111 protein-coding genes and 2 pseudogenes (2 of these 113 only partly in view) are annotated in these 111374 nt (G+C 64.6%); 51 read left to right on the top strand and 62 right to left on the bottom strand.

Annotated features, from left to right (window positions below; all coding sequences use genetic code 11):
* Nucleotides 1–157 carry the final stretch of a thermonuclease family protein gene (locus KDC96_RS11500; RefSeq protein ID WP_212448565.1) on the top strand. 401 nt of this gene lie to the left of the window's left edge, so 157 of the gene's 558 nt are visible here — the last part of the coding sequence; its start codon lies off the left edge, out of view; the stop codon is at nt 155–157.
* A 71-nt stretch (nt 158–228) separates the two neighbouring features.
* Nucleotides 229–714 carry a nuclear transport factor 2 family protein gene (locus tag KDC96_RS11505; protein WP_212448566.1) on the top strand — a complete coding sequence of 162 codons (486 nt, stop codon included), beginning with the start codon at nt 229–231 and terminating at the stop codon, nt 712–714.
* Nucleotides 715–742: 28 nt separating this feature from the next.
* Here the strand turns inward: KDC96_RS11505 and KDC96_RS11510 are convergent, their stop codons facing one another.
* A complete protein-coding gene (locus KDC96_RS11510; protein ID WP_212448567.1) occupies nt 743–1033 on the bottom strand; it encodes a hypothetical protein in 291 nt (96 codons plus the stop codon).
* A gap of 139 nt (nt 1034–1172) precedes the next feature.
* Here KDC96_RS11510 and KDC96_RS11515 point away from each other — a divergent pair, with 139 nt between their 5' ends.
* Nucleotides 1173–1631 (top strand): hypothetical protein, encoded by a 459-nt coding sequence (locus tag KDC96_RS11515; protein WP_212448568.1) that lies wholly within the window; start codon nt 1173–1175, stop codon nt 1629–1631.
* 17 nt (nt 1632–1648) lie between these two features.
* Here the strand turns inward: KDC96_RS11515 and KDC96_RS11520 are convergent, their stop codons facing one another.
* From KDC96_RS11520 to KDC96_RS11575, 12 genes are all read right to left on the bottom strand, one after another.
* On the bottom strand, nt 1649–1849 hold the full coding sequence (locus tag KDC96_RS11520) for a hypothetical protein (RefSeq protein WP_212448569.1): 201 nt from the start codon (nt 1847–1849) through the stop codon (nt 1649–1651).
* A gap of 46 nt (nt 1850–1895) precedes the next feature.
* Nucleotides 1896–2150, bottom strand: coding sequence for a YdcH family protein (locus KDC96_RS11525; protein WP_212448570.1), 255 nt, complete (start codon nt 2148–2150; stop codon nt 1896–1898).
* Between the two features lie 92 nt (nt 2151–2242).
* The gene (locus tag KDC96_RS11530) at nt 2243–2725 is read right to left on the bottom strand and encodes a DUF2314 domain-containing protein (RefSeq protein ID WP_212448571.1); all 483 of its coding nucleotides are present in this window, start codon (nt 2723–2725) and stop codon (nt 2243–2245) included.
* A 70-nt stretch (nt 2726–2795) separates the two neighbouring features.
* Entirely contained in the window at nt 2796–3623 is an 828-nt protein-coding gene (locus tag KDC96_RS11535; RefSeq protein WP_249172019.1) for a NotI family restriction endonuclease, read from the bottom strand.
* A 14-nt stretch (nt 3624–3637) separates the two neighbouring features.
* Complete coding sequence (locus KDC96_RS11540) at nt 3638–3877, bottom strand: DNA cytosine methyltransferase (protein ID WP_212448573.1); 240 nt, start codon at nt 3875–3877, stop codon at nt 3638–3640.
* A gap of 61 nt (nt 3878–3938) precedes the next feature.
* Complete coding sequence (locus KDC96_RS11545) at nt 3939–4751, bottom strand: DNA cytosine methyltransferase (protein WP_212448574.1); 813 nt, start codon at nt 4749–4751, stop codon at nt 3939–3941.
* Nucleotides 4752–4811: 60 nt separating this feature from the next.
* Nucleotides 4812–5867, bottom strand: coding sequence for a ribonucleotide-diphosphate reductase subunit beta (locus tag KDC96_RS11550; RefSeq protein ID WP_212448575.1), 1056 nt, complete (start codon nt 5865–5867; stop codon nt 4812–4814).
* Nucleotides 5868–6056: 189 nt separating this feature from the next.
* Entirely contained in the window at nt 6057–6359 is a 303-nt protein-coding gene (locus tag KDC96_RS11555; protein WP_212448576.1) for a hypothetical protein, read from the bottom strand.
* The gene (locus tag KDC96_RS11560; RefSeq protein WP_212448577.1) at nt 6356–6538 is read right to left on the bottom strand and encodes a hypothetical protein; all 183 of its coding nucleotides are present in this window, start codon (nt 6536–6538) and stop codon (nt 6356–6358) included. Before KDC96_RS11560 ends, KDC96_RS11555 begins: the two co-directional genes overlap by 4 nt.
* A gap of 22 nt (nt 6539–6560) precedes the next feature.
* The gene (locus KDC96_RS11565; protein WP_212448578.1) at nt 6561–6764 is read right to left on the bottom strand and encodes a hypothetical protein; all 204 of its coding nucleotides are present in this window, start codon (nt 6762–6764) and stop codon (nt 6561–6563) included.
* A gap of 62 nt (nt 6765–6826) precedes the next feature.
* Nucleotides 6827–7186, bottom strand: a complete 360-nt coding sequence (locus KDC96_RS11570) for a PilZ domain-containing protein (protein WP_212448579.1) — start codon at nt 7184–7186, stop codon at nt 6827–6829.
* Between the two features lie 145 nt (nt 7187–7331).
* Complete coding sequence (locus tag KDC96_RS11575; protein ID WP_212448580.1) at nt 7332–9395, bottom strand: ribonucleoside-diphosphate reductase subunit alpha; 2064 nt, start codon at nt 9393–9395, stop codon at nt 7332–7334.
* 477 nt (nt 9396–9872) lie between these two features.
* Here KDC96_RS11575 and KDC96_RS11580 point away from each other — a divergent pair, with 477 nt between their 5' ends.
* The gene (locus tag KDC96_RS11580) at nt 9873–10475 is read left to right on the top strand and encodes a hypothetical protein (protein ID WP_212448581.1); all 603 of its coding nucleotides are present in this window, start codon (nt 9873–9875) and stop codon (nt 10473–10475) included.
* On the opposite strand, the gene KDC96_RS11585 is transcribed toward KDC96_RS11580, so the two are convergent.
* The 3 genes from KDC96_RS11585 to KDC96_RS11595 form a co-directional block, all read right to left on the bottom strand.
* Nucleotides 10472–11386, bottom strand: coding sequence for an alpha/beta fold hydrolase (locus KDC96_RS11585; protein ID WP_212448582.1), 915 nt, complete (start codon nt 11384–11386; stop codon nt 10472–10474). The genes KDC96_RS11580 and KDC96_RS11585 overlap by 4 nt on opposite strands.
* A gap of 161 nt (nt 11387–11547) precedes the next feature.
* The gene (locus KDC96_RS11590; protein WP_212448583.1) at nt 11548–12048 is read right to left on the bottom strand and encodes a hypothetical protein; all 501 of its coding nucleotides are present in this window, start codon (nt 12046–12048) and stop codon (nt 11548–11550) included.
* A gap of 275 nt (nt 12049–12323) precedes the next feature.
* On the bottom strand, nt 12324–13238 hold the full coding sequence (locus KDC96_RS11595; protein WP_249171774.1) for a TraB/GumN family protein: 915 nt from the start codon (nt 13236–13238) through the stop codon (nt 12324–12326).
* A 124-nt stretch (nt 13239–13362) separates the two neighbouring features.
* Between KDC96_RS11595 and KDC96_RS11600 the strand changes: the two genes are divergently transcribed.
* Complete coding sequence (locus KDC96_RS11600) at nt 13363–13866, top strand: hypothetical protein (protein WP_212448584.1); 504 nt, start codon at nt 13363–13365, stop codon at nt 13864–13866.
* Here the strand turns inward: KDC96_RS11600 and nadB are convergent.
* Together nadB and KDC96_RS11610 are read right to left on the bottom strand one after the other, a co-directional pair.
* Nucleotides 13863–15464 (bottom strand): L-aspartate oxidase, encoded by a 1602-nt coding sequence (gene nadB / locus KDC96_RS11605; protein ID WP_212448585.1) that lies wholly within the window; start codon nt 15462–15464, stop codon nt 13863–13865. The two genes, KDC96_RS11600 and nadB, sit on opposite strands and share 4 nt — an antisense overlap.
* A gap of 390 nt (nt 15465–15854) precedes the next feature.
* A complete protein-coding gene (locus tag KDC96_RS11610) occupies nt 15855–16805 on the bottom strand; it encodes an ABC transporter ATP-binding protein (RefSeq protein WP_212448586.1) in 951 nt (316 codons plus the stop codon).
* Between the two features lie 129 nt (nt 16806–16934).
* Here KDC96_RS11610 and KDC96_RS11615 point away from each other — a divergent pair, with 129 nt between their 5' ends.
* The 5 genes from KDC96_RS11615 (at nt 16935) to KDC96_RS11635 (ending at nt 19693) form a co-directional block, all read left to right on the top strand.
* Nucleotides 16935–17516: a DUF4402 domain-containing protein gene (locus KDC96_RS11615; RefSeq protein WP_212448587.1), complete on the top strand. Its 582-nt coding sequence runs from the start codon at nt 16935–16937 to the stop codon at nt 17514–17516.
* An 81-nt stretch (nt 17517–17597) separates the two neighbouring features.
* Entirely contained in the window at nt 17598–18173 is a 576-nt protein-coding gene (locus KDC96_RS11620; protein WP_212448588.1) for a DUF4402 domain-containing protein, read from the top strand.
* A 70-nt stretch (nt 18174–18243) separates the two neighbouring features.
* Nucleotides 18244–18501, top strand: a complete 258-nt coding sequence (locus KDC96_RS11625) for a zinc-finger domain-containing protein (protein ID WP_371815556.1) — start codon at nt 18244–18246, stop codon at nt 18499–18501.
* 95 nt (nt 18502–18596) lie between these two features.
* Nucleotides 18597–19142: a DUF4402 domain-containing protein gene (locus KDC96_RS11630; RefSeq protein ID WP_212448590.1), complete on the top strand. Its 546-nt coding sequence runs from the start codon at nt 18597–18599 to the stop codon at nt 19140–19142.
* A gap of 83 nt (nt 19143–19225) precedes the next feature.
* Nucleotides 19226–19693 (top strand): hypothetical protein, encoded by a 468-nt coding sequence (locus KDC96_RS11635; protein ID WP_212448591.1) that lies wholly within the window; start codon nt 19226–19228, stop codon nt 19691–19693.
* Between the two features lie 178 nt (nt 19694–19871).
* Here the strand turns inward: KDC96_RS11635 and KDC96_RS11640 are convergent, their stop codons facing one another.
* The 5 genes from KDC96_RS11640 to KDC96_RS11660 form a co-directional block, all read right to left on the bottom strand.
* Nucleotides 19872–20858, bottom strand: a complete 987-nt coding sequence (locus KDC96_RS11640; RefSeq protein WP_212448592.1) for a nitronate monooxygenase family protein — start codon at nt 20856–20858, stop codon at nt 19872–19874.
* Nucleotides 20859–20956: 98 nt separating this feature from the next.
* Nucleotides 20957–21613: an endonuclease III gene (gene nth / locus KDC96_RS11645; protein ID WP_212448593.1), complete on the bottom strand. Its 657-nt coding sequence runs from the start codon at nt 21611–21613 to the stop codon at nt 20957–20959.
* A gap of 6 nt (nt 21614–21619) precedes the next feature.
* A complete protein-coding gene (gene nth, locus KDC96_RS11650) occupies nt 21620–22333 on the bottom strand; it encodes an endonuclease III (RefSeq protein ID WP_212448594.1) in 714 nt (237 codons plus the stop codon).
* On the bottom strand, nt 22308–22838 hold the full coding sequence (locus tag KDC96_RS11655) for a metal-dependent hydrolase (RefSeq protein ID WP_212448595.1): 531 nt from the start codon (nt 22836–22838) through the stop codon (nt 22308–22310). Before KDC96_RS11655 ends, nth (KDC96_RS11650) begins: the two co-directional genes overlap by 26 nt.
* Nucleotides 22839–22844: 6 nt before the next feature.
* Nucleotides 22845–23456, bottom strand: a complete 612-nt coding sequence (locus KDC96_RS11660; protein ID WP_249171775.1) for a YceI family protein — start codon at nt 23454–23456, stop codon at nt 22845–22847.
* 131 nt (nt 23457–23587) lie between these two features.
* On the opposite strand from KDC96_RS11660, the gene KDC96_RS11665 reads away from it, so the two are divergent.
* Together KDC96_RS11665 and KDC96_RS11670 are read left to right on the top strand one after the other, a co-directional pair.
* Entirely contained in the window at nt 23588–23938 is a 351-nt protein-coding gene (locus KDC96_RS11665) for a hypothetical protein (RefSeq protein ID WP_212448597.1), read from the top strand.
* Nucleotides 23938–24543, top strand: a complete 606-nt coding sequence (locus KDC96_RS11670; RefSeq protein WP_249171776.1) for a zeta toxin family protein — start codon at nt 23938–23940, stop codon at nt 24541–24543. Before KDC96_RS11665 ends, KDC96_RS11670 begins: the two co-directional genes overlap by 1 nt.
* Before the next feature lie 6 nt (nt 24544–24549).
* On the opposite strand, the gene guaA is transcribed toward KDC96_RS11670, so the two are convergent.
* A complete protein-coding gene (gene guaA / locus KDC96_RS11675) occupies nt 24550–26124 on the bottom strand; it encodes a glutamine-hydrolyzing GMP synthase (RefSeq protein WP_212448598.1) in 1575 nt (524 codons plus the stop codon).
* 9 nt (nt 26125–26133) lie between these two features.
* On the bottom strand, nt 26134–26352 hold the full coding sequence (locus KDC96_RS11680) for a hypothetical protein (RefSeq protein WP_212448599.1): 219 nt from the start codon (nt 26350–26352) through the stop codon (nt 26134–26136).
* Between KDC96_RS11680 and KDC96_RS11685 the strand changes: the two genes are divergently transcribed.
* Nucleotides 26351–26677: a UrcA family protein gene (locus KDC96_RS11685; protein ID WP_212448600.1), complete on the top strand. Its 327-nt coding sequence runs from the start codon at nt 26351–26353 to the stop codon at nt 26675–26677. The two genes, KDC96_RS11680 and KDC96_RS11685, sit on opposite strands and share 2 nt — an antisense overlap.
* A gap of 713 nt (nt 26678–27390) precedes the next feature.
* Here KDC96_RS11685 and KDC96_RS11690 read toward each other — a convergent pair.
* Nucleotides 27391–28944, bottom strand: coding sequence for a class I adenylate-forming enzyme family protein (locus KDC96_RS11690; protein ID WP_212448601.1), 1554 nt, complete (start codon nt 28942–28944; stop codon nt 27391–27393).
* Between the two features lie 65 nt (nt 28945–29009).
* Here KDC96_RS11690 and KDC96_RS11695 point away from each other — a divergent pair, with 65 nt between their 5' ends.
* The 4 genes from KDC96_RS11695 (at nt 29010) to KDC96_RS11710 (ending at nt 34461) form a co-directional block, all read left to right on the top strand.
* Nucleotides 29010–29795, top strand: a complete 786-nt coding sequence (locus KDC96_RS11695; protein ID WP_212448602.1) for a PIG-L family deacetylase — start codon at nt 29010–29012, stop codon at nt 29793–29795.
* A 105-nt stretch (nt 29796–29900) separates the two neighbouring features.
* Nucleotides 29901–32456 (top strand): DNA topoisomerase (ATP-hydrolyzing) subunit B, encoded by a 2556-nt coding sequence (gyrB, locus tag KDC96_RS11700; RefSeq protein ID WP_212448603.1) that lies wholly within the window; start codon nt 29901–29903, stop codon nt 32454–32456.
* 43 nt (nt 32457–32499) lie between these two features.
* Nucleotides 32500–33675, top strand: coding sequence for an AI-2E family transporter (locus tag KDC96_RS11705; protein ID WP_212448604.1), 1176 nt, complete (start codon nt 32500–32502; stop codon nt 33673–33675).
* Nucleotides 33676–33678: 3 nt separating this feature from the next.
* Nucleotides 33679–34461: a M50 family metallopeptidase gene (locus KDC96_RS11710; RefSeq protein WP_212448605.1), complete on the top strand. Its 783-nt coding sequence runs from the start codon at nt 33679–33681 to the stop codon at nt 34459–34461.
* Nucleotides 34462–34473: 12 nt separating this feature from the next.
* On the opposite strand, the gene KDC96_RS16460 is transcribed toward KDC96_RS11710, so the two are convergent.
* From KDC96_RS16460 to KDC96_RS11750, 9 genes are all read right to left on the bottom strand, one after another.
* Nucleotides 34474–34857, bottom strand: coding sequence for a hypothetical protein (locus tag KDC96_RS16460; protein WP_249171777.1), 384 nt, complete (start codon nt 34855–34857; stop codon nt 34474–34476).
* Nucleotides 34827–35111 carry a hypothetical protein gene (locus tag KDC96_RS16465; protein ID WP_249171778.1) on the bottom strand — a complete coding sequence of 95 codons (285 nt, stop codon included), beginning with the start codon at nt 35109–35111 and terminating at the stop codon, nt 34827–34829. The genes KDC96_RS16460 and KDC96_RS16465 overlap by 31 nt, the downstream gene beginning before the upstream one ends.
* A gap of 116 nt (nt 35112–35227) precedes the next feature.
* Nucleotides 35228–35857, bottom strand: a complete 630-nt coding sequence (locus KDC96_RS11720) for a lysophospholipid acyltransferase family protein (protein WP_249171779.1) — start codon at nt 35855–35857, stop codon at nt 35228–35230.
* Between the two features lie 131 nt (nt 35858–35988).
* On the bottom strand, nt 35989–37254 hold the full coding sequence (locus KDC96_RS11725; RefSeq protein ID WP_212448607.1) for an amidohydrolase family protein: 1266 nt from the start codon (nt 37252–37254) through the stop codon (nt 35989–35991).
* Nucleotides 37255–37333: 79 nt separating this feature from the next.
* Entirely contained in the window at nt 37334–38188 is an 855-nt protein-coding gene (locus KDC96_RS11730) for a LytTR family DNA-binding domain-containing protein (protein WP_212448608.1), read from the bottom strand.
* Between the two features lie 65 nt (nt 38189–38253).
* Complete coding sequence (locus KDC96_RS11735) at nt 38254–39861, bottom strand: carboxyl transferase domain-containing protein (RefSeq protein WP_212448609.1); 1608 nt, start codon at nt 39859–39861, stop codon at nt 38254–38256.
* Nucleotides 39858–40421 carry a hypothetical protein gene (locus tag KDC96_RS11740; protein WP_212448610.1) on the bottom strand — a complete coding sequence of 188 codons (564 nt, stop codon included), beginning with the start codon at nt 40419–40421 and terminating at the stop codon, nt 39858–39860. The genes KDC96_RS11735 and KDC96_RS11740 overlap by 4 nt, the downstream gene beginning before the upstream one ends.
* A 216-nt stretch (nt 40422–40637) precedes the next feature.
* Nucleotides 40638–41432 (bottom strand): hypothetical protein, encoded by a 795-nt coding sequence (locus tag KDC96_RS11745; RefSeq protein WP_212448611.1) that lies wholly within the window; start codon nt 41430–41432, stop codon nt 40638–40640.
* Between the two features lie 6 nt (nt 41433–41438).
* On the bottom strand, nt 41439–42608 hold the full coding sequence (locus KDC96_RS11750; protein WP_212448612.1) for an acyl-CoA dehydrogenase family protein: 1170 nt from the start codon (nt 42606–42608) through the stop codon (nt 41439–41441).
* Between the two features lie 148 nt (nt 42609–42756).
* Here KDC96_RS11750 and KDC96_RS11755 point away from each other — a divergent pair, with 148 nt between their 5' ends.
* The 3 genes and pseudogenes from KDC96_RS11755 to KDC96_RS11765 all read left to right on the top strand — a co-directional run bounded on the left by KDC96_RS11755 (nt 42757) and on the right by KDC96_RS11765 (nt 46628).
* Nucleotides 42757–44268, top strand: coding sequence for a sensor histidine kinase (locus tag KDC96_RS11755; RefSeq protein ID WP_305819759.1), 1512 nt, complete (start codon nt 42757–42759; stop codon nt 44266–44268).
* Nucleotides 44269–44305: 37 nt separating this feature from the next.
* Nucleotides 44306–45091 carry an ATP-binding cassette domain-containing protein gene (locus KDC96_RS11760; protein WP_212448614.1) on the top strand — a complete coding sequence of 262 codons (786 nt, stop codon included), beginning with the start codon at nt 44306–44308 and terminating at the stop codon, nt 45089–45091.
* A pseudogene (locus KDC96_RS11765) lies at nt 45091–46628 on the top strand (ABC transporter permease/substrate-binding protein). The gene KDC96_RS11760 and the pseudogene KDC96_RS11765 overlap by 1 nt, the downstream one beginning before the upstream one ends.
* 22 nt (nt 46629–46650) lie before the next feature.
* On the opposite strand, the gene KDC96_RS11770 reads toward KDC96_RS11765, so the two are convergent.
* The 3 genes from KDC96_RS11770 to lgt all read right to left on the bottom strand — a co-directional run bounded on the left by KDC96_RS11770 (nt 46651) and on the right by lgt (nt 50064).
* Nucleotides 46651–46929, bottom strand: a complete 279-nt coding sequence (locus tag KDC96_RS11770) for a DUF2147 domain-containing protein (protein ID WP_371815480.1) — start codon at nt 46927–46929, stop codon at nt 46651–46653.
* 208 nt (nt 46930–47137) lie between these two features.
* Nucleotides 47138–49303: a class I SAM-dependent methyltransferase gene (locus tag KDC96_RS16700; RefSeq protein ID WP_371815481.1), complete on the bottom strand. Its 2166-nt coding sequence runs from the start codon at nt 49301–49303 to the stop codon at nt 47138–47140.
* Entirely contained in the window at nt 49198–50064 is an 867-nt protein-coding gene (lgt, locus tag KDC96_RS11780; RefSeq protein WP_212448615.1) for a prolipoprotein diacylglyceryl transferase, read from the bottom strand. Before lgt ends, KDC96_RS16700 begins: the two co-directional genes overlap by 106 nt.
* A 168-nt stretch (nt 50065–50232) precedes the next feature.
* Between lgt and KDC96_RS11785 the strand changes: the two genes are divergently transcribed.
* The 3 genes from KDC96_RS11785 (at nt 50233) to KDC96_RS11795 (ending at nt 57171) form a co-directional block, all read left to right on the top strand.
* A complete protein-coding gene (locus KDC96_RS11785; RefSeq protein ID WP_212448616.1) occupies nt 50233–51945 on the top strand; it encodes a class I adenylate-forming enzyme family protein in 1713 nt (570 codons plus the stop codon).
* Between the two features lie 42 nt (nt 51946–51987).
* Nucleotides 51988–54747, top strand: coding sequence for a [protein-PII] uridylyltransferase (locus KDC96_RS11790; protein ID WP_212448617.1), 2760 nt, complete (start codon nt 51988–51990; stop codon nt 54745–54747).
* Between the two features lie 90 nt (nt 54748–54837).
* A complete protein-coding gene (locus tag KDC96_RS11795) occupies nt 54838–57171 on the top strand; it encodes a TonB-dependent receptor (protein ID WP_212448618.1) in 2334 nt (777 codons plus the stop codon).
* Nucleotides 57172–57328: 157 nt separating this feature from the next.
* Here the strand turns inward: KDC96_RS11795 and KDC96_RS11800 are convergent, their stop codons facing one another.
* The gene (locus KDC96_RS11800) at nt 57329–57991 is read right to left on the bottom strand and encodes a YggS family pyridoxal phosphate-dependent enzyme (protein ID WP_212448619.1); all 663 of its coding nucleotides are present in this window, start codon (nt 57989–57991) and stop codon (nt 57329–57331) included.
* A 22-nt stretch (nt 57992–58013) separates the two neighbouring features.
* On the opposite strand from KDC96_RS11800, the gene KDC96_RS11805 reads away from it, so the two are divergent.
* The 3 genes and pseudogenes from KDC96_RS11805 (at nt 58014) to KDC96_RS11815 (ending at nt 63731) form a co-directional block, all read left to right on the top strand.
* On the top strand, nt 58014–58556 hold the full coding sequence (locus KDC96_RS11805) for a thiamine phosphate synthase (protein WP_249171780.1): 543 nt from the start codon (nt 58014–58016) through the stop codon (nt 58554–58556).
* Between the two features lie 74 nt (nt 58557–58630).
* Nucleotides 58631–61005, top strand: a pseudogene (locus tag KDC96_RS11810) (DNA translocase FtsK 4TM domain-containing protein).
* A 155-nt stretch (nt 61006–61160) separates the two neighbouring features.
* Nucleotides 61161–63731, top strand: a complete 2571-nt coding sequence (locus tag KDC96_RS11815) for a TonB-dependent siderophore receptor (RefSeq protein ID WP_212448621.1) — start codon at nt 61161–61163, stop codon at nt 63729–63731.
* Nucleotides 63732–63770: 39 nt separating this feature from the next.
* Here the strand turns inward: KDC96_RS11815 and KDC96_RS11820 are convergent, their stop codons facing one another.
* The 6 genes from KDC96_RS11820 to KDC96_RS11845 form a co-directional block, all read right to left on the bottom strand.
* On the bottom strand, nt 63771–64385 hold the full coding sequence (locus KDC96_RS11820; protein ID WP_212448622.1) for a GDYXXLXY domain-containing protein: 615 nt from the start codon (nt 64383–64385) through the stop codon (nt 63771–63773).
* Nucleotides 64385–65548, bottom strand: coding sequence for a DUF2157 domain-containing protein (locus KDC96_RS11825; protein WP_212448623.1), 1164 nt, complete (start codon nt 65546–65548; stop codon nt 64385–64387). The genes KDC96_RS11820 and KDC96_RS11825 overlap by 1 nt, the downstream gene beginning before the upstream one ends.
* 95 nt (nt 65549–65643) lie before the next feature.
* A complete protein-coding gene (locus tag KDC96_RS11830) occupies nt 65644–66696 on the bottom strand; it encodes a substrate-binding domain-containing protein (RefSeq protein ID WP_212448624.1) in 1053 nt (350 codons plus the stop codon).
* Between the two features lie 84 nt (nt 66697–66780).
* A complete protein-coding gene (locus KDC96_RS11835) occupies nt 66781–68151 on the bottom strand; it encodes an OprO/OprP family phosphate-selective porin (RefSeq protein WP_212448625.1) in 1371 nt (456 codons plus the stop codon).
* A gap of 103 nt (nt 68152–68254) precedes the next feature.
* Nucleotides 68255–68650, bottom strand: coding sequence for a thioesterase family protein (locus tag KDC96_RS11840; RefSeq protein WP_212448626.1), 396 nt, complete (start codon nt 68648–68650; stop codon nt 68255–68257).
* A complete protein-coding gene (locus tag KDC96_RS11845; protein ID WP_212448627.1) occupies nt 68647–70842 on the bottom strand; it encodes a S9 family peptidase in 2196 nt (731 codons plus the stop codon). The genes KDC96_RS11840 and KDC96_RS11845 overlap by 4 nt, the downstream gene beginning before the upstream one ends.
* Before the next feature lie 125 nt (nt 70843–70967).
* On the opposite strand from KDC96_RS11845, the gene KDC96_RS11850 reads away from it, so the two are divergent.
* The 7 genes from KDC96_RS11850 to KDC96_RS16710 all read left to right on the top strand — a co-directional run bounded on the left by KDC96_RS11850 (nt 70968) and on the right by KDC96_RS16710 (nt 76838).
* A complete protein-coding gene (locus KDC96_RS11850; protein ID WP_212448628.1) occupies nt 70968–72782 on the top strand; it encodes an aminopeptidase P family protein in 1815 nt (604 codons plus the stop codon).
* A gap of 80 nt (nt 72783–72862) precedes the next feature.
* Nucleotides 72863–73246, top strand: a complete 384-nt coding sequence (locus KDC96_RS11855) for a VOC family protein (RefSeq protein WP_212448629.1) — start codon at nt 72863–72865, stop codon at nt 73244–73246.
* A complete protein-coding gene (locus KDC96_RS11860; protein ID WP_212448630.1) occupies nt 73243–73638 on the top strand; it encodes a cupin domain-containing protein in 396 nt (131 codons plus the stop codon). Before KDC96_RS11855 ends, KDC96_RS11860 begins: the two co-directional genes overlap by 4 nt.
* A 280-nt stretch (nt 73639–73918) precedes the next feature.
* Nucleotides 73919–74608, top strand: a complete 690-nt coding sequence (locus tag KDC96_RS11865; RefSeq protein ID WP_212448631.1) for an EF-hand domain-containing protein — start codon at nt 73919–73921, stop codon at nt 74606–74608.
* A gap of 84 nt (nt 74609–74692) precedes the next feature.
* Complete coding sequence (locus KDC96_RS11870; protein WP_212448632.1) at nt 74693–75433, top strand: response regulator; 741 nt, start codon at nt 74693–74695, stop codon at nt 75431–75433.
* Nucleotides 75430–76089 carry a hypothetical protein gene (locus tag KDC96_RS16705; protein WP_371815482.1) on the top strand — a complete coding sequence of 220 codons (660 nt, stop codon included), beginning with the start codon at nt 75430–75432 and terminating at the stop codon, nt 76087–76089. The genes KDC96_RS11870 and KDC96_RS16705 overlap by 4 nt, the downstream gene beginning before the upstream one ends.
* 8 nt (nt 76090–76097) lie before the next feature.
* Nucleotides 76098–76838: a sensor histidine kinase gene (locus KDC96_RS16710; RefSeq protein WP_371815483.1), complete on the top strand. Its 741-nt coding sequence runs from the start codon at nt 76098–76100 to the stop codon at nt 76836–76838.
* A gap of 11 nt (nt 76839–76849) precedes the next feature.
* Here KDC96_RS16710 and KDC96_RS11880 read toward each other — a convergent pair whose 3' ends face one another.
* Complete coding sequence (locus tag KDC96_RS11880; RefSeq protein ID WP_212448633.1) at nt 76850–78472, bottom strand: hypothetical protein; 1623 nt, start codon at nt 78470–78472, stop codon at nt 76850–76852.
* A 92-nt stretch (nt 78473–78564) separates the two neighbouring features.
* Nucleotides 78565–80139: a helicase HerA-like domain-containing protein gene (locus KDC96_RS11885; RefSeq protein WP_212448634.1), complete on the bottom strand. Its 1575-nt coding sequence runs from the start codon at nt 80137–80139 to the stop codon at nt 78565–78567.
* A gap of 105 nt (nt 80140–80244) precedes the next feature.
* Between KDC96_RS11885 and pabB the strand changes: the two genes are divergently transcribed.
* The 5 genes from pabB (at nt 80245) to KDC96_RS11910 (ending at nt 84276) form a co-directional block, all read left to right on the top strand.
* On the top strand, nt 80245–82053 hold the full coding sequence (gene pabB / locus KDC96_RS11890) for an aminodeoxychorismate synthase component I (RefSeq protein WP_212452650.1): 1809 nt from the start codon (nt 80245–80247) through the stop codon (nt 82051–82053).
* An 86-nt stretch (nt 82054–82139) separates the two neighbouring features.
* Entirely contained in the window at nt 82140–82799 is a 660-nt protein-coding gene (locus KDC96_RS11895) for an RluA family pseudouridine synthase (RefSeq protein WP_212448635.1), read from the top strand.
* Nucleotides 82792–83208 (top strand): alternative ribosome rescue aminoacyl-tRNA hydrolase ArfB, encoded by a 417-nt coding sequence (gene arfB / locus KDC96_RS11900; protein ID WP_212448636.1) that lies wholly within the window; start codon nt 82792–82794, stop codon nt 83206–83208. The genes KDC96_RS11895 and arfB overlap by 8 nt, the downstream gene beginning before the upstream one ends.
* A gap of 119 nt (nt 83209–83327) precedes the next feature.
* Nucleotides 83328–83495, top strand: a complete 168-nt coding sequence (gene rpmG / locus KDC96_RS11905; protein ID WP_007165948.1) for a 50S ribosomal protein L33 — start codon at nt 83328–83330, stop codon at nt 83493–83495.
* Between the two features lie 97 nt (nt 83496–83592).
* A complete protein-coding gene (locus tag KDC96_RS11910) occupies nt 83593–84276 on the top strand; it encodes an outer membrane lipoprotein carrier protein LolA (protein WP_371815484.1) in 684 nt (227 codons plus the stop codon).
* 301 nt (nt 84277–84577) lie between these two features.
* Here the strand turns inward: KDC96_RS11910 and KDC96_RS11915 are convergent, their stop codons facing one another.
* Nucleotides 84578–86023, bottom strand: coding sequence for an alkaline phosphatase (locus KDC96_RS11915; protein WP_212448637.1), 1446 nt, complete (start codon nt 86021–86023; stop codon nt 84578–84580).
* Between the two features lie 105 nt (nt 86024–86128).
* Here KDC96_RS11915 and KDC96_RS11920 point away from each other — a divergent pair, with 105 nt between their 5' ends.
* From KDC96_RS11920 to KDC96_RS11935, 4 genes are read left to right on the top strand one after another with little or no spacing between them, the layout of a single operon-like run.
* The gene (locus KDC96_RS11920) at nt 86129–86917 is read left to right on the top strand and encodes an exodeoxyribonuclease III (RefSeq protein ID WP_212448638.1); all 789 of its coding nucleotides are present in this window, start codon (nt 86129–86131) and stop codon (nt 86915–86917) included.
* The gene (gene ribA / locus KDC96_RS11925; RefSeq protein WP_249172020.1) at nt 86914–87996 is read left to right on the top strand and encodes a GTP cyclohydrolase II; all 1083 of its coding nucleotides are present in this window, start codon (nt 86914–86916) and stop codon (nt 87994–87996) included. Before KDC96_RS11920 ends, ribA begins: the two co-directional genes overlap by 4 nt.
* Complete coding sequence (locus tag KDC96_RS11930; protein ID WP_212448640.1) at nt 87993–88505, top strand: GNAT family N-acetyltransferase; 513 nt, start codon at nt 87993–87995, stop codon at nt 88503–88505. Before ribA ends, KDC96_RS11930 begins: the two co-directional genes overlap by 4 nt.
* A 32-nt stretch (nt 88506–88537) precedes the next feature.
* Nucleotides 88538–89260, top strand: a complete 723-nt coding sequence (locus KDC96_RS11935) for a tetratricopeptide repeat protein (protein ID WP_212448641.1) — start codon at nt 88538–88540, stop codon at nt 89258–89260.
* Between the two features lie 3 nt (nt 89261–89263).
* On the opposite strand, the gene KDC96_RS11940 is transcribed toward KDC96_RS11935, so the two are convergent.
* Entirely contained in the window at nt 89264–90229 is a 966-nt protein-coding gene (locus KDC96_RS11940) for a right-handed parallel beta-helix repeat-containing protein (protein ID WP_212448642.1), read from the bottom strand.
* Between the two features lie 170 nt (nt 90230–90399).
* On the opposite strand from KDC96_RS11940, the gene KDC96_RS11945 reads away from it, so the two are divergent.
* The 6 genes from KDC96_RS11945 to KDC96_RS11970 all read left to right on the top strand — a co-directional run bounded on the left by KDC96_RS11945 (nt 90400) and on the right by KDC96_RS11970 (nt 95637).
* Entirely contained in the window at nt 90400–90717 is a 318-nt protein-coding gene (locus KDC96_RS11945) for a hypothetical protein (protein WP_212448643.1), read from the top strand.
* Nucleotides 90701–90970, top strand: coding sequence for a hypothetical protein (locus tag KDC96_RS11950; protein ID WP_212448644.1), 270 nt, complete (start codon nt 90701–90703; stop codon nt 90968–90970). The genes KDC96_RS11945 and KDC96_RS11950 overlap by 17 nt, the downstream gene beginning before the upstream one ends.
* A 58-nt stretch (nt 90971–91028) precedes the next feature.
* The gene (locus KDC96_RS11955; RefSeq protein ID WP_249171781.1) at nt 91029–92231 is read left to right on the top strand and encodes an acyl-CoA dehydrogenase family protein; all 1203 of its coding nucleotides are present in this window, start codon (nt 91029–91031) and stop codon (nt 92229–92231) included.
* A gap of 90 nt (nt 92232–92321) precedes the next feature.
* Nucleotides 92322–93566, top strand: coding sequence for a CoA transferase (locus KDC96_RS11960; protein ID WP_212448645.1), 1245 nt, complete (start codon nt 92322–92324; stop codon nt 93564–93566).
* Nucleotides 93566–94792, top strand: coding sequence for an acetyl-CoA C-acetyltransferase (locus tag KDC96_RS11965; protein ID WP_212448646.1), 1227 nt, complete (start codon nt 93566–93568; stop codon nt 94790–94792). Before KDC96_RS11960 ends, KDC96_RS11965 begins: the two co-directional genes overlap by 1 nt.
* Nucleotides 94792–95637, top strand: coding sequence for a MaoC/PaaZ C-terminal domain-containing protein (locus tag KDC96_RS11970; protein WP_212448647.1), 846 nt, complete (start codon nt 94792–94794; stop codon nt 95635–95637). Before KDC96_RS11965 ends, KDC96_RS11970 begins: the two co-directional genes overlap by 1 nt.
* Here the strand turns inward: KDC96_RS11970 and KDC96_RS11975 are convergent.
* From KDC96_RS11975 to ppk2, 3 genes are read right to left on the bottom strand one after another with little or no spacing between them, the layout of a single operon-like run.
* On the bottom strand, nt 95634–95834 hold the full coding sequence (locus KDC96_RS11975) for a toxin-antitoxin system HicB family antitoxin (RefSeq protein WP_212448648.1): 201 nt from the start codon (nt 95832–95834) through the stop codon (nt 95634–95636). The genes KDC96_RS11970 and KDC96_RS11975 overlap by 4 nt on opposite strands.
* Nucleotides 95835–95855: 21 nt before the next feature.
* Entirely contained in the window at nt 95856–96761 is a 906-nt protein-coding gene (locus KDC96_RS11980; RefSeq protein ID WP_212448649.1) for an SPFH domain-containing protein, read from the bottom strand.
* A 56-nt stretch (nt 96762–96817) separates the two neighbouring features.
* Nucleotides 96818–97597: a polyphosphate kinase 2 gene (ppk2, locus tag KDC96_RS11985; protein ID WP_212448650.1), complete on the bottom strand. Its 780-nt coding sequence runs from the start codon at nt 97595–97597 to the stop codon at nt 96818–96820.
* 59 nt (nt 97598–97656) lie between these two features.
* Here ppk2 and phhA point away from each other — a divergent pair, with 59 nt between their 5' ends.
* Nucleotides 97657–98598: a phenylalanine 4-monooxygenase gene (gene phhA / locus KDC96_RS11990; protein WP_212448651.1), complete on the top strand. Its 942-nt coding sequence runs from the start codon at nt 97657–97659 to the stop codon at nt 98596–98598.
* A 71-nt stretch (nt 98599–98669) separates the two neighbouring features.
* On the opposite strand, the gene KDC96_RS11995 is transcribed toward phhA, so the two are convergent.
* From KDC96_RS11995 to KDC96_RS12015, 5 genes are all read right to left on the bottom strand, one after another.
* The gene (locus KDC96_RS11995) at nt 98670–98921 is read right to left on the bottom strand and encodes a hypothetical protein (RefSeq protein ID WP_212448652.1); all 252 of its coding nucleotides are present in this window, start codon (nt 98919–98921) and stop codon (nt 98670–98672) included.
* 91 nt (nt 98922–99012) lie between these two features.
* On the bottom strand, nt 99013–99270 hold the full coding sequence (locus tag KDC96_RS12000) for a hypothetical protein (protein ID WP_212448653.1): 258 nt from the start codon (nt 99268–99270) through the stop codon (nt 99013–99015).
* A gap of 90 nt (nt 99271–99360) precedes the next feature.
* Nucleotides 99361–100155 carry an undecaprenyl-diphosphate phosphatase gene (locus KDC96_RS12005; RefSeq protein WP_212448654.1) on the bottom strand — a complete coding sequence of 265 codons (795 nt, stop codon included), beginning with the start codon at nt 100153–100155 and terminating at the stop codon, nt 99361–99363.
* A gap of 73 nt (nt 100156–100228) precedes the next feature.
* The gene (locus KDC96_RS12010) at nt 100229–102406 is read right to left on the bottom strand and encodes a M13 family metallopeptidase (RefSeq protein WP_212448655.1); all 2178 of its coding nucleotides are present in this window, start codon (nt 102404–102406) and stop codon (nt 100229–100231) included.
* 119 nt (nt 102407–102525) lie between these two features.
* Nucleotides 102526–104343, bottom strand: coding sequence for an ABC transporter transmembrane domain-containing protein (locus KDC96_RS12015; protein ID WP_212448656.1), 1818 nt, complete (start codon nt 104341–104343; stop codon nt 102526–102528).
* 182 nt (nt 104344–104525) lie between these two features.
* Here KDC96_RS12015 and KDC96_RS12020 point away from each other — a divergent pair, with 182 nt between their 5' ends.
* Nucleotides 104526–105761 (top strand): polyhydroxyalkanoate depolymerase, encoded by a 1236-nt coding sequence (locus tag KDC96_RS12020; RefSeq protein WP_212448657.1) that lies wholly within the window; start codon nt 104526–104528, stop codon nt 105759–105761.
* A gap of 104 nt (nt 105762–105865) precedes the next feature.
* Here the strand turns inward: KDC96_RS12020 and KDC96_RS12025 are convergent, their stop codons facing one another.
* From KDC96_RS12025 to KDC96_RS12045, 5 genes are all read right to left on the bottom strand, one after another.
* Nucleotides 105866–106471: a DUF4126 domain-containing protein gene (locus KDC96_RS12025; RefSeq protein ID WP_212448658.1), complete on the bottom strand. Its 606-nt coding sequence runs from the start codon at nt 106469–106471 to the stop codon at nt 105866–105868.
* A 261-nt stretch (nt 106472–106732) separates the two neighbouring features.
* Entirely contained in the window at nt 106733–107914 is a 1182-nt protein-coding gene (locus tag KDC96_RS12030) for an acetyl-CoA C-acyltransferase (RefSeq protein ID WP_212448659.1), read from the bottom strand.
* Nucleotides 107915–108027: 113 nt separating this feature from the next.
* Nucleotides 108028–108477 carry a MaoC family dehydratase gene (locus KDC96_RS12035; protein WP_212448660.1) on the bottom strand — a complete coding sequence of 150 codons (450 nt, stop codon included), beginning with the start codon at nt 108475–108477 and terminating at the stop codon, nt 108028–108030.
* A gap of 101 nt (nt 108478–108578) precedes the next feature.
* Nucleotides 108579–109985: a putative O-glycosylation ligase, exosortase A system-associated gene (locus tag KDC96_RS12040; RefSeq protein WP_212448661.1), complete on the bottom strand. Its 1407-nt coding sequence runs from the start codon at nt 109983–109985 to the stop codon at nt 108579–108581.
* Nucleotides 109985–110170, bottom strand: a complete 186-nt coding sequence (locus KDC96_RS12045; protein ID WP_212448662.1) for a hypothetical protein — start codon at nt 110168–110170, stop codon at nt 109985–109987. The genes KDC96_RS12040 and KDC96_RS12045 overlap by 1 nt, the downstream gene beginning before the upstream one ends.
* A gap of 102 nt (nt 110171–110272) precedes the next feature.
* Between KDC96_RS12045 and KDC96_RS12050 the strand changes: the two genes are divergently transcribed.
* On the top strand, nt 110273–111374 hold the 5' portion of the coding sequence (locus tag KDC96_RS12050; protein ID WP_212448663.1) for a TIGR04063 family PEP-CTERM/XrtA system glycosyltransferase. The gene runs 149 nt beyond the window's last position; 1102 of the gene's 1251 nt are visible here — the first part of the coding sequence; it begins with the start codon at nt 110273–110275; its stop codon lies off the right edge, out of view.

Here is a 111374-nt window from a genome sequence, read left to right on the forward strand (position 1 = left end):
TCCGCCTTACGATCGCTATGGTCGCGAGTTGCGCGAGGTCCGCCGCGCGGCCCCTGGCGGTGGGCGCGAATATCTGGCCGAAACGATGATCGCCCGCGGCCTCGCGGCAGAAAGCGGCTGGGGCGCGCGGCCGGTCGATTGGTGTGCGCCGCGCTGACGCTGGCGAATCGGTGCGAGACCTGTGGTATTCTGCGCCAGGAGACTCGCAACACGCAGGGGAGACGAGAGATGGACCGCGAGACGATGCTGGAGAAGATCGATACGCTGTACAGGGGACGCCAGAACGGAGATCGAAGCGCGTTCGCCAGCGTGCTCGCGCCCGATGCGACCTTCCGCTTCGTCGGCAATGCGAGCTTCATCCAGTCCTTTCCGGGCGGGCGCGACGACGGGCCCGACCAGGTCGCCGCCAAGCTGTTCGAACAGATCGACATGCTCGAGCGCACGCTTGTCGACGCCGTGGTCGAGGGAAACCGCGCCGCGACGCATTTCAAGTCGGTGCTGCGCGTGAAGGGCGGCGAGCCGTTCGAACACGAGATGTTCGACCTGTGGGAGTTCGACGACGAGGGTCGGATCATCAAGGGCAGCCAGTTTCAGGACACCGCCAAGATCATCGACGAACTCGACACCGTCGCCATGGCGAAATCCGCGTATGGCACGCCGCGCGCGGCGGACGATCCGGTCGGCGGCATGGATTTCGATATCGGCTCGAACTGAGCCGCCCGCGCGCGCTCTCGCACCGCCGCTAGTCGCCGATCGGGCGCGCCGGTTCCGCACCCGAGCCGAGCGCGTCGGTATCGACCTGATCGACGCCCAGCGTCGGCTGATCGGTGTCGGCGCTGTTGGCGGCGTCGGTTTCCGGCGGCAGCGGCGTTTCGCGCGCGATCGGCTGCTGCGGATCGACATCGCGGTCGGTCGCCTCGACGATATCATCGGTCACGGTCTGATCCGGATCGGATGGCGTTTCCGGGGTGCAGGCCGACAGCGCGAGCGCGGCGAGGCTGGCCGACAGGGCGAGAGAGTGGTGAGTGCGCATGATTTCCCCTGGGATAGCGTTGGATATGGAGGATCAACGATCGGATCGCGTCGCGGGTCCCGAAAGTTGCGCGTTCTGTTACAGCGGCATAGCCGCGAACCGGCTTGTCGCGCGCCGGGGCTTACGATATATCTTGGATATGGCGGATATCAGCAGCACGACCGTCCCCGAGCAAAGCCTCCTCGCGCAGTTCGGGGGCGCTGGCGACTACCGCGACTGCTTCGTGCGCGATGTCGCAGGCACGGTCAGCCTCGCCGAGTTCATCGAGCGGTTCTATTGCAGCGCAGCCTTCCGGCCAGAACGGCTGGTGCTGGGCCTGATGGGTCGCGGCGAATCGAATGCCGATGCGCGCGCGGTTGCCCGCGGAGAAGCGGACCGGTTTGCGGTGTGGCGCGTAGTCGAGCGGCGAGAGACCGAGGCGCTGCTGGAGGCCAGGGAAACCGGCACGGCCAGCTGGTTTGCGGTTGAACCCCTAGGCAACGGCACCCGCCTCTGTTTCGGATCGTGGGTCGGCAATCTGGAGCAATCGGGCTGGAAGGCGTTGCTGCGCCTGCACGTGTGGTATTCGCGATTCCTGCTGGGCGCGGTGCGGTTCTGAGACCTCGGCCTGGTCTCCTAGCCAAACAGATGCAGGCCAATCGTGAGGACGAGCAGTGCTAGCGACGAGGCGAGCATCGCAAGAGCGAGCACGGTCGAGACCGGCAAGTGGGACGGTGCCTGCCTGCGGTCGTCACGCAAGCGCAATCCGTTCTCCGACCATTCGGCATCGCCTATCTTGCGCGGCCTGCCGGGCTTGATGCGAGGCACATCCTCCATCGCAGCAGCTTACAGCGATGCATTCCCGGTGAAAAGTATACGTCTTTTACGCCGCCGCGCGTGCCTTGGCCACGATCGCGGTGATCGCGTCGAGCAGGCCGAGCCGCTGTTTCTTGAGACTCTCCATGCGCTCGTCGCTCGCGGCTTCGGTTTCGGCTTCGATCCGGTGCACCTGCCGGTTGACCTCGTGATACTCGTCGGCGAGCCGCGCGAAATGCGCATCCTCGTGCTTGAGGCGGGTGATCAGCGCGCGATCGCGCTTGAACACGGTGGAGAATTCGTTGGGCGTGTGCTGCGACATGTGGGGCGGTCTCCGTTGCTGTGATGCAAGAACGCTAGGCGCGGGCGCGGGCGCCGTATTTGATTCAGGTCAACGCGGCCGCCGGGCGCGCCTTACTCCCAGCCGAAATCGCGTTTGATCGCTTCGACCGTTTCCGGGTCGAGCTGGTCGAACAGGACGCGGGTGGTGCGGTGGCCGTGGACGTATCCGGTGGCGTCGCGCCAGGTCCAGTCGGAGACTTGCGTGAGCGGCACGCGCACCGGGTCGCCATAGGCGTAGCCTTCGGAATGCGGCGCATTGGCGAGGTTGCCGGTGAGCGTGTCGCCGTCGCGCGCGACATTGCCGACCCAGATATGCTCCCACCCGCCCAGCGGGAACTTGAACAGGATGTCGGACGCGCCCTCGGGCGGATCGGCGAGCACGGCGAGCCACTGATCGAGCGTCTCCCGCGCCTCATCCTTGGCCGCATTCATCGCCGCGTCGGTCTGGTCGACCTCGACAATCGGATCGGGCTCGGAAGCATCCTGCGCGAGGGTCGGCGCGAGCGGGGTGGCGGCGAGCGCGATGCTTAGCGCGAGGAGGAGTGGGCGTGGCATGGTGGTGTCCCTAGAACTCTGACCGTCTTTCACACGAAATACAGGGGATGAAGTGAGGAAGAAGCGAACCTCAGACACGCAATATTCTGAGCTTCGAGCCAGACCTTCCTTTCAGCTTGAGCGACAATTCCTGCTGTACTTCTTCTGGCCCAGAAGGTGGAACACCCTCTTTGAGCGCGTGCCGGACGTCTTCCCACTCGGTAAAGGTAGTCTTTGGTTCACTCATCCGGAATTCACTTCCCGCGCCTGATTGCGAGAATTGATATGATAGCCAAGTCAGTTCGCTATTCCCCGCACTGGTCTCGCGGAATTGGGGCAATGCCGAATAGAATGTTGAATCCACAGCCACAAAAAAGTGCTTCCCCCAGCGATTGAAGACCGGAACTTTTAGCTGGAGCTGAGGAACAAGCCGCTTTTGCGCGCTTGATCGGAAGTCTACACCCAAGCCATCCAATGGCGCATTTGAGCGACCGATGAATCGTTCGAATGCCTCTTTCACCCCACCGCCTGACGAATAAACAGCCTGAATCTCTAGCGCCGCAAAATCGACAATTTCGCCATCGGAGAGGCGTCCGAGGAGGAAATCGACTTTCCCAATCTTTTTGTCGCTTCCGTTCTTTCCTGCACCAGGAACGCGTAAAAGCTTAAATTCTGGGAACGGGATGATTTGAGCTCCTTCGCCAAAAGCGAGTCTTCCGGCGTCGCGAAAGACCCGCCCATCCTCGAGGAAGCGGGTTGGGCAAACGATCGTCGCTTCTGCAAAGGCTTGAAGTGAGCAAACACCTATGGGATCTGACTTACTAACTTTTGTGCACGGGCCATCCTTGAAGCGACAGAATTTCTTATGCCGGAACGCTTCTGCCTTTGAAGACGTATCGTCAGTCGCAGCGCCGAACACTTCTGCCAAGCGCATTAGGCGGCGATCCGCTCTGGTCGCTTGATTGCAGAGATAATTTGGGTTGCGATCTGATACGCTAACTTGGGAGGAACTGCATTGCCAATTTGGACGAACTGCTCAGTCATACTTCCAGCGAATTCGAAGCAGTCCGGAAAACTCTGCAATCGCGCGGCCTCACGAACGCTAAACGGGCGATTCTGTATTGGATGGATATACGCCCCCAGTGAATGTCGCACTTGGTCAGAATAGTGCATGCAAGATCAGTTTTCCGGGGCCTACCGTACCGCTTTGTGTGATCGCTTCGCTTGGCCCGCTTCATTCCTTCTGGAAGAAGGTCGATCGGGATATCGCGCCATGACCCCCCTCTGGAATGTGACGAAGTCTTTCCTGATTTGCGGGACCAAGTCTCGGACTACGGTGATTGGTGACAGCATCCAATTTGCCGCGCGCCCATGCCTGGAAGTCATTCATTGGTTCACAAGCGTACTTGACCCCTTCAGTAGGGTTTTGATCAGGGTGAATGGCAGGCAGATCGCCTATTGCATCCCAGACGGTCACGAAATTTGGGGTCGATCTGGTCGGCTTCGGCTTGATGACTGGAAGCCCTAGCCGATTTGCAATGAAGACTACTCTGCGCCGCTCTTGTGGCACACCGTATTCTTCCGCCTTCAGCACGTAATGATCGACATCAGCATAGCCAAGTGCTCGAATAGCACCCTTGATGCGATCGATTAGAGCGCCCTTTTCGATCGAAAGGATGCCGGTAACGTTCTCCATCACCAACCAAGCAGGCTGCAACTCTCCGACAATCTTCAGATAGTCCTCAAAGAGTTCAGATCTCGGATCGTCCATGCCCCGCTGATGATTATAGACGCTGTAAGCCTGGCAAGGCGGCCCCCCGACAAGAACATCCAATTCTCCGGGCTCCATTCCTGTTTGTTGCAGAAGCGCACCGCCTTTTAGATGGGCGACTGGTGCATGAATGAACTTCGCATTCTTATGGTTTGCCTCAAAGGTCTCGCCGAATCTGGCCTCGATATCGCAGCCAGCAACCACGTCGAAACCCGCTTCCTCAAAACCATAGCTTAAGCCACCTGCACCGCAGAATAAGTCTATGACTTTCGGCATAGAGAACTCCTATGTTCTTCTTACGTTCTCTTTAGTGGCACCTTATCCCTTGGCAGTCAATCACTCCGCCGCCTGCACCGCGCTTTCGCCGAACATATCCGGACCCTCGTCCCCCGCGCCGTCTTCATTGACTGCCTTCGCCTTCTGGCGCTTATCAAACGACGACCACACTTCGTTCCAGTTGCCCTTGGTCGCGCCCTTCGAATATTCGGTCGCGCGGGTTTCGAAGAAGTTGGCGTGCTCGACGCCGTTGAGCAGCGGTGACAGCCACGGCAGCGGGTGTTCGTCGACCATGTAGATCTGCTGCAGGCCCAGCTGGCCGAGGCGCCAGTCGGCGATGTAGCGGATATACTTCTTGATCTCCTTCGCCGTCATCCCGTTGACCGGGCCCATTTCGAAGGCGAGATCGATGAAGGCGTCTTCGAGCCGCACGGTCTTCTGGCAGATGTCGATGATGTCTTCCTTCACCGCCTTGGTCAGGCAGTCGCGCTCTTCGCAGAAGGTGTGGAACATCTTGATGATGCCTTCGCAGTGGAGGCTTTCATCGCGGACCGACCAGCTGACGATCTGGCCCATGCCCTTCATCTTGTTGAAGCGCGGGAAGTTCATCAGCATCGCGAAGCTGGCGAACAGCTGCAGCCCTTCGGTGAAGCCGCCGAACATGGCGAGCGTGCGCGCGATATCCTCGTCGGTGTCGACGCTGAACTGGTGCATGTAATCATGCTTGTCCTTCATTTCCTCGTATTCGAGGAAGGCGGAATATTCGCTTTCGGGCATGCCGATCGTGTCGAGCAGGTGCGAATAGGCGGCGATGTGCACCGTCTCCATGTTGGAGAAGGCGGCGAGCATCATCTTGATCTCGGTCGGCTTGAACACGCGGCCATATTTGTCGTGGTAGCAATCCTGCACCTCGACATCGGCCTGGGTGAAGAAGCGGAAGATCTGGGTGAGCAGGTTGCGCTCGTGCTCGGTGATGTTCTGCGCCCAGTCGCGGCAATCCTCGCCCAGCGGCACTTCCTCGGGCATCCAGTGGATTTGCTGCTGGCGTTTCCAGAAGTCGTAGGCCCACGGATATTCGAACGGCTTGTAGGTCTTGCGGGCTTCGAGCAACGACATCTTGTGTTTCCTCAGTTTGTGTTCGCTTACCCATATAGGGAATCACGCGCCGGAATCGAAGGCAAGCGGGGAGATTTACGCGGGGATAAACCGTGCAAATTCCGAGTCGAACCGAGTCTTCCGGCGGCGCTCTTGCATGCCGCTCAACAGCTTAACGTGTAGCCGCTGCAAGTGCGGCCGGATCGCGCGTCAGTCGCCGCGCTTTTTCGATCCGAAAAAGCTTCCGCCGCCCAGCACGATGATGCCGAGGAAGAAGCCGAAATCGTACCAGCCGCCGGTGTTGGGCACGGCGTAAACCGCGATGTCCGGATCGAACAGCGAGCCGATCCAGCTCCACGGAAACACGAAGCCGTGCCACAGGCCCCACCAGAAACCGGGCACCTCTTCGCCCTGCGCGATCCCGGCATCGATCTGGCTGGCGCAGGCCGAAAGCAGCAGCGCAAGCGCGGCGGCAGCGGCGATCCGCAGCGCGGCGCGCGGGTGTGCGCTCATCGGGTCATGCCCGCGATCACAAGCCACATCAGCGGCAGGACGATGATCGATACGGCGGCGTGCAGCCGCCCGGCATTGGCCGCATGTCCCGGCTCGCCGCGCGCCAGCCGCATGCCGTTGATCAGGAATGCCAGCACCACGACCGTCCCTGCGATCCCGATCCAGATCGGTGGTTCCATGCCGCTTGTCCCTCCCTTCGAGCTAATACAGGATGCGCGCCCCGATATCGGGCACGGCGACATTCAGTATGACATAGACTATCAGCGGGAGCGAGAGCGCGCACAGCATCAGCAGCGCCGCCGGCCCGGGCGCGATGCGGTTGGTGTTGCGCAGCCACACGATCACCGGAAAATCGGCGAGCGCCATCAGGCCGAACAGCAGCGGGATGAATGTACCGTAAGTCATGGCGTGTGCCCCCGTCGTGTCGGGGAGCGTGGCGCGTCGCGGCGAGCCGCGTCAAGCGCGGATCAGCAGAACCGCTGCGGCAGCCCGGTCGGCATCGGGGCGAGTGCGCGCGGTGCCGGCTGGTCGGGCAGTTCGGGACCGTGCGCCGTCTTCACCGTGTCGAACTGCCCGATCGCGATCGGCGCGGCGAAGGTGACTCCGACCTCCTCGCCCTCGATCCAGCGCACGGCGGCGCGATGCGGACCCGAATCCGCGACGTAGATCTGCAGCGGCGCGCCGACCGTGAGGGTGTGCGCCCCGGCAACGAAGCGGCAACCGCCCTCGGACAGGTCGGACAAGGTGACATCGACCGGCGAGCCGAGTCCGGTGAAATACCGGCCCGGCACGTTGATCGGTTTGCGGGGAGATTTCCGCGTGCGCATGGTCGCGGTTGTATAGGGGCAAACGGTTTAGCGCGGGTAAATATATAAACGGGCAGGAAAAACCCCGCAAGGCCGATGCTTGCGGGGGTATGTTCAGTGCAATTGAATCATCAGCACTGTCAAAAGAGCGACCAGACCGATTGCCTCACTGACAGCTCAGGCATTCCTCGTAATCGGTCTGCTCCCCCGCTCCGGCGGCGAGTTCGAACTTGGCTGCATCCTTGGTGTTGTCGGCCTCGACCCCGCCGGCGAACCCGGCGCGCTGCACCGATTTCGAGCGGAGGTAGTAGAGCGACTTGATGCCCTTCTCCCATGCCTGGAAGTGCAGCATCATCAGGTCCCACTTGTCGACGTCAGCCGGGATGAACAGGTTCAGCGACTGCGCCTGATCAATGTAGGGCGCACGGTCGGCAGCGAATTCGAGCAGCCAGCGCTGGTCGATCTCGAAGCTGGTCTTGAACGCGCCCTTTTCCTCGGGCGAGAGGAAGTCGAGATGCTGGACCGATCCGCCGCGTTCGAGGATCGAATTCCAGACGTTGGTCGAATCCTTCGATTTTTCCTGCAGCAGCTTTTCGAGATACGGGTTCTTGACCACGAAGCTGCCCGACAGCGTCTTGTGGGTGTAGATATTGGCCGGGATCGGCTCGATGCAGGCGCTGGTGCCGCCGCAGATGATGCTGATCGACGCAGTCGGTGCGATTGCCATCTTGCAGCTGAAGCGTTCCATCGCGCCCATTTCGGCCGCGTCGGGGCACGGTCCGCGCTCCTGCGCGAGCAGCATCGAAGCTTCGGATGCCTTGGCCTGGATATGCTTGAACATTTTCAGGTTCAGCGCCTTGGCCATCGCGCTTTCGAAGCCCAGACCCTTCGACTGCAGGAAGGAGTGGAAGCCCATCACGCCTAGGCCGACCGAACGTTCGCGCTCGGCGGAGTATTTCGCGCGGGCCATCTCGTCGGGCGCGCGGTCGATGTAATCCTGCAGCACGTTGTCGAGGAAGCGCATCACGTCCTCGATGAACTGCTTGTCGCCCGACCACTCGTCCCACTTCTCGAGGTTGAGCGAAGACAGGCAACACACCGCGGTGCGATCATTGCCGAGATGGTCGACGCCGGTCGGCAGGGTGATTTCCGAACACAGGTTCGAAGTCGAAACCTTGAGGCCGAGATCACGGTGATGCTTGGGCATCATGCGGTTCACCGTGTCGGCGAAGACGATGTAGGGCTCGCCCGTGGCGAGACGGGTTTCGACCAGCTTCTGGAACAGCGAGCGGGCATCGACACGCCCACGCACTTCGCCGGTCTTGGGCGATTTCAATTCGAACTCGGCCCCGTCGCGCACGGCTTCCATGAATTCGTCGGTCAGCAGCACGCCGTGGTGAAGGTTCAATGCCTTGCGGTTAAAGTCGCCCGAAGGCTTACGGATTTCGAGGAACTCCTCGATCTCGGGGTGCGAGACGTCGAGGTAGCACGCGGCCGAACCGCGGCGGAGCGACCCTTGCGAAATCGCCAGCGTCAGGCTGTCCATCACCCGCACGAACGGAATGATGCCGCTGGTCTTGCCGTTGAGGCCCACTGGCTCGCCGATGCCGCGGACATTGCCCCAATAGGTGCCGATGCCGCCGCCCTTGGAGGCGAGCCAGACGTTTTCGTTCCACGTGCCGACGATCCCGTCGAGGCTGTCGGACACCGAGTTGAGGTAGCAGCTGATCGGCAGGCCGCGACCCGTGCCGCCGTTCGACAGCACCGGGGTCGCCGGCATGAACCACAGCGACGAGATATAGTCGCAGAGCCTCTGCGCGTGCTCCTGATCGTCGGCATAGGCATCGGCCACGCGCGCGAACAGGTCCTGATAACTTTCATTCGGCAACAGGTAACGATCGGTCAGCGTTTCCTTGCCGAATTCGGTGAGATAGGCGTCGCGGCTCTCGTCGGTCTCGATCTCAAACCGGCGCGCATTCACGGTCTTGCTGTCTGGCAGGACCGCAGCCCTGGCAGCTTCGGCCATGGCTCCCGCGAGAGCTTCTCCCGCCTTTGCGGCGATCAGTTCGTCGCTGCCCTTGTCGGCATTGTCCATTGTCACGGCCTTCTTGTTCTTCGGCGTCGGCGTGCCTGTTGGCGCACGACCCAGCGTTTCGCCGGTGTCCGCGTCGGTCAGCACTTCGTTGCCCGTGTTCTCACTGGCCACGTTTTCACTCGCTTTAAATTCCATTCTCGCCCCGTCTAGTCCCCGCGAATCGGACAGGACACAAGTGTCGATGTTCCAATTCTGTTCTATACCGACCTGTCCACAGGATAGCCATGTGATTCCTCACAGCCTGTCCCGCGATCCGTCCACAATCCGGATCGTCCGACCCCTGAATCCGGCGACTCCCCTTCCTGCCGCGCCCTGTCGAGCGTGGGCCGAGTCACCTAGATTTTGGGGTTCATCCGCGAACCGAACCACCAGATAATGAATCAGCGACGAATCCGCGTCAACGGGAGATTAACCACAAAATCGCGGAAACCCGGATCGGAATTCCATGTTGCAGTGCAGCGACGCGTGGACAAAGCTAGAGTCGCGAACCGCGCAAGAGCGAAAATGAATCTGTGAAGAAAAATTTGGTGATTGAATCATGTGAATCAATCGCTGAATCTTTTCGCAAGGCGGCGGCATGATTGTTGCGCCGTCGCGGAACAGGAGGTGGCTGTGACCATTGCAACGCTCGAATCGGTTCCGGTGCCGATCCTCGCCGACCTGCGCCAGCGCCATTCCGAGCCGCAGCGGCACTATCACGACTGGTCGCATATCGAGGCGCTGCTCACTCATATGGCGGATGCCCGGGGCCTGCTGCACGATCCGGACGCGGTGCTCCACGCGATCCTGTTCCACGACGCGATCTACGATCCGCGCGCCAAGGACAATGAACGCCGCAGCGCCGCGCTGCTGGTCGAAACCGCACCGGCCATTCCCGCCGCAAGCCTCTCCGCCGCGCGGCGGATGATCGAGGCGACCGAGGGCCATCACCTGCCCGGCGATCTGTCGGGAGCCGCGCAATCGGACTGCGCGCATTTCCTCGACATGGATCTGGCGATCCTCGGTGCCTCACCGGAGCGATTCGTTATCTACGAAGACCAGATCCGCCGCGAATATGCGCATGTGCCGGATGCCGCGTTTCGCGAGGGGCGCGCGGCGGTGCTGCGCGGTTTCGCCGCGCGCCCGCGCCTCTATTTCAGCGCGTGGGGCCGCGAGCGGTTCGAAGCGCAGGCACGGCGCAATCTCGCCCGCTCGCTCGCGGCTCTGGCGAACTAGGCGGCCACCGATTCCCGCGCCCGCGCGCTGCGGGCATGCTCGGCGATCTCCTGCGCCAGCCGGTCGATCAGCTCAGCCGGAAGATCGTGACCCCAGCCGGGGATCGTCACCAGCCTGGCACCGGGGATGTGCTCGGCGGTGTCCTTGCCACCCTCCAGCTTGACCAGCGGATCGGCCTCGCCGTGGAGCACCAGCGTCGGCACACTCACCGACCGCAGCCGTTCGCGCCGGTCGCCATCGTCGATGATCGCGGCGAGCTGACGCGGCAGACCGGGCGGATAGACGCTGCGCTGCACCAACGCCTGCACCCGCGCGCGGCGCCGTTCGGCATCGGCCGGATAACCGGGGCTGCCGATTTTCTCCTGCACGTTGATGCCGTGCGCAATCAGGTCCTCTTCCTCCATCGAAGGCAAGGGCGCGGTCAGCGCGTCGATCGCGGGCTTGTCCGCCTGCGGCAGCCGGGGATGCCCGGTGGTCGACATGATCGAGGTGAGCGATTGCAGCTGCCCGGGATGGTTCACCGCCATCAGCTGCGCGATCATGCCGCCCATCGAAGCCCCCACGACGTGTGCCCTGGGAATGTCCAGCGCGGTCAGCAGCCCGGCTCCGTCGGCGGCCATGTCGGCGAGCGTATAGGGCACGCGCGCAGGCCAGCCGATCTTCTGGCGGATCACCTGCCAGGCGATCCCCGGCGCCCTGGCACCTTCCATCTTCTGCGACAGGCCGATGTCGCGATTGTCGTAACGGATTACGCGGTGGCCATGGCCGACCAGCGCTTCGACGAATTCGTCGGGCCACAGGATCATCTGCGCGCCGAGGCCCATCACCAGCAGGATCGGATCATCGCCGGGATTGCCGTGCTCTTCGTAAAACAGCTCGATACCGGTAGTGGGCGCGGTGATGTGCGGCATGGACGTGATGGCTCCTGCGGGTTGGGTTCCGCAGCCATCGTTGCCGCACAAGCAAACGCGCCGCAACCCACGCTCGCCCAAAAGGGACTGGAGACGAGTGCAGGTGCGGCGCGGTCGACCCCCGGGGTCGCAATCCGGGGCCGGGTCGGCGGCAGGGGCTCCTAACCGCCGAGCAGGATGTAACGTTCCGATTCCGCCTGCGCGTACCGTTCGCGCATTTCGCTGGTGGCCTTGGCGGCAAGCTGGTCATGAATCTCGCGGTTGCTCGCGAAGATGATGTTGGCGAGGAACTGTGCGCTCTCCGGATTGTAGACCGGCACGTCGCCGAGCCCGTCGAGCCGCTTGACCGCATAGATCGCGGCCTTGCGCGCGGCCCAGTTGCCTTTGCCGTCGAGCACTTCGAGGTTTTCGGCCTTGCCGTCTTCGCCGAGCGTGAAGGTGATTTGCACCACCGCATCGTTGGGCCGCACGGTGCGGGCGACCGGGGCGCGGGTCAGCGCGTGGTTGAGATCGCGGGTGGTTTCCTGCTGCCATTCCTGCATCGCGGCATGCGAAGTCACCACGATATCCTGCGATTTGCCGGCGGCGGCAGGGGCGGCGAACGACACGGCCAGCGCGAACGCGGCGGCCGGTAGGGCAAGAGACTTGTTGAGGCGGTTCATCGGATCATCCTTTCCTGGGCATCACGGGATGATCGAGCGCAAGGACCGGTAGCGCCGAGCACCAGTCCCTACACTCGTGCGATGGCTCTATTGGTCGATCAGGCGCGGCGGGCAGTTGTCAGATCGGGGTGTTTCGGGGGTCCCGCCGCGTCCGATCACAAAGTGCCAGACGGCACGATTGTTTCAATATGGTATCGGTGAGCCGTGTTATGTTTCGCCGAGCGTCCGTTTGACGCAGACAAACTGCATACGGAGCCCGACGAGCGATCAGGGCGTCAGGGTTGGCCCCGCCATTCCGGCCCGCTGATCGTGAAGCCGCGCGCTTCGAGTTGGTCGAGCACCCCGTCCGGTTCGGCCAGCACCCTCAGCGGGACCACCGCCAGCGTGACGCCTTCGGTCGCGACCGCGCCTTCGATCATGCCGACCCATTGCGCGCGGATCTCCTCGCCGAGCGCGTCATCGGCCCACGGCCAGCAAGTGCCGAGCGCGATTTCGAGCGGGTTGCCCATCACGGCGGGCACATCGAACTTGCGCCAGTCCTCGCCGCGCTGTGCGATGATGCCCTGCCCCGCTTCGGTGGCGTCCATCGCCGCTTCGAGGCAGGGGATGTGCGAGGCGGGATCGGCGTCGGCGAGATTATCGAGCAGGTCCTCGCCGCGAAATCTCTCCGGCCGGGTGATCGGCACGTCGGCCCTGTCCGCCGCCTTGCGGACCACTTCGGTGGCGTCGTCGGTAGTGTCGTCGTCGAAATCGAGCCGCCGTGCGAGCAGATCAAACGCGGTCATCAGGAACGATCCGCGATCGTAGTCCTGATCGTATTGCTCCTCGAGCGCGGCGAGGCGCGCGCGCTGGGCCTCGTCGAGATAGTCGGCGGCGACGGTCTTTTCGGGCAGCCTGGTAAAGCGCCCGCCGCGAAAGATCAGCCGGAAGACGTCTCCGGGAGAGAACTTGGGCTGCGCGCGGACGATGACACCCTGCGCTTCGGCGGTGGCTTCCTCCAGCCGGTCGGGCTGCCATGGGGTGGATTTGGGCACCGCACGGATTTCGCCGACAAGGACGATGGTGCCGGTCGGCGTGTCGATCGTCCACATCGGCGCGCCCGAACGCTGCGCGGTGACGACTATGGTGTTTTCGGCGGGGGTGGGTCCTTGGGCAACGGCCGCGCCGCTCCAAAAGCCAAGGAAAGCCATGAGGCCGAGAATTCTTCCTGATTTCAACAAAGCGCGATCACCATTCACACCCCCCAGCAAACGAGGATCATGTTGTGGTCCAGGCCGGATGAACTAGTAATGACCTCTGGAGGACAACGAATTGATGACTCGGTTGGCATTCCCGATTTGCGCCGCACTTGCTGTGGTCGGGTGCGCCACATCCGCCGACCCATCAAAAAGCACATTGCTTGCGACCATCGACCACCACGAATGGGGAGACCCAAGTCGGCTGCGCGTCGATCTCGATTCTGGCCAATACTCGATCGAATACGGAAAATGGGACAGAAATGCACCAAGCTCACGGAGTGGGTCTCGCGGCAAGCCCATTGCCGGTGAACTGGGCCAAGGGAAAATCGACACGCTAAACCGACTTGTATTTGCCGCGCAGGAGAAGGGGCTGGTCAATCAAGATTGTGCTGCAAAACCACGAAACGAACGAGAATCCATAGTAATCACAAACGGAGGAACACCTACCCTCAGAGTCATCAGCGATGGCGCAAAGCTGACTGCTCATAAGGACCTCGAGTGTTGGACAGAGGCCGCCAACGAGATTGAGAAGTATCTCGTCGAGCTATTCGATGAGGAGCGCGGTCTCATCGCCGACTAAGGCACCAACACCGTATCCTGCGCCACCTCCGCGGTTTCGGGATAATCCAGATTGTAGTGCAGCCCGCGGCTTTCGTGCCGGGCCAGCGCCGATGTCACAATCAGCTCCGCCGCCTGCAGCAGGTTGCGCAGTTCGATCAGATCGGTGGTGACGACGAAGCTGCCGTAGTAATCCTCCACCTCCTGTTTCAGCAGCGCGATGCGGTTGGCGGCGCGTTCGAGGCGTTTGGTGGTGCGCACGATGCCGACGTAGTTCCACATGAAACGGCGGATCTCGGTCCAGTTCTGCTTGATGACGACCTGCTCGTCCGAATCCGACACGCGGCTTTCGTCCCACGGCTTGATCGGCGGGGGCTGGTCGAGGGTGTCCCATTGCGCAAGGATGTCGCTCGCCGCCGCTTCGCCGAACACGAAGCATTCGAGCAGCGAGTTCGATGCCAGCCGGTTCGCGCCATGGAGGCCGCTTTCGGTGCACTCGCCGGCCGCCCACAGGCCGGGCAGGTCGGTGCGCGCATCGAGCCCGACCACCACGCCGCCGCAGGTGTAGTGCTGCGCGGGGACGACCGGGATCGGCTGGCAAGTCATGTCGATGCCGAGGCCGGACAGCTTCTCGTGGATCGTCGGGAAGTGTTCCTTCACGAACTCCGCCGGCTGGTGGCTGATATCGAGATGGACGTAATCGAGGCCGTAGCGCTTGATCTGGTCGTCGATCGCGCGGGCGACGACATCGCGGGGCGCGAGCTCCATCCGCTCCTTGTCGTAATCCTCCATGAAGCGGTGGCCGGTTTCCGGGTGGAACAGCCGCCCGCCCTCGCCGCGCACCGCCTCGGTGATGAGGAAGTTCTTGACCTCGAGATTATAGAGGCACGTCGGGTGGAACTGCATCATCTCCATGTTGGAGACGCGCGCGCCCGCTCGCCACGCCATCGCGATCCCGTCCCCGGTCGCGCCGCGCGGCGCGGTCGAGAACTGGTAGACACGGCCCGCTCCGCCCGCTGCCAGCACGGTGGCGCGCGCGACGTGCCGCTCGACCCGGCCGCTTGCCTCGTCGAGCGCGTACACGCCCCACACCCGGCCCGCGGCGGAGAAGTGTTCGCGATGGCGATCGGTAATGAAGTCGATGCAGGTCAGCCCGCCGCGCATGGTGATGTTGGGATTGGCTTCGGCGGCCTTGAGAAGCGCCTCCTGCACCGCCCAGCCGGTCGCATCGTCGACATGCACGATCCGCCGGTGCGAGTGCCCGCCTTCGCGGGTGAGGTGCAGCGCATCCTCGTCGCGGTTGAATGGGACGCCGAGCTCGCACAGCCGGTCGATACTGGCGGGCGCGCGCTCGATCACGAATTCGACCGTCTCGCGGTCGTTCAGCCCGGCACCCGCGACCATCGTGTCGCGCACGTGGTTCTCGAACGTGTCGCCGGCATCGAGCACCGCCGCGATTCCGCCCTGCGCCCAGGCAGTCGATCCGCCGGTGAGCGATCCCTTGGCGAGCACCAGCACGCGCTTGCTCTCGGCCAGCGCCAGCGCCGCGGTCAACCCCGCCGCGCCCGAGCCGATGACGATGATGTCGTATTCCGGAGTGGTTTCAGGCGTGTCTCCCATCGCGCCGCCATGGCCCGCAATGGGGCGCTAGGCAAGGGCGCAACTGAGCGAGGCGCTTGTCATTCGTGTCGCCCACCGGGGCGTAATCGTTAGGGAAAGCACCCGAACGTGTTACTATCGTGCCGAAAGACCGGGGGTCGCTGAGTCGGCGGAGGCAATGTCGCTCCGTTATGGCGACTTGGCTGGGGGGAGTATCATGTCGTTTCTATCGCTGGCGAAATGCCTGCTCGATCACCACCAGCCGTTGCGGCGCAATGTCGAGCGCGAGGGCGATGAATATGTCGGCACGTGTCGCCATTGCGGAAAGGATATTCACCGCACCGCCCCGCGCCGTTGGCGGCACCAGCACTCTTAGCGATCGGCCCGATCGGATTCCGGTTCGAAAAGGCTTCAGCCCGATCCGGTCAGCTGCACGAACACGTCCTCGAGATCGGCCTCGCGGGTGGTCACGTCGACGATCGTGTGCCCGTGCGATTGCACCAGCGCCAGCACCTGTCCCGCGCTCGTCGCGTCGCGATCGTAGGTCACTTCGAGCGTGCGCGGGGTCAGCAATTCGCAGCGGTTGAACTCGGCCTCGCGCGGCACTTCGGCGATATCCGCGTCGAGTTCGATCCGAACCACCTTGTCGCGCGCCATCTCGATCAGTTCCTGCGTCGGCTTGTTGGCGATCAGCTGTCCGTGATTGATGATCGCGATCCGATCGCACAGCTCTTCGGCCTCTTCGAGATAGTGCGTCGTCAGCACCACGGTCACGCCTTCGCGGTTCATCTCGGTGACGAGCTCCCACAGCTGGCGCCGTAGTTCGACGTCGACCCCGGCGGTCGGCTCGTCGAGCACCAGGATCGGGGGCGAGTGCACCATCGCCTTGGCGACCAGCAGTCGCCGCTTCATCCCGCCCGACAGCGTGCGAGCATAGGCATCGCGCTTGTCCGAGAGGCGTACGGCGGCGAGCAGTTCCTCGCTGCGCCGGTCGCTTGCGGGAACTCCGTAGAACCCGCCCTGGTTCTCGAGCACTTCGAACGGGGTAAAGAACGGGTCGAACACGATTTCCTGCGGCACGATCCCGATCGCGCGACTGGCATTGCGCCGGTGCGTATCGATGTCGAAGCCCCAGATTTCTGCGCTGCCCGAAGTCTTGTTAACCAGCCCCGCGAGAATATTGATCAGCGTCGATTTGCCCGCGCCATTGGGGCCGAGCAGGCCGAAGATCGAACCCTCGGGCACGTCGAAGCTGACCCCGTCGAGGGCGAGCTTGCCCTGCGCATCCTCGCCGGTCGCTCCCTTGGGCGCGGCGTAGCGCTTCACGAGGTTGTCGATGCGGATAGCGGGCGGTGTGGCCATGGGCCCGCCATAGAGCAGCGACAGGGGCGCGCAAGGGTCCAGGCACATGGTCGAATTCCGCAATGCTTGCGCTGCCGTTAACCCTGCTTGGTGAGGACAAGGATACACCTGCGGCCCTAGTGCAGCGTCGTGATCGATCGCTTTCCTTCCACGCCGCGCCTGCGCGCAGCGCGACGCGCGTCCTTGGCGGGAGCGCTCATTGCCGGGCTCGCGCTCGCTCCGGGAACGGCGCAAGCCCAGTCGGACCAGAGCATCACTACGCGTGTCGGGTTGATCGACCCTCTCACCATCACCAAGCTCTCCGACATGGATTTCGGCGACATCATCGGGCCGAACGCCGGGACCATCGTTCTCACCCCGACCGCGACGCCGAGCTGCACCGCGACGGGCGGGCTCGTCCATACCGCGGAATGCCAGCCCGCCACTTTCGGCGGCTACGGTCCGACCAATGCCCGCGTGCGCGTGCGCCGTCCGATCGGCAACACGATCACGCTGACCGGCCCAGGCGCGGACATGACCGTCACCAACATCACCATCAATGGCGACCCCGACCTGACGCCGGTGCGTTCGAACCCCAACTGGGAGCGTTTCCGGATCGCCAGGGCAGACGGTACCTTCATATTTCGCGTCGGCGGCACGCTGAACGTCAATGCCAACCAGGCGCCGGGCCTTTATACCGGTACGTTCGAAATCCGGCTCGATTACCAGTAATCGCGATCTGCGCTTGTTTGCGAAAAATTAGGCATGCTGCTTCACCCGAATTTGCCCGTGGAGCCCGTAAAGCACCGCGAGATGATGCGTCCTCTGAAACTCCGATGGCCTCGCCGGACCGGCCGCCTCCTGACCGGTTCGATCTCGCTGGCAGTCGCTGGCTTCGCGCTTTCGGTGAGCCCTGCTTCTGCGCAGGATACCGCCAGCGTCCCCACCGCCGTGCGTCTGCAGGGCGATACCCGCATCACCAAACTGGGCGATCTCGATTTCGGCGATATCCTGCCGGGCGCGAGCGGCGGGACGATCACCGTTGCGGTCGACAGCACAGTCTCGACCAGCGGGACGGTGCAGTCGCTCAATAGCGGACAGCAGGCTGCCTCGTTCGAGATAACCCGTCAGATCCTGGCCGACTTCCCGACCTATGTCGGCCCGGGAGGCAGCGACACGATCCAGCTGGTAAATCAGGGCGATCCGACGGCGACGATGACGCTGCGCAATTTCACCACCGATTTCAACCGCACGATCATCTTCGGCCTGCCCGCCTATCTGTTCCGTACCACCTACGATTTCCGCGTCGGCGGGACGCTCGATGTCGCTGCGGATCAGGAGCCGGGCAGCTATCTCGGCACCTTCGTGGTCACGATCGATTACAACTGACCCGGTCGCTTCGGGAACAAACAGCAATTGAATTCGCCGCGCGGCGCGATTATTCGCTCGCTGCATGAGCATGCCACCTCCTCCCGAAGTCCTGCTGGTCGAAACTCGCCGGGTCAGCTGCGATGGTGCCAGCGGCATTCGCGCGGGCGATGGCTATCGCCCCGCTGCGCTCGGCCATCCGCGGATCTATCTCGAGATCGACGAGCACGGCTATGTCGATTGCGGATATTGCGACCGGCGGTTCGTGCTGAAGGGAGGACCGGCAGACGGGGTCGACCAGGCGAGCCTGCCCGATATTTCCGAAGGTGCCGATCCGGGGCACCGGTAACCGGCGAGCTCGGCAAGAGCCGATTAAGCATGATCTCAAACCAAAATTAACCCATCGTCGCTAGCCACTCTGGCAACAGGGGCGCCAAGGTTATCATGCTGTCTATTTTCCGGAAATTCGGTCTGCCGTACGCGGCAATTGGGTACTTCTGCGCGCCCGTTGCCGCGCTGGCGCAAGACGCCGACAGCGCCGATGCGCAGGCGTTTCTCGTCACCCCGCTCAGCTTCGTCAAGCAGACCGACCTCGATTTCGGCCAGATCATCCCGGCGAACACCAACGGCACAGTCACGATGGATTCGACCGGCGCGGTGACGACCACCGGCGGCGTGGTGCAGGTCGACGGAACGCAGATTCCGGCGCGGTTCTGGGGGTACGGCACGTTCAACCAGACGGTGCTGATCAATATCGATGCGAACACCTATCTGTTGACCCGCGAAGGCGGCACCCAGACCATGCTGCTCGACCGCATGACCATCGGCAGCGCGCCGCCGATCCGCATCCGCACCAGCCCGCGTCGGTTCCGGATCGCCAATCCCGATGGCTATTTCTCGTTCACGATTGCCGGGCGTTTGCAGGTGGGAGCCAATCAGGCCCCCGGGGTCTACAAGGGCGAGTTCGCGGTCACGCTCGAATACGAATAGGCCCGCATGGCCGCGCCCGATGCTCATCGCGCGTTCAGGCAAGCGGGTGCAGTGTGGTGCTCCAGTCTAAGAGGAGACCGCCGATGCTTCGCCTGCCGCGTCCCGCCCGCCTGTCCGCTCTCGCTCTTGCCGGTGCTGCCGTCACCATGACGCTCGGGGCGGTTTCGCCCGCCATGGCCGAACAGGATCAGCCGGAATCGGACCAAATGACCAAGGGTGAGCAGAAGCTCGCCAAATTGCTCGAAGGCCGCGTCGCCGGCGAGCCGCAACGATGCATCCGCACACGGATCAACAATCGGCTGCGCGTGATCGACGAGACCGCCTACGTCTATGGCAGCGGTCGCACGATCTACGTCCAGCGGACCCGCAATCCCGACCAGATCGACAGCGACGACGCACTGGTGACGCGCCGGTTCAGTGCCAGCGAGCTGTGCAAGCTCGATGTCGTAACCACGGTCGATCGCTCCGCCGGATTCTTCACCGGCGCAGTGTTCTTCGCCGACTTCGTTCCGTACACCCGTGTGGACAACGGCGAGGACGCCGACGGCTGATCGTCAGCCGCAAACGGCGCTGTCGGAGCGCCTGCACCGTCCCGCCGAGGATCATCAGGTCCGACAGTAAGGCGGACCCTGCATCGGAGCTGCGCCCGGCCCTGAATTCGCCCGATTGCGTACGGGCGCGTTAACCCACTGTAATGGTTTGACCGGGCGGCAATCCCGCTCAGATCCGCTATGCGGGCACTTTCTCGTGCATCATCGCGTTCATTCGCGCGAGAATGTCCTCCGCCTGGCTCATGATTCCGTCGATCAGGTCCTGGCAGGTCGGGATATCGTTGATCAGCCCCGCGACCATGCCGCAACTCCACGCGCCCTTGTCCATGTCGCCTTCCATCATGATCGAGGGATAGACCCCGGCGACTTCGGGCAGGATATCCTGGATCGTGATTGCATCGCCCAGCTCCTTTTCCTTTTCAAGCAGCCGCTCGACTGCATCGTTGTGGAGCACGCGTTCGGTGTTGCGCAGCGGGCGCATCACAAGGCGGGTATCGAGTTCGCTGGCCTCGACGATCGCGCGCTTCACGTTCTCGTGCACGGACGCTTCCTTGGTGGCGATGAAGCGGGTGCCCATGTTCATCCCCTGCGCGCCCATCGCCAGACTGGCGACGAGACTGCGCCCGTCGGCCATGCCGCCGCTTGAGACGAAGGGAATGTCGAGCTCGTCCGCCGCGCGCGGCAGCAGGATGAAATTGGGAATGTCGTCTTCGCCCGGATGCCCGCCGCATTCGAACCCATCGACCGACACTGCGTCGCAGCCGATTTCCTGCGCCTTCAGCGAATGCCGCACACTGGTGCATTTGTGAATCACCTTGATGCCTGCGTCCTTGAGCGGCGGCAGCAGCTCGACCGGGTTGCGCCCGGCGGTCTCGACGACCTTCACTCCGCCATCGATGACCGCCTTCAAAAGACCGGGATAATCGGGCGGAGTCAGCGTCGGCAGGATGGTGAGGTTCACACCAAACGGCTTGTCGGTCATGTCGTGGCAGCGCGCGATCTCGTTGGCGAGCTTTTCGGGCGTGCCCTGCGTGAGCCCGGTGATGATCCCTAGGCCGCCCGCATTCGAAACCGCCGCCGCCAGTTCGGCAAAGCCGACGTAGTGCATCCCGCCCTGAATGATGGGGTGCTGGATGCCGAACATTTCGGTGATGGCGGTCTTCATGGGTCAGTGTCCTCCCGGGAATGGTAATTTTCGCGTGAGACAAGCGGAGAATCCGCTCGCTTGCAAGCGCGCATTTGAGGAGGCCCCAAGCCGTAGCGTCAGGCCGGGTCGCGCGTGATCGGGCCGGTTTCGCACAGCTCGCTGACCACGCAGATGTCGCATTTCGGCACGCGCGCGCGGCACACACGCTTGCCGAACTGGATCAGCCAGAAATGCCCGTCCGCCATCGCCCAGTCGGGGCTGCGCTCTTCCAATTGCTGCGCGGTTTTGTCCGCCGTCTTGGCCTGCGTCAGCCCGATGCGATTGCACACCCGGTGCACGTGGGTGTCGACCGCGATCACGTCTTTGCCGAAGGTGAAGCTCATCACGATGTCCGCGCATTTGCGCCCGATCCCCGGCAGGCTCATCAACCCTTCGCGCGTGTCGGGGACCGCGCCATCATGTTCCTCGAGCAAGGCGGTGCAGAACTTGCGGATGTTCTTCGTCTTGTTGTTGTAGAGCCCGCACGGCTTGATCGCTTCGGCGATGGCCTCGTCATCGAGCGCGAGCATGTCCTCCGGCGTTTTCGCCAGCTTGAACAGCGCGCGCGTCGCCGCGGCCGTGTTGCGATCGAGCGATTGCGCGGAGAGCATGCAGGAGATGCACGATCGAAATGCGTCGGGCTGCCCCTTCGGCCCCTTGGCGTTCTTCGTCCGGCCCGGCATTGCCTCGGACAGGCGGCGGTACACCTCTTCGACTTCGTTTTCGCTGAGCATGAAGGTTCAGCGAGCGGGAGCGGATGCGGTTCCGGTTTCGCAATCCTCGCGCACCGGGCAGCCATCGCATTTCGCCTTGCGGGGGCGGCAATAGGTCTGGCCGAGTTTCTTCAGCAGCAGGTGGTGTTCGTCCATGTCGGCGGCAGTCCATTCCGGCGGCACGATTGGCATCAGCGCGTCATAGGTCTTCGCCGTGTCGGCCCTGGCTGGGACGATCCCCATGCGCTGCATGATCCGGCGGTGATGCCCGTCGATCACCATCGCGCGCCGCTCGAAGGTGCTGGCGTTCATTACCCCGGCGGAGTTCTTGCGCGCTACTCCGGGCAGCGTTTCGAGCCATGCCATCGCATCGGCGGTGTCGAGATTGGAGAGGTGCCGCAGGTCGACGCTGCCGCGTTCGGCGATGATGGCGTTAAGGCAGGCCTTCAGCCGCTCGGCCGCAACGCTTGGAAAGGTCTGGCGCTGGAGCCGGGCTTCGAGATTGTCGACCGGCGCCGCCGCGACCTCCTCCCACGATCCGTATTCGGCGATCAGCGCGTCGGTCGAGGCATTCGAGGCTGCGGTCCTGGTCTGCGCGCCGATCACCCCATGAACCAGCACCCACACCGGTTCGCGCCGCTTGTCGGGCGGACGGACGATCCGTCCGAACCTTTCGATCAGCGCGGCCTGGACCCGGCGCAGGATTTCGGTGCGATCATCGGGCCCCAAGTCGAGCTGCATGGCGCGCTCCCCAGCCGGCAAGCGCAAGCGCGGAGCAGGGCAGCCAGACCCATACGAGTTCCGACACGATCGTGACCAGTCCGCGCGGCGAGAAGAACGACAGGCCGATCGGCGAAACCCGGATCGGGGTTGCCGGCGCAAAGATCCGCGCCTGGTGGAACGGCCACCACAGCGCCGATCCCAGCCCGCCGCTGGTGAGCGTATCGAGCAGCCCGTGGCTGGCCATGGCAAGGAACAGGAAGGCGAGACCGGTGAGGCTGCGCGCTTCCTTCCACACCAGCGCCAGCGCCGCCGCGCACAGCGCCGCGAAGGCCAGCGAATGCGTCGCGCCGCGGTGACCCCACGGGTCGGCATAGTCGATTCCCAACCCGAACCCGATCACGTCGGCATCGGGCAAAATTGCAAACATCGCACCCGCGATGGCCAGCCGGGGCGAAATCCGCCCGCCCCCTGCCGCAACGGCGATTGCCATCGGCACCACCGCATGGGTGAAGATTGTCGGCAATGGGGTCTACCGCTCGAACGCGATCGAGAAAGTCACCGGCACGGCGGGCGTGATCGACGGCAACCCGGCAAGCTGCTGCAACTGCGCCAGCCCCTCAGTCAGGTCGAGCGCATCGGCGTAGACGATCACCGGCTCCTTCGAGGCGACCAGCACGCGGTCGGCGGAGACACGGGTGACGTCGACCTCGGTGTCGATCGCGGTTTCCGCGCCCTTGACGCTGAGCGTGCCCTTGAGCGGTTGGGTGGTGCTTTCGCCCACTGCAAGCGCTTCGAACGCGGCAGGATCGACCTGCGCGGTGATCGTCGCTTTGGGAAACTCGGCGACGTTGAAGAAAATCTCGCGCATCCGCTCGTTGCGGATATCGACCCCGGTGCTGACCGTGGCGAGGTCGATCTCGACCGTCGCCGCGCCATCGGGGGCGACGCTGCCCGAAAGGCCCGTGAAATGGTTGTTTTCGGCAATTTCGCCCGACTTCACGCTGACATAGTTGAGTCGCGAGGCGTCGCTGTCGACGGTCCAGGTCCCTTCGGCCAGCGGCGGAGCCTCGGCGGGGGCCTGCTGGCAGGCGGCGAGTGCGAGAAGCGCCGATGCGGCGAGGATGCGGATTGTATGGGGCACGGTCATTTTCCTCGGGTTTCGACAGATTGGCTTTGCCGAGCTAACGCCACAAGCGGCGAAAGGTTGCAAGCCGCTCGCGCGCAACGGACAGTCTCGTTGACTTTTCGACACGAAAGTGTCATTTTGACACCATGTCGAGAACCGTAAAGATCGATGAAGAGCTGGTCGAGCTGATCAGCCGTGAAGCCAAGCTGATGAGCCGATCGCTGGCGGGCCAGGTGCGTCACTGGGTGCGCATCGGGATGAATGTCGAAAAATCGCGCTTTTTCAACTCTTCGCTGGTCGCAGATGCCCTCAACGGGCGGATCGGACCCGACGCGCTCACCACCGAGGAGCAGGAAAGCTTCGTCGAAGGGCTGTTCGATGCCGCGCGCGACGGCACGCCCGAACAGGCGCAGTTTTTCGCCGATCGCCGGGCCAGGGGGCTGGGCGCGGGTCTGACCGATGATGCCGAAACACGGAAAGCCGGTCGCGGGTCCTGATGGCGATTGCCGCAGGGTGTCCGACGCTGTTCCTCATCGCCGGGCCGAACGGGGCGGGCAAGACCACCTTCTACGACACCGTCCTGAAGGCGCGGGTCAACGCGCCATTCGTCAACGCCGATATCATCCAGCGCGACGAATTGCGCGATCCGTCGCTCGATGCCGCCTACACGGCAGCCCGGATCGCCGGCGAACGGCGCGAGGAGTACATTCGCCAGGGGGCCAGTTTCGTGATGGAAACGGTGTTCTCGCACCCGTCGAAGCTCGAATTGCTGGCTTCCGCCCGTGACGCCGGGTTTCGCCTGATCGTGTTTCACCTCAACGTCGCGACCCCCGATCTGGCGGTCGCGCGCGTCAAGGCGCGGATTTCCGAAGGCGGGCACGAGGTGCCCGAACACAAGATCCGCGAACGGTTCGAACGCAATCAGGCGCTGATCCGGCAGGCGGCGCTCATGGCCGACCGGGCGCTGGTGTTCGACAGCTCGGCGCTGAACGAGCGCCCCCGGGTTCTGCTCGAACTGCGGCAGGGCCGGGCCGTGCGCATCGGCGACGACCTGCCGGACTGGTTCCTGGCCCTGTATGCGCATCCCGACATGCGGGACTAGCACGGCCTACTCCCATTCGATCGTGCCTGGCGGTTTCGACGTGTAGTCGTACACCACCCGGTTGATGCCCTGCACCTCGTTGACGATCCGGGTCGCGACCTGCGTCAGGAAAGCGGCGTCGAACGGATAGACATCGGCCGTCATCCCGTCGGTGCTGGTCACCGCGCGCAACCCGCACACGCTGTCATAGGTGCGCCCGTCGCCCATCACGCCGACGGTCTTGACCGGCAGCAGCACCGCGAACGCCTGCCAGATCGCGTCGTACAATCCGGCGTTGCGGATTTCCTCGAGATAGATCGCGTCGGCCTTGCGCAGGATGTCGCAGCGTTCCTTGGTCACTTCGCCAGGTATGCGGATGGCGAGGCCAGGGCCGGGGAACGGGTGCCGCGCGACGAAAGCTTCGGGCAGCCCCAGCTCGCGGCCCAGCGCGCGCACCTCGTCCTTGAACAGCTCGCGCAGCGGCTCGACCAGCTGCATGTTCATCCGCTCGGGCAGGCCTCCGACATTGTGGTGGCTCTTGATCGTGACGCTTGGCCCGCCGGTAAAGGAAACCGATTCGATGACGTCCGGATAAAGCGTGCCCTGCGCGAGGAAATCCGCTCCGCCAACGGCTTTCGCTTCCTTTTCGAACAGATCGATGAACGCCCCGCCGATGAACTTGCGCTTCTTCTCCGGATCGGTGACGCCCGCGAGCCCGCCGAGGAATTCTTCCTCCGCGTTCACATGGACGAGCGGGATGTTGTAGCTGTCGCGGAACAGCGCGACGACCTGCTCTGCCTCGTTCATGCGCATCAGACCGTGATCGACGAACACGCACGTCAGCTGGTCGCCGATCGCTTCGTGGATCAGCACCGCGGCGACTGCAGAGTCGACCCCGCCCGACAGCCCACAGATTACGCGGCCTGAGCCAACTTGAGCGCGGATTTCCTCGATCTTGGTCTTGCGGAACTCGGCCATGGTCCAGTCGCCGGTGAGCCCGCAGACATGGCGCACGAAATTGGCGAGCAGCCTGCCGCCATCGGGCGTATGGACCACTTCGGGGTGGAACTGGGTGCCGTAGAATTTGCGCTCTTCGTCGGCGATCACCGCGAATGGCGCGCCGTCCGAAGTGGCGACGATCTCGAATCCGGGCGCGAACTGCGTGACCTTGTCGCCGTGGCTCATCCAGACCTGGTGCCGCTCGCCCTCTTTCCAGAGACCGTCGAACAGCGCGCAATCCCTGGTTACGGTGAGATAGGCGCGGCCGAACTCGCCGCCTTCTCCGGTCTCGTGACCGGGCCGGACTTCGCCGCCCAGCTGCTGGCTCATCACCTGCTGCCCATAACAGATGCCGAGGATCGGCACGCCCGCTTCGAAAAAGGCTTGCGGTGCGCGCGGGCTGCCTTCGTCGGGAACGCTCGCGGGCGAGCCGGACAGGATGATGCCCTTGGGCTTGAGCCGCTTGAACGCTTCCTCGGCCATGCTGAACGGGGCGATCTCGGAATAGACCCCCGCCTCGCGCACCCGGCGCGCAATCAGCTGGGTTACCTGGCTGCCGAAATCGACGATCAGGATCGAATCTGGAAGATGCTCTGCGTCCATGTCCGCCGACTAGGGAGCGTCCTCCGCGCTGTCCAGCATCCGGACACACTCTTGCACCGCGCCGCGAAAGGTTCCCGATAAAATCGCGGAAATCGGTGCAAAGTTTGGAACCAACATCGCGCTATTCGCATTTGCACAATTACCTTGTGCACTGCACCAGAGTTTCAAACAAAAACTGAATGTCGGAAACACGGCATCGCCCACCTCTCTGCCGAAGGAATTTTTCATGCGTTTCACTCTCCCGATCATCGCGCTCGCCGCTCTTGCCGCGCCACTTGCCGCCGCACCGCAGACCGACGTGGCAATTGTCGACGTTCGCATCTCCTATGTCGATATCGACCTTTCGACCCCGGAAGGTCGCGCCACTCTCGAACAGCGCGTCGAAACGTCGGTGCGGAAGGCCTGTACGATCGAAAGCAAGTCCCGCTTTACCTATGGCCGTGCGATCCTTGACGAAAAATGCTTCGCCGACGCCCGCGTGCTGGCGCTTGCCGAAGTCGAGCGGATTGCCGCTGCCGAAACGCGCGCCGGGCGCGAAGTCGCCGCCAACTGAGCCGCAAACCATTGCGATACTGCAGGAGGCCCGCTGGAGCGATCCGGCGGGCTTCTTTTTATCAGCGCTGGCGCACGGGGTAAGGTTGCGCAATTTGCAACTACATTGCGGATTTTCGCATTTGCGTTCGATGCAATCGAACATCATCTGAAAGGGCAAGGCGGGACCGGCCCTCTCTCTCCATCCGGAACCGCTTATCCGGGAGCATCGAGCCTCAAGAATGCTCGAACACTGCCGGTCTGCCTGCCTCGGCAAGCGGTCGAATAATGTGGCGCACCCCCCTCGCGCCCGCGACCGCGGTGGTCGATAGCAATGCGCCCGGATGGGCGCATCTGCATCGACCCAGAAAGTCGGGGAGGGCAGCGATCGAGACGCGGCTGCCGCAGTCCTCCCCCCCAACAGGCGGCCGCGTCTCCATCATCCCCTCGCGAGCGACGTCTCCTGATTTGCCTATCGCCAAATGCGATTACGCTGATCGGTAATTACGTTTCTCAACGAAGCAACAATCTTACGCTTCTGTTCGTATCTGTTACTGCAAGCCCGGCTAGGTGTCGGACGCACACCCAGGAGTACGAACCATGAGCATTGTTACCGAAAAAGCGATCGCATTGATCCTCGCCCTCGGCATCAGCACGATCTCGTTCAACACGCTGATCGTCTAATCGAAACATACCGGACCGGAAGCGCCAGCGCACGGGCGCTTCCGGTCCGTGCTATGCCTGGTCGGCCCGGTCGCGCAGCTCGGTCTTGAGCAGCTTCCCGATGTGACTGCGCGGCATTTCGTCGATCGGGTGCAACGCCGACAGCCGCTGGGTCTTCCCAAGCCGGGCATTCACCGAGCCCATGATCGTCTCCGCGTCGCGTGCATCCGCCGAAAACACCGCAAAGCCGACCGGGGTTTCGCCCCATTGCTTCGACGGCACGCCCACGACCGCCGCCTCGACTACGTCCGGCTCTTTCTCCAGCTCCGCTTCGAGATCGCTCGGATAGATGTTGAAGCCGCCCGAGATTATCATGTCCTTGGCGCGCCCGACCAGTTCCACGAAACCGTCTGCGTCGACCCGCCCGATATCGCCCATCCGCATCCACACTTCGCCGGTTTCGGGATCGGTCCATTGCGCCTCGGCGGTCTTGCCCGGCTGGTTCTTGTAGCCCGACATCATCGTCAGCGAGCGACCGATCAGGTTGCCGGGCGTGCCGGGCGGCACTTCCTGATCTTCGTCGTCGAGCACCTTGAGCTCGCTTCCGGGCGCGGGCCTGCCGACGGTGTGGAGCTTGTCGGGGAACTGGTCGGCCTGCAGCAGGCACACGACCCCGCCCTCGGTCATCGAATAGATTTCGACCAGCCCGCCCGGCATCCGGTCCAGCACTTCGCGCTTCAGCTCCGCCGAGAACGGCGCGGAAGTGCAGTATTTCATGACCAGGCTGGAGAGGTCGAATTCGTCGAACCGCTCGAAATCCATCAGCCGCTGGTATTGCACCGGAACGAGCATGGTCACTGTCGTTCGGTCGGTTTGCGCGTGCTCCAGCCAGCGGGCGCAATCGAACTTGCCCATCACCCGCACGCTGCCTCCGGCGAGCAGCGGAGCGAGGAAAGCGACCATGGTGGTGTTCGAATAGAGCGGAGTGGAAGCGAGCGAGCGCACTGGCAGGCCCGCTTCGAGATAGGACAGCGCGGTCGCGCCGAATTGCCGCCAGCGCATCTGGTGCGAATGCACGATCCCCTTGGGAATGCCGGTGGTCCCGCTCGAATAGATGATGTTGAACGGATCGCCGGGTTGTGGCTCGAAATCGGGCGCGCGGCTGCCCGGCGGCGCCATCCACTGTCCGATATCCTCGAGCGGGACGCGGATCAGGTCGGCCATGAAATCGGAGCCCAGTTCCGCCGCCTTTCCCGCATCGATGAACAGGTGGATCGCGCCCGAATCTGTCGCCATGCCTTCGAGCTGCTCGCGCGTGGCGCTGGCGGTGAGCGGCGCCGCGACACCTCCTGCGCGCACCGCGGCGAGGAAAACGAGGGCATACTCAACCGAGGAGTAGCCGAGGATCGCGACGGACTGACCGGGATTTAGCCCCGTTTCGACCAGTCGTGCCGCGAGCCGCTCGACTTCGCCGATCAGTTCGGCCCAGTAGACTTCACGCCCTTCGTCGACGAGCGCCAGCGCATCGGGCTGACATCGCGACCACTCGGTGAGGATGCCGATGAAGGAGCCGAACGGCTCGGCGAGGCGTGCCGGCATAAGCGCTTGGGCGGTCTGGTTGTTCATGGCACACAGGTTTAGCTTGCGGCGCGCGCACCGCAACAGTCGCTCACGCCGAAGGGAGATTGAAAATGCATCGATCGGTCCTCGCGTTTGCCGCGGCGATGCTGGTCGCCGTGATGACGCCGGGAGCCGCGTTGACACAGGAGAGCGACAGCCACGACGGGCCGCTGCCACCGCTGCTGGTGATCCTCGCGCACCCGGACGACGAAGTGATCATCGCCCCGGCGCTCGCCCGGATCGCGCGCACCGGACGCGAAGTGCGGATCGCCTTTGCCACCAGCGGCGACGCCGGTCCCGGCGAAAGCGGCCTTGAACCCGGAACCGCATTGGCGAGATTGCGCGAGGAGGAAGCGCGCTGTTCGGCGCGGGCGCTGGGCATTGCCGAACCGGTATTCTGGGACCTTGGCGATGGCAAACTCAGCATCCTGGCGCGTAGCGAGGACAGCCCGGCCAATCAGGCGCTCGATCTGATCCGTCGGGCGATCGCCCAGCACGGCCCGGGCCAGGTCATGACCTTCGGCCCCGATGGCGGATATGGCCATTCGGATCACCGGATGGTGAGTGCGCTGGTGTCGCAGGCGGTTCAGGGCATGGGCGAGGCGCGCCCGGAACTGCTTTATGCGGCAATCGCGGAGGGCACGCTGCCACCCATCCCCGAGCTGCAACGCTGGGCCACCACCGCCCCTGACCTGATCAGCCATACGGTGCTGTACGAACCGCTGGATCTGGCGGCCGCACAGGCTGCGACAGGCTGCTACGAGAGCCAGTTTTCCGCCGAAGTGCGCGCTGCGCTCGCCACGGTCTTCGACCAGTCGATCTGGCGCGGCACGGTGAAGTTTCGCAGCGGATTGTAGCCGTCCACCGAACGCGGCACGATTGCGTCGTTCGGACCGTGGAAAAGCGCTTTGGAAACCACGCGAAAGTTTGGGATTCGCCCGCGCAGCGCCTATATAATCGGCATGGACGAGAACACTCCCGAAAACACCGAAAACACCCCTGAAAAAGCCCGCCAGATGGGCGAATACGGGGCGGATTCCATCAAGGTTCTCAAGGGCCTGGACGCGGTTCGCAAGCGCCCCGGCATGTATATCGGCGACACCGATGACGGATCGGGCCTGCATCACATGGTGTTCGAAGTGTCGGACAACGCCATCGACGAGGCGCTGGCGGGTCATTGCGACCTCGTGCTGATCGAGCTGAACCCCGACGGCAGCGTCTCTGTCGAGGACAACGGTCGCGGCATTCCGGTCGGCATGCACAAGGGCGAAGGCGTCTCCGCCGCCGAAGTCATCATGACCCAGCTGCATGCGGGCGGGAAGTTCGAAAACACCTCCGACGACAACGCCTACAAGGTCTCGGGCGGCCTGCACGGCGTCGGCGTGTCGGTGGTGAATGCGCTGTCCGAATGGCTCGAACTGACCATCTGGCGCGACGGCAAGGAGCACTGGATGCGCTTCGAGCATGGCGATGCGGTCGCCCCGCTCGAAATCAGGGGCGATGCGCCCAAGGTCGATCGGAACCCCGACGACAACGGCTTCAAGAAGGGCACGCGGGTGACCTTCAAGGCGTCGACCGACACCTTCAAGAACGTCACCGAATTCGACTTCGACAAGCTCGAGCACCGCTATCGCGAGCTCGCGTTCCTCAACTCCGGCGTGCGGATCCTGCTGCGCGACAAGCGGCACGAGGATGTGCTCGAACACGACCTGTTCTATGAGGGCGGGATCGCAGCGTTCGTGAAATATCTCGATCGCAACAAGCAGCCGCTGGTGGCCGAACCGATCGCGGTGTCCGCCGACAAGGACGGTATCGGGATCGACGTGTCGCTGCAGTGGAACGACAGCTATTACGAGAACGTCCTGTGCTTCACCAACAACATTCCGCAGCGCGACGGGGGCACGCACCTCGCCGCGTTCCGCGCCGCGCTGACGCGCACGCTCAACGGCTATGCCGACCGCGAAGGCCTGCTGAAAAAGGAAAAGGTCAGCCTGACGGGTGAGGACATGCGCGAAGGGCTGTCGGCGATCGTCAGCGTCAAGCTGCCCGATCCCAAATTCTCCTCGCAGACCAAGGACAAGCTGGTGTCGTCCGAAGTGCGCTCGCCGCTGGAAAGCCTGATGGGCGAGAAGATGACCGAGTGGCTCGAAGAGAACCCGGCCGATGCCAAGGCGATCATCCAGAAGATCATCGACGCCGCCGCCGCGCGCGAAGCCGCCAAGCGCGCCCGCGAAATGAGCCGCAAGGGCGCGATGAGCGTGGCCTCGCTGCCGGGCAAGCTGGCCGACTGTCAGGAGCGCGATGCGACCAAGGCCGAGCTGTTCCTGGTCGAGGGGGATTCCGCCGGCGGTTCGGCCAAGCAGGGGCGCGATCGCAAGATCCAGGCGATCCTGCCGCTCAAGGGCAAGATCCTCAATGTCGAGCGCGCGCGGTTCGACCGGATCATTTCGTCGAAGGAAGTCGGCACGCTGATCCAGGCGATGGGCACCGGCATCCGCGACGAATTCAACCTTGAAAAGCTGCGCTATCACAAGATCGTGATCATGACCGACGCCGATGTCGACGGTGCACATATCCGCACGCTGCTGCTCACCTTTTTCCATCGGCAGATGCCCGAAATCGTCAAGGCCGGGCACCTGTTCATCGCGCAGCCGCCGCTGTTCAAGGTCTCCAAGGGCCGCAGCGAGGTCTATCTCAAGGATCAGGCCGCGCTCGATCGCTATCTGGTCGATGCCGGGTTGCAGGGCCGGGTGCTCGAAACCGCGGGCGGCGCGCGTTCGGGCGAAGATTTGCACGGGCTGGTCGGACACGCTCTGCGGGTCCGCAACCTGATGGCGTTCGTACCGCGCAAATACGATCCGTCGGTCATCGAGCAGATGGCGCTCTCGGGCGCACTCGATCCCGACCTTGCGCGCGACGTGCGCGCGCAGGCGCTCGACCTCGCAGCCCGGCGCCTCGCCACCGCAGACGACGACGCGCGCTGGTCCGCGCAGCTGCGCGAGGACGGTTCGGTGCGGTTCGACCGGGTGTGGCGCGGGGTGACCGACGTGCACGAGATCGAGGCCAAGTTCATGGGCAGCGCCGAAGCGCGCAAGCTCCATTCGCTCGCCGGACAGCAGGCGGAAGTCTACGCCCGTCCGGCAAGGCTGGTGAAGGCAGGCGACGTCGCCGAAGCGGATGAACCGGAGGTCCCCGACGACGCCGACGAAGCCGAAGAGGAAGTGATCGATGCCAGCACGGACGATGCGATCTTCCGCCCGACCCAGCTGCTCGACAACGTGCTGGCTGCGGGACGCAAGGGTCTGTCGATCGCGCGCTACAAGGGGCTGGGCGAAATGAACGCCGAGCAATTGTGGGAGACCACGCTCGATCCCGAAGCGCGCGTGCTGCTGCAGGTCAAAGTCGAGGATGCCGACGTTACCGACGAAATCTTCACCCGGCTGATGGGCGACGTGGTCGAACCGCGCCGCGAATTCATTCAGGACAATGCGCTGAATGTCGCCAACCTCGATGTGTAGGTTCCCCTTGATGTTTGAGCGGTAAACGGCAACATCCCGGCGCATGCCCAACCAGTCGCATCACACCATCGAACTGCAGCAGATCAGCTTCCTGCTGATCCTCGCGGCGGTGACGATCATGCTGGTATGGATTGCGTGGCCTTTTGCCACATCGCTGCTGTGGTCGGCGCTTGCGGCGATCATGTTTCAGCCGCTTTACAAGTGGTCGTTGATCAAATGCCGCGGCAAGCGCAATCCGGCGGCCGTCCTGACGCTCACGATCATACTCCTGGCGGTAATCCTCCCGGCGCTGTGGATCGGGACATTGGTGGTGCAGGAAGCTCTGGAGCTGATCGGGGCGTTGCAGGACGATCCGATCGATCTCGCCGCCTGGGCGACCCAGATCTACGATATGCTGCCAGCCCGATTGCAGAACATGATCGACGAAAGCGGATGGACCGATATGTCCGAAGCGCAAAACCGCCTGCAGGACCTGCTCGGCGAAAGTTCGGGGATGCTTGCCAGCCAGGCGGTGTCGATCGGCAGCGGCGCGCTGGGTTTCATCCTGAGTTTCGCGCTTGGGCTCTACGTAACCTATTTCCTGCTGCGCGACGGATCGCGGATCGCCGAGACGATCCTGCATTCGGCCCCGGTCGAACGCGAGATTGCCGACCGGCTCGGCCAGCGCTTCATCGGGATCGTCCGCGCTGTCATCAAGGGATCAGGCGTGGTCGGCCTCGTCCAGGGGACGCTGGGCGGCATCACCATGGCGATCGCCGGGGTACCCTCGGCGCTGCTGCTGGGCGTGCTGATGGCGATCCTCGCCCTGATCCCGGCGGTCGGCACGGCGCTGGTCTGGGTGCCGGTCGGAATCTGGCTGCTGGCCACGGGCGCGGTGTGGCAGGGCGTTTTCGTGCTCGGATCGGGCTTCATCATCATCAGTTCGGCCGACAACGTGCTGCGCCCGATCCTGGTCGGTCGCGACACCGGCATCCCCGACTGGATCATTCTCGTGACCACGCTGGGTGGACTGTCGATCGCCGGGTTTTCGGGCATAGTGCTGGGACCGCTGGTGGCCGGCCTGTTCCTCGCCACCTGGTCGATCCTGCAGGAACAACGCGCCGAAGACGAGGAAGCGGCAGAGCGCTATCGCACACGGGTGGGCGTCGATGGCAAGGCCCGGCCGCTCGAAGACCCTGCGGAAGACCACGAACCGGTTCCCCGCCACGAGAACGCCTGAGCCATGCGGGCCGTGGTCGAGCCGGGAAGCCAGGCCGAACAGGTCGGCCGGTTGCTGATCGCGGTGGTGGTGGTGCTGGCGCTGCCGGCCCTGCCGTTCGGGACCTACCTGATCTATCCGTTCGTGATCCTGACCACATGGTTCCACGAGATGGGACACGGCATCAGCGCGCTGCTTGTCGGGCAGGATTTCCAGCGACTGCTGATCTACGCCAACGGCTCGGGCGTCGCAGAAAGCCTCGTCGACACCGATGCATCGCGGCTGACCCAGGCGGCGATCGCGGCGGGTGGCCCGCTCGCGCCGTGCATCGCCGGCGCGGGGTTGATCCTGGCCAGCGCGCATCGCAAGCTGTGGCGGGGTACGCTGGTAGCGCTGGCGGGCGTGATCTTCGCCTCGGTCATCGTCTATGTCCGCAGCGAGGTGGGAATCGCGGTGCTGCCGCTGGTGGGCGCGCTGCTGGTGCTGATCGCCTGGAAAGCGCCGGACGGATTCGCGCGTTTCAGCCTGCAGTTTCTCGGCGTGCTCGCGGCAATGAGCATGCTGCGCGATTTCAACTACCTGTTCACCGAACAGGCGGTGATCAACGGGCGGCGCATCCTGTCGGATACCGGGCAGATCGAGGCTTCGCTGTTCCTGCCGCACTGGTTCTGGGCAGGCGCCATCATCGCGGCTTCGGCGCTGATGATCGGGCTGAGCCTGAAATACGCCCTGCGCGACATTCGCCCGGGCGGGCCGAAGCGCAAGCCGCCGGCCAATGTCCTCCAGTTCCGGCGACCCGGGCGATAGCGCCGGGTCGGGTCAGCCGGCCACGCGCAACGTGTTGACGCCGCTGGCCCCGTCGCCCGCTTCGCGCGACAGGCCGATGAAGATCGTGTCGACGATCCGCGCGAGCTTTTCCTCGGTCAGCTTGTCGCCGAGATATATCATCGCGTCCGGCAGCGTGTAGTTCGATACCATCTGGTTGATCAGCGACAGCGTCTCGTCGATCTCCAGCCCCGCGAAGAACCCTTCCGCCTGCGCCTCGGCGATGAGCTCGCACTGATAATGGTCGGCAAGATCGACGTAAGAGCGCACCCGTTCGAAATTGGCCGCACCCATTTCGCAGATGATCGTGAAATATTCGGGATCATCGCGAAAGCGGTCGCGCGATATCACGAACCGGCGGCGAAAGAATTCGTACATCTTGCGAGTGGGGGAAGCTTGGTGGAGAGCACTTCCTCCATCGCCGCCATGTGCGGTTGCAGCCAGATCTTGGCGACCGCATCGAACAGGTCGTCGTAATCGTCGAACACCTGTTCGAAACGGCTGCGCGAGAGGCCACTTTCGGCGAGCGCCAGCGAATAGGGAATCTCCGCGCCGCGCTGCTTGACCAGATCCAGCACCAGCTGCGCGATCCGGTCGCGCTCGTCTTCCCGGGTCTGTTCGTTCAGTACCATGCCTCGCGCGAGCCTCCCTCGTCGATGGCGACAAGATAGGGCCGGTGGCCAGCGGCTTAAAGATACATCTTCAAAAAATTGTGCGGCGCGGGAGAACGATTGCCGGAGCCCGACGCTCAGACGTCGTTCTTGCCCGCAACGATGTCGCGCGCCTGCTGTTCGAATACCTTGTAACGTTCGTAGTCGGGAATCTTGGAGCGGAACCATTCGGCGAGCTTGAGCAGGTCCTCGCCGTAATTCCCGGACGGGATCATCGGCGGGCCGAAGCCGATCACCATCCTGTCGTTATCGGCAAAGGCCGGGACGATCGGCACGCCTGCCGCCTCCGCGATGCGGTAAAAGCCCGACTTCCACTTGCCGTCGGTATTGCGGGTGCCCTCTGCCGCGATCACCAATGCAAGTTCCTTGCGGCGATCGAACTCGGCCTTCATCTGCTCCACGATCCCGCCCGGGGCGTTGCGATCGACCGGGATGCCGCCCATGTCGAGCATGAAGTTCCGCATGATCCCCTGGAACAGCGTGTGCTTGCCCATGAAATTGGGCTGCACCTGCTCGGCATGGGTTGCGCCGGCGAAGAACACGAAATCCCAGTTCGAGGTGTGCGGCGCGCCGGCGATCACGTATTTCTTCAGGTTCCCGGGCAGGTGCCCTTCGATCGTCCAGCCCTTCCATTTGTACAGGAACAGGATGATCCGGTTCACGATGCGCGAAAGCAGCGTGACGTTGCGCGTTTCGTTATGCTTCAAGTGCGTTGCTCTCCCCGAAGGCGTTCTGTGCCCATATTTGGGGGAGTTACGCAAGGGAAAGGACGAGGGTTGCACCGCAAGCGAGCACTGGAGTGTCGGCTCGCCGATCCCTACCCTCGCCGGGTCAGGGATCAGTCGGCGGCGCATGCCTCGATCAGCACTCGGCCCGTTTCGATCGGCACTCCGCCCCGAATTCCGGCGATCGGATTGCGCAACGAATACCAGTCGCGCCCCGGATCGGAATACAGCGCGATAAACGAAGCCTCGTACCCGGGCGCAATCTTGCCGCCCTTGCGATCTTCGCCGAACGCGATGCGGAAGCCGTTTTCGGTCGCGATCCGCAGCAATTCCGGTCCATCGAAGATTCCGGAGACGCGCATCAGGTCAAGCTCGTCGAGCGCATCGGCGCTGTAACGGTCGGAACCCGCGCCGATGGTCACGCCAGCCTCGCGCAGGAGCTTGAGGTTGTAGGCCTGCAATTCCTGCGCTTGGAGCAACGCATCGCCCGATGCACTGTTGAAGGCGATCGCCAGGGTCGGCACGACGGCTACGTTGTTCTTCGCTGCCAGAGCGGCGTCCTGCGGCGTGAGGCGGTACAGTTCCTCTTTCCCGCGTCGCGGCCCGGAATGGCCCGGCATGTGGACGATCGCGGCAACGCCCAGTTCGAAGGCAAGCCGCGCATCGTGCGCATATTCGACATGGATCATCGGCCGCAGGCCCAGCGTCTTGGCCTCGTCCACGGCCGCGCGAAAGCGCGCCTCGTCGAGCGAGTCGGTGCCGGGCGACGTGTGATCGTAAAGCATCATCTTGACGGCTTTCACGCCAGTCGCCGCCACCTGGCGGACCGCCTCGCGCGCTTCTTCGGGCGTGGCCGCCTCGTGGTAGGCGCGCCCTGGAAGCTCCTCGATCGCGATGTCGCGATAGATCCCGGCGCGCACCAACCCTTCGTAAAGCGGGCGCGGGTGTCCGCCCGGCCCGGTGATGCCGCCGCCGGTAAAGGCGACCTCGACCTGATCGGGTGCCAGCGGCAGCGCCCCGTCTTCGAGCAGGATGCTGTTGGGATTGAGTGCGAAATAGATCCCGCGATCGAGGAAATCGCGATGCGCCGAATTGCCCGGCTTGGACACCTGATCGAGCGTGTGTGTGTGCACATCGACGATCGGCGGCATGACGTACATCCAGCTCGCCGGGATCCTCGGCGCGCCTTCGGGATGATCGGCGACGAACATTGCGCCATTTACCGAGACGTCGCGCTGTTCGAACCCTGCGCCGGTAAAGACGTTCGCGCCTTCGAGCGTGAACCGGCATGTCGCCGCCTCCTGCGCCTGAGCGGCGGGGCAACCGGCGAGCGCAGCAGTAGCAGCGACAAGGGCGAACGAGAGTGGGTGCTTGATCATGCAACCTGTGTAACCCAGTCCGCACAGCCCCCACCGATTTGAGGCGAATGGCCCAATCGCGCGGCGAATGGACGCTGCGTCAAAGGCTGCGTTCGCGCAGCGCCCTGGCCCCGGACTTGCTCGCGGTGACGCTCCGCCCTTCTTCCAGATGCAGCACCATCCGCCCGCCGCCGCCCGGCTCTGCGCGGACGACCCGGTCGAGATTGACGATTGCCCCGCGATGCACGCGCACGAAACGTTCGGGCAACTCATCCTCCAATTGCCGCATCGTCTTGCGTACGGTCAGCACGCGTGTGCCGATGTCGATCTCGACGTAATCGTCGGCGGAGGTGACCAGCAGGATGTCTTCGATCGAGAGGGAAACGAGTTCCTCGCCATCGCGCACCAGCAGGCTGGATGCGCGGACGACCGGAGCGGCTTCACGCCGTGGCTCGGAATTGGCGGTCGATGGACGCCGCCGCGTCGCATAGACCAACGCTGCGAGCGCCCCATAGACTGCAAAGCCCTGAAAATACTGCCACAGGAACGCCGGCCCCTGAAACGGCTCGATCAGCGCGCCGGTCAGCAGCGATCCGTCGCGCCAGCCGAGCAGCGAGATGTCGATAATGTACCATCCGAAGGAAAATACCGGCGCCAATGCAACATGCGCGCCCGCCTGCACGATCACACGCTGCGTCAGGACGAACCGCGTCAGCATGATGGCGAACAGCAATCCGGTCAGCCAGCTCGATCCGGTATTGATCAGCGCGCTCGCAAGCGCATCGTCGACGCTCGACGCGCGTCGCGCCATGAACAGCCAGAAATAGCCAAGCGCGATGATGATGTGCCCTGCGGTCCACGCCGCCCAGAAGGCATGGCGGACCAGCCACGCTTCGAGCGCGGCGAGCGTCAATCCGTCAGTCTGGGCTTCGGTTTTCCCGGCGCGGGTCGCCATGGTGAGACCTCCTGCAAGCACGCTGCCTACCAGCTACGCAAGACCATGCGAGGGGGTTTCAGCCATCACATCCTGAACACACCGAACGCGGGCCGCTCGGCAATCGGCGCTTCGAGCGTTGCCGCGAACGCCAACCCCAGCACATCCCTCGTCTGCACCGGGTCGATCACGCCGTCATCCCACAGCCGCGCGGTGGCGTAGTAGGGGTTGCCCTCGTCTTCGTATTTCTGGCGGATCGGGGCCTTGAACGCCTCGACCTCTTCCTCGGTCCAGCTGTCGGCATCGCGGTGGACGGTTGCGAGCACCGATGCCGCCTGTTCGCCGCCCATCACGCTGATGCGCGCATTGGGCCAGGTGAACAGGAAGCGCGGGGAATAGGCGCGGCCCGCCATGCCGTAATTGCCCGCGCCGAAGCTGCCGCCGATCACCACGGTGATTTTGGGCACAGTCGCGGTGGCGACGGCGGTAACGAGCTTTGCGCCATGCTTGGCGATGCCCTCGGCCTCGTATTTCCCGCCGACCATGAAGCCGGAGATATTCTGGAGGAACAGCAGCGGGATGCGCCGCTGGCACGCAAGCTCAATGAAGTGCGCGCCCTTGCGCGCGCTTTCGGAAAACAGCACGCCGTTATTGGCGAGGATCGCGACCGGCATCCCCCAGATGTGCGCGAAGCCGCAGATGAGGGTCGAGCCGTAATGGTGCTTGAACTCGTGGAACTCGCTGCCGTCGACCAGACGCGCGATGATCTCCTTCACGTCATAGGGCGCGCGGACATCCTCGGGGACGATGGCGTAAAGGTCCTCGGCATCGAATTTGGGCGGGCGCGGGTCCTTCAGCGCGATGTCCTTGGCCGCGCCGGTGTTCGCACCCAGCTGGCTGACAATGTCGCGCACGATGGTGAGCGCGTGTTCGTCATTCTCGGCGAGGTGATCGACCACGCCCGACTTCTTCGCATGGAGGTCGCCGCCGCCCAGATCCTCGGCGCTGATCTCCTCGCCCGTCGCGGCCTTCACCAGCGGCGGTCCGGCGAGGAAGATCGTGCCCTGGTTGCGCACGATCACGGTCTCGTCGGACATGGCGGGCACGTAGGCCCCGCCCGCGGTGCAGCTGCCCATCACGCAGGCGATTTGCGGGATACCGAGCGCGGACATGTTGGCCTGATTGAAGAAGATGCGCCCGAAGTGGTCGCGGTCGGGAAAGACCTCGGCCTGATGCGGCAGGTTCGCCCCGCCGCTGTCGACCAGATAGATGCACGGCAGCCGGTTCTCCTGCGCGATTTCCTGTGCGCGCAGGTGCTTCTTGACCGTCATCGGGTAATAGGTGCCGCCCTTCACGGTGGCATCGTTGCACACGATCATCACCTGTCGGCCCGACACGCGCCCGATGCCGCAGATCAGCGAAGCACCGTTGATATCGCCTTCGTACATGCCGTTTGCGGCCAGCTGACCGATTTCGAGGAAGGGCGAGCCCGGATCGAGCAGCCGTTCGACCCGCTCGCGGGGCAGCAGCTTGCCGCGCGAGGTGTGCCGCTCGCGCGATCGCTCGGGACCGCCCAAGGCCGCCTCGGCGACGGTCGCACGCAGATCATCGGCCAGCGCCTTGTTATGCGCAAACCGCGCCTTGGCGTCTGGCGCTTCGCGGTCGAGCGAGGAGGTGAGGGTGGGTGCGGTCATTCGAAGTACTCGCGATCAAAGTTCAAGACCGTCTCTCCCGGATCACGTTCATATGTTTCTCCGCGATCAAGGCTCGGTTTCGTCTGGATGTAGAACCTTGTATCCAGCGCCTTCAGCACGTCCAATCCTCCACGCAGTCCGCTGGAGTAACGCAGAGTCAGTTTCGCACATACTTGAGACAGCGAGCCTTCGGCAGCGTGCTGATCCACAATGACGAATCGTTGGGAAACGTAGGGCGTTTGATCGTCTTCGTTGCTCTCGCATTCGTCTATTGCGACTTCCTCGAACAGCAAATCGACAGAGCCGATGACATAGACCCCGGATATCATGGTCTCTTCACCAAGGCTGGTCAGATCATAGGCGCGCGGGCTGGCGGAGAGATCTTCGGCACCCGGCACCAGATCGCGGACCGAGGCGGGCAATGGGGGAAATTCCCCGCAGATGCGTCCAGCGCAGAGATCGAGCGTGCCGCCTGGCGGTTCGATAACAGCCCCGGAGTCTGGGTATGGCGTGCCTGAGGCCAGCGAGAAGCCCAGCAGTGCCGAGATAGCCAGCCTCATCCCGACGCCCCGATCAGCTCGGAACCGCCACGGGCAGCTTCTGCGACGGTCGCGCGCAACTCTTCGCCCAGCGGCCTGTTATGCGCAAACCGGGCCCTGGTGTCTGGCGCTTCGCGGTCGGGTTTCGATGGCAGAACCGGTGCGGACATGGTCTCTCCTTGACGCTGCCCTAACCGCGTTGCCACGCAAGGCCAAGATCGCACAGTCACGCGCGTTTCAAAACACCGGTGCGCCTTCGAGAATCGCAATATGCCCGGGCGCGAACCATCGCTCGCGCATCCACTGCGAGGCGGCGGTGCGAATCTTGCCCGGATAGTCTTCGGTGTCCGGGATCAGCACAGGCAGATCGAACCCGCGCACTGTCTCCAGCACGCCCGCCCAGTCGAACCTGCACCCGCTCGCCGCGGCGTGGCGCGCTATCTCGAGTTCCTGACCCCAGAAATAGATCGCCGAGGCCCCGACCTTGTCCTGCATCCGGTGCACATCGGGAAGGCGATCCTCGCCCACCAAGGGCAGCCAGATATCCGGCATCAGCAGGTCGACCGGCGCATCGGGCACCCAGTCGAAAGCATCGCTCTCGACGATCTCGACCTTGCTGCCGACACCGCCGGGCAGCCGCGCAAACAGATCGAGTTCGGCGTGCATGGCGATGATGTCCGGATCGCGCTCGACGATGGTCACGCGGTCCACTTCGTCGCGCAATGCCGTCTCCGCCGCCACCCAGCCCATGCCGAGCCCCATCACCGCCACGTGCCCGCGCGCGGCTTCGACCCCGAGAATCTGGCTCTCGAATTCGACCGGCGTCAACGACATCCAGGTATCTTCGCCGCGCGTGAGGATCACGATATCCTGCGCCAGAAGTACCCCGCTCCAGTAGCCGCGGCACGGCGCGGATTCGATGATCCGCAATTCCCATCCTGCGTTGCGCATCGGGCGATAGAGTTCGCGCAAGGGGCCGATGTCGAACAGGTCTAGCCCCATCTCCTCGGCAAGACCTGGCTGATCCGGCATCGCGGCCTAGCCCGCCGCCCCGATCAATTCGCGGCCGATCAGCATACGGCGGATCTCGTTCGTCCCCGCGCCGATATCGAGCAGCTTGGCGTCGCGCATGTAGCGTTCGACCGGCCAATCGAGCGTGTAGCCTGCGCCGCCCAGCGCCTGCACGCTTTCGGCAGCCACCCGGAACGCGTTCTCGCTCGCCAGCAGGATGCAGCCCGCCGCATCGAAGCGCGTCGTCTGTCCGGCATCGCAGGCCTTCGCCACCGCATAGGTGTAGGCGCGCGCCGATTGCAGCGCGACATACATGTCGGCGACCTTGGCCTGCATCAGCTGGAAGCTGCCGATCGGTTTGCCGAACTGCTTGCGCTCGCGCAGGTAAGGGATGACCGTGTCGAGGCATGCCTGCATGATGCCGAGCTGCAATCCGGCGAGCACCACGCGCTCGTAATCGAGCCCGCTCATCAACACACCGACGCCGCCATTGACCGGGCCCATGATGCGGTCCTCGGGAATGTGGCAATCGTCGAACACCAGCTCCGCCGTGGGCGAGCCGCGCATGCCGACCTTCTCGATCTTCTGGCCGATCGAGAAACCTTCGTCGCCTTTCTCGATCAGGAAGGCGGTGATCCCGCGCGAACCCGCGCTGCCATCGGTCTTGGCATAGACCACCAGCGTATCGGCATAGGTGGCGTTGGTGATCCAGAACTTGGTGCCGTTGAGCACGTATCCGCCTTGCACGGCCTCGGCCTTGAGTTTCATCGATACGACGTCGGAACCGGCGGAGGCCTCGGACATCGCCAGCGAGCCGACATGCTCGCCCGAGATCAGGCCCGGCAGGTATTTCGCCTTCTGCTCCTCGTTCCCCCAGCGGCGAATCTGGTTGATGCACAGGTTCGAATGCGCGCCGTAGGACAGGCCGAGCGAAGCGCTCGCGCGGCTGACTTCCTCGACCGCGATCACGTGTTCGAGATAGCCGAGCCCCAGCCCGCCATCCGCCTCGTCCACAGTAATCCCGTGCAGGCCCAGCTCACCCATCTGCGCCCACAATTCGGCTTGCGGAAAATAGTCTTCGCGGTCGATCTTCTCGGCCATCGGCGCGATCTGTTCGTCGGCGAAGCGGCCGATGCTGTCGCGGATCATCTCGGCGCTTTCGCCCAGCTGGAAATCGAAATCGGGGGTGGCGCGCATGGTGCTTGTGTGCCTTTCTGTTCTCTGTCGCGCCCATATCAGCGAAGGGCCTTTACGCAAACCGGCCACGTCAGGGCGGCAGAGGCCGGTCGATGCATTTGTCACCTGCCCTGTTTCCTGTATTGGCAATGGCGAGGGGAGCCTGAAAGTGACGTTGTTCGAGCAAAAGCCATGGCCTGTAGAAGCGCCCCCGGCTCAGGAATATTGCGATGAGGAACAACGACTTCGCGTTCTGTCGAGCTTCGGGTTCGCCTCGCTCGGCAGCGATCCCGAGCTCGATCGGATAACGCGCTTCGCGGCGCGGCTCTGCAATGCGGAATCGGCCGCGGTGAGCCTGGTCGAATCCGAACGCCAGGTGTTCCTCGCGCGCGAGCGGATCGAACTGACGGAAACCCCGCGTTCGACCAGTTTCTGCGCGCACACGATGCTCGGGTCGGAGATCCTCGAAGTGCTCGATGCGACCGACGACGATCGGTTTTCGGGCTTTGCGATGGTCACCGGCGAAGCGCACCTGCGCTATTACGCGGGCGTCCCGCTGATCTCGTCCGAGGGCGCGCCGCTGGGAGCGCTGTGCGTGCTCGACACCGAGCCGCGCAGCACTGGCCTGTCCGAGGTGCAGATCGAAGGGCTGATCACCCTCGCCGAGGCCGTCAGGCGACGGATCGAGACCCATCGCTATGCCAACCGCGCGTCGGAAGAAATACAGGCCAGCGCCGAACGGCTGCAATTCATGCTCGACAGCGTGCCCGATATCGCCTGGTCGGCGGCTCCCGGCCCGACATGGGATTATTTCAACGCCCGTTTCGGCGAAGTGACGGGAAAATCGGCGCTGCACGGAATCGACGACTGGCGCGAAGTCATCCACCCGGAAGATTTCGAGGCTTCGCTGGTCAAGTTCTCGCACGCGCTCGAAACTGCCTCCCCGTTCGAGGACGAATGGCGGCTGAAACAGGCCGACGGCAGCTATCGCTGGATCATTTCCCGTGCCGTTCCCTCCAGCAACGATCCCGCGACGGCGCGATGGTTCGGCACGCTGACCGATATCGACGACCGCTACCGCATCTCGCAGGAGCGCGAATTGCTGGCGGGGGAGCTGGCGCACCGGATCAAGAATATCTTCGCCGTCATCAGCGGCCTGATATCGATGACGGCAAGGGGCGACGCGAGCCTCCAGACCTATGCCGGCAAGCTGACGGATACCGTCCGCGCCCTGTCGCAGGCGCAGGAGGCCGCGCTCAAGACCGGATCGAATTCGGGCGGCAACCTGCGCGAATTGCTCGCGATCCTCACGGCTCCCTATGGCTCCGCCGTCACCGATTCGGTGCGGATCGACGGGGACGCGGTGACATTCGGTTCGCGCTCGGCCACCCCGCTGGCTCTGGTGTTTCACGAGCTGGCCACCAATTCCGCCAAATACGGCGCACTCAGCACCCCCGAAGGAACGGTCGACATCGCCATCTCGCGCGGCGAGGAAGACGTCAGGATCGACTGGCGCGAAAGTGGCGGCCCGCCCGCGGTCGCGCCCGAACAGACCGGCTTCGGATCGCGCCTGGTCACGCTCGCGATCGGCAACCAGCTGGGCGGGAACATGGTGCAGAACTGGCACGCAGAGGGGCTTCACGCCGAAATCACCCTGTCGCTGGAGCGGCTGGCCCAGTGACTGTTCCGTGGCCATGTGACCGCGGTTCGCAGTGCCGATGACCACTCCGCCCGACGATTCCGGCACGCTTCTGCGGTTCGAGCAGGTCACCCGCCGGTTCGGCGACGTGGTGGCGCTGAACGGCGTAGACTGCACCATCGCAGCGGGCAGCTTCGTGGCGCTGGTCGGCGCATCGGGTTCGGGCAAGTCGACCCTGCTCAAGATGGTCAACACCTTGATCTACCCGAGCGAGGGGCGCGTGCTGTTTGCGGGCGAGGATGTCGCCGATCTCAATCCGTCGCGGCTGCGGCGGCGGGTCGGATACGTGTTTCAGGGAATCGGCCTGTTTCCGCATTTTGCGGTGGGGGAGAATATTGCGATCGGCCCGCGGCTCCACGGCGAAAAACTGCCGCAGCACCGCATCGCCGAGCTGCTCGATCTGGTCGAGCTCGATCCCGAGATGGCGAGCCGGATGCCCGATGAGCTTTCGGGCGGTCAGCGCCAGCGGGTCGGGGTGGCGCGCGCGCTCGCGGGCGAACCCGAACTGCTGCTGATGGACGAACCGTTCGGCGCGCTCGATCCGATCACCCGCAACGCGCTGGGCGAGAAGGTCCGCGAGCTGCACGAGCGGCTCGGCCTGACGACCGTGATGGTCACCCACGACATGGCCGAAGCCTTGCTGCTCGCCGACCGGGTGCTGGTGCTGGATGCGGGCGAGCTGGTCGCCGATTGCACGCCGCAGCAATTGCTCACCGGTGCCGGAGGGGAGATCGCGCAAGGGCTGGTTGCGGTGCCGCGCCAGCAGGCGGAAAGACTCGCCGCGATGGAAGGGCGGCTCGCTTGATGGACGGGTTCGGCGAAATCCTGCTCGGTCTCGGCGACAAGCTCGCCGCGCATGTCGTGCTCGCCGCCAGTGCGATCGGGCTCGGGATCCTGGTCGCGCTGCCGCTGGCGGTGTGGGCGGGTCGGTCTCCCGCGGTCTCGCGGGTCGCGCTGGGTTTCGCGAGCCTCGTCCAGACCATCCCGGCGCTGGCGCTGCTCGCGCTGTTCTTCCCAATCCTGCTGTCCCTGCGCGCGGTGTTCGGCGAGGACCTGCCGACGCTCGGTTTCCTGCCGGCGTTGCTGGCGCTGGCGCTCTATGCGCTGCTGCCGATCCTGCGCAACGCCGTCACCGCGCAGGCCAATCTCGATCCGGGTGCGCTCGAAGCCGCCGATGGCGTGGGGATGACGCGCTGGCAAAAGCTGTACCTGGTCGAAGGGCCGCTGTCGGCGCCCTACATCATGGCCGGCATTCGCACCGCGAGCGTATGGACGATCGGCGCGGCGACCCTGGCGACGACGATCGGGCAGCCGAGCCTCGGCGATCCGATCTTCGCGGGATTGCAGACCCAGAACTGGGCGCTGGTGCTGGCCGGATGTTTCGCCAGTGCGGGCTGGCGCTGGCGGCGGACTGGCTGCTGTGGTGGATCGAGCGCGGCCTGATCGAACGCAAGAGATGGCTGTGCGGCGGGGCGATGGCGGCGGTTGCGCTCGGTATCGCGGCGGCGCTCATCTATCAGGGCGGCGGCGACGACGAGGACACGATCGTTATCGCTTCCAAGCAATTTTCCGAACAGTACATCCTCGCCCAGCTGATCGGCGCACGGCTCGAAGCGGCAGGTTACGCAGTCGAATATCGCGACGGGCTCGGTTCGGCGGTGGTGCACAATGCCGTCGCCAATTCGAGCATCGACATCTCGGTCGATTACACCGGCACGATCTGGACCAACAATCTCAAGCGCACCGACAATCCCGGGCGCGAGGCGATGTACGACACCATCGTCGAGTGGGAACGCGAAACCAATGGCGTGCGCGTGCTCGGGCGGCTCGGGTTCGAAAATGCCTATGCCTTTGCCATGCGCGCCGATCGCGCGGCACGGCTCGGCGTATCCTCGCTCGAGGACCTGGTGGCCGTCGCTCCGCAATTGACGGTCGGCGGCGATCCCGAATTCTTCGAACGCCCCGAATGGATCGCGGTGCGCGACGCCTACGGCATGCGGTTCGGTGAGACGCGCAATTTTGCGCCGACCTTCATGTACAACGCGCTGCGTTCGGGAGAGGCCGACGTAATCAGCGCCTACACGTCGGACGGGCGGATCGCGGCGGACCGGCTGGTGGTGCTCGCGGACCCGCGCGGAGCGCTGCCGAGCTACGATGCGATGATCATGCTTTCCCCGCGGATCGCCGACGACGAGGATATTGCCGCGGTGCTGAAGCCGCTGATCGGCGCGATCGACGTCGCAGCGATGCGCGAGGCGAATTTCGCGGTCGACCGCGAGGGCGAAGGCAAGCTCTCGCCGAAGGATGCGGCGAAAGCGCTGGCGGACAGGATCGGGTTGTAGGTCGTAGCGGGGCAGGTTGGACCTACCGCGCCCGCTTCCACACTTGCGTCTGGCAGAATGGGCCGATGCAGCCCTTGACCTCGAGCGTGTTCGCGCCGGTCCGCCGCACCACCGAACGGTAGCTCTTGCCGCTCTTGGGATCGTAAATCCGCCCGCGCCACAACGCCGCTTCCTCGGTAAAGCCGAACAGCACCGGCAGACCGAGCAGCTTGCGCTGCTTGAGCCGGGGATCGGGGTTGTTGATATCGCGCTGGTCCGGGCCATCGGGGGCGGAACAAGGAACCGCGCGACCTTGCCGCACGTACTCGCTCCGCACCGACCGATCTCGACCACCGCATCCCGATCCTGCGTCACCCAGCGCCCGGCGATCGAATCCGCCGCCACCGCAGGATAACCGTACGCGGCCGCCAGCGCAGCGAGAAGTGCAGCAAGTCGGCGCGCAGGCATGAACGTCTCCCAGGTCGGCTCGATCGGTATTCGCGCGAATGCAACGCACGGTTACATTTCGCTCAGTCGAAGCCGACGCCCATCGGCCAGCGGCGTCCGCAAATACCCATGACCTTGAACAGCGCTCCCATTTCGCCATCGCTCACCAGCCGATCGTATTGCCGCTGCAGCGTCTTGGCCTGACCCGGCGACTTGCGCTGGAGCGCTTCGAGCCGCACGTCGATCCCCAGCTGGCGCAGCCAGTCGCCCTGCATCTGAAGCCCCATTATGTCGGCGCCGTTGTTCGCGGCGACTTCGTGCAGCATTTCGAAATCGACATGCGCGGTCATATCGGCCTCGCCTGGATGCGAGAGCGGGTCGACCTTCTTGTGATTCTTGAGCGCCTGCAGGGTCGATCCGGCGCGCAGTTCGGTCGGGCCGTAATCGATGATCAGCGCCGCCCCGCCCTGATTGACCAGCCGCTGCGCGATCTCGCCCATCAGCGTGGCCGCCGCCGGGCTGGTTTCGATCATCGATCCCTGCGCGGCGCTCTTCCAGCTGGACGGGACCACCGAATCCATCGGCTTGTCCCCGGCGACGAAGACAAACCGATCATCTTCCAGCCCCACCATGCGCTCGTGCCACCCCTGCGCCGAGCGGACCAGCTGGTGCACCGGCAGCGCATCGAAGAATTCGTTGGCGACGATCAGCAGCGGGCGGTCTTCGGGCAGCGTTGAAAGATCGTTGTGGAACCGCACGGTCGGGAATTCCGTACGCTGGATCTGGCGCAGCGCGATCGATCCTTCGACGAAGTGCAGGTGCGGATCGAATCCGTATTTTCCGGCGGCGCGCAGGATATCCTTGGTCAGCGTCCCGCGTCCGGGCCCGAGCTCGACGAAGTGGATGTTGTCGGACGAGCCCATCCTGACCCACAGGTCGGCGAACCACAGCCCGATCAGTTCGCCGAACATCTGACTGACTTCGGGAGCGGTGATGAAATCTCCCTCTTCGCCCAGCGGATCGCGGCTGGCGTAATAGCGCGCGTTGGATTCGCCCATGAACTGCGCAAGGCTGATCGGTCCGTTTTCGCGGATCAGGCGGCGGAAGCTCTTGCCGAGATCGAGCTTGGCGAGTTCGGCAGCCTCGGTTTCGGCCTTGGCCTTTGCCTCAGCCTCGGCCTCTGCCTCTTTCTTGGCTTTGGCTTCGGCAGCCGCTTTTTCCTTGGCTTCCTGCTTGACCTTCGCTTCAGCCTCTCGCTTCGCCCGCTCTTCGGCCTCGCGCTTGGCTTTTTCCTCGGCCTCTTTCTTCGCCTTGGCCTCGGCTTCCGCTTTTGCCTTCGCTTCGGCAGCGGCTTTCTTTTCCGCTTCCTTCCTGGCCTTGGCTTCTGCTTCGGCCTTTGCCTTTTCTTCGGCTTCCTTTTTCGCCTTGGCTTCAGCCTCAGCCCGAGCCTTCTCCTCGGCTTCTTTCTTCGCTTTCGCTGCTGCGGCTGCCTTGGCGGCCTCTGCCCTGGCTTCTTCTTCCGCCTTGCGCGTGGCCTCGGCTTCCCGCTTGGCTTTTTCCTCGGCCTCTTTCTTCGCCTTTGCCGCCGCTTCGGCCTTCGCCTTACTCTCGGCCTCTAGCTTCGCTTTCTGTTCGGCTTCTGCTTTGGCCTCCGCCTCCGCCTTGGCCTTCGCATCGGCTTCCTTCCGGGCCTTTTCTTCCGCTTCCTGCTTGGCTCTGGCTTCCGCTTCCTTGCGAGCCTTCTCCTCGACCTCTCGTCTCGCTTTGGCTTCCGCCTCGGCCCGGGCCTTCTCTTCGGCTTCCTTCTTTGCCTTGGCTTCCGCTGCAGCCTTCGCCCGCGCTTCCGCTTCGAGCTTGGCCTTGGCCTCGGCTTCGGCCTTCGCCTCGGCCTCCGCAGCGGCCTTGGCGCGCGCTTCCTTCTCTGCCCCGGCCTTGGCCTCGGCAGCCGCCTTCGCTTCAGCCTCTTTCCGGGCCTCGTCTTCCGCTTTCTTTCTGGCTTGCGCTTCGGCCGCTGCCTCCGTCGCTTGCGCTTCTTCGCGCGATCGGGCTTCCGCCTCGGCGAGGCTCAGGAGAAGTGTTTCGCTGCCGTCGGGCTCGATCAGCCGCAGCGTGGGGCGCCAGAGGCGCGGGTCGTCGTCGAGGATCAGGCCGCCTGCGTCATGCTCCCCGCGCCCGTGCCAACCGGCTTGCGGGTCACCGCGTAGAGCGTGACAATCAATCCAGTCAGTATCAGCGGTATCGTCAGCCATTGCCCCATCGATAGCCCGGTTCGCACTGCAAAGTCAGCCAATTGTTCGTCGGGTTCCCGGAAGAATTCGTTAACAAAGCGCGCTGCACCCATGCCGAGCGTGAATATCCCGACCAGCAGGCCGCGACGATACCGGGCGCGGGTCGTCCAGAACAGCAACAGCAGGATCACCAGCAGCGCCAGCCCTTCGAGCCCGGCCTGATACAGCTGGCTCGGGTGCCGGACGACCTCTCCGCCGCCGGGAAACACCATGCCCCACGACACGTCGGTCGTGCGTCCCCACAGCTCGCCGTTGTTGAAATTGGCCAGCCGCCCCAGCAGCATCCCCATCGGAACGCTGACCGCGATGTAATCGCACACCCGCAGGAAATCGAGCTTGTCGCGCCAGGTGACGTAGATGATCGCCAGCAGCACCCCGATAAGCCCGCCATGGAAGCTCATCCCGCCTTCCCACAGCTTGAGCACCTCGATCGGGTTGGCCCACATGTCGGGCTTGTAGAAAATCGAATAGCCGATCCGCCCGCCGAGGATCACGCCCAGGGTGCAATAGAAGAACAGGTCGTCTGCATGCCGCTGCGCCATCGGTGCGCCCGGCGCCTTGAGCATCTTCGAAGTGTGCCAGTAGGCGAAGAACACCCCGATCAGATAGGCCAGCGAATAAAACCGCAGTGTGAAGAATCCGAGGTCGATCCCCGGCCGCAGCCCAAGATCGGACCAGTAGATCGGGTCGGCGGCGCCGCTCGCAGCGAGTAGTGACAGCACGGAGTTAACCTCTTAAGAGCGATGAGACGTCGTATCGGCGGCTCTGCCGGGCGGCTTTTGGCACAGCCGGTGGACAAGGGGAAGCCTCGCGCAGGCCGAGACACGCAAACGTCGCCGCATGGCGGCGACGACGGACAGACGAGCGAATTTGACAGGAGAGAACTCTGCATGCCCACCCAGCTGGACACCGCACTAGAAACAATCATCGGTGAGCTGACCAAGGAAGGACAGCCGTTCGCGACTGTGCCGTTCGATCGCGACGGCGTCGCCATGCCCGCTTTCGCGGTGTGCCCTCCGACGCTGGCGTATTACTTCGCGCACTTCTGCAACGAGCACAAGGACGTCGAATTCCTCGTCGATGGCGACATTCGCCTGACCTTCGGCGAAGCCTACGGTGCCGCGGTCTGCGTGGCCGAAGGGCTTGCGACCAGGCACGGCGTCGGGAAGGGCGACCGCATCGGGATCGCGGCGCGCAACTCCACCAGCTGGATCATCGCCTATATGGGCATCGTCATGGCCGGTGGCTGTGCGACGCTGCTCAACGGGTTCTGGTCGGGAGAGGAACTGGCCTACGGGATCGATCTCGCCGAGTGCAAGCTGGTGCTCGCCGATGCGGGCCGCGCCAGGCGGCTTGAAGGCCATGCGCACAAGGCCGCGCTGGTCATGATCGAGCATGACAAGGCCCCCGCCGAAGCACTCGAAAATGTCTGGGCTGCACCCGGTTCGCCAGGCGTCGCGATGGCGATGCTCGGCCAGCTTGGCCCCGACGACATTGCGACGATCCTCTACACCTCCGGATCGACCGGCAAGTCAAAGGGCGCGTGGTCGGATCATCGCGGGGTCATGCACGGCGTGATGAGCTACGTCAGCCAGAGCGCGATGGCCAAGATCCTGCTCGAAAGCCAGGGCGAAGATGTGTCGGCGCAGCCCGCCGCGCTGGTCGCGGTGCCGCTGTTCCACGTCACCGGCGAAGTGCCGCTGTTCCTGCAGAGCTACGCGATTGCGCGCAAGCTGGTGCTGATGCCGAAGTGGGATGCCCAGGAGGCCTTGCGCCTGATGGCGGAGGAAAAGGTCACCTATTTCGTCGGCGTGCCGCTGATGAGCTATGAAATCGCCAACCACCCGGCGCGCGAGAAGTATGATCTTTCTGCTTGCCGCAGCTTTGCCGCCGGCGGTGCGCCGCGTCCGGTCGAACATGTGACCAAGATCAAGGAAGCCTTCCCCAAGGGTTTCCCGCTGCTCGGCTACGGCCTGACGGAAACCAACGCGGTCGGCTGCGGCAATTTCAACGAGAACTACATGGCCAAGCCCGGATCGACCGGGCGCGCAAGCGTGCCGATGGTCGATCTCGCGATCCTCGACGATGACGGCAACAAGCTCGAACAGGGCAAGGTAGGCGAGGTCTGCATCCGCTCGGTCGCCAATTTCCGCGGCTACTGGAACAACGACGAAGCGACCGATGCGGCCTTCACCAAGGACCAGTATTTCCGCACCGGCGATCTCGGCTATCTCGACGAGGACCATTACCTGTTCATCGTCGACCGCAAGAAGGACATCATCATTCGCGGTGGCGAGAACATCACCTGCATCGAAGTCGAAGACGCGATCTACGCGCATGACGACATTGCCGAATGTTCGGTGTTCGGCCTGCCGGACGAGCGCATGGGCGAAGTCCCGGCGGCGGTGTTCCGGGTGAAGACCGGGCGCGATGCGATGACACCCGCGCAATTGCGCGAATTCCTGCTGAGCCGGATCGCGCCCTTCAAGGTGCCGCTCGAAGAGCATATCTGGGTTGTGACCGAAGTGCTGCCGCGCCTCGGCACCCAGAAGATCGACAAGAAAACGCTGCGTGAGCAATATCGCAAGAAAATCGCCGCCTGAACCGCGCCCCTTGGGCCATGCACGCCTGAAGGCGGACACAGTATGAGCGCGAAGCGCGTTTCGGCGCAGCGCGCCATCATCGATCGCCGCGTGCTGTCCGAAGAGGTCGCGGCGCTGGCGCGGGAACAGGGGGCGAAGGCGCGCCCTGCGATCCTCGCCGCACTGCGAGCTGCGCTCGATAGCGGGCGCGAACAGCTCGCGTTGCGGCTCTCGGAAAAGCCCTCCGCCGGCCACGAAAACACGGCGGGGCATTCGTTCCTGATCGACCAGCTGGTGCGGGTGATCCACGAATACGTGACCGAATATGTCTATCCGGTGGCGAACCGCAGCGCGGCGGAACGGCTCGCGATCCTTGCGGTGGGCGGCTACGGCCGGGCCGAGATGGCGCCGCATTCCGACGTCGATATCGCCTTCATCACCCCGCTGCGCCGCGCGCCGTGGTGCGAGCAGGTGATCGAGGCCATGCTCTACCTGCTGTGGGATCTCGGGCTCAAGGTCGGACATTCGAGCCGCACCGTCGCCGACACGATGAAGATGGCGAAAGAGGATCTGACGATCCGCACTTCGCTGCTCGAGGCCCGTCTGGTGTGGGGCGATCAGGCGCTCTACGAGGAGCTGCGGAGCCAGTTCTGGAACGACGTGGTCAAGGGGAACGCGCGCCAGTTCCTGACGCAGAAACTGCAGGAGCGCGAGGCCCGGCACAAGCGCATGGGCGACAGTCGCTATGTCGTCGAACCCAATGTGAAGGACGGCAAGGGCGGCCTGCGCGATCTCCAGACGCTGTACTGGATCGGCAAGTTCATCCACCGCGCCAACACCGCCGCCGAGCTGGTCGATGTCGGCTTGCTGACCCAGGCCGAATATCGCAGTTTCCGGCGCGCGGAGGGTTTCCTGCTGGCGGTTCGGTGCCACATGCACACCATCACCGACCGCGCCGAGGACCGGCTGACCTTCGACCTCCAGCGCGAAGTCGCCAAACGCATGAACTTTGCCGATCGCACCGGCAAGAGCGCGGTCGAACGGTTCATGCAGTTCTATTTCCTTCAGGCCAAACGGGTGGGCAGCCTGACCGGCGTGTTCCTGGCGCATCTCGACGAGGAATTCGCCAAGAAGCGCACCCGCACCGGTTTTTTCGCCGGCTGGAACGCGAGGCCGCGCTCGCTTAAGGGCTATGTGGTCGAGGGCGGGCGGATCAAGACGCCGGGCGACGACTGGTTCCGCAAGGACCCCGTGCGACTGATCGAGGTGTTCCAGCTGGCTGAAGCCAACCAGTTCGAGGTGCATCCCGAAACGATGCGGCAGGCCGACCGCGATGCGAAACGGATCAATGGCGAAATCCGCGACGATCCACGCGCCAACGCGCTGTTTCTCGATCTGCTGGGCGGCAAGAACGATCCCGAAACGGCGCTGCGCTGGATGAACGAAGCGGGCGTGTTCGGTCGGTTCGTTCCCGATTTCGGGCGAGTCAATGCGCAGATGCAGTTCGACATGTATCACCATTACACCGTCGACGAACACACGATCCGCGCGATCGGCCTGCTCAGCCAGATCGAGCGCGGGTTGCTGGCGAAGGATCATCCGCGCGCGACCAAGCAGATTCACAAGGTTTCCTCGCGCCGCGCGCTGTTCGTCGCGGTGCTGCTGCACGATATCGCCAAGGGCCGCGGCGGCGACCATTCGGTGCTGGGCGCCGAGGTTGCACAAGAGCTGTGCCCGCGCTTCGGGCTTGACGACAAGGAAACCGAGCTGGTCGCTTGGCTGGTGCTGCAGCACCTCCTGATGAGCTCGACCGCGCAGAAACGCGACCTGACCGATCCCAAGACGATCGAGGATTTCGTCGCCGAGGTGAAGACGCTGGACCGGCTGCGCAATCTGGCGATCCTGACCGCCGTCGATATCCGCGCGGTCGGGCCGGGAACGTGGAACAGCTGGAAGGGCCAGTTGCTCGGCGAGCTGTACGATTCCGCGCAGGAGCGATTGCGACTGGGCCATATGCGCCATGGTCGCAAGGAGCGGGTAGCCGCCAAGAAGGAGGCTGCGGCCCAGGTGCTCGGCGACAAGGCCTATCTGCTCGAAAGCGTCGGCCGGATGATGAGCGATGCCTACTGGATCGCCGAACCCGAAGACATCATCGCCAAGAACTTCATCCAGTACGAAGAGGCGAAGCGGATCGAAGAGCACCTGTCGATCCATTGCGAGCCGGACGAAGAACGCGGAGCAACGCTCGTCAGCGTCATCGCCGCCGATCATCCGGGATTGTTTTACCGGATCGCGGGCGGCATTCACCTGGCCGGGGCCAACATCATCGATGCCCGCATCCACACCGCGATGAACGGCTACGCGGTCGACAATTTCTTGGTGCAGGACCAGCACGGCGAGCCGTTCAGCGAGGCGAACCAGATCGCCCGGCTCAAGAAAGGCATCCGCGATGCGCTGCTCGCGCAGGTCGAGTTGGTGCCCAGGCTCGCGGCGCGTCCGCTGTCGCATTCGCGCGCCAAGACCTTCAATGTCGTCCCGCGGGTCAATTTCGACAACACCGCATCCAATCACTTCACCGTGATCGAAGTGACCGCGCGCGACCGCCCGGCGCTGCTCAACCGGCTCGCGCATGCGCTGTTCAAGGCGAACCTGATGGTCCAGTCGGCGCACATCACGGCATATGGCGAAAGCGTTGCGGATACGTTTTACGTCACCGATCTGACCGGCGGCAAGGTCACCGCGCCCGATCGCCTGGCCGAAATCGAGGCGGCGCTGCTCGCTGCGGCGAGCGACGCGCGGCAACAGCAACTCGAAGACGCCTGAGCGCCACTCGTCGAGCGCGGGGCCCAACTAGGTTGCAATTCGAGAACCTTTCGCTAATGGCGGGTGCCCTTACGTCAGGGAGACCCTTCAATGAATTTTCGTACCGCAACGCGTCGCACCCCCCTTGTTGCCAAGGCCGCGCTGCTGCTGTGTTCCTCGGCTGCCTTCCCCTTCGCAGCTCATGCCCAGGATACCGACCCCGACGCCGGTGATCAGCCGGCCGAAGAACGTCGCGCAAGCGCGCTCGACAGCTTCGGCGATATCGTCGTCACCGGCACCAAGACCCAGGATCCGGAAAACGTGCAGGACGTGCCGCTGGCCGTCACCGCGTTCAACGCCGACACGCTCGAAGCGCTCAAGGTGCGCGACGTCCAGGGCCTGACCTATTCGGCCCCGAACGTGTCGCTCGACCAGATCGGCACCAGCCGCGGCACCGCCAACTTCTCGATCCGCGGGCTCGGCATCAACTCGTCGATCCCCTCGATCGACCCGACCGTCGGCGTGTTCGTCGACGGGGTGTATCTCGGTTTCAACGGCGGGGTCGTGTTCGACCTGTTCGACCTCGACAGTGTCGAAATCCTGCGCGGCCCGCAGGGCGTGCTGTTCGGCCGCAACGTGACCGGCGGTGCCGTGCTGATCAACACCGGCAACCCGACCGAAGATTTCCGCGGCAAGTTCCGCGCGGCGGTCGATGGCCCGCTGCTCGATGGCGGTCGCGGCGGTGCCAACTACACCGTCAGCGGAGTGGTGTCCGGCCCGATCGTCGAAGACACGCTGCTGTTCAAGCTCGGCGCGTATTACAACAACGACGAAGGCTATTTCCGCAATCTGTTCGACGATTCGAACCACGGTGCGGCGGAAACGCTGATCCTGCGCGGCGCGCTCGAAGCGCGGCTGGGCGATCTCACCCTCACCGGCAAGCTCGATTACTTCGAAAGCGAAGGCGACGGGCCCTCGGCGCAGAACCGGGGCACGTTCGATCGGGATTCGTTCGATTTCGCGATCGACTTTCCCGGCTTCTACGACAACACGATCTGGACCGGCTCGCTGACCGCCGAACTCGATATCGGCCCGGGCACGCTGACCAACATCTTCGGCTATCGCGACTACGAAGCCGTAACCGGAGGCGATATCGACGCGCTGCCGGTGTTCATCTTCCACTCCGACACCGAAACCGCGCAGGACCAGATTTCGAACGAGCTGCGCTACGCGGTCTCGACCGACACGTTCGATCTCACCGTCGGCGGGTTCTATTTCGATCAGTCGATCGCCTACACCGAAATCCGCAACATTCCCTCTGCGCCGACATCGTTCTTCGGAGGAGGGGCGCAGGATCACGAGGTGCTCGGCGCATTCGCCGCCGGCCAGTTCAATCTTACCGACAGTTTTTCGGTCATCGCCGGAATCCGCTGGAGTCAGGAGACCAAGGACGCTGCGGTCACCTATGTGCGCCCGCGTCCGCCGTGCTCGGTGCTGGACGGGACCTGCCCGGTTTCCGGCACCAACCCGATCATCCCGACCGAGAACAACGGCTTTACCGACCGGGTGCGGTTCACCAACTGGTCGCCCAAGCTGGGCGTGCAGTACGAATGGAACGACAGCCAGGTCTACGCGCACTGGACCCGCGGCTTCCGTTCGGGCGGCTACAATTTCCGCATCACCAATGCCAACGCCTTCGAAGCGATCGCGCTGGCACCGGGCGGCAGCTTCAACTTCGACGAGGAACAGGTCGACAATTACGAAATCGGCGGCAAGTTCCAGACTGCCGACGGCTCGCTCACGCTCAACGTCGCGGCCTACATCACCGAAATCGGCAACATGCAGCGCGAGGTCAACCAGGCCTCGCTCACCTCGGGCGTGGCGCAGTCGATCTTCAACACCGCCAACGCGACCATCACCGGTTTCGAAGCCGAAGCGCGGGTGCGGCTGAGCGACAGCCTGATCGTCACGGCGAATATCGGCCTGATCGACGACGAATACGACGAGATCCTGTTCGATATCTCGGGCGATGGCGTGATCAACGACACCGATCTCGACCTGCGCCTGCCGCGCGTTCCGGAAGTCACCTGGGGCGTGGGCTTCATCCACGAGGCGCTGCTCGACAACGGTGAAATCCTGACCCGCGTAAACTACCAGTATCGCGACGAATTCGCCTACACCGACAACAATTTCGGGTTCGTGCAGGACATCTCGAACCTCGAAGCGAACGTCACCTGGGTGACCCCGATCGAAGGTTTCTCGCTGTCGGTCTACGGCCGCAACCTGCTCGACGAAGTGCAGGTCGGCGGGGACACGCAGGTTCCGTTCGGCGGCCCCCTGTCGAACGGCGTGAACCGTCCGTTCGACCAGTTCCCGGCGGCCGGCACCTTCTCGCCGCTGTCGAAGGGCCGCAATGTCGGCGTCGAGGCGACGTTCGAGTTCTGAGCGTTTTCGGATTTCGCGCCCCATCCGGGGCGCGATTTCCTCGCTCACGCAACCTGACCGTCGCATCGCTGCAGGGGTGGTCGGTCGCTCTCGCGATTGCTGCGCTATCGATCTGTACAGGATCTTGAAGGGGCGTTCCGTGTGGAGCGCCCCTTTCTTATCCGCGCGCTCCGAACAGCGCGGTCCCGACCCGCACATGGGTCGCGCCGAGCTGCACCGCGGTTTCGTAATCGCCGCTCATTCCCATGCTTAGACCGGCAAGCCCGTGGTCCTGCGCCAGCTTGTAAAGCAGCGCGAAGAACGGCGCGGGTTCGATGTCGGCGGGCGGCAGGCACATCAGGCCCGCGACCGGAATGTCGGCATCACGCGCCTTTGCCAGGAACGCGGGCAGGTCCGGGATCGCGCAGCCGCCTTTCTGGTCCTCGTCGCCGATATTGACCTGCACGAAGCACGGCACGCGCTTGCCCGCCTTGTCCATCGCTTTGGCCAGCGCCTTGAGCAGGCTTGGCCTATCGAGCGAATGGATCACGTCGAACAGGTCCACCGCGTCCTCGGCCTTGTTCGATTGCAGCTGGCCGATGAGGTGCAGTTCGACGTCGGGGTAGTCGGCGCGCAGCCCCGGCCACTTGTCCTGCGCTTCCTGCACCCGGTTTTCGCCGAACACCCGGTGCCCGGCTTCGAGCAAAGGGACGATCCGCCCGGGCGGATGGGTCTTGCTGACCGCGATCAGAGTCACCTCGTCGCGGTCGCGCCGGGCGATCTTGCACATCCGGGCAATGTTGGTGTCGACTTCGGCAAGTCGTGTGGCTGCACTTTCCATGGCGCGTCGCTATAGCCGAGCCATGGTGCGAGACCAGTCCCCCAACGCCGCGCTTCCGCTGCTGTGGCTGCTGAGCGACGCGCGCAACGACGCGGCGCTCGAAACCGCCATTGCACGTCTGCCCGCAGGATCGGGATTCGTGTTCCGGCATTACCACCTGCCGCAAGAGGCCCGTGCGGCGCGGTTTGCTTCTGTCCTGCCGCTGCTTCGCGCGGGTCAGCACTGGGCAATCGTCTCCGCCAGCCACGACATCGCGGCACAGTGGGGCGCCGATGGGGTATACGGGCCATTCCGCCGCATGCCCCCGGCAGGCATGAAATGGATCGCAACCGCACACGACGAAGACGAGCTGGTCGCTGCCGATCGCGGGGCGGCCGACGCGGTCATGCTTTCGCCGGTGTTCCCCACCCGCTCGCACCCCCGGGGCGAAGTGCTTGGAATCGATGAATTCCATCGTCTCGCACGGGCGTGTGCAACCCCGGTCATCGCGCTCGGCGGGATGACTGCCGAGCGCGCGCGGAAACTCGAATGGCCGCGCTGGGCCGCAATCGACGGGTTGAGCTAGGCGCATCCACTCGCCGCTCTTTCCTTGACCGCGAGTCCACGAGGATTCATGGTGTGTTCCGGCAGGAGGATTGGATGGCCACGCGCGCGATAAACACCCGCAAATCGACCGCCGACTGGCGCGCCGGACTGCGCCGGTCGCTGCGACGCGCGGCGCAGATGACCGGTGCCGGCGTGCTGCTGCTGACGATGATCTTCCTCGCGCTGGCGCTGGCCAGCTACACCCAGACCGATCCCAGCCCCTCGACTGCCGCCGCTCTCGACCGGGTGGACAACTGGATGGGCTTGAGTGGCGCGTGGGCGGCGGACCGGGCGCTGTTCGCATTCGGCCTCCCCGCGATCCTGCTGCTGCCGCTGCTCTACATCTCGGCGCGCAAGCTGTGGCGCGACGTCGAAAACGGCGACGAGGAGGAGACCACGCGCTGGTGGCTGCCGACCGGACTGCTGCTGATTGCGATGGTGCTGCTCGGTACGGTGCTGTCGCTCGCGTTCGATACGCGCACCGGCACTCTGCCCGCACAGATGGGAGGCGTTGCCGGACTGCTCGGAGCGGGCGCGATCGAAGCGATCGCCGCACGGTTCGGCGAGGGGGCGCGGGGCTGGATCATTTTCGGCGGTGCGCTCGTCTGCCTGGCGGGAGCGACCGCGCTGTTGACCCGGATCTTCGCGATCGACTGGCGCGCTCTGCTGACCCTGCCCGATTTCCTGACCCGCGATGGCGGCCCGCTCGCCCGGCTGCCGTTCCTGGGTGGGTCGAGGCGGCTCGCTTCGCCCGAAGAGGATGATGCGCTCGCCGCGCCCAAATCGCGCCGCAAGCCCCGGGCCGAACCCGAAGCCCGCGCCGAACCCGCGCCGCGCCGCTCACCCGAGATCACCGATCCTTCGGCCCCGCCGAAAAGGGCGGCTCCGGCCAAGGCCAACCAGCGCGATATGTTTGCGGCGTACGAATTGCCGAGCCTCGACCTGCTCGCCGATCCGCCCGCCGACAACGCGCCCAAGCTCGACAAGCTGGCGCTGGAACGCAACGCACGGCTGCTCGAAAACGTGCTCGACGACTTCAACGTCAAGGGCGAGATCACTGCGGTACGCACCGGCCCGGTGGTGACGATGTACGAGCTCGAGCCTGCTCCGGGCATCAAGGCCAGCCGGGTCGTCGGCCTGGCCGAAGATATCGCCCGCAACATGAGCGCGATCTCGGCCCGCGTGTCGCCGATCCCCGGCAAGACGGTGATGGGCATCGAACTGCCCAATGCCGATCGCCAGATGGTGATGCTCAAGGAACTGGCCGCCAGCGCCAGCTTTGCCGAGCACAAGGGCAACCTGCCGATCATTCTCGGCAAGGACATTGCCGGGGAACCGATCATCGCCGATCTCGCCGCCATGCCGCACCTGCTTGTCGCGGGGACCACCGGTGCGGGCAAGTCGGTCGGGCTGAACTGCATTCTCCTGTCGCTGCTCTATCACTTCACGCCCGCCGAATGCCGCCTGATCCTGATCGATCCCAAGGTGCTCGAGCTCAAGAGCTACGACGATATCCCGCACCTGCTCTCGCCCGTGGTGACCGAACCGCACAAGAGCGTTCGCGCGCTCAAGTGGGCGGTCGAGGAGATGGAGCGACGCTATCGCATGATGAGCAGCATCAATTCGCGCAACATCAACAGCTTCAACGACAAAGTCCGCGCCGCGATCGCCAAGGGCAAGCCGCTGGGCCGCAGGGTCCAGACCGGGTTCGACCCCGACACCGGCGAACAGCTCTACGAGGAAGAACAGCTCGATTACACGCCGCTGCCGCAGATCGTGCTGATCGTCGATGAGCTCGCCGACCTGATGGTGACGGTCGGCAAGGAGATCGAGGTTCTGATCCAGCGGCTCAGCCAGAAATCGCGCGCGGCGGGCATCCACCTAATCATGGCGACGCAGCGTCCGTCGGTCGACGTCATCACCGGCGTGATCAAGGCCAACCTGCCGACCCGGATCAGCTTCAAGGTGACGAGCCGGATCGACAGCCGCACGATCCTGGGCGAACAGGGGCGGAGCAGCTGCTGGGCAAGGGCGACATGCTCTACAAGCCGAACACCGGCGCGATGGTGCGCGTCCACGGCCCGTTCGTCAGCGACGAGGAAGTCGAAGCCGTGGCCGATTTCTGGCGCGCGCAGGGTGCCCCCGAATATGTCGACGCGGTGACCGAGGAACCCGAGGAGGGCGGCTTCAGTTTCGAAGACGAATTCACCGCTTCGGACAATCCCGACGAGCGCAAGTACCGCCAGGCCTGCCAGATCGTGATCGAGAACCAGAAGGCCTCCGGATCATGGCTCCAGCGGCAGATGGGCGTGGGCTACAACACCGCGGCCAAGTGGATCGAACGGATGGAGAGCGAAGGGCTGGTCGGCCCCGCCAACCATGTCGGACGCCGCGAGATTTTCCGCGATCAGGACGGCAACCCGATCTGACCGTCGGTTTCGACGCGCACATATCGACTGTAGCCGTAATGTCACAAACCCGAAGGATCGTTCGCCCCTGCTGCAATTATCTTTCTGACACAATCGACTGACTGTAATTTCCCGCCATTCGCGGCCCGGGGCCGTCGCTTTCAGGGAAACTGCCAATGTCTTCACGGTTTGCATTCCACTCCGGCTGCGCGATCGCGGCTCTTGCTATTTCCAGCCTCGCCACGCCGGCCCACGCGCAGGATGGCGAAACCGCCGAGGCGGCCAGCGCCGCGGACAACCCGCTGATCATCGTCACCGGCACGCGCCGCACTGACCGGACCGTGGCCGACAGCACCGTGCCGATCGACATCATCGCCTCGGATTCGCTGCTTAACCAGGGCGCGACCGAAACCAACCGGCTGCTCAACAACCTTGTGCCGTCGTTCAACTTCCCTCAGCCCTCGCTGACCGACGGCACGGACTCACTGCGCCCGGCGACGCTGCGCGGCCTCGCGCCCGACCAGGTGCTGGTGCTGGTCAATGGCAAACGGCGTCACATCTCCTCGCTGCTCAACCTCAACGGTTCGGTCGGGCGCGGTTCGTCGGGGGTCGATCTCAACGCGATCCCGGCGCTCGCGATCGACCGGATCGAGGTACTGCGCGATGGTGCAGCCTCGCAATACGGCTCCGATGCGATCGCCGGGGTGATCAACATCCAGCTGAAACGCAGCGAGGGTGGCCGTGCGCAAGCGACCTTCGGCAAGTACATCACGACCATGGACGGCGTCGACCAGGTCGCCACGGTGGCGCCCACCACCGGCACGGGCGACAATCCCGACATTACCTTCACCGGCAAGGATCGCACCCGCCGCGACGGGGATACCTTCACCTTCGCCACCAATATCGGTCTGCCGGTCGGGGCCAGCGGATACTTCAACTGGACCACCGAATATCGCGACCGCCAGCCGACCAACCGCTCCGGGCCCGATCTGCGGCGGCAATATTCGGGCGTAGGCGATCCGCGCGAAACGACGTTCGATCGCTACAGCCACCGCTTCGGCGACGGCAAGTCGCAGGACCTCAACTTCTTCGTCAACGCCGGGGCCGACCTCGGGACAGATTTCGAACTCTACGCATTCGGTAGCTACGGCACCCGCCAGGCCAACGGCACGGGCTTCTATCGCCGCTCGCTCGATGCGCGTAACCGCGATTTCGCCAATGGCGGTCAGCCGTTCTACCCGGACGGCTTCCTGCCGCAGATCGACAGCGACATCGAAGATATCGCCGGCGCAATGGGCATTCGCGGCGAAGCCGGCGGATGGAATCTCGACCTGTCGGTCAATTACGGCTCGAACCGGCTCGATTACGGCGTATCCAACAGCTGGAACGCCTCGCTCGGCGGGATCCAGAGCCCGACCAATTTCGATGCCGGCGGACTGCGCGCAGGCCAGACTTCGGTCAATGTCGACGCCCAGCGCGAAATCGACCTCGGAATCGCCGTCAGCTCGGTCGCGTTCGGAGCGGAATGGCGCAACGAGAATTACAAGATCATCGCCGGACAGCTCGAAAGCTATGTCGCAGGGCCCTTCACCTTCTCCAACGGCTCCGCTCCAGGGGCGCAGGTGTTCCCCGGCTTCGCCCCGTCCACCGCGATTGACCGTTCGCGCGATTCCTACGCCGCCTATCTCGAAATCGACACCGACCTGTCGGACATGTTCAATATCCAGGTTGCCGGCCGGTTCGAGGATTTCTCCGATTTCGGCAGCACCGTGAACGGCAAGCTCGCAGCGCGGTTCGAGCCGGTCGACGGTCTTGCGATCCGCGGTTCGGTATCGACCGGTTTCCGCGCGCCGGGGATGGCCCAGCAATTCTTCTCCACCACCTCGACCAACAACATCGCCGGGGTCGGGCTGGTCGAGGTCGGGACTTTCCCGGTCGATTCGCCGATTGCCGTGGCGCTCGGCGCGGAGCCGCTCGAACCCGAGGAATCGGTCAATATCAGCGGCGGCGTGGTGTTCACCATGGTGCCGGGGCTGAATGTCACGGTCGATTACTACAACATCAAGATCAACGAACGCATCGTGCTGACGGAAAACCTGCAAGGGGCCGATGTGGTCGCGATCCTGCAGGCGGCGGGCGTGGTCGGCACCTCGGCGCGATTCTTCATCAACGGGATCGACACCCGCACCGAAGGGGTCGATATCGTCGCCAGCTACCGCCTACCCGATTTCGGGCTGGGGCGCTTCACGCTGACCGCCGGCTACAATATCAACGACACCGAGATCACCGACCGCCGGACCTTCAGCGGGTTCACGGCCCAGCGGCTGTTCGCCCGGCCGGAAAGCTTCCGCCTGACCGACGGTCAGCCGTCGAACAAGCTCAACCTCGGGCTCGACTGGGATCTCGCGCCGTTCGGCGCCACCTTGCGCGCCAACCGCTTCGGTTCGGTGTTCCTGCCGATCGGCAGCAATGGCGACATCGCCATCGCCAAGGGCGACGCGCCGGGCGATGTGACGCTTAGTCCGTCATGGGTGGTCGATCTCGAAGCCCGGTTCGATGCGCTCGACAATGTGCAGCTGGCGGTGGGTGCGAACAACCTGCTCGACGAATACCCCGATCGCCTGCCGTTCGGGACTGTCGACGGGTTCAACTTCGGTCTCAACAACAGCTTCCTGCCCTATTCGTCGCAGTCGCCGTTCGGCTTCAGCGGTCGCTTCCTCTACGGGCGGGTCAGCATCGACTTCTGACGGGTCCGGGGGAATATCGGGCAGGCGATCGCGTCTGCCCTATTCCTCCGGGGCCTGATCCTCGGTCATGATCGCGGGCACCGGCGCGATGTCATCGACCTCAGCTTCCGCCTCCGCCGCGCGCTCGGCCCGTTCGGCTTCGGTCAAGGGGCGGAACCGTATGTCGAACGGCGTGATCGTGCCGTCGTCGCGTTGTCGGATCCGGACGATCCCAACCTGGTTGGGATCGAGCATCTCCTGATCGATTTCCCGTGCCCGATCCTGCCCCAGATAGAACCTCCCGCGTTCGAGGCTGCTGAAGCCATAGACGCTGGCGAGGTTGGCCCGGACCGGATGCGCGCAGGCTTCCACCTGCGCTTCCTCGATACGCACGGCGCGCTCGAGCTTGGGTGCAGAGCCATACAGGCACAACAATTGCGGGGCGGGTTCGAAGACAATGCCCTCCTCGTCCTCTTCGCTCTCTTCACCGGGCGATTCGGGCCAGTCATAGGAGAATTCGACATAGTGACCGCGCAGCAGGTCGCGCGGGTCGTAACCCTGGATCGCGACATCCCATTCGGTGCCCTGCCGACTGAGATGGTCGCTCCAGCCCCACAGTCCGGCCAGCCCCGCGACGGGCAGCACGATTGCGGCGAGGATGGCGGTGCGGGGCATCAGTTGCGAGCCTCGCCGTCAACTTCCGCGGGCGGCGCGAACCGGCGGCTGACCCTCACAGCGACAAAGGCGATGCAGAGGATCAGGACGCCCGACAGAATCAAGCCGAAACCGCTGAGCAACAGGTCGCTCGCCAGCTCGAAGCTCAGGATGATCAACCGCAGCGCGATGACCGCGACGGCCGCCTGGAACACCCAGCGCCAACCCGCCTGCAGCGCGGCCGTAGCGATTCCGACCCACAGCACCATGAGCAGCAGGGCGGCGAACACGCCCTGATCGTTGACGACCCTGGCGAACGCGATCGTCAGCCCCGCTCCGATGACGATCGCGCCCGACATACGTCCGGAGATACCCGGTCTTGCAACAACAACCAGCAGCCCGGCGACGATCCCGGTAACGGCCCGGACATACTGGCTTGCCGCGCTGATCACGTCGTCACTGGCCGAATAGCCATCTGCGCTGGCAATCGCGCAGGACAATGAGGCCCCGATCACGGCATAAACCAAGGCCAGTTGTTCGATCCGGCGCCAGAAGTCAGGCCGGTCGCCGCGCCCGCGCATCCACGCGCCGAGCGGGGCGAAAAACAGGGGCAGCGCGGTGACGAGCGCCATCCCGATGTAGGGCGGCGATTGGCCCGCGATCCGCCGCACCAGCTCGTCCTGCGCGTAGCTGAACTCCCACGCGCAATAGATCGCGCCGCCGACCAGCACTGCGGCGGTGAGCCAGCTGCGCCCCAGCAGCAGCAGAATCGGGCCGAACAGCACCAGCCAGATCGCCAGCGGCTCCCACAGCGGCGAACTGGTCTGGTAGACCTGCCCGAGATGGCCGAAGAAAGTGAGGCCGAGCGCAGCAGCCACGAACAGCAGCGCCTCGACCGCCCACGGGTGGGATTGCCTCAGCGGGCGTTCGCGCAGGAACAAGGCCGCCAGTGCGCCGACGATCAGCGCAAGATGGATCGCCAGCCGCACCCGCCCCGGAATGTCATCCCAGTTGGCGGCAACGACCGAGATCAGGCCGAGGCCGATGGCAAGCGCACCGATTCCGAACACCGCCCACAACGCCAGCGGGCGGGCGTGCTCGTCTTCGTAGGCGATCAGGCGTGCGCGCGTTTCCGCATCGATCAATCCGGCGCCGTGCCAGGCCTCGATCTTGCGCGTGCTCATATGCCCGATCTACCCGTGCCCTGCGCCCGCTTCAACGCAAAACGCCGCCCCGCCGGAATGGCGGAGCGGCGCTTTGTCCATCCGTGGGGAAGAGCCTACTTCTTGGCCAGCTCTTCCTTGGTCAGCGGGGTAAGATTGGTCACCTTGGCTTCGTTGGCCGCCATCACGTCGGGGGGCGAGGCGACCAGTCCGATCTTCGCCAGCGGGCCATCGGCCGTCCAGCTCTTGACCCACTCCTGCAGGTATTCGGCAAGGCCGGGGATCGCGCTCAGATGCGCTTTCTTGACGTAGACGAACAGCGGGCGGGCGCCGGGATATTCGAAGCTTGCGATATTTTCGTAGGTCGGGGCAACGCCGTTCATCGGCAGACCCTGAACCTTGTCGAGGTTTTCCTCGAGATACGAATAGCCGAACACGCCAACCGACTTCGGATTGCTCTCGATCTTCTGGACGATCAGATTGTCCTGCTCGCCCTGGTCGACATAGGCGCCGTCCGAACGCACTTCGGTGCAGACCTGGTCGTAGCGATCTTCATCGGATTCCTTGAGCGCTTCCATGTCCGGGTTCGACTTGCAACCGGCTTCGAGCACCAGTTCCTTGAGCGCGTCGCGCGTACCCGAAGTGCTGGGCGGACCGTAGACGAGGATCGGCTCGGCCGGGAGCGATGGGTCGACATCGGCCCAGGTCTTGGCAGTCTGCTCGCCGCCATAGGGGCTCGCCGCGAGCGCTTCGTAAACGATCTTGGGCGAGAGGTTGAGCATGATGCCGTCCTTGGCGGAGGCGAACGCGATGCCATCGAGCCCGACCTGCAGTTCGATCACGTCGGTCACACCGTTGGCGACGCACTTTTCGAATTCGCTCACCTTCATCCGGCGCGACGCGTTGGCCATGTCGGGCGTGTCGGCACCGACACCCGAACAGAACAGCTGCATGCCCCCGCCGGTGCCGGTCGATTCGATCAGCGGCGATTTGAAGTTCGGCTGCGAGCGCGCGAAGCTTTCGGCAACCTGCTTGGCGAACGGATAGACGGTCGAGGAGCCGACCGCGCGGATCGAATCGCGGTTACCCCCGCCGCTTCCCGCATCGCTGCATGCCGCGAGCGCAAGGGTCGCCATCAGGGCCAGCGCAACTGTCTTCGTCGATTTCATCGGTTTCATCCTTGATAGGTGGTCTGCAGACGCCGCTATGCAGCGCGTGTGACAGGGTTGTGACATGGCCGGGCGGAAGACCGATCAGAAATCGATCTGCGCCCGTACCGCAAACGTATCGACTCCATAGTCGCGACTGCCGGAAGCGGTCGGAAAGACGGCGTCTTCATAATCCAGTCGCCCATAATTCGCGAGCAGCATGGTGTAATCGGTCGGTTTCCACACCAGCGAGGCGAAAATGCCGTCCTGCGTTCCGCCAACAATCCCCGCATCGGAAAGGTCGAGCCGATCGTATCGCAGGTTGACCTGCAGTGAGCCCATGCCGCCTTCGCCGACCGGGTTGGCGGGCTTGGTGCGATCGAATTTGCCGCCCTTGTAGCCGCGGGTATCGCCCTTTGTCAGGAAGTAGCCGACTTCGGCATAACCGCCGAAAAAGGTCGGGTTGTCGATCGCGGTGGGGAGGCTAACGTTCTGCCAGAACCCTTCGGCGGCAGCGTGGAACGGGCCGGAAATGAAGGCGCCCTCCACCCCGAAGCCGAATTCGCTGCTGGCACCGAGCTGGCCGGTGTTGACGAACCGTTCGGAGGTGAAGTGCACCAGCGGACGCTGGCGATAGCGCACGGTCGAACCGGTTTCGAGGTCGGTGTAATGCACCGAGCCGCCGAGATGCAGCTGGCCATCGCCGAGCTTTGGCATGAACACCACGCGGCCATCCGCGCTCCAGTTCTTGTTGGAAAGGTCTTCCATGTTGTCGGTGAAGACGCCTGCCTGGACGAGCACGTTCTCGCCGCCGAATTCGACCGCCGCACCGACCCGCCGCTCGAATCCGAACGCGTCGGTGAACGCGGCGCGCTCGATGAAGCTGGTGTGCAGGCTGCTGGTCAGCTCTTCGAGCGACTGGAACGTGTTGAATTGCCCGACCGAGATTTCCGCGCCACCGGCATCGTAGGAGATGAGCGCGTCAGTCACGGAGACATCGTTTCCGGCAAAATCGACTTCGAACTTGTAACCGAAACCGCCGGGAATATCGCCCGACACGCCCAGCCGCGCGCGCCGCGCTTCGCTGCCGAACCCGTCTTCGCGACCGGTTGAATCCGGTGCGTTGACGAAGCCCGCGTCATACTGAAGGCGACCGCGCGGCTTGAAGCTCCAGCCGCCCTCGCCCTTGATCTCGGGCGCGCCCTTGAAGGCTATCGCGGGGCTCTTGCCGGAATCGGAACCCGCGCTCGCGGCTGCCACCTGGGCCGCATCGGCCTTGGCGTTTGCCGCAGCTGCCTGCGCCTCGGTCTGCGCCAGTTCGGCTTCGAGCGCGGTCATGCGCTCTGCCATCTGCGCCATCATGGCGCGCATTTCGGCAAGCTCCTCCTGCAGCTGTTCGGTATCCTGCGCCGCCAGCGGGCTGGACGCGAACGCCAGCGCTCCGGCAAGCGCGATATGGGAAACTCTGAAGGTCATCGCACACTCGTTCTGGTTTGAGTTGTGACGCCCCTATGACCGGCATGTGACACGTATGTGACGATCCCGGCGGCTATTTTTCCACAAGGCGGGCTTGTGATCGTCAGTCCGCTGCGAACGGCGCGATCACCTCGGGCCGGACGCGCGCGAGCCGCCCGCTTGCCCGGTCGAGCATCGCCCAGGTGGTTTGCGCGCTGACCAGAATCTTGCCGGCTTCATCCCTGAATTCGACATGGCGCACCGACTTCGCGCCTTTGGCCGGATCGGGGATGAAGGTCTCGCCAACAGCGCTCTCGCCCGCTGCGATATTGCCCCGGTAATCAATCTCGTGGCGGATCACGACCCAGAAAAATTGCGCCACGTCCTCGGGCCGGGCAACCGCTTCCCAATGCGCGGTCGCGAGGTCCTGGATCCACTGCACCCAGACCGAATTGTTGACGTGTCCCAGCTCGTCGATGTGTTCGGGCGCGGCGGTGAACGTCCGGGTAAAGCGGCTCACTCGCCCTCGCTCTCTTTAGCCATCCCCATCTGCCACAGGATGAAGGCGAACTCCTCTGCCGTCTCATACAGCGAATTCCAGCGGCCCGACTTGCCGCCGTGGCCTGCGCCCATGTTGGTCTTGAGCAACAGCACATTGTCGTCGGTCTTGGTGTCGCGCAGCCTGGCGACCCATTTGGCGGGCTCCCAATAGGTCACGCGCGGGTCGTTCAAGCCTGCGGTGACCAGCATCGGCGGGTAATCCTGCGCCTTGACCTGATCGTAGGGCGAATAGCTGAGGATGTAGGCAAAGGCCTGCTTGTCCTCGATCGGGTTGCCCCATTCCTGCCATTCGCCCGGCGTCAGCGGCAGCTCGGCGTTGAGCATGGTGTTGAGCACGTCGACGAACGGCACATGCGCCACCACCGCGCCATACTGCGCCGGGTCCTGGTTGACGATCGCGCCCATCAGCTCGCCGCCTGCCGAACCGCCGCTCGCCGTGACTTTGCCTTCGGCGGTATAGCCCCTGGCGATCAACCCGCGCCCGACATCGACGAAATCGTTGAAGGTGTTGGTGCGCTCGTACAACTTGCCCTGCAGGTACCAGCGCCGCCCGAGGTCGTCGCCGCCACGAATATGCGCAATCGCATAGGCGAAACCGCGATCGACCAGGCTCAGGCGCGAGGTCGTGAACCCCGGCGGGATGGCGTAACCATAGGCACCATAAGCGTAGAGGTGCAGCGGGCCGCCAGCCGGACGATCCTTGCGCATCAGGATGCTGACCGGGACCATCGTCCCGTCGCGCGCTTCGATCTCGATGCGCTCGGTAGTGTAGAGCGAGGCATCGTAGCCGCTCGGGATTTCCTGCTGCTTGAGCAATTCGAGCGCGGCACCGGCAACGTCGTAATCGTACACCGAATCGGGCGTGATCATGCTCTCGTAGGCGAGCCGCAGCTTGCTCTGATCGTATTCGGGATTGTTCGAAAGCCCCGCCGAATAACTCGCTTCGGGGAAGGCAATCGGGGTGGCTTTAGTCGGCGCGTCATAAGTGCGGATTTCAACCTGATCGAGCCCATTCAACCGTCCTTCGGTGACGAAGAAATCCCTGAACAGCTGGAAATCGGTCAGGTAGAACTCGTTCGACCCGGCAATCACCGTCTCCCAATCGCCCGGCGCCTCGAGCGTAGCCTTGGCGAGGCGGAAATTGAGGTGGTCGTCGTTGGTCAGGACGAACACCTCGCCGTCCCGGATGTCGATCGCGTATTCGACGCCTTTCTTGCGCGGCCTGACCAACACCTGCTCGCCGGTTGGATCGGCGGCGGAAACGAAACGCACTTCGCGCGTCTCGTTGTCGCCGCTTTCGATGATGAGCCAGTCTTCCTGCGCCGACAGCCCGGTGTCGACGCCGAAGCTTTCGTCCTGCTCCCGATAGAGGGTCACGTCGTCTTCGACAGGGGTCCCGACAACATGCAGCCTGGCTTCGAGCGTACGCCAGTTCTCGGTCGAAGGGCCGTAAACCAGCGCGGTATCATTCGCGACCCAGGTCAGGCCGCTGCGCAGGTTCGGAATCTCGTCGGGCAGCAATTCTCCGGTTTCGAGATCCTTGATTCGCGCGGTGAATCGCTCCGACCCGTTGGTGTCGGTCGAATAGGCGAGATAGCGGCCGTTCCTGCTCACAGAGGCCGCGCCGAGGCGGAAGTATTCGAGTCCCTGGGCCAGCGCCGTTTCGTCGAGGATCAGCTGCGGCTCGGCATCCTCGCCCGCGCCGACCGGTTTGCGGTAATGCTTGCGGTACTGCGCGCCTTCTTCGAATTCCGACCAGTAGAGGTAGTCGCCCTCGCGCTGGGGAACGGTGCTGTCGTCTTCCTTGATGCGCGCGCGCATCTCCTTGAACAGCGCCTCGGTGAATGCCTCGCGCGGGGCCATGTTCGCTTCGAACCAGGCGTTTTCGGCCTTGAGGTAATCGAGCACGTCCTCGTCATCGACCGTCGGATACGACTTGTCATAAAGCCAGTCGTACGGATCGGCGATGGTGATGCCGTGATGCGAATAGCTGTGTTCGCGCTTTTCCGCGATCGGAGGAGAGGTGGGAATAGCGGCGTCGGCGGTTGTCACGCTTTGATTGTCCTTGCTGGTTTGGGCCAGCGCGGCGCCCAGAGGCGCGATGGCGATGGCGGCGGCACAGGTGAGGGATGCGATCCGGAGGCAGGTCATCGAGACTTCGTCCTTGGCAGGCGGCGAGGCGGGTGGAAAGCCGCTCGCCCGGGGCTATGCTCACGCTATCTAGAGAAACAATCCTGCGCAGCAAGATGCGGCGCAGCCATCCGGGAACAGACCCAATGCTGATGCAAACCCACGAAGCCCGCCTTGCCGCCCTGCGCGCGGAGCTCAAACGCCGCGACCTCGACGGTTTTGTCGTGCCCATCTCTGACGAGCACATGAGCGAATATGTCGGCGAATATGCGCAGCGACTCGGCTGGCTGACCGGGTTCGGCGGTTCGGCAGGGTTCGCCGCGGTCACGCTCGATCGCGCGGCGATCTTCGTCGACGGGCGCTACACCGTGCAGGTGCGCGAGCAGGTCGACGAAAAATTGTTCGAATACCGCAGCATTCCCGGCGACAAGCTGGCGGACTGGCTCAAGGATGCCTGCGGCGACGGCGCGAAAATCGCCTACGATCCGTGGCTGCACACCTGGAAATGGGTCGAGGCGCTGGAGCAGCAGGTCGAACCGGCGGGAATCGCGATGGTCCCGGCCCAGAGCAATCCGATCGACGCGGTGTGGGCCGACCGCCCGCAGCCTTCGGCAGCGCAGGCGATCGTGCACGAAGATGCGCTGGCCGGACGCCCGTCGGCAGAGAAGCGCGGCGAAATCGCCGATTGGCTGGGCAAGGAGGGCCTCGATGCGGTGGTCGTGCCGGCGCTCGATTCGATCGCCTGGCTGCTCAACATCAGGGGCGCGGACGTGTCGCACACCCCCGTCGCATTGTCGTATGTGATCGCGCACGCCGATGGCAGCGCGGAACTGTTCATCGCGCCCGGCAAGGTCACGCCCGAGCTTTCCCAGCACCTCGGCAATGCGGTCAGGGTCCGCGATCGCAGCGAATTCGTCGCGGCGCTCGGCGAGTTCGCGGGCAAGAAGGTCAGCGTCGATCCCGATTTCGGAGTGGTCGCGATCGCGCAGGGCCTGCGCGCGGGCGGTGCGCAGTTCGTGTTCCGTCAGGACCCGACGATCCTCGCCAAGGCGATCAAGAACGAGCGCGAGCGGCAGGGCCACCGCGATGCGCAGGCGCAGGACGGCGCGGCGGTCAGCCGGTTCCTGCGCTGGCTCGGGGAAACCGCACCGGGCGGCGAGGTCGACGAGCTGTCGGCCGCCGCCAAGCTCGAAGGCTTCCGCCGCGAACACGGCGATCTGCGCGACACCTCGTTCGATACCATCTCGGCCGCCGCCGGGCATGCCGCACTGCCGCATTACAAGGTCGATGAAGACAGCAACATCCCGATCCCACCCGGGTCGATCTACCTGGTCGATTCCGGCGGGCAGTATCCGGCGGGCACCACCGACATCACCCGCACGGTGTGGATCGATTCGCCCGGTGGCGCGCAGCCGACGGCGGAAATGAAGGACCGCTTCACCCGAGTGCTCAAGGGGCACATCCAGATCGACCGCGCGGTCTTCCCGCAGGGCACCACCGGCGGGCAGCTGGACGTGCTCGCGCGGCAGTATCTGTGGGAAGCCGGGGTCGATTACGCCCACGGCACGGGCCACGGCGTCGGCAGCTTCCTCGGCGTCCACGAAGGCCCGCAGCGCATCGGCAAACCGTCCGGAGGGCAGGCGGGGACCGACCAGGAACTGCATGCCGGAATGATCCTCTCCAACGAGCCCGGCTATTACAAGGCGGGCGCGTTCGGCATCCGGATCGAGAACCTGGTGCTCACCGAGGAGCGCGCAATCGATGGCGCAGAGGGGCGTTACCTCGGATTCGAGACGCTCACCTTCGTCCCGCTCGATCGCAAGCTGATCGAGCGCAGCCTGTTGTCCGCGGCCGAGATCGCGTGGGTCGATACCTACCATGCGCGGGTTCGCAACCTGCTGGCTCCGCGCCTGTCTGGCGAGGACCTGGCGTGGCTCGAGCGGGAGACCGAACCGCTGTGATGCTTGCAGCCGATAATTTGTTCTTGTAATGTTCCGATATCGCGAGTCGCAGCGCGTGGCTTCGGATGGGAGGAACGGACATGATCGGCTATGTAACCCTGGGTACCAATGATCTGCCGCGCGCGGCAAAATTCTACGACGCGATCGCCGGGCATTTCGGCGTCGGGCGGATGATGGAGTTCGAGACCTTTATCGCCTGGGGTGCCATGGGGGGCGCACCCGGCGTGGCGGCGACCGTGCCGTTCGATGGCGAGGCCGCCACGGTCGGCAACGGCACGATGGTCGCGCTGCAGGTCGATAGCCCGGATCAGGTCAAGGCGGTCTACGATACCGCGTTGGCAAACGGCGGCAGCGACGAAGGCGCGCCCGGCCCGCGCGGCGATGACGGGTTTTATGCCGGCTATTTCCGCGATCCGGACGGCAACAAGCTGAACGCGTTCTGCATGGTCGCGCCGTCCTCATGACCGCGCGCAGGCTCAGCGACAGCTTCCTGCATCTGGGGCTCGGCGCGACCGCCGTGCCCCAGCCGCCCTTCACCGGGCTGGAATGGTACGAACAATACGGCGCGCGCCACGGCGGGGACGGGGCGGAAGGGCGGCTGGTCTCGCAGCACACCTTCACCGAAGGCTGGGATTCCTGGGAAATGCACCCGAACGGCGCCGAAGTGGTGATCTGCACCCACGGCGCGATGGTGCTGACGCAGGAGTTTCCCGACGGGCATCGCGAGGAGGTGACGCTCGAAGCGGGCGAATACGCGATCAACCCTCCCGGTGTGTGGCACATCGCCGATGTCGCCGACAGCGCGACCGCGATCTTCATCACCGCCGGCGAAGGCACTCAGCACCGCCCGCGCTAGCCGCGCATGTCGCGCGGATGAACGCGCTCGTCCGCCCGATACAATCTGCGACACAGTCGCCGCGATCGGGCATAATCGTGCGACACGGGCGCGCTAGAAGGGTTCTCGTGAGTTGCGGCGAGCGTACCCGTGCGACACCTCTCCCAAGGCCTTCTGGCCCCGACGTCGGCTGACCTTATGCCCCTCGGGCAGCCGGAAACCGTCGCCGTTGCGCCCCCTTGCGCGGCGTCAGGACGCCTCGCCGCAGCTCTTGTGTTACGATGAACTCAGGAGAACCCGAATGCGAAAACTTGCTCTATCCCTGTCTGCCGCCGCTCTCGCGCTGGGCGGCGCCGGCATCGCCCTTGCCGATCATCACGGCGGCGATCGCTCGCTCGATGCGAATGGCGACGGCGTGGTCACGCTCGCAGAAGCCAGGGCGAAGGCCGACGAGCGCTTTACCAAGATGGACGCGAACGCCGACGGCCAGCTCGACCAGTCCGACCGCGAGGCCATGCGGGCACGCCGCTTTGCCGAAGCCGACACCGATGGCGACGGCGAACTCAGCGCCGCCGAAATGACCGCCGCGCACGAGGCCCGCGACGCCCGCCGTGCCGAACGCCGCGCGCAGCGGCAGGCGCACCGGTTCGAGCGGATGGATACCGATGGCAACGGGTCGATCAGCGAAACCGAAATGCTCGCCGCACGCGAAGCTCGCGGAGAGGCCCGCACCGAGCGGCGCGGCGAAATGCGGCGCGGCGGTCGCGGCGGCGGCAAGGGCATGCGGATGCTGCGCCATGCCGACAGCGACGGCAACGAAATCGTGACCCGCGCCGAATTCGATGCGGCGGTCGAGGCGCGCTTTGCCCGCATCGATACCGACGGATCCGGCACCATCACCGCCGCAGAGCGCGAAGCCGCCAGGGAAACGCGCAAGCAGCGCCGGATGGAACGCCGCGGGCAGCGCCCCGGCGAAGCCGGCTCGCTCTAGGCCGACGCTGTCGCAACGCACTCCGGCCCGGCTGCCGTCGCCGCTATGGCGATCGCGTCGGGCCGGGTCTATGCAACCGCTCGGATGACTGACGCGCCCATCTCCATCCTGCTGGTCGACGACGAGCCGACCCTGCGCGAGCCGCTCGCCGAATATCTCGCGGGGCAGGGCTTTGCGGTGACCGAGGCCGCCAGCGCCGCCGCGGCGCGCAGCACTCTCGCCGCGATCACCCCCGACCTGGTGCTGCTCGACATCATGATGCCGGGCGAAGACGGGCTTTCGTTCTGCCGCCACCTGGTCGAAACCCGCAAGCTGCCCGTGATCTTCCTCACCGCCCGGACCGAAGCGACCGACCGCATCGTCGGCCTCGAACTCGGGGCGGACGATTACGTCGTCAAGCCGTTCGAGCCGCGCGAACTGGTCGCGCGCATCCGCACCGTGCTGCGCCGCGTCGCGCGCGGGCCTGCACCGCAGCACCGTTCCGAAGACTGGCACTACACCTTCGAAGGGTGGGTGCTCGATCCCCTGAAGCGCAAGCTGACCGATCCCGAAGGGGTGAGGATTCCGATCTCCACCGCCGAATTCCGGCTGCTGCGCGCGCTGCTCGACAATCCGCGCAAGGTAATGGATCGCGACCTGCTGCTCGATCTGGTGCAGGGCCGCAGCGCGCACCTGTTCGACCGCGCGGTCGACAACCAGGTCAGCCGCCTGCGCCGCAAGGTCGAAACCGACAGCCGCAACCCGCACTTCATCCAGACCGTGCGCGGCGGCGGCTATCGCTTCGCCGCCCGCGTCGAGCGCGTCGCGCCCGAGCTTGACGCGTGAGGCGCTTCCTGCCCCGCAGCCTGCTGGGCCAGGTCATGCTCGTGCTCGCACTCGGGCTGCTGATCGCACAGGCGATTTCGGCGGTCCTGCTCTACCAGGCGGCCGAACAGCGACGCGAGACCGCGATCGTCAGTTCGATCGCGTTCCGCCTGATCGCCGACGGCAACCGGCCCGAACGCGCCGAACGCCGCAGGGACCAGATCGAGCGGCTGCGCGGGCGCGGGATCGAGCGCGACCGGCCCTTCCCGCGGCGCCCCAATCTCGGGATCGAGCGCAGCGCGCAGTCCACTATCGCCCCGCACGAACAACGGATCGCAGGTTACGAAGCCGCGCTGCGCGACGTGCTCGATCAACAGGGGGTCGCGGCCGGTCGCATCGCCGTTACCCGCCGGCTGGCGAGCGACGATCCCTACATCCGGACCCTGGCGGAGCACCGGCCGCGTTTCGCCGGGCCGGCATGGCAGGACCGCGCGATCCTGCTCGCCGCAGTCGAGCGGGCCGACCAAGGCGGCTGGGTCACCGTGCGCGTGCCCGAGCCGCGCCGTCGCGGCGGCGGGCTGACCACTATCGTATTGCAGACGGCGGTGATCCTCACCGTGCTGGTGCTGTTGTTGTTCCTCGTCCTGCGCCGGATCACCCGCCCCTGGCGCTGTTGACCGAGCGCGTGAGCGACTTTTCGCGCAATCCCGATCGACCGGTGACGATCGCGGAATCGGGCCCCGCCGACACGCGCCGGCTGATCGCCGCGCACAACGCGATGGAAGCACGGATTGCGGCTCTGCTCGACGAGAAGGACGTGATGCTCGGCGCGATCGGGCACGATCTCAAGACGCCGCTCGCCGCGCTGAGGGTGCGGATCGAAAGCGTGCCCGACGCCACGCAGCGCGCCCGCATGGCCGACAGTATCGAGGATATCACCCGCACGCTCGACGATATTCTCTCGCTTGCGCGGGTAGGGCGCAATGGCGGGGAGCTCGAACCGCTCGATCTTGCGGCGCTGGCCATCGGCGTGGTCGAGGAATTCGAGGATCTGGGCGCACCGGTAACCATCGCCGATCCGCCGCGCATGGTCGCGAAAGTGCAGGAAACCTGGCTCAAGCGCGCGCTGCGCAACCTGATCGCCAATGCGGTGCGGTACGGTGGCGGCGCGGCGGTCTCGCTGGTCGACGATGGCGCTTCGATAATCCTGCGGGTCGAGGACGACGGGCCGGGCATTCCGCCCGACCGGATCGCGGCGATGCTGGAACCCTTCACCCGCGGCGAAGCTTCGCGCAACCGCGCGACCGGCGGAGCGGGGCTGGGGCTGACGCTGGCGCGGGCGATCGCCGAACAGCACGGTGGAACGCTGGTGCTGGCCAACCGGGCCGAAGGCGGACTGCGCGCCGAAATCCGCCTGCCCGGATAGAGCGCACTCGCTCAGTTCTTGACGAGCACCAGATCGTCGCCGTCGAATTCGTAGCCGAAATAGAACCACTTCTTCTTTTCGCTGGCGGTCTCGATCCGGAATGCCGCGATCAGGCGCTGCCCGTCGGTCTTCACGTAAATCGCCCCGTCGACCAGCACGTTGGTGCCGCCGAGTTGGTCGACCGCCTTGTCGATCCGTTCCTTGCGGGCCTTGGTCTGCCGCTCGATCTGTGCGGCGATATCCTTGCGCAGCCGTGCGACCAGCCTGGCGTCCTCGCGTTCGCGGGTCGAACGCTGGAGCTCGGTCGACAGCAGGATCGGCGAGTCCCCGCGCCCCAGCCGACCGAGGCGACCCAGCAGATCGGGGCGAGGGTGGACGTGCCCCTCGGCATCGCCCGAAGAGATGACGAACGCGGCCGGGTTGACCGTTTCGAGGAACTCGTCAGTTACGTCCGCTGCACCATGATGGCAGACCTTCATCACCGAGCTTTCGAACACTTCGCGCGCGGCGAGGATCATGTCCTGGCGCGCGATGGTGGTGCTCGGCCAGCGCGAAATGCCGGCATAATGCTTGAGCAGGAATTTCTCGGCGGGCGTATTGAGGTCGCCGCCGAACAGGATGTCGAACCGCCCGAACCGCAGCTTGAGCAGCACCGAATGACCGTTCTTGGTCTTGCCGTAGGCGGATAGTCGGCGCAGCCGCGGTGCGCCGTTCGCATCGCGCTCGACCACCGGGCCGAGGACCCGGATCGAATAGCTGCGCTGCCCGTCGCGGAATTCGGGCAGCCAGCTGCGTCCCTGCGCATCGAGATCGCCGTGCGCGGTCGAAAGCATTGCGAATTCGGTGCGGCCCTGCGTCCCGTCGCGCCGGGTGAAACTGCCGTTGTCGAGCGCCGCGCGCACCACTTGCGGGAACTTCTTGGCGTTGCCGCCGGTCGCGATGACCACCGGGGCACCGAAGATGCGCTCGATATCGGCATGATCGACCGCGAGATCGTGGACGTAGTCGATCCCGGTGACGGGGTCTTCGACAAGCCCGCCGACCTGCGCCCAGCCCGAAAGGTCGGGACGTTCGACGATCCCGTTGTGATAGACCTTTTCAAACCGCACCGCCTTCGCCTCGGGCGAGCCAGCGGCGCCCGCCGGGCGCGGGGTGTCGAAAATGTCGAGGAAGCCGAGATAGTGGTCCTTGTCCGGATGGGTGATGACCGCCGCGTGAAACAACAGGTCCCTGCGGTATCCGCCGAACCGTTTGCCGAGGAATTCGCGCATGTGATCGCCCTCGCCCGCATCGATGACGATGATCCGCTCGGCCTCGTCGCGCTCGGGCGTGATCAGGATCGAACCGTCGCCCTGCCCGACATCGACGAAGATGATTTCGAGCGGGCGCTCGCGGGCGACGTGTTCGGACCTGATGCGGAGATATTCGGGCTGTTCCGGAGCCTCCCGGTTGGGGCCCCAGACAATGAAGGTCCAGTCGGGGTCGTGCGGCAGCGCCGGGTCGTCATCGACATAGAGAAAATCGCCCCACAGGACCTGTTTTGCCGTGATCAGCTTCCCGTCCGATGCGACGTGGCGCTGATACAGGTAAACCTTCGAATAATCATCCGGCAGTTGTACGAATACGTGATCCATCTGCTCGCTCCCCCGATTGCGGCAGCGCCCCCAATTCTTCTTATATTTGCATGCGGCCTATCATAGAGTGCGGCTCTATTCAGCCGTTATTGTCATCGCATCAATCCGCCGATCAGGTTCCTGACGAACCGCCCGGCGATCGGACCCGCAAGATCGGTCGCGATCGAGCCTGCGGCTGAGGTGATCCCGGAGGCGACCGGGTTGGCGCGGCTCTTCTTGCCCAGCACCGCGGATGCCGCCGCACCGGCCATGCCGCCCGCGGCGACCTTGGTCCCGCGCGAAATCGCCTTTTCCCAGATGCTCTTCGACTTGCGCGGCTGCTTGCGCACCTCTTCCTCGCCCTGCTCGGCGACTTCCTGCGCCGTCTCGGCCGCGTCGGCGCCCTTTTGCGCCAGCACTTCCTCGGCGCTCTCGCGATCGACTGCTTCGTCGTATTTGCCGCCGAACGGGCTGACCGACTGGATGATCGCGCGCTCCTTGGCCGTGACCGGCCCGAGCCGCGAACGCGGCGGCTTGATCAACGTGCGCTGCACCACCGTGGGCGCGCCGTCCTCGTCCAGTGTCGAGACCAGCGCCTCGCCGACCTTGAGCTCGGTGATGGCCTGCTCGACATCGAGATCGGGGTTGATCCGGAAGGTTTCCGCCGCCGCCTTGATCGCGCGCTGATCGCGCGGGGTGAAGGCGCGCAGCGCGTGCTGGACGCGGTTGCCGAGCTGGCCGGCAACCTCTTCGGGAATGTCGATCGGGTTCTGGGTGACGAAGAAGACCCCAACCCCTTTCGACCGGATCAGCCGCACGACCTGTTCGATCTTGTCCTGCAACGCCTTGGGCGCATCGTCGAACAGCAGGTGCGCCTCGTCGAAGAAGAACACCAGCGTCGGCTTTTCGGGGTCGCCCACCTCGGGCAGCGTCTCGAACAGCTCCGCCAGCAGCCACAGCAGGAAGGTCGCATACAGCTTGGGCCCGCGCATCAGCTTGTCAGCGGCGAGCACGTTGATGAAGCCGCGCCCCTGCTCGTCGACTCTGAGGAAATCGTCGATCTCGAGCGCCGGCTCGCCGAAGAAATGATCGGCCCCCTGCGCCTCGAAACTCAGCAGCTGGCGCTGGATCGCGCCGACCGATTGCTTCGACACGTTGCCGTATTGGCCCGATAGCTCGCTGGCGTTCTCGTTCGCCCACTGCAGCATCGCCTGAAGGTCGCCGAAATCCAGCAGCAACAACCCATTGTCGTCCGCATGGCGAAAAACGATCTGCAGCACGCCTTCCTGCGTCTCGTTGAGATCGAGCAGTCGCGACAGCAACAGCGGCCCCATCTCGGATATGGTGGTGCGGATCGGATGGCCCTGTTCGCCGTAAAGATCCCAGAAAATCACCGGATTGTCGGAATATGCGTAATCGTCCATGCCGAGTTGCTTGGCCCGGCTCTCCAGCTTGTCGGCGTGCTTGAAGCTTGGGCTGCCCGGCATTGCCACGCCCGACAAATCGCCCTTCACATCGGCCACGAACACCGGGACGCCGTTGGCAGAAAAACTTTCGGCGAGACCTTGCAAGGTCACAGTCTTGCCGGTGCCGGTCGCGCCGGCGATCAGGCCGTGCCGGTTCGCGCGGCCCAGCGCCAGGCTCTGGTTCTCGCCATTGCCGCCAAGTCCTAGGAAAATCTCGCTCATCGTGGTGGGTCCCTCGCCCGTTTCTGGTCTGCGGGCGGTGTGCAGAGGCAAAGCCGGACGGTCAACCTCTCGACTTGGGCGAACGATGGTCTAATGCTGGCAGCGATGGGAGCCCCGCCGCAATTCGTGTTGCTCGACGATGCCCGCGCCAGCGGTGCGGCGGATGCCTTGCTGTACGAAAACCCGGTCGAGGTGTTCGTCGCATACCGGGCGGACGACGTGGAGCGTGTGCTGGCCGAAGCCGAAGCCGCGCGAAAAAGCGGCGGCGGATCGCTGGCGGGCTACATCGCCTACGAAGCCGGGCTGGCGCTCGAACCGAAGCTGATGCCGCTCGCCGATGCACGCAGCGGGGCCGCAGGGCCGCTGGTGTGGCTCGGCCTGTTTGGCGATCCGCAGCGGATCGAGGCGCAGGACATACCGGAATGGCTGGCGAGGCGTGCGCACGGACCTGCCAGCATCGGTCCGCTCGACCCGCAGCTTTCGCCGGGCGGGTACGTCGAGGCGTTCGAAACGCTGCGCGAGGCGATCCACGCGGGCGACATCTACCAGGCCAACCTCACCTATCCGCTCGCCGGATCGTATCGCGGCGATCCGCTGGCGCTCTATGCCGCGCTGCGTCCGGCAGGGCAGGCGGGCTATGGCGGGGTGGTGTTCGACGGTTCGCACTGGCTGCTGAGTTTCTCGCCCGAACTGTTCGCCGCGCTCGATGGCGAGATGGCGAAGGTCAAGCCGATGAAGGGCACCAGGCCGCGCGGCGCCGACGAGGCTAGCGACACCGCGCTGGCGCAGGAACTCGCAACCTCGGTGAAGGACAAGGCCGAAAACCTGATGATCGTCGACCTGATGCGCAACGACCTGTCGCGGGTCGCGGTGCCGGGCAGCGTCAGGGTCGATGCGCCGTTCGCGATCGAAAGCTATCCGACCGTGCACCAGATGGTCTCGACCGTCCGCGCCCGGCTCGAACCAGGCAAGGGTGCGGAAGACCTGGTGCGGGCGCTGTTCCCGTGCGGATCGATCACCGGCGCGCCGAAGATCCGGGCGATGGAACTGATCGATGCGGTCGAGCGCGATCCGCGCGGTCCGTATTGCGGCGCCATCGGGCGGATCGATGCCAACGGCAACGCCGCCTTCAATGTCGCGATTCGCACGCTGCGCCTGACCCCGGTCGAAAACGGGCAGGGGACGGCGGTGCTGGGGGTCGGCTCGGCGATCGTGGCCGATAGCGACGCAATGGCGGAGCGACGCGAATGCGAGATCAAGGCCGCGCTGGTGCGCCGCGCTGCGCCCGATCTCACCGCTCCCGCGTGCGACCTGATCGAGACCATGCGCTTCGAGCCCGAGACCGGCATCGCGCTGCTCGAACTGCACCTGGCGCGGATGAAGCGCAGCGCACAGGCGCTGGGCTTCGAGTTCGATCGCCACGCTGCGCGCAACCAGATCCAGGCACTGTGCTTCGCGCTCGAGCAACCGGCACGGCTCCGCTTGCTGGCAAGCCGCAGCGGCGCAACCGCGCTCGAAACGGGGCCGCTGCCCGAAGCCTTCGACGGCCCGCTCACGGTCGTCGCGCTGCCGAACCCGCTCGATCCGGGCGACTGGAGGCTGCGCCACAAGACGACCGACCGCAGCTTCTACGAAGAGGCGTTGTTGGCGGCCAGGGGCATGGGTGCGGGTGAAGCGATCCTGGTGCGTGAAGACGGGCTGGTGACAGAGGGCAACTTCACCAACATCTTCATCGAACGCGACGGCGAATTGCTGACCCCGCCCGCCGAACTCGGGCTGCTTCCGGGCATCCTGCGCGAACACCTGATCGCAGAGGGTCGCGCGCGCGAAGCGAAACTGACGCTCGGCGATCTTGCCGACGGATTCCTGCTCGGCAACGCGCTGCGCGGGCTGTTCGCGGCGGAACTGATGTGAAAGGAAACCGCTGCTGCTGAGCCTGTCGAAACATGAGCGAGCAGCATAGCTCGCCCTTCGGCACGCCCAGAACGAGCGAGAATGACATGACCAATTCCATTCCCATTCTCTACGAAGACGGCGAAGCGCTGGTGATCGACAAGCCTTCCGGCCTGCCGGTCGACCGGCCGCGCAGGGGCGGTCCGTGCCTCGAAGACCAGCTCGATGCGCTCAGGCTCGGCTTCCAGCGCCCGCCGGTTCCGGTACATCGGCTCGATACCGATACCAGCGGCTGCCTGTTGCTGGCGCGCAATCCGAAGGCGCTGAAGCGGTTCAACCGCGCGTTCGAGGAGCGCGTGGTCGAAAAATCGTACCTCGCCATTCTCGCCGGCCACCCGCCTTCCGATCACGGCACGATCGAACTCGCGCTCGCCAAGATCAGCTCGGTCGAAAAGGGCTGGCGGATGATCGCAGCGAAGAAGGGCAAGCCCGCGATCTCGCACTGGGAACTGGTCGAAACGATCGGCGCCCATGCCGTCATCCGGTTTCGGCCCGAAACCGGGCGCACCCACCAGCTGCGCGTCCACGCGCTCAAGGGGCTGGGCGCGCCGCTGCTCGGCGACCCGGTCTATGGCGACGGGCGCGGTGCGGGGCGCACGATGCTGCACGCCGAATCGCTGCGCGTGCCGCGCGCGGGCAAGACCGCCATCGAGGGCCGCGCCCCGCTGCCCCCGGATTTTCTCGCGCTGGGCGTATCCGATGGATAGCGGCCTCATCGACCGCGCCCACGCACTTGCGGAGGAAACCTTTCTCGCCGGTTCGGGGCCCGGCGGGCAGAACGCCAACAAGGTCGCGACCGAGGTTCAGCTGCGCGTCAATATCTATGCCCTGCGCCTCCCGCCGCCGGTGTTCGCGCGGCTGCGCGAGCTGGCAGGGTCGAAACTGACCGCGAGCGGCGACCTGCTGATCACCGCGCGCCAGCACCGCACCCAGGACGCCAACCGCCAGGCGGCGCGCGAGAAGCTCGAGGACCTGCTCGAAGCCGCACACCGCCAGCCGAAAAAACGCGCCCGAACCCGCGTCAACCGGGTCGGCAAGACCCAGCGGCTGAAGGCCAAGAAGGCCCGCGGCGCGGTCAAGGCCAACCGCGGCAAGCCCGGTCGCCACGACTGGTGAGTCCGCTTGACTTTTGCCGGTGAATCGCCCAATGGCGCGCGTCTGTGAGGCGGCGCAGCACGCGTCGCCCTTTGTTTTTCCGCTCCGCGAGAGCGAATTCAAGAATTTAGGAAACCGCCATGGCGAAGCCCGCAACCGTCAAGATCAAGCTCGTCTCGACCGAGGGCACGGGCTTCTATTACGTGACCAAGAAGAATCCGCGCAACATCACCGAAAAGATGGTGTTCCGCAAATACGATCCGGTCGCGAAAAAGCATGTCGAGTTCAAGGAAGCCAAGATCAAGTAAGGTCCGCGGCTGCCGTGCACCGGGCGTCTGGCGCCTTTCCGCTTGCCACTCGTACAATTCAGCCGCAGTTCAACGCTTCGGGGGTAGCCCGCGAGCCATGATGACGCTGATCCACGCCATTTCGAAACGTCCCGCGCGCATGATTGCGACGGGTCTTGCCGGTGCGCTCGCACTGGCACTCCCTGCAGGCGCTCCGTTGTCGCCCGTCGCTTCGGCGCAGGCGCAGTCGAGCGCGAACGATCTCGACCGGGTCGCTTCCGCACTGCGCGCGATATCGACCATGCGCGCCGATTTCAGCCAGACTGATCGCCAGGGCAATGTCGCGCGCGGCACCATGACGCTGAAGCGGCCGGGCAAGATCCGCTTCGATTACGGCAAGAACTCCGATCTGCTGGTGGTGTCCAACGGGCGCTCGCTCTACCTCGTCGATTACGAGGTGAACCAGGTGCAGCGCTGGCCGATCAAGAATTCACCGCTGGGCGCGCTGCTCGATCCCAATCGCGATGTGAAGCGTTATGGAAAGATGATCGCGACCGGCAGCCCCGACGTGCTGAGTATCGAGGTGCGCGATCCGAAGAAGCCCGAATTCGGGGTCATCACTCTCATCTTCGTGCGCAACAGCAATGCGCCGGGCGGTCTGCAGCTGACCCACTGGGTCGCGCTCGACGCGCAGAACCACCGCACCACGGTGCGGCTTTCGAATCACCGCTACGGGGTTTCGGTCGCGGACAGCACTTTCACCTTTCGCGATCCGCGCAGATCGTCTCGTCGACCGCGTTGAACGGTTGGTCCGCGTCCGGTTGTAAGGATGCGACAGAATTCGGCAGCTATTCATTTACGCGCAAGCCGAAACCGCGTATTTCTTCAGTTCAAGACGGCTGGAGGCGGGTTTCCCCCCTGTTGCCCTAACCTTCGTGAAGGTCGTCTTGAACAAGCGTGACGAACGCTCACAAGGAACCCCTGTCCCATCGCCCCGGGGCAGGGGTTTTTGCTTGTCTTCGGCCCCCATCGCATCGGCAGCGCGAACCTCTCGCGTCTTCGGCATCGCCGGCAGGCGTAGGCAGGCGAGCGATCGCCGCGGATCACTCCCAGCCGAACGCCGATCTGATGATGTTGTAGATCACGTTCTGCTCGATCACCCCGCGCGCGGCCTGCGCGCCGGGGCCGGTCGCAAACAGCGCCACGTCCTCGCCGCCATGCGTCTCGCTGTAGAGCGGTACGGTCGCTTGCGGCCGGGCGGCGATTCCCGTGGCCGGTACCGGACGTTCACCCAGGTTGGCGATCGCGCTGGGTCCGTTGGCATAGCCCAGCGTGGTGTAGGGCTTGCCGTCGGTGGCAGTGGTCACGTCGCCCACTTCCTCGCCGCCTCCCTCGGGCGGCACGACCACGCCGAGAATGTCGTTACCGCGCCGCGGATAGCCCGCGATGGTGAACACGTGGCTGTGATCGGCGGTGACGAGAATGAGCGTTTCGGCGGGATCGGTGTGTTCGACCGCGTATTGGACCGCGCGCGCGAACTCGACCGTCTCCTCGAGCGCGAAGCCAGCCTGGTTGCCGTGGTGGGCATGATCGATCCGCCCGCCTTCGACCATCAGGTAGTAGCCGTCCGGATCGCTCTCGAGGCGCGCGATCGCCTGCGCCGTCATGTCCGTCAGGGTCGGCTCGCCTGCACCCTTGAATCCGTCCTTTTCGGCCTCGTAGGTCATGTGGCTGTCCGAAAACAGCCCCAGCACCGGGGCATCCTTCGGGGCGGCTGCAAGCTCGGCAGCGGTGGTGACATAGGCCCCGCCAGTGCGCGCGACCCAGCGTGCGGGGAGATCGACATTCGTCTCGCGCCGGTCCCCGCCTGCCTCACTGCCGACGAACGCGCGCGACCCGCCGCCGAGCGCAACGTCGAATTCGCTTTCCACCAGCTGCGTCGCGATGTCCTTGCACCCGGACGTATCCTGCTGGTCGGCGGTTTCGATATAGGCTTCCCAGTTGCGATCGGCCGCGCGGGCATAGACGCTGGCCGGGGTGGCGTGGGTGATCCGCGCGGTGGAGACGATGCCGAGCGCCAGCCCGCGCTGCTTCACTTCCTCGCCCAGCAGCGGCAGCGCGTTCGCCAGCCCGGATGCGCAATTGCCGCGTATCACCGCCGGTCCGACACCGAGCACGCCGATCTTGGTCTTCTGACCCGAATGCATCGCGGTGGCGGTGCCGGCGCTGTCGGGCACCTGCGCGTTGGAATTGTAGGTCTTGACCAGCGCGACGTTTTCAAACTTTTCGAAGCTCAGCTGGTTCTCTTCGCCGGTCTCGCCGCGCTTCTGACCTTCGTAGATTCGCGCGGCGGTGATGGTCGAAATGCCCATCCCGTCGCCAATGAAGAGGATGACGTTCTTCGCCCGTTGCGGCGCCGGTGCGGTGCGAGCGACCTCCGCGGACCCGGCCGCGCTGTCCGGATAGGTGTAGTTGTTTGTCGTGCTGCAGGCAGCGAGCGGCAGCGCGGCGAAAGCCAGCGCCGCTGCGAATTTGGTCGAACTGATCATCGAAAAGGGCCTCCCCGGGAATCCACGGTTCCTCGCTATCGCCTGCGAATGCGTCGGGAAAGTGAAAGGTGGAGTTTCTGCACCGCACATCCTAAGTCGCTGCGCATGATTTCGATCGCCACATGGAACATCAATTCGGTCCGCCTGCGGATGCCGATCGTCGCGAAATTCATCGCCGAACAGGCGCCCGACGTGATCTGCCTGCAGGAAATCAAGTGCGAGAACGACAAGTTCCCGGCCGAGGCGCTGGCGAAGCTTGGTTATGAGCACCAGGCGGTGTGCGGCCAGAAGGGCTACCACGGCGTCGCGACGGTCAGCCGCATTCCTCTGAACGAGGTTTCGCGCCACGACTGGCAGGACAATGGCGAGGCGCGGCATATCGGGGTCGAGGTCGGCAATACCGGGATGGTGCTCGAAAACGTCTACGTGCCCGCCGGCGGCGACGTGCCGGACCGCGCGGTCAATCCGAAATTCGGGCAGAAGCTCGATTTCCTCGCACGCATGACCCGCTGGGCAGACCGGATCGACGCACCCACGCTGATCGTCGGCGATTTCAACGTTGCCCCGCTCGAAAGCGACGTGTGGAACCACAAGCAATTGCTCAAGGTCGTCAGTCATACTCCGATCGAGGTCGAAACGCTGGGCAGGTTCCGCGATGCGCATGGCTGGGTCGATATCGGGCGCGAGCATATTCGCGATCCGGAGCGCTACTTCAGCTGGTGGTCGTACCGCTCGCCCGACTGGCGCAAGAACGATCGCGGGCGGCGGCTCGACCATATGTGGGCCAGCCCGGATCTCGCGCGCCAGGCGAAAGCGCACCGCGTGCTCGAGGATGCGCGCGATTGGGACAAGCCTTCGGACCACATTCCGCTGATCACGGAGTTCGATCTCTGAGCGAGCAGCCGTCTCCCGCACGCCGCGCCGCGCAGGCGGTCGATGCGCTGCGCCATGGCTGGCCGCTCGTCTTCGAGCGCGGGCCCGAAGAACCGATAACGCTGCTGCCGGTCGAAACCGCGATTGCCAGCGGAGCCAGCGCAGAGCGCATGTTGATTTCGGCGGCGCGCGCGGCGACCCTGAAACTCGCGAACCAGCTCGATGCCGCCGTGCCGCACACCCCGGTGCTGATCCGGGGCGGGGAGCCGTTCACGCTCGGCGCAGCGGTGCCGATCGCCGATCCCGCGCTCGACCTCAAAAACCCCTTGAAGGGGCCATTCCGCGCCGAAGCGATCGGCTGGGCCGCAATCGCCGAAGCCGCCATGGAACTGGCGCGGATCGCGGGCATACTGCCCGCATTCCTGGTCGATCCGGCGGACGGGGGCGAACCGCAGTCCGTCGCCGCAAGCGATCTCGAAGCCTACGCCGAAGCCGGAGCGCTGCGGATCGTTACCCGCGCGCGCCTGCCCGTAAATGCGAGCGAAGACGCCGAGATCGTGGCGTTCCGCTCCTCCGCCGACACCCGCGAACACGTGGCGCTGATCATCGGCGAGCAGCGCGGCGACAGCGCGCCGCTGGTGCGGCTGCATTCCGAATGCCTCACCGGCGACATTCTCGGCAGCCTCAAATGCGATTGCGGCCCGCAGCTCGACGCCGCGCTCGACGCCATGGCCGACCATGCGCGCAATGAGGGCGGCTGGGGCGCGCTGCTGTATCTGCGGCAGGAAGGGCGCGGGATCGGCCTCGTCAACAAGCTGCGCGCCTACCGGTTGCAGGATCAGGGCTTCGACACGGTCGATGCCAACCGGCGGCTCGGCCTGCCCGACGAAGCACGCGATTTTCCCACCGCTGCGCGGATGCTCGAACTGCTCGGCGCGACGACGATCCGGTTGATGACCAACAACCCGGCCAAGGTCGACGCGCTGACCGAGGCCGGGATCGCGGTGACCGAACGCGTCCGGCACCAGCTGCCTGACAATCCCCACAACGCCCGCTACCTCGCGACCAAGCGCGACCGCTCGGGGCACCTGCTCGAATGAACGGCCCCGAACTCGCCATCACGATCCGGCCCGAAACGCCGGGCGACGAAGCCACGATCCATCGCCTGACCGAAGCCGCTTTTCGCAACATGCCTTTCAGCGAAGGCGACGAGCACCACGTGATCGATCGGCTGCGGCGGGACGGCGATCTGACGCTGTCGCTGGTCGCCGAGGATGCCGAACGGATCGTCGGTCATATCGCGTTTTCGCCGGTCAGGATAAGCGATGGTGCCAGGGATTGGTACGGATTGGGCCCGGTTTCGGTCTGGCCCGAGCTGCACCATCGCGGGGTTGGCGGCGCTCTGATCCGGCGCGGCATCGCCGATCTGCGCGCGCGCGGAGCGCGGGGCATCGTCCTGCTCGGCAGCAACGAATATTACCCGCGCTTCGGCTTCCGGCACGAACCGCAACTGACCTGTCACGGCCCGCCGCCCGAATACTTTCAGTGCCTGCTGCTCGAAGGCGATCTGCCCCGCGGCGAGGTATCCTACCCTCCGGCTTTCCGCTAAAGCAGGCCCGAAGCGAAGGGGGCAAAGCGACTATGCGGTACATCATTCTGGCGCTCGCGCTGGTCTTTGGGCTGGGCAATGCCGACGAATCGATCGAGCAGATGGTCGATCGCGGCGCATACGAAGAAGCCTTCGAGCGGGCGCAGATCGCCGCCAATCGCGGCGATGCCGAGGCACACGACTGGCTCGGTTGGTTCTACGAAAACGGCAATGGCGTCGCGGCCGACATGGAATCGGCCGAAGCGCATTACCGCGTTGCCGCCGGGCTCGGCGACGATCACGCCCGCTGGCGACTCGGCGTGCTGATCGACGAGGGCAAGCTTTCAGGCAGTCTCGAGGAAGCGGTCGCGCTGTTCGAAGCCAATGCGGCCAACGATTACTCCAACGGCATCGTCAGCCTTGCGGTGATGCAGGCCACCGGCCGCGGAACCCCGCTCGATTACGATGCCGCCCTGGCGAGCTACATGCGCGCTGCGCGGCTCGGCGACAGCGGCGGCGTGCGCGGCGTTGGGGTGATGTTCTACCACGGTCAGGCGGTCGAGCAGGATCCGGAGGAAGCGCTGGCGTGGTTCCTGATATCTGCCGGCATGGGAAACGAAGACGGCGAATCGAGCTTCTACGCAGTCGCCGAAGAACTGCCCGACACCGATCTCGGTCAGGTGCAGGAGCGGGCCTTCCGGATCGCCGAGGAACTCGGCCTCGAAATTTCGGACGATGGCGAGGCCGAGGAACCGACCGACTCTTCTCCCAGCTGAGGCTCAGCGCCGCTCGTATTGCGTGAGTCCGTCCGCCAGCGCATTGCCCGTCATCACCACCCGCGACCCCGTCCAGTCGGCGAGAAAGGTGCTCGATCGGCGCAGGCCGGGGACGAATCGCGCCTCGTTGCCTGACACACGCAAACCGTCAGAGGGATGCAGGCGCTCCTCCGCGCCGAGCGCGATGAAGGCCGAATAGTTTTCCTTGTCGCGTCCCTGCACGAACCAGTTGTCCGCGATGCTGCCCCGGCTTCCGGCGGGCAGATCGATCATGTAGTTGGTGGCGCGGCCGCCCGCATCATCGAACGAGTTGTTCTCGATCGTGACCTGGCCCGCGCGGGCCTTGACATAGTGCCCGCCGGTGCCGCGTTCGAAACGGCTTTCGCGTACGGTCAGTTCGCCGTAATCGCCGACATAGATCGAATGTGCGCATCCAGCGGAATTCTCGCAGGTGCCGAGCCCGCTGAAGGTCGAGCGGGTGATGTAGATCCGCCCGCCCGGATCGTTGCCGGTCAGGATGCCCTGCTGGCTGTCGAGAAACCAGCTGCCCGCAATGTTGAGACTGCCCTGTTCGAGCCGGATGCCCGCACCGTTGCCGTCGGGGACAGCGATGCCGCGAAACACCAGCCCGCGAACCTCCGCTCCCGTGCCGCGCAGCACCAGCGCCGCCTTGCCTTCGCACGCGCTGCGTTCGAACACCGCCTTGCCCGGCTCGGCAGCGACATAGGTGATCACGCCGGCTTCCTGCACGGCGCACTGGCGATAGGTACCCGATGCGATCGCGATCGTGGCGCGGCGATTGCCGACTGCATTGATCGCGGCTTGCAGCGTGTCGAAACCGCGCCCGGTTTCGGTGACGGTGAACGCGGCGGGTGCCGGTTGGGCAAGCGCAGCGGCGGCAAGGCCGGCGGTCGCAATCGCGCCCAGCATAGCCGCGCGCAGCATCGGAAAGGGAGGAAATCGAACCATGCCCGAAAGATAGGCCGCCGCTCCGGCAGTCCCAACCGCAATTCCGGCATCGTGCCGTTTCGGTCCAGCATTTCGCGCTTGGCTTAACCCGCCCCGCGTGGCTAAACCCTGCCGGGCCGGATGCAGCGGCATCCACCGGTTTTCCGGTATCGAAGGAGGAGACTACCCCGATGAAGAAATTGACCAGCCTGGCCGTGCTCGGCGGCGTATCGCTTGCGCTTGCAGCGTGCGGCAGCACCGAAGACGCGTCGACCGAATCGACCGCCGATACGGTGGAAATGCCCGCCGACGAGGCGCTTGAGGCGGTTACCGACGAGCCCGTCGAAGACAGCGCCGCAAGTGCCCCGGTTGAGGAAACCAGCGACGCGACCGCAGCCGTCACGCAGGAAACCGCCGAACGCGCCGCCAATCGCGCGGCCGATGTCGCGGCCGAAGCCGCCGCCGCGGCCGAAGCCGCCGAGGCCGCTGCCGGTGTTCCGACCGACTGATCCGATGGCGTTCCGCTCGATCGCGGCGCTCGGCCTTTTCTGCGCGTTGCTCGCCGCCTGCGACGGCGGCAGCAGCGGCAGCGGACCGGGCGGCGTGAGCGAAGGCGAGGCGCGCGCGCTCGATGAAGCGGCGGAGATGCTGGATGCACGGCAGCTGCCCGATGGCGCGCTGCCGACGGTTGCGACCCCGCCTGCAAATGCGCCCGACGAGAGCGGAGAAACCGCCGAAGTGACAGGCGACGGCGAGGGGTGATTCGGGCCACACGGTGCGATCTCCCACCCGATCGCCACCCCGAGAGGAACAGAACGACATGAATGCCCCCGCGGACGCCACGCAGTTCAATGCCGGCATGGACCCCGACACGTTCGAACAATTTGCCGAACAGCTCGAACGCTACGTCAAGGAACGCCTGATCCCGGCCGAGCCGGAGGTGATCGAAAACGATGCGGTACCCGCCGACATCGTGCAGGAAATGCGCGACATGGGGCTGTTCGGGATCTCGGTGCCGGAGGAATATGGCGGCGCCGGGCTCAACACCTCGCAATATGCGCGCGTGGTCAACCTGATGAGCTACGCCGCGCCCGCCTTCCGTTCGATCTTCTCGATCAATATCGGGATGTTCGCCAGCGCGCTCAAGAACGGCGCGACCGAGGAACAGCGCGCCGAATGGTATCCCAAGCTGGTCGAAGGCAAGATCGCCTGCTTCGGCCTGACCGAACCGGGCTCGGGCAGCGATTCCGCCGCGATGCAGACCACCGCCGTGCCCGATCCCGACGGCAATGGCTGGATCCTCAACGGCACCAAACGCTACATCACCAACGCGCCGCACGCCGATGTCGCGCTGATCATGGCGCGGACCGAGAAGGAGGCGCTGCCCAAGAACGCGCATGTCAGCGCGTTCCTCGTGCCGATGAACACGCCGGGCGTTTCGACCGGTTCGCCCGACAAGAAGATGGGCCAATCGGGCTCGCACATCTCCGACATCATGCTCGACGATGTGAAAGTTCCGGGCGACGCGCTGCTGGGCGGCGAAACCGGCAAGGGTTTCCGTTTCGCGATGCAGAGCCTCGACAATGGCCGGATCAGCGTCGGCGCGGCTGCGACCGCCTATGCCCGCCGCGCGCTCGACAGCGCCTTGCGCTATGCCAACGAGCGCAAGGCGTTCGGCGAGCCGATCGCGCGGTTCCAGCTGATCCAGGCGATGCTCGCCGACAGCGAGACCGAGATCTACGCCGCCGAATGCATGATGCGCGACGTGACCGCGCGCGCCGACCGGGGCGAGAACATCATCGGCAAGGCAGCGGCGTTTAAGGTCTTCGCCAGCGAAATGTGCGGCCGCGTGGTCGACCGGGTGGTGCAGATCTATGGCGGCGCGGGCTACCTCGCCGAATACGACGCCGAGCGGTTCTATCGCGATGCCCGCATCTACCGCATCTACGAAGGCACGACGCAGATCCTGCAGCTCCAGATCGCCAAGCACATGCTGCGCGAATGGGAAGCCGCGAACGGGTAATTCTCCTGTTCGTCATTCCCGCGAACGCGGGAACCCAGTTTGGCAAGTCCGGCGGGTGACTCTGGGTCCCCGCTTTCGCGGGGATGACTATTGTATCAATTATTATCCGACCTCTCGATCATCGAAGTCTCCAGCTTCGTCGCTTCGCCCACGGCCGGGCTCTACTGCGCACAGATGGGCGCGGAAGTGATCCGCGTCGATCACACGGCCGGCGGGCTCGATTACGACCGATACATGCTGACCAAGGAAGGCCGCTCGCTCAGCTGGGAGAACCTCAACCGGGCGAAGAAATCGGTCGCGCTCGATCTGCGCAGCGATGAGGGGCGCGAACTGTGCGTGGAGTTGGCAGCGAAAACGGGCCAGTGCATCACCAATCTTCCGGAGAAGAGCTTCCTCAGCCACGCCGCCATGGCCGCGAAACGCGATGACATGATCAGTGTGCGCATCATGGGCTGGCATGATGGGCGGCAGGCGATGGATTTTACCGTCAACGCCGCAAGCGGCTATCCGCTGATGACCGGTCCGGAAGAATGGGACCCGGAAACCGCCCCTCCGATCAGCCAGCCGCTTCCAGCCTGGGATTTCATCACCGGCGCCTATTCCGCTTTCTCGCTGATGACCGCGCTCCACCACCGCACCGCTACCGGCCATGGCAGCGAAATGCGTGTGCCGCTAGGTGATGTTGCGATCGGCACGATGGCGAACTCGGGGACGCTGGCCGAAATGCTCTATCGCGGCAGTGATCGTCAGCGTCTGGGCAACGCAATCTGGGGTGCGTTCGGTCGCGATTTCCAGTCGAAGGACGGCAAACGCTTCATGGTCGCCGCCTTAACGCCCAAGCAATGGACGGGGCTTGTCGAAGCCTTCATTGTGGCCGAACCTATCGCAGCGCTCGAGAAGGAGCTGGGCGTCGATTTCAACGCTGGCGACCGCCCGCGCTTCGAAAACCGCCATCGGTTATTCGATATCTTCCAGGCCGCAGCAGAGGCCGAAGACTACGCCGAGCTTTCCAGGCGCATGGCCGCGCATGGATGCACCTTCGAACATTATCGTTCGCATTACGAGGCCGCGCAGGACCCTGACCTCGTGGCGAACAATCCGCTGTTCGGGCCTTCACCCGCCAACCCTTCCGGCTTCGAATACCCAGCGACGCGCAGCTTCGCGAATCTGCCGGAGCACGAGGTCGGTGACCCGGCCCCGGCGCCCTATCTGGGTCAACATTCCGAGGAAGTGCTTGCCGATCGGCTTGGGCTTTCGAGCGGCGCAATTGCCAAGCTAGTAGACGCTGGAACGGTCGCCCGCTCCGATAAGAACGCCAACTACGAGTATCGCTGATGAGCAGAAGAGCAGCCATCGTTTCCCCCCTTCGCACCCCCGTGGGCAAGTTCCTCGGCGGGCTGTCCAGCCTCAATGCAGGCGAACTCGGCGCGAGCATCCTGAAAGCGCTGGTCGAGCGGTCGGGCATCGATCCCGAGCGCGTCGACGATGTCGTGTTCTCGCAGGGCTACGGCAACGCCGAGGCCCCCGCCATCGGCCGCTGGTCGTGGCTCGCCGCCGGACTTCCGCTCGAAGTGCCAGGATACCAGCTGGACCGACGCTGCGGCTCGGGGCTGCAGGCGGTCGCCAATGCCGCGATGATGGTCGAAACAGGCATGGCGGACGTCGTCGTCGCGGGCGGATGCGAGAGCATGTCGAATGTCGAGCACTACACGCTGCAAGGGCGCGGCGGCGCGCGGATGGGCGACATCACGCTGCACGACCGCCTGTCGCGCGGGCGGCTGATGAGCCAGCCGATCGAGCGGTTTGGGATCATCACCGGGATGATCGAAACGGCAGAAAACCTCGCCAGGGATTACGGCATAACCCGCGATCAGGCCGACGCTTATGCGGTGCGGTCGCACCAGAACGCGGCGGCGGCGTGGAAAGCGGGCAAGTTCGGCGATCACCTCGTCCCAGTCGACGTTCCGCAACGGCGCGGCGATCCGGTGACCTTCGATCACGACGAGGGCTACCGCGCGGACGCCTCGATGGAGACGCTTAGCCAACTGCGCCCGATTGATGGCAAGCGCGACCCCGACGCGATCGTTACCGCCGGGAATGCCAGCCAGCAGAACGACGCGGCGGCGGCGTGCCTGGTGGTGGCGGAGGACAGACTGGAGGAACTCGGCCTGACGCCTTCGCTGTGGTTCGGCGGCTGGGCGGCGGCGGGCTGCGACCCCTCGCGCATGGGGATCGGCCCGGTCCCGGCGGTCGAGCGATTGTTCGCACGGCGCGGCTACAGCTGGGACGATGTCGGGCTGGTCGAACTCAACGAAGCCTTCGCGCCGCAAGTGCTCGCGGTTCTCAAAGGCTGGGGCTGGTCCGACAATGACAGCCGTCGCGACATTCTCAACGTCAACGGCTCGGGCATTTCGCTCGGTCACCCGATCGGCGCAACTGGCGGTCGCATCCTCGCCGACATGGCCGCCGAAATGCATCGGCGCGAGGTGCGCTATGGCCTCGAAACCATGTGCATCGGCGGAGGTCAGGGGATCGCTGCGGTGTTTGAACGGGCGGTGTGATGGGCGAGTGGGACGCCTGGATCGGGCGCGAGACCCGCGCCACTGACCAACTCGACAATGCGCTGGCGGCACGGTGGCTGGCAGCGTTCGACCTGCCATCCAGCGACGCGCTGCCGCAAGGCATCCACTTCGCGCTGTGCACGCCCGACGCGCCGACCGCAGTTCTGGGCGAGGACGGGCACCCGCGCCGCGACGACAGCCCCGACGGCTTCCTGCCTCCCGTCCCGCTGCCGCGCCGGATGTGGGCCGCGAGCGCGATCACGTTCCTCGAAGGCATATTCATCGGCGCGTCGATCGAGCGCGTAAGCAAAGTCGTTTCGATCAAGGAGAAGGAAGGCAGCGCGGGGCCGCTCGTCTTCGTGGAGATCGAGCACGAAACCCGCGCCAACGGGACGCTCGCGGTGCGCGAGACGCAGACTCTGGTCTATCGCGAGGCTGCGCCGCCCGATGCGCCGCTCAGTCCTCCCGCAGCAGTCGAAGCGTCATTCGATCCGTCCGAGTGGGACGCGCATCGCGACATCACCCCCGATCCGCGTCTGCTGTTCCGCTATTCGGCGCTGACCTTCAACAGCCACCGGATTCACTACGACGCGCCGTATGCGCGCGATGTCGAGCGCTATCGCGGGCTGGTGGTGCACGGGCCACTCACCGCGAGCCTTCTGCTCCAGCTTGCCGCGCGTGAACTCGGCGAGAACCGGTTGGCTCGATTTGAATTCCGAGGGGTGTCACCGGCGATTTCGGACGAGCCGCTGCACCTGGTGATGCGCCAAGTCGGGAACGCCTACGAAATGGCCGCCTTCGCCGCTGATGGTCGCCAGGTCACCAAGGCAAAGGCCAGCGTCTAACCCTCCTTCGGAGGTCGACCCCTGCGCGGCGCATCCGACCGCCCAACCGCGATCCCGCGCCGCTCCAATGCCTCGCGCAGCAGCACTTCGATCTGCGCATTGGCCGATCGCAGTTCCGCGCCCGCCAGCCGCTCTACCGCAGCATGGACCGCCGGATCGAGCCGGAGCGCAAATGCCTTCTTCGAAGGTGCAGCCAATGCTGCCTCCCGTCCTGCGGATTACTGGTAGAGCGTGCCGGTGTTGACAACCGGATGGGCTTCGCGGTCACCGCACAGCACCACCATCAGGTTCGACACCATCGCCGCGCGACGTTCGTCGTCGAGCTGGACGATACCGTCGGCCGACAGCTTTTCGAGCGCGTCCTCGACCATGCCGACCGCGCCGATCACCACCTTCTTGCGCGCGGCGATCACCGCATCGGCCTGCTGGCGGCGGAGCATCGCTCCGGCGATTTCGGGCGCGTAGGCGAGGTGGGTCAGGCCCGCCTCGTCGACGTGGATGCCCGCGACCTTGAGCCGGTCGTTCAATTCCTCGCGCAGCTCGCGATTCACCACGTCGGCGCTGCCGCGCAGCGTCGTCTCGTCCTCGTCAGACATGTCGTCATAGGGATGCCGCGCGCCGACCGTACGCAATCCGGCTTCGATCTGGATGTTCACGAACTCCTTGTAGTCGTCGACATCGAACACCGCCTGCGCGCTGTCTGCCACGCGCCACACGACGTTGCAGGCGACCTCGATCGGATTGCCGCGCAGATCGTTGATCTTGACCCGTTCCGAATGGATGTTGTGCGCCCGCACGCTGAGCTTGTTCTTACCCATCCACGGCCAGATCCACTGCAGCCCCTCCGACCGCACGGTTCCGCGATATTCGCCGAACAGCGTGATGACGACCGCCTGGTTGGGCTGGATCATGAAGAACCCGATCGCGATCAGGAAGAACGACAGCGCGGACAGCGCCAGCAGCGACACCCCGAGCGCGGGTCCGACCGCCTGCAATGTCGAAGTGACGACCAATGCCATCACAAACACCACGATCGCCAGCAACGCCAGCAGCATCGTATATCCGTTAAAGGCCGAACCGGGCCGCTCCCGGCTGGCGGCCATCGCTTTGGTCGAGTCGGTCATTTTCCCCTCCCGTGATATATTAACGATATCATATTTATATCACGTGCTGTAGGCGGTCAATCCCCGATCGGATAGCTTTCGATAGGCTTCAGGACGCCGTACCGCTCGGCCATGGGTTCGCGCCCCAGATCCGGAAATTCTATCTCGGGCGGCGCGACGTGCATATCGGGCAGGTGATCGAGAAGGTGCCGGATCAAGGTCAGCCGCCCGCGCTTCTGATCGTTGAAATCGACCAGCGTCCACGGGGCGTGCGGGGTGTGGGTTTTCTCCAGCATCCGTTCGCGAGCCTCGGTGTAGGCGTCGTATTTCTCGCGCGCGGCGAGATCGATCGGCGAAAGCTTCCAGCGCTTGAGCGGATCTTCCAGCCGTTCCTTCAGCCGCTCTTCCTGCCGGTCCTGATCGGTCGTCAGCCAGTATTTGAACAGCAAGATACCGTCATCGGTCAGCAGCTTTTCGAAGGTCGGAACCTGATCGAGGAACCGCTGGACCTGGTGTTCGGGCGTAAAGCCCATCACCCATTCCACCCCGGCGCGATTGTACCAGCTGCGATCGAACAGCGCGATTTCGCCGTCTGTCGGCAGATGCTGCACATAGCGCTGGAAATACCACTGCCCGCGCTCGTCGTCGGTCGGCTTGCCCAGCGCAACCGTGCGGCACTGGCGCGGGTTCAGCTTGTCGCGAACGGCGCGGATCGCCCCTCCCTTGCCCGCAGTGTCGCGCCCCTCGAAGAGCACGACGATCCGCGCGCCCGTCGTTCTCGCCCAGCGCGACATGCCGACCAGTTCTTCGGTCAACGGGGCCAGCAGCCTGCGATAGTCCTTGCCGTTCAGCTTCATGCGCGCTCCTGCGATGTTTGTCCTTGTTTCGCCGCAGTGGTAGTATCACATCCAGCACCATGGCTACTCTTGCGACCGATGAAACCGATTTCAGCCGGCTCCCCGCGCTCCCGGCAGAGGTGTTCACTGCGCCGCTGAAAAAGCCCGACCATGTCGGCGAAGACTGGCTGGAACCGGCGCAGACACGCTATTCGAGCGAGGACGACCAGGTCTGGGACGACCTGTTTGCGCGCCAGATGCAGGTGCTTCCGGGCCGGGCGGCCAGCGCGTTCATGCACGGGCTCGAAAAGCTCGACCTGTCGCGCGGCGGGGTGCCCGACTTCGGCGAATTGAGCGAAGAGCTCGGCAAGCTTACCGGGTGGAGCGTCGTGCCCGTTCCGATGCTGATCCCCGATCACGTGTTCTTCTGGCATCTCGCCAATCGCCGGTTCCCGGCGGGCAATTTCATCCGCACCCGCGAGACTTTCGACTACATTCAGGAACCCGACGTCTTCCACGACGTGTTCGGCCACGTGCCGATGCTGACCGATCCGGTATTCGCCGATTACATGCAGGAATACGGCCGCGCCGGGTGGAAGGCGATGCGCTACAACCACCTGAAGGCGCTCGGATCCCTGTACTGGTACACGGTGGAATTCGGCCTGATCCTGGAACATGGCAAGGATCTGCGCGCTTACGGCGCAGGCATCCTGTCGGGACCGACCGAAGCGGTGTTCGCCGTCGAGGCGCAGAGCCCCAACCGCATCATGCTCAATGTCGACCGGGTGATGCGCACCGATTACGTCATCAGCGACCTGCAGCCGACCTATTTCGTGATCGAAAGCTTCGAAGACCTGTACCGCCAGACGGTCGAGCGCGATTTCGACCGGCTGTACCGCAGTCTCGGACCGAGCTTCACCTATGCCAATACGGCAGTGATCGACGTCGACAACGTGCGCGATCGCGGGACGCAGGAATACCACCTGCGCGGCGGGCGCGGCAGCGGCGCGAAGCCGGTCTGACATGCGACCCAATGAAAAAGGCGCCGGATCGCTCCGGCGCCTTTCCACAATACGCGCGATGCGCTGATCGGTTACATGCCGTCCATTTCGTCGGCAGCTTCTTCGCCGGCGTCTTCGACGGCGTCGGCCTTGTCTTCAACGGCTTCGACCTGCGCTTCGGGTGCGCCAGCGTCTTCCATGGCCTCAGCAGTGGCATCGAGTTCCGCTTCCTGCTGTTCGGCCGCGTCTTCCATGGCTTCTTCCTGCGGTCCGTCGCATGCCGCGAGCGAAAGGCCCAGCGCAGCCAGCGAAAGAGTGGTTGCCTGCTTGAGAGTGAATTTCATGATTTCCTCCAGTTGTTGCCACGACGGTGTGGCATGTTGGTAAGTCGCGGTGCGCAAAGTGCTTTGGCGCGGCGACTCTCCGGAAACCCTGTTAGACGCCAATACGGCGGCGCAGCAACATGTGATACGCAATCATGGCGAGAACCGCAGCGACGCTCGCCGCGCCGAGCGCGAGCAGCGACAGCCCGCCCAGAACCGTGCCGGAATTGGCAAACAGCCCCGCCACCACCGACGCGATTACGCCGAGCGCCATCTGTCGCAAGATCTCGCTCGCTTCCTCGGTCCGGGCCAGGATCGATGCCAGCCAGCCGACCATCGCGCCGAGCAGGATGAGAACAATTAACGCCATCGAGTGTCCATCCAGAGTTACAGTTTCACGTTCATTGGCATAACCCCGCCTGCGTCGATTGGTTCCGGTCGCCGGCGCGCATCCAAGGTTTCAGAAGAAATACAGCAGCGCGCAGCCCATCGCGATACGATAGGCCACGAACACCAGCATTGACGCACGCTTGAGGAAGTTCATCAAAAACGCCATGGTGAGAAACGCGGCCACGAAAGTCATCACCCCCGCAATCAGCGCATCGGCCTGCATCTGCACGCTGGCCTCGGCGAGATCGAGCACCGCGAGCAGCCCGGCACCGGCCACCGCCGGGATCGCGAGCAGGAACGAGAACCGCGCCGCTTCGACCCGCTTGTATCCCAGCGCGCGGGCCGCGGTCATGGTCGACCCCGAACGGCTCGTGCCGGGGATCAGCGCCAGAGCCTGGGCCAGGCCGACGAGGATCGCATCGCGCAGCGTGACATCCTCGAAACTCTTTTCCTGCCGCCCGAAGCGATCGGCCAGCCCCAGCAGCACACCGTAAACAATCAGGTTGGTGGCGACGAGATCGGTCGAACGGAAGCCCTCGAGAAACCCGCCGAGCTTGAGGAACAGGCCCAACGCGACTGCCGGGATCGTGCCCACCAGCACCCACAAGAACAGCCGACGCTGCAACGGGTCGTCGCCCAGCCCGATCGTGGCGAAACCGCCCTTCGCCAGTCCCAGCGCGTCGCGCCAGAAATAGATGATGATCGCCAGCAGCGATCCGACATGCACCGCAACGTCGATCATCGGCCCCTGATCGGGGAAATCGGTCAGGAACGGGATCAGGATCAGGTGACCCGACGAGGAAATCGGCAGGAACTCGGTGATCCCCTGGACGACCGCGATGATCAGCAGCTGGAGGAATGTCATGACCCGCGCTCCATGGCGGAAGCGCGGATCGTGTCAATTTTTTTGTTGCCCGACCGTCACCCGGCAGGCTGCGCTACCAGATCCGCACGCGGTCCTCGGGCGGGATGTACATCGCATCATCGGGCGTCACGCCGAATGCTTCGTACCAGGCGTCGATGTTCCGCACGACGCCGTTCACCCGGTATTCCTCGGGCGAATGGCTGTCGGTACGCAGCCGCTGGCGATAGTTCTCCTCACGCTGCGCCGAACGCCACACCTGCGCCCAGGCGAGGAAGAACCGCTGGTCGCCGGTCAGCCCGTCGATCACCGGCACCTCCGTGTCCTTCGTCGCGATCTTGTAGGCGCGATAGGCGAGGCTCAGTCCACCAAGGTCGCCGATATTTTCGCCCAGCGTCAACCGGCCGTTGACGCAGGTCTCGCCCTCGTCGAGCGGACAGAAACCGTTGTACTGTTCGACCAGCGCATCGCCGCGCCGATCGAAATTGGCGCGGTCCGCGTCGGTCCACCAGTTGCGCAGCTTGCCGGTGGCGTCGTATTTCGATCCCTGATCGTCGAACCCGTGGCCGATCTCGTGGCCGATCACCCCGCCGATCGCCCCGTAATTGACCGCCGGATCATTGGTCAGCGCGAAGAACGGCTGTTGCAGGATCGCGGCGGGAAACACGATCTCGTTCTTGGTCGGATTGTAATAGGCGTTGACCGTCTGCGGCAGCATGAACCACTCGGTCCGGTCGATCGGTCCGCCCAGCTTGGCGATATTGTCCGCCAGCGCCCAGGCATCGGCGGCAATCTCGTTGGCGAGCGGGGTGTCGGGCGAAACCTCGAGCCCCGGATAGGTTTCGAGATTGTCGCGATAGCCGATCTTGGGGTCGAAGCTCGCGAGCTTTTCCAGCGCCTGCGCCTTGGTCTCCTCGCCCATCCACTCGATCTCGTCGATCGATTCGGCGACCGCGAGCCGCAGGTTGGCGACCAACTCGTACATTGCCGCCTTGTTTTCGGGCGGGAAATAGCGCTCGACATAGGATTTGCCGATCAGTTCGCCCAGCGCCCCTTCGGCGGCAGCGATCGCACGCTTCCAGCGCGGGCGCTGTTCGGGCGTTCCCTGCAGCAGCTTGCCGTAGAATTCGAACTGCGCCTCGTCGTATTTGCTCGGCAGCAGGTGCGAACGGTCCGACAGGAATTCCTTGATCGACCACGCCTGCAGCGTCGCCAGCGGGGTGCCGTTGAGCAGTTCGAGCATGCCCGGCATGCCCTTGCCGATCTTGGCCAGCGTCTCTTCCGTCAGCCCGAGCTCGGCAATCTCTTCCTCGGTCGGCGGCATTTCACCGATCACGAAGATCGGCGAAGCGTCCAAGCCGATCCGCGCGAGCATCGCCGCGACCGGAAACTCGCCCGCCATTGCCCGCAGCTCTTCGGCACTCACCGCGTTGTAGGTTAGGTCGCGGTTGCGGCGGACGCTGCGATCCCACGCGATGGTGCGCGCGATCCGGTCTTCCAGCGCGTAGACCGCCTGCGCCGCGGCGGCCGGGTCCTCGTAGCCCGCGGCCTCGAGCAACAGCGCCATATATTGCTTGTATTTTTCCTGGATCTCGCGACCGCGCTCGCTGTCGTCGAGATAGTAGTCGCGATCGGGCAGGCCCATGCCGTCGCTGCCGAGATACGCGACGTAGCGATCGGGCTGCTTGGCATCGACATTGACGAAACCGCCGAGCGGGCTCGAATAGCCCGGCTCCGCCCACAGCATCGCCAGCTCCTCGATCGAGGACACCGTGGCCAGCGCATCGATATAGGGTTGCGCCGGAGCAAGCCCCGCCGCGTCGATCGCGTCGGTGTCGAGGAAGGCGTTGTGCATGTCGACGATGCGCTTCTCATCCGCGCTCAGCGTCGCCGGATCCCTGGCGATGAGCTCGTCCATCAGCGCCTTTACGTCGGTGGTGGATTTCTCGCGCAGCAGGTTGAACGCGCCGAAACGGCTGAACTCCGCCGGGAGCGGGTTCGCATCGAGCCATTTGCGGTTCACGTAGGCGAAGAAATCGTCGCCCGGATCGACCGCGTCCGACAGCAGCGCCGGATCGACGCCCCAGCTGCCGAAACTCATGGTGGGGGTGGACGATTGCGTTGCGGCGGTGTCGCCATCGTCGAGCAGCGTTTCGATGGCGGCTGCATCGAGCGGCGCTTCCCCGGCCATCGCCGGAGCGGAAAGGGCGAGCGCGACAACGCCGGCGCACAGAATGGCGGTTTTCTGGATCATGTTTGCGAGTCCCCGATTGGCAGTTGCGACGTGTCTGCAAGCGCGTGTTTAATCGGCGCTCGGCGCTCATGTTGTCGCTTGTCAGACGGCGCGCGCGCTTGGTCGAAAAATCGCGAGGATCAGGCGGCCTCCGAAGCCGCGAATTGCAACCGCGCCAGTCGCGCGTAGAGCCCGCCCAGCGCCGATAGCTCGTCGTGCGTGCCCTGTTCGGAGATGGCGCCTTCATCGAGCACCACGATCCGGTCGGCCTTGCGCACGGTCGCGAGGCGGTGCGCGATCACCAGCGTGGTGCGCTCCTTCATCAATTCGTCGAGCGCCTGCTGGACCAGTTGCTCGCTCTCGGCATCGAGCGCGCTTGTTGCTTCATCGAGCAGCAGGATCGGCGCATCACGCAGCAGCGCGCGCGCGATCGCCACGCGCTGGCGCTGCCCGCCCGAAAGCTGCGCCCCGCCCTCGCCAAGATAGGTGTCGAGCCCCTCGGGCAACGCCCGCAGGAAGCGTTCGGCGTTGGCCGCGCGCGCCGCTTCCCAGATTTCCTCGTCGGAAGCTTCCCACCGGCCGTAGCGCAGATTGTCGCGGGCGTTGGCGCTGAACAGCACCCCGTCCTGCGGTACGAAGGCGAGCCGCTCGCGGATATCGGCGGGGTCGGCCTTGGTCAGCGGCACTCCGTCCATCCGGATGGTGCCCGCCTGCGGATCGTAGAACCGCTCGACCAGCTGGAAGATCGTCGATTTGCCCGCGCCCGACGGGCCGACGATTGCCACGGTCTCGCCCGGCTCGATCTCGAGGCTGAAATCCTTCAGCGCGGGCGTTTCTGGTCGCGCGGGATAGCGGAAGGTGACATTGCGGAACGACAGGCTTCCGCGCGCCGGTTCGGGCAGGCGTTCGGGTCGCTCCGGGGGTGCGATCTGGGGCCTGGCTTCGAGCAGCTCGGCAAGGCGGCTCGCCGCCCCGGCCCCGCGCAGCAGATCGCCATAGACCTCGGTCAGCGCGCCGAACGCCCCAGCGACCAGGCCGCCGGTCAGCACGAAAGCGGCGATGGTGCCGCCGCTGATCGCGCCTTCGGTCACGGCAATCGCCCCGCGCCACATTGCCATGGTGATCCCGCCGAAGATCAGCACGATCACCACCGAGGTCATGATGGCGCGCAGCACGATCCGCTTGCGCGCGGATTCGAACGTCCGCTCGACGACGCCGCCGAAACGCTCGCTTTCGCGCTCTTCCTGACCGAAGCTCTGAACCACTTTCATGCCGCTCAGCACTTCGGTGACATAGGCCCCGACATCGGCAATCCGATCCTGGTTGGAGCGCGACACCGCGCGGATCTTGCGACCGAAGAACATGATCGGCACTATGACGACCGGGATTCCGATCAGCAGGCCGAGCGTCAGCGTCGGCGCGAGATAGAGCAGCAGCAGGATGCCGCCGATGCCCGTCAGCGTGTTGCGCAGCGCGACCGAAACCGTCGTGCCAACCACCGTCTCGATAATCGCGGTGTCCGACGTCATCCGGCTGGAGATTTCCTTGGGGCTGTTGTCTTCGTAGAAACTGGGGGAGAGGCGCAGCAGGTTGCGCTGCACCTTGAGCCGGATGTCCGCGACCACCCGTTCGCCGATCCAGCTGACGAAATAGAATCGCATCGCGGTGCCGATGCCGAGCACCACCACGATCATCATCAGATACTGAAACGCGGTGGCGATATCGGCCTGGCTCGCCGTGCCGCCGAACGCCTCGTCGATTATCACCTTGAAACGCCACGGAATCGCCAATGTCGCCAGCGCGGTGACCAGCAGCGCGAGCAGCGCAAGGCCGATCTGGCGCGGATATTTGGCCGCCTCGCGATAGACCATGCGCAGCGGCGCAAGCGACCGGCGCTTGGCGGTGTCCGCTGGCTCGACCCGCTCCAGTTCTTCGGTTTCCCCGTCCATTGCGGGCATGATCTAGGGCCCGCGTTCATCTTTTTCACGTGTAAAAAGCGCACAGTCGCAAGGAAAGGTGGTGAGCCGAAACCGATTGTGCATTGCACAATCGCTCGGAAACCCCCATTTCCGCACCCATGGGGATCGGCATTCGAGCGGCATACAAGGTCGCGCGCTCGATATTCTGAAAGGGGGCGCCCATGCTCTATCAGGCCTACGAAATCCAGCGCAGCTGGCTGAACAGCGTCAGCGCGATGGCTTCCATCAGCGCGGAAATGCTGACCAATCCGGCCAATCCGCTGGGCTACACCGGCATGGGTCCGATGATGGCCAACGCGCTCGACGTGTTCGCGCACGCCACCGCGCATTACGGCAAGCCCGCCTTCGCCATCACCGAGATCGAGAAGGACGGCGAGGTCCACCCGGTCGAGGAAGCAACTGTGGTCAATCGTCCGTTCGGCGATCTCAAGCGCTTCCGTCACACCGGACTGCCCGAGAGTTCGCCCCGACTGCTGATCGTTGCCCCGATGAGCGGGCACTATGCCACGCTGCTGCGCGGCACGGTCGAGCGCATGCTGCAGAACTACATCGTCTACATCACCGACTGGGCCGATGCGAAAACAGTGCCGCTGCACGAAGGTCATTTCGATCTCGACGACTACATCGATTACCTGATCGCCTTCCTCGAACAGATCGTCGTCGAGGGCGACGGCGAGCGCCCCCACATGATGGCGGTGTGCCAGCCTTCGGTTCCGGCCTACGCCGCGACCGCCTTGCTCAACCTGCACAAGTCACCCGCCACACCGAAGACGCTAACGATGATGGGCGGCCCGATCGACACCCGCGAAAGCCCGACCACGGTCAACAACCACGCGATGGAGCGCCCGATCGAGTGGTTCCGCCAGAGCGTGATCGCGACCGTGCCGATGAATTATCGCGGGGCGGGGCGTAAGGTCTATCCGGGTTTCATGCAGCTTTCGGCGTTCATGAGCATGAACCTGCAAAGCCACATGATGAGCCATTACGAGATGTTCAAACACCTCACGACCGGCGACGATGCGAGCGCGCAGGCGACCAAGGATTTCTACGACGAATACCGCGCGGTGTGCGACATGACAGCGGAGTTCTACCTCCAGACGGTCGAGGAGGTGTTCCAGAAGCACTCGATCCCCAACGGCACGTTCGAACACAAGGGCGAAGTCGTCGATCTGACCAGGATCACCGACACCGCGCTGCTCGCGATCGAAGGCGAGCGCGACGATATTTCAGGGCTGGGCCAGACCAAGGCCGCGCTGAAGCTGGCGACCGGCCTGTCAGAGAACAAAAAACGGTATTACATGGCCGAAGGCGCCGGGCATTACGGCATCTTCAACGGCAGCCGCTGGCGCAACAAGGTCGCACCGGTGGTCGAGGAATTCATCGCTCAACACTCGTGACGGTCATTGCGGGCAGTCGCGAAGCGGCTGCGCGGCAATCCGCGAGTCCGCAGTCGGCGACCTTCGACGATGGATCGCCGTGCCTTCGGCTCACGCTGACGGATTCAGGGCGGTGATCCGACCTTCGGCGCCCTGAAGAACAATCGCTTGATCACCCGCCGCGCCCACAGCAGCAGCCACACGACCAGCCCCAGCAGCACCAGCGCGATCACTCCGGCCGCAACCGGGTATTCGTAGGCAAGCCACAACAGGCCGATTGTCGCCACGTCTTCGGTCGTGGACGCCATCACGTTGCTGACCGGCTCGGGCGAGGTGTTGACCACTGCCCGCGCGCTGGCCTTGCCGCCATGCGCGAGAAAACTGGCCCCGCCGCCGAGCAGGAACGCAACCACCTGCATTGCCGGGTCCGACGGATCGACGATCGCCAGCGCCAGCAACGCGCCGCCGACCGGGCGCACCAACGTGTGGATCGTGTCCCACGCGCTGTCGAGCCACATCACCTTGTCGGCGAAAAATTCCGCCAGCGCGCCAAATGCCGCGATTCCCATTACCCAGGGGTTTTCGAGCACGGCGAGGCTGGCCAAATGCTCGGGCACCGGCAGCGCGTCGAGCCGCATTGCCAGCCCGGTCGCAAACACGCACAGGTAAAGCCGCCAGCCCGAAAGCAGGCTCACGCTCCCCGCAATCCCGATGATCTCCATGATCCCCATTGGGGGAGGATGCGCGCAACATGCCGGAAACTCAATACTTCGTCATTGCGAGCCGGCGAAGTCGGCGCGACAATCCAGCTTCGGAACTGGATTGCGTCGCTTCGCTCGCAATGACGAAGAGAAAGAGGCGGCGCGGGACCGCTCCCGCACCGCCTCTCGATCCTGGTCACGGCAGTCAAAGCGCGACTGCGCGCCGGCCGGTCAGGCCGCCCTACGCAGGTTGCGCGCGCCAGCGCGCCTACCGCGAGCGACAAACAGCGCCTAGAAAACCTCGAACAGCCCCGCTGCACCCATACCGCCGCCGACGCACATGGTGACGACGACGTACTTGGCGCCGCGGCGCTTGCCTTCGATCAACGCGTGGCCGGTGCAGCGCGCGCCGGTCATGCCATAGGGGTGGCCGATCGAGATCGAGCCGCCATTGACGTTGAGGATGTCGTTATCGATGCCGAGCTTGTCGCGGCAATAGAGCACCTGCACCGCGAAGGCTTCGTTCAGCTCCCACAGGCCGATATCGTCCATCTTGAGGCCGGTCTGCTTGAGCAGCTTAGGAATCGCGAAGACCGGGCCGATGCCCATCTCGTCGGGCTCGGTACCCGCGACCGCCATGCCGACATAGCGACCCAGCGGCGACAAGCCCTTCTGCTCGGCGAGCTTGGCTTCCATCAGCACGGCTGCCGATGAACCGTCGGACAGCTGAGAAGCATTGCCGGCGGTGATGACCTTGCCAGGCCCCATAACCGGGTTCAGCGAGGCGAGCCCTTCGAGCGTGGTCGAGGGGCGGTTGCCCTCGTCCTTGGTGATGGTCACTTCCTGCTGGCTGACTTCGCCGGTTTCCTTGTCCTTGACCATCATGGTGGTGGTCACGGGCACGATCTCGTCGTCGAACTTGCCCGCTTCCTGCCCTGCGGCGGTGCGCATCTGCGATTGCAGCGCGTATTCGTCCTGCACTTCGCGGCTGATGCCGTAACGCGCGGCGACGGTCTCGGCAGTGCCGAGCATCGGCATGTAGACGTCCTTGTGCATCGCGATCAGCGAAGGATCGGGAGCGACGCGCATTTCGGGGGTCTGGACCAGCGAAATCGAATCCTGGCCGCCGCCCACGACGATGTCCATATTGTCGACCACGATCTGCTTGGCCGCGGTGGCGATCGCCATCAGGCCCGACGAGCACTGGCGGTCGATGGTCTGGGCGGCGACGGTGACCGGGGCACCGCCGCGCAGCGCGACCTGGCGACCGATATTGCCCGCCTGCGTGCCCTGCGTAAGCACTGCGCCCCACACCACGTCGTCGATCTCCGCCGGGTCGATCCCGGCGCGCTCGACCGCGGGCTTGAACGAATAGGCGCCGAGTGTGGCACCGGGCGTGGCGTTGAAGCCGCCCTTGTAGGCGCGCCCGATCGGGGTCCGGGCGGTGGAGACGATGACTGCGTCGCGTGACATGGGGGAATTCCTCTGTTGAATGCGAGTCCCCGCGACGGCGGGGATCTCGTTGAACTTGGCAGCGGGCCGAGAGCCGAGGGAGGCTCCCGCCTGCGCGGGAGCTCACACCGGGCTTAAACGAAAAACAGCGTCATCCATTCGCAGATCAAGGCAGGTTTGTCTTCGCCTTCGATCTCGATCGTGATCTCGCAGGTCTGCTGCCACTGGCCGGGGCGCTTTTCGGCCATTTCGGTCAGTTTCCAGTGGCCGCGAATGCGCTTGCCCGAACGCACCGGGCTGATGAAGCGGGTTTTGTTGCCGCCGTAATTCACCGCCATCTTGATCCCGTCGAGCTTCGGAATGTCGCTGTTGGCGGAAAGATAGGGGATCATCGACAGCGTCATGAAGCCATGCGCGATAGTGCCGCCGAACGGCGTCATCTTGGCGGCTTCTTCGTTGACGTGGATGAACTGATGATCGCCGGTCGCGTCGGCGAACATGTTGATCTTTTCCTGAGTCATCTCGACCCATTCGCTGGTGCCGATGTTTTCGCCGACTTTCGCGGCCAGATCCTGTGGGGTCATGGGGCTCCTCCATCTATTGCGCGAGGCTCAGGAATCCCGCCCTCGCGGAGCTGTTTCGGGAGCTTCATGGCAGGGGACAAAGCCGAGCGCAACGCTCGCTTCTATGCCGTTACGGCATCGGGAGCCCGCCGGTTGCGCGACTGCTTCGGCGTCGGGTTCTCGTCCGGAGCCAAACGCGAGATGCGCTCCAGCGCGGCCCGCGCCGAATCGATCCGTCGGCAATAGTTGTGCAGCCCGATCTGCAGGCCGACGATCATCAGCATGACCGGCTGGTACGCGATCCCCTGAAACAGCGCGCCGGTGATATAGACCATGCTCGCCAGTTGCAGCGCGGTCGCCATCGGCGCGATCCACGCCTCGGCCTCCTCGCGTCGGTCTTTCCAGCGTGCGCGCACGCGCTCCATCTGCCACACGCCGAGCCCGTGCAGCAGCAGCCAGATCGCGAGACCGGGCCAGCCCTGCTCGCCGAGCAGCTCGAAGATCGCCGAATGATAGGCGCGGGCCTCGTCGGTCACTTCCCTGAATTCGACCGAGGTGGTGTTGCCGACTTCCTGTCGGACCGGCATTTCGTAGGTGAAGCGGTTGCCGCGATAGGCGTCGAACCCGCCGCCGAACGGCTTGTCCGCCACGTATTCCAGCGTCCAGCTCCACACCGCCACCCGGGTCGAGGCGCTTTCATCGCCCCCCGGCTGCGCGATGGTCGCCATCCGTTCGTAATAGCTCTGCGGTAGGAACGGCAGCGCCACCAGTCCCAGCGCGGCGCCCGCCGCGGCGAACAGCACGCGCCGCTTGACATAGCGCAGCAGCAACACCCCGAGCACGGCGATGCAGACGAGGCCGGTGCGCGCTTCGGTTCCGATCGGCACCATCAGGCAGGCGAAAATCAGCAGAACGGCAAACACGGTGACCGCCCAGTGCGGCCGGAAGACCGTGCCGAACCGCGTGAACCACGCGATCATTGGTGTCAGCGCGATCGCGACCGTTGCCAGTGTCGAGCTTTCGTAGATGCCGCTGTTGTCGTTGACGAAGAATTTGAGGTTTTCGTAACCGCCTCCTCCGAGCACCGTCTTCATCCCGGTGCCGATCACGATCGTGGCGACCGCGAGCACCATCATCAGCGCCAGCGCCTCCAGCCGCGCCCGGGTGGTGATGGTGAACGGCAGGAAGATCGCGAACAGCAGTGCCTTCCACACCCAGTCCCACTTGGTCGCAGCTGGCTCGGGGAAATCGGCATGGCCCGTCGTCCACCAGCAATAGAGCAACAGTGCGAGAATCAGCGCCTGTCGCAGCGAGAACCGCAGGCCCTCCTTGCGATCGAGCATCAGCCATCCCCCGAACGCCGCGCCGAACGCGATCAGCGACACCGGGATATTCTTGATCAGCGCGTAGCCGATATTCTGCGGGGCGATGATGTCGATGTAGACGTAGAGCAGCACCCACAGGAACGGGCGGCGCAATCCCAGCAACAGCACATAGCCGATAAACGCGAGGAAAATCAGGTCGAGCATCAGCCGTCCGCGCCCTGCCGACGAGAGTGGCGCGCGGCCTGGGTAGCCTCGCGCCGCTTGCGGTCGGCCTCGTCGGCGAGATCGCGCAGCAGCGGATCGACTTCGAGATCCGGACGGAAGAACAGGCGCAACAGCGCGACGGCCATCAGGCCGTGTCCTAGAGCGAGGGCGAAGTAATCGATCATGGCGTCGCTTTTGTCCGGCAGGCGCGGTCGCCTGCACTGCCGACACCCCTTAGCCGAGGGCAGTTGACGGCACGTTAAGCACATTCGTGGCATGCCCAGCCCATGACGCGGGTTCTGCACGTCCTCGACCATTCACTGCCGCTGCACAGCGGCTACACCTTTCGCACGCGCGCGATCCTGAAGGCGCAGCAGGCGCTGGGGCTGGACGTGCGCGGCATCACCGGGCTGCGCCATGGCGAGACGCACGACACGGCCAATCCGCAGGACATCGACGGCCTGATCTTCCACCGCACGCCTGGTGCGGTTTCAGGACCGCCGGGAGTGAACGAGGCGCGCGAAATGGTTGCGCTGTCGCGATCGATCCAGGCGCTGGCGAAAGAGTGGCGGCCGGACATCGTCCACGCTCATTCCCCGGCCCTGTGCGGCGGCGGCGCTTGGCGGGCCTCATCCGCGCTCGGCATCCCGTTCGTCTACGAAATCCGCGCGTTCTGGGAGGATGCGGCGGTGGGAAATCGCACCGGCACCGAAGGATCGGTGAAATACCACCTCACCCGTGCGCTGGAGACGCAGATCGTCCGCCGTGCCGATGCGGTGTTCACCATCTGCCAGGGGCTGCGCGACGACCTGATCGCGCGCGGTATCGCGCCGGGCAAGATCGGCGTGATGCCCAACGGGGTCGACCTGTCGCTGTTCGGCGATCCGCCGCCGCGCGACACGCAGCTGGGGGAGGAGCTCGGCATCGCCCCCGGTACGCCGGTCATCGGCTATATCGGCAGCTTCTACGCCTACGAGGGCGTCGACGACCTGATTGCTGCCATGCCGCTGCTCCGCCGCGAACACCCGCAGGCGCGGCTGCTGCTGGTCGGCGCGGGGGAAATGGAACCCGAATGGCGCGCCGCCGCTGCCTCGCTGCCGGAGCCCGAAGCGGTGATCTTCGCCGGGCGCGTTCCGTATGACGAGGTCGAGCGGTATTATTCGCTGATCGACGTGCTCGCCTATCCGCGCAAGCGCTCGCGCCTGACCGATCTGGTTACGCCGCTCAAGCCGCTGGAGGCGATGGCGCAGCGGCGGATTGTCGCCGCGTCTAACGTTGGCGGGCACCGCGAGCTGATGAAGCATGGCGAAACCGGCTTCTTGTTCGCACCCGACGATCCTGTCGCCTGCGCCGACGCGCTGTCGGAAGTGCTCGATACGCGTGAGGAAT

The organism is Erythrobacter sp. JK5 (genome assembly GCF_018205975.1).
In the GTDB taxonomy this organism is placed as follows: domain Bacteria; phylum Pseudomonadota; class Alphaproteobacteria; order Sphingomonadales; family Sphingomonadaceae; genus Erythrobacter.

Bases quoted from the DNA above. Each gene is read 5' to 3' on its own strand.
- guaA (WP_212448598.1), bottom strand. From the start codon at position 26,124: ATGGACGCAGAGCATCTTCCAGATTCGATCCTGATCGTCGATTTCGGC.
- KDC96_RS12035 (WP_212448660.1), bottom strand. From the start codon at position 108,477: ATGACCCCACAGGATCTGGCCGCGAAAGTCGGCGAAAACATCGGCACC.
- KDC96_RS11540 (WP_212448573.1), bottom strand. From the start codon at position 3,877: ATGCACTATTCTGACCAAGTGCGACATTCACTGGGGGCGTATATCCAT.
- KDC96_RS11635 (WP_212448591.1), top strand. From the start codon at position 19,226: ATGCTTCGCCTGCCGCGTCCCGCCCGCCTGTCCGCTCTCGCTCTTGCC.
- KDC96_RS11880 (WP_212448633.1), bottom strand. From the start codon at position 78,472: ATGGATCACGTATTCGTACAACTGCCGGATGATTATTCGAAGGTTTAC.
- KDC96_RS11680 (WP_212448599.1), bottom strand. From the start codon at position 26,352: ATGAAAAATTCCTTCGGCAGAGAGGTGGGCGATGCCGTGTTTCCGACA.
- KDC96_RS11870 (WP_212448632.1), top strand. From the start codon at position 74,693: ATGACTGACGCGCCCATCTCCATCCTGCTGGTCGACGACGAGCCGACC.
- KDC96_RS11965 (WP_212448646.1), top strand. From the start codon at position 93,566: ATGAGCAGAAGAGCAGCCATCGTTTCCCCCCTTCGCACCCCCGTGGGC.
- KDC96_RS11745 (WP_212448611.1), bottom strand. From the start codon at position 41,432: ATGCCGGATCAGCCAGGTCTTGCCGAGGAGATGGGGCTAGACCTGTTC.
- KDC96_RS11995 (WP_212448652.1), bottom strand. From the start codon at position 98,921: ATGAAATTCACTCTCAAGCAGGCAACCACTCTTTCGCTGGCTGCGCTG.
- KDC96_RS11830 (WP_212448624.1), bottom strand. From the start codon at position 66,696: ATGAAATCGACGAAGACAGTTGCGCTGGCCCTGATGGCGACCCTTGCG.
- KDC96_RS16700 (WP_371815481.1), bottom strand. From the start codon at position 49,303: ATGGCTGACGATACCGCTGATACTGACTGGATTGATTGTCACGCTCTA.
- KDC96_RS11730 (WP_212448608.1), bottom strand. From the start codon at position 38,188: ATGGCGACCCGCGCCGGGAAAACCGAAGCCCAGACTGACGGATTGACG.
- KDC96_RS11750 (WP_212448612.1), bottom strand. From the start codon at position 42,608: ATGCGCGCCACCCCCGATTTCGATTTCCAGCTGGGCGAAAGCGCCGAG.
- KDC96_RS11505 (WP_212448566.1), top strand. From the start codon at position 229: ATGGACCGCGAGACGATGCTGGAGAAGATCGATACGCTGTACAGGGGA.
- KDC96_RS11955 (WP_249171781.1), top strand. From the start codon at position 91,029: ATGAATGCCCCCGCGGACGCCACGCAGTTCAATGCCGGCATGGACCCC.
- KDC96_RS11910 (WP_371815484.1), top strand. From the start codon at position 83,593: ATGATGACGCTGATCCACGCCATTTCGAAACGTCCCGCGCGCATGATT.
- KDC96_RS11835 (WP_212448625.1), bottom strand. From the start codon at position 68,151: ATGACCTTCAGAGTTTCCCATATCGCGCTTGCCGGAGCGCTGGCGTTC.
- KDC96_RS11785 (WP_212448616.1), top strand. From the start codon at position 50,233: ATGCCCACCCAGCTGGACACCGCACTAGAAACAATCATCGGTGAGCTG.
- nadB (WP_212448585.1), bottom strand. From the start codon at position 15,464: ATGGGAGACACGCCTGAAACCACTCCGGAATACGACATCATCGTCATC.
- KDC96_RS11795 (WP_212448618.1), top strand. From the start codon at position 54,838: ATGAATTTTCGTACCGCAACGCGTCGCACCCCCCTTGTTGCCAAGGCC.
- gyrB (WP_212448603.1), top strand. From the start codon at position 29,901: ATGGACGAGAACACTCCCGAAAACACCGAAAACACCCCTGAAAAAGCC.
- KDC96_RS11945 (WP_212448643.1), top strand. From the start codon at position 90,400: ATGAAGAAATTGACCAGCCTGGCCGTGCTCGGCGGCGTATCGCTTGCG.
- KDC96_RS12025 (WP_212448658.1), bottom strand. From the start codon at position 106,471: ATGGGGATCATGGAGATCATCGGGATTGCGGGGAGCGTGAGCCTGCTT.
- KDC96_RS11885 (WP_212448634.1), bottom strand. From the start codon at position 80,139: ATGAGCGAGATTTTCCTAGGACTTGGCGGCAATGGCGAGAACCAGAGC.
- KDC96_RS11570 (WP_212448579.1), bottom strand. From the start codon at position 7,186: ATGCGCACGCGGAAATCTCCCCGCAAACCGATCAACGTGCCGGGCCGG.
- KDC96_RS11565 (WP_212448578.1), bottom strand. From the start codon at position 6,764: ATGACTTACGGTACATTCATCCCGCTGCTGTTCGGCCTGATGGCGCTC.
- KDC96_RS16460 (WP_249171777.1), bottom strand. From the start codon at position 34,857: ATGTACGAATTCTTTCGCCGCCGGTTCGTGATATCGCGCGACCGCTTT.
- KDC96_RS11815 (WP_212448621.1), top strand. From the start codon at position 61,161: ATGTCTTCACGGTTTGCATTCCACTCCGGCTGCGCGATCGCGGCTCTT.
- KDC96_RS11600 (WP_212448584.1), top strand. From the start codon at position 13,363: ATGACTCGGTTGGCATTCCCGATTTGCGCCGCACTTGCTGTGGTCGGG.
- KDC96_RS16465 (WP_249171778.1), bottom strand. From the start codon at position 35,111: ATGGTACTGAACGAACAGACCCGGGAAGACGAGCGCGACCGGATCGCG.
- KDC96_RS11760 (WP_212448614.1), top strand. From the start codon at position 44,306: ATGACCACTCCGCCCGACGATTCCGGCACGCTTCTGCGGTTCGAGCAG.
- KDC96_RS12020 (WP_212448657.1), top strand. From the start codon at position 104,526: ATGCTCTATCAGGCCTACGAAATCCAGCGCAGCTGGCTGAACAGCGTC.
- KDC96_RS11740 (WP_212448610.1), bottom strand. From the start codon at position 40,421: ATGAGGCTGGCTATCTCGGCACTGCTGGGCTTCTCGCTGGCCTCAGGC.
- KDC96_RS11685 (WP_212448600.1), top strand. From the start codon at position 26,351: ATGCGTTTCACTCTCCCGATCATCGCGCTCGCCGCTCTTGCCGCGCCA.
- KDC96_RS11530 (WP_212448571.1), bottom strand. From the start codon at position 2,725: ATGCCACGCCCACTCCTCCTCGCGCTAAGCATCGCGCTCGCCGCCACC.
- KDC96_RS11665 (WP_212448597.1), top strand. From the start codon at position 23,588: ATGTCGAGAACCGTAAAGATCGATGAAGAGCTGGTCGAGCTGATCAGC.
- KDC96_RS12015 (WP_212448656.1), bottom strand. From the start codon at position 104,343: ATGCCCGCAATGGACGGGGAAACCGAAGAACTGGAGCGGGTCGAGCCA.
- KDC96_RS11825 (WP_212448623.1), bottom strand. From the start codon at position 65,548: ATGAGCACGCGCAAGATCGAGGCCTGGCACGGCGCCGGATTGATCGAT.
- KDC96_RS11725 (WP_212448607.1), bottom strand. From the start codon at position 37,254: ATGATCAAGCACCCACTCTCGTTCGCCCTTGTCGCTGCTACTGCTGCG.
- KDC96_RS11800 (WP_212448619.1), bottom strand. From the start codon at position 57,991: ATGGAAAGTGCAGCCACACGACTTGCCGAAGTCGACACCAACATTGCC.
- KDC96_RS11555 (WP_212448576.1), bottom strand. From the start codon at position 6,359: ATGAGCGCACACCCGCGCGCCGCGCTGCGGATCGCCGCTGCCGCCGCG.
- KDC96_RS11585 (WP_212448582.1), bottom strand. From the start codon at position 11,386: ATGCCGCACATCACCGCGCCCACTACCGGTATCGAGCTGTTTTACGAA.
- KDC96_RS11980 (WP_212448649.1), bottom strand. From the start codon at position 96,761: ATGACCGACTCGACCAAAGCGATGGCCGCCAGCCGGGAGCGGCCCGGT.
- KDC96_RS11805 (WP_249171780.1), top strand. From the start codon at position 58,014: ATGGTGCGAGACCAGTCCCCCAACGCCGCGCTTCCGCTGCTGTGGCTG.
- nth (WP_212448594.1), bottom strand. From the start codon at position 22,333: ATGCAGCTCGACTTGGGGCCCGATGATCGCACCGAAATCCTGCGCCGG.
- KDC96_RS11590 (WP_212448583.1), bottom strand. From the start codon at position 12,048: ATGAACCGCCTCAACAAGTCTCTTGCCCTACCGGCCGCCGCGTTCGCG.
- KDC96_RS11915 (WP_212448637.1), bottom strand. From the start codon at position 86,023: ATGATCAGTTCGACCAAATTCGCAGCGGCGCTGGCTTTCGCCGCGCTG.
- KDC96_RS11695 (WP_212448602.1), top strand. From the start codon at position 29,010: ATGCATCGATCGGTCCTCGCGTTTGCCGCGGCGATGCTGGTCGCCGTG.
- KDC96_RS12045 (WP_212448662.1), bottom strand. From the start codon at position 110,170: ATGATCGATTACTTCGCCCTCGCTCTAGGACACGGCCTGATGGCCGTC.
- KDC96_RS11920 (WP_212448638.1), top strand. From the start codon at position 86,129: ATGATTTCGATCGCCACATGGAACATCAATTCGGTCCGCCTGCGGATG.
- KDC96_RS11845 (WP_212448627.1), bottom strand. From the start codon at position 70,842: ATGACCTGCCTCCGGATCGCATCCCTCACCTGTGCCGCCGCCATCGCC.
- KDC96_RS12040 (WP_212448661.1), bottom strand. From the start codon at position 109,985: ATGCTCGACCTGATTTTCCTCGCGTTTATCGGCTATGTGCTGTTGCTG.
- KDC96_RS11860 (WP_212448630.1), top strand. From the start codon at position 73,243: ATGACCGCGCGCAGGCTCAGCGACAGCTTCCTGCATCTGGGGCTCGGC.
- KDC96_RS11820 (WP_212448622.1), bottom strand. From the start codon at position 64,385: ATGCCCCGCACCGCCATCCTCGCCGCAATCGTGCTGCCCGTCGCGGGG.
- nth (WP_212448593.1), bottom strand. From the start codon at position 21,613: ATGCTCAGCGAAAACGAAGTCGAAGAGGTGTACCGCCGCCTGTCCGAG.
- KDC96_RS11895 (WP_212448635.1), top strand. From the start codon at position 82,140: ATGACCAATTCCATTCCCATTCTCTACGAAGACGGCGAAGCGCTGGTG.
- KDC96_RS11640 (WP_212448592.1), bottom strand. From the start codon at position 20,858: ATGAAGACCGCCATCACCGAAATGTTCGGCATCCAGCACCCCATCATT.
- KDC96_RS11610 (WP_212448586.1), bottom strand. From the start codon at position 16,805: ATGGCCACACCGCCCGCTATCCGCATCGACAACCTCGTGAAGCGCTAC.
- rpmG (WP_007165948.1), top strand. From the start codon at position 83,328: ATGGCGAAGCCCGCAACCGTCAAGATCAAGCTCGTCTCGACCGAGGGC.
- KDC96_RS11970 (WP_212448647.1), top strand. From the start codon at position 94,792: ATGGGCGAGTGGGACGCCTGGATCGGGCGCGAGACCCGCGCCACTGAC.
- KDC96_RS11930 (WP_212448640.1), top strand. From the start codon at position 87,993: ATGAACGGCCCCGAACTCGCCATCACGATCCGGCCCGAAACGCCGGGC.
- KDC96_RS11525 (WP_212448570.1), bottom strand. From the start codon at position 2,150: ATGTCGCAGCACACGCCCAACGAATTCTCCACCGTGTTCAAGCGCGAT.
- KDC96_RS11790 (WP_212448617.1), top strand. From the start codon at position 51,988: ATGAGCGCGAAGCGCGTTTCGGCGCAGCGCGCCATCATCGATCGCCGC.
- KDC96_RS12005 (WP_212448654.1), bottom strand. From the start codon at position 100,155: ATGACATTCCTCCAGCTGCTGATCATCGCGGTCGTCCAGGGGATCACC.
- KDC96_RS11595 (WP_249171774.1), bottom strand. From the start codon at position 13,238: ATGGCTTTCCTTGGCTTTTGGAGCGGCGCGGCCGTTGCCCAAGGACCC.
- KDC96_RS11935 (WP_212448641.1), top strand. From the start codon at position 88,538: ATGCGGTACATCATTCTGGCGCTCGCGCTGGTCTTTGGGCTGGGCAAT.
- KDC96_RS11545 (WP_212448574.1), bottom strand. From the start codon at position 4,751: ATGCCGAAAGTCATAGACTTATTCTGCGGTGCAGGTGGCTTAAGCTAT.
- KDC96_RS11940 (WP_212448642.1), bottom strand. From the start codon at position 90,229: ATGGTTCGATTTCCTCCCTTTCCGATGCTGCGCGCGGCTATGCTGGGC.
- ppk2 (WP_212448650.1), bottom strand. From the start codon at position 97,597: ATGAAGCTGAACGGCAAGGACTATCGCAGGCTGCTGGCCCCGTTGACC.
- KDC96_RS11550 (WP_212448575.1), bottom strand. From the start codon at position 5,867: ATGTCGTTGCTCGAAGCCCGCAAGACCTACAAGCCGTTCGAATATCCG.
- KDC96_RS11560 (WP_212448577.1), bottom strand. From the start codon at position 6,538: ATGGAACCACCGATCTGGATCGGGATCGCAGGGACGGTCGTGGTGCTG.
- KDC96_RS12010 (WP_212448655.1), bottom strand. From the start codon at position 102,406: ATGATCCAGAAAACCGCCATTCTGTGCGCCGGCGTTGTCGCGCTCGCC.
- KDC96_RS11515 (WP_212448568.1), top strand. From the start codon at position 1,173: ATGGCGGATATCAGCAGCACGACCGTCCCCGAGCAAAGCCTCCTCGCG.
- KDC96_RS12030 (WP_212448659.1), bottom strand. From the start codon at position 107,914: ATGTCACGCGACGCAGTCATCGTCTCCACCGCCCGGACCCCGATCGGG.
- KDC96_RS11710 (WP_212448605.1), top strand. From the start codon at position 33,679: ATGCGGGCCGTGGTCGAGCCGGGAAGCCAGGCCGAACAGGTCGGCCGG.
- KDC96_RS11630 (WP_212448590.1), top strand. From the start codon at position 18,597: ATGCTGTCTATTTTCCGGAAATTCGGTCTGCCGTACGCGGCAATTGGG.
- KDC96_RS11625 (WP_371815556.1), top strand. From the start codon at position 18,244: ATGCCACCTCCTCCCGAAGTCCTGCTGGTCGAAACTCGCCGGGTCAGC.
- phhA (WP_212448651.1), top strand. From the start codon at position 97,657: ATGGCTACTCTTGCGACCGATGAAACCGATTTCAGCCGGCTCCCCGCG.
- pabB (WP_212452650.1), top strand. From the start codon at position 80,245: ATGGGAGCCCCGCCGCAATTCGTGTTGCTCGACGATGCCCGCGCCAGC.
- KDC96_RS12000 (WP_212448653.1), bottom strand. From the start codon at position 99,270: ATGGCGTTAATTGTTCTCATCCTGCTCGGCGCGATGGTCGGCTGGCTG.
- KDC96_RS11690 (WP_212448601.1), bottom strand. From the start codon at position 28,944: ATGAACAACCAGACCGCCCAAGCGCTTATGCCGGCACGCCTCGCCGAG.
- KDC96_RS11620 (WP_212448588.1), top strand. From the start codon at position 17,598: ATGATGCGTCCTCTGAAACTCCGATGGCCTCGCCGGACCGGCCGCCTC.
- KDC96_RS11735 (WP_212448609.1), bottom strand. From the start codon at position 39,861: ATGACCGCACCCACCCTCACCTCCTCGCTCGACCGCGAAGCGCCAGAC.
- KDC96_RS11670 (WP_249171776.1), top strand. From the start codon at position 23,938: ATGGCGATTGCCGCAGGGTGTCCGACGCTGTTCCTCATCGCCGGGCCG.
- KDC96_RS11850 (WP_212448628.1), top strand. From the start codon at position 70,968: ATGCTGATGCAAACCCACGAAGCCCGCCTTGCCGCCCTGCGCGCGGAG.
- KDC96_RS11575 (WP_212448580.1), bottom strand. From the start codon at position 9,395: ATGGAATTTAAAGCGAGTGAAAACGTGGCCAGTGAGAACACGGGCAAC.
- KDC96_RS11855 (WP_212448629.1), top strand. From the start codon at position 72,863: ATGATCGGCTATGTAACCCTGGGTACCAATGATCTGCCGCGCGCGGCA.
- arfB (WP_212448636.1), top strand. From the start codon at position 82,792: ATGGATAGCGGCCTCATCGACCGCGCCCACGCACTTGCGGAGGAAACC.
- KDC96_RS11865 (WP_212448631.1), top strand. From the start codon at position 73,919: ATGCGAAAACTTGCTCTATCCCTGTCTGCCGCCGCTCTCGCGCTGGGC.
- KDC96_RS11705 (WP_212448604.1), top strand. From the start codon at position 32,500: ATGCCCAACCAGTCGCATCACACCATCGAACTGCAGCAGATCAGCTTC.
- KDC96_RS11520 (WP_212448569.1), bottom strand. From the start codon at position 1,849: ATGGAGGATGTGCCTCGCATCAAGCCCGGCAGGCCGCGCAAGATAGGC.
- KDC96_RS11510 (WP_212448567.1), bottom strand. From the start codon at position 1,033: ATGCGCACTCACCACTCTCTCGCCCTGTCGGCCAGCCTCGCCGCGCTC.